We start from the raw sequence: 104,598 nt of genomic DNA on the forward strand, positions 1-104,598 counted from the left end.
CAAAGCCTTTTCGATGATAACCACCTGCTGAAGCAGGTGGTTTAGGGGCTGAAAAAAAAAACGCTCATTCAGAGCGTCTTTTCACTGAAACCAGGAATTCTGTTTTAACGAATATAATCAAACAGACTCAGGCCGGTAATTTTAGTGAAAGTGGCCTGTACCGCCTGCAAGGCAGTTTCCTCTTTGGTAATAGCCGTAATAGCTGTCACATAATCAACTTCCACAATACTGGCTTTATGGCTTTTGGTAGCAATTTGCAGATCTTCATTGCCCCCAAAAATACTGTCCAGAATATTGATGTTTCCCCCCACCAAAGACTGGGCAGCACCTATTTTCAGGCTGACATTGTCCAGCTCAACAATGCTGTCTGAGACCTGGGCGGCAAGCACTTTACCGTCAATCCCTGAATTGACCTGATTAATCAGCTCTGTCAACGAATCCAGAATATTGGTTTTTTCCGGCGGCGCCATATCAAACGTGACTTCGCCGCCAACCACTGCGCCTGTCAGCTCAATTTCCAGCCCCGCAAAATTCACCGGCTGGCCAGCCGTGTAATTCCCTGTCGCTGCCGGCGTCGCATTGCCGCCCACATACACCTCATAGGTATCTGGCGCTCCAGGCACTAAGGCCACCCGAACTGAATTATCGGCTGCCGGCAAACCACTGTAGTTGGCACGGAAAAAGCTGTCGTACAGACTCTGATTGGATACATCTACCTGAGCAGCCGTTACGGGGGCTGTCACCGCAGGCGTTGTCGTGGTAAAACGTTTATCCACGCCATCGAACACCTCTTTACCGCTGGCATTTGACGGGATAGTGACGGATAAGCCAACCTGCAGCTCTTTTACCCCTTCATCGCCGCGAAACTCGTACTTGCCGGTGGCACTGTTGTATTCATACGGCTGGGTCTGATCTTTGTAACCGGAAAATAAATAACCGCCTAATTCATCGCGGCTGTTCATCAAATCAAAAATCTGGTCCCGGATGGCTGTCAGCTGGCTGCTCACCGCCTCTCTGTCATCCGGATCGAAAGAGCCATTCCCCAACGACAGGGTCAGAGTCCTGGCCTGCTGAACAGCACTTTTAATGTTACTCAGCACCGTTTCCTGCAACGTCAGGCTGTTTTTAACAGCCTGATTGTTCACCTGAAACTGAGTGGTCTGCTGAATATTCTGTTCCAGCGAAATAGCGCGGGCAGAGCCAGAAGGATCATCGGAAGGCGTCAGGATCCTGGTTTGCTTTTCCAACTGGGCAGACGCTTTCAGCAGGCGCTCCTGGGTTGAAGTAATAGAGTTAATACCTTGGTTATATTGCATATTAAAGGTGATGCGCATGGTTACCTCGTTGCCTGCAACAACGTGTCAAAAATAGATTGCGACGCGGATAAAATTTTAGCCGCTGCAGCATAGGTTTGCTGGAAACGCACTAAATCGGCCGCCTCTTCGTCCATGCTGACACCAGACAGGGATTCATTCCAGGCCGATGTCTGCTCCAACAGTGCAGACTGCGCGCTCAGGTTAATTTTTGCCTGGCTGGTCCGCTCCCCTATATAACCCACCATACTGCCATAAGCCTGAGTGAAGCTTTGATACTTATCGGCATTCGGAATATTTTCTGCAGAAATTCTCACCGTGTCTGAATTTTGCAGCTGCCCCAACAAGAGTCCATTACGGTTGTCTTTAAAACCGCCAACATTGTAATCAATGGTAAAGGTATCGCCTGCGGTCGGTACACCACTGATGGCAAACTCAAAGCCCGCATTGGCAAAAGACGGGAAATTACTTAAAAAATCTTCGTAGTTATTGCTGGGAAAGGTATAAGTTTCAGTGGTGCCGTTATTGTCATTCACTTCGAATTGGTTGCCACCCAAATAGGTAATAGTCAGCGGTTGGCCCGCATTAAAGGTCGAAGGAGCGCTAAGCAGATCCGTGGCACCACCTATACTGCTAACGACCAGTCCTTCAACTTTTGCATTGCCCAGATTACTGTTTGCAGTATCGCCCACCAAAGGTGAAGCCAGTGCTATCGCATTGGGTCTGTTGGTGGCCAGCTGAACATTGGCCGCCGCATCAGCCAAAGGTTTCAGTTCAAACGCATCGCCGGCAGCAAAGGCAGTGCCACCGTTAGTGATGGTAAATTCAAGACCGAATAAATCCTCAGTAGCGGACGAGGTAAAAGTGTAAGGGCCTGCACCAACTAAATTGTACTCGGTCGCTGGAGCTTCAGGTCTGGTGCTGACCACATTCCCGTCTGAATCCAGCGCCTGCACCGTAAACTGAGTGGCATTCGAAAACACCACCTTAAAGTTATTGGCTGGAATTTCCTTTCCAAGTGTCGGTACAAAAGTGCCGGCTACAGTGCCATCGCCGGTGTTTCTGCTTAGTGGCAGACCGGAAAAAGCGGGCAATTTAAAAATATCCTGGCCAATCAGTCCGTCCCCATCCATACCCAGCTTGTTTTGCGTGTTAAAGGCGTCAGCAAACGAAATAGCCAGTTGGCCCAGCTGAAGTTGCGCTGGCTCCAGAATTTCCGACCTGAACTTCAGCAACCCGCCAATTTTACCCCCTATATCATTTTCATCGACGCTGGCGACAATGGTGTTTTTACCGTTGACCTGCAGCTGCAGCGTCTGGCGCTGCGGGTCTGGGTCGCCGGCAATATTAAACAGATTAAACTTACCATCCTCCATCACCAGAGACTGACCCGTGCCCATAAAAATCTGTTTTTCCCCATTGGCAGCATCCAGAACCTGAATATCCATCAGCTCGGACAGCTTGCGAATGGTTTCATCCCTTTTGTCCAGCAAATCCAGCGGCGGTGGCTTGGCCGGATTGGTCCCGTAGTTGAGGATCTCGCGGTTTAGCGTGGCAATGGAATTGATGTAGGAATTCGCTTCTTTCGCGTACACCGCAAGCTGTTCATTCACATAAGTACCCTGGTCCAACACCTGACTGGACAAAGTACTGAATTTGTTTAAAAGCGTCTGAGCGCCTCCAATCACCAGCTGGCGGGCAGCGCTGCTGGACGGGTCATTAATAGCAGTCTGCAGCTGGGTAAATAAATTGGAGATGCCGGTGGAAATGCTGTTGGATGAGTCGGCAAACAAGGAATCAACCCGACCGGCTTCGGAGACGTATTGGCTGGCATACCCCACAGCACTGGTATCACGCCACAGTTGCTTCAGTGCAAAATTATTGACCAGACGTTCCGTAGTCCCCCTGCCAACCCCTAGCCCCAGAATATTGGCTTCAAATTCAGTGCGTTGACGGGTATAACCTTCGGCATTGACGTTCGCAATATTGTTACTGGTGGTAGACAATAGAGCTGCGCTCGACAAAATAGCCGAGGTGCCAATTTTTAATAAGTTATCCGACATACCAGGCTCCAGCTCAGTTCTGCGTTATCGGCAGCGGGTATAATTTCTTTAAGACTTCGTTATTGCAAGCAGGTTTCGTGCCTGTTTAAAAGTATCGCTGTTAAATACAGCCCAGATTTTTTGCGCATAGTTGGGATCAGTCGCATAACCTGCCGCCTGCAATTGCTGAAAATAGGCTTTTGGATTGCTGCTGACCTCCAACGCCTGCTGGTAACGCGGGTTGTTCTGAATAAAGTCAGCATAGTCGTTCAGGCTCTGTTCCGGCGAACTGTAGGCGCGGAATCTCGCTTTCTCTTTCGCTGCAACCCCCTGACGGTATTCCAGGGTGTCGACAACAGCAACATCGCCCTGCCAGCCGTGACTGGCTTTAATACCAAAGAAGTTAAAGCTGTTTTCCCCTTCCCCCGTTTTAAACATACGCTGCCCCCAGCCGGTTTCCAGCGCAGCCTGCGCCAGCAAAGCGAGTGGCTCCAGGCCAAGTTTTGCCGCCGCCTGCTCTGCAGCCGGCAACAACTTGCGGACGAAATCGGCCGGTTCAGTAAAACTCCAGTCATTGGAGTCAGACTCAGCGGGCCCGGATGCTATCACCTGGGGTTCTGCAGTATAAGGCACAGCTTCTGGTAAAGACGAGCTTGGCTTTGCCGCCAGGCTCTGCACGTCATTTGAGCTCTGCACCCTGGCGCCATGCCCCTGAGGCATGTTCAACTGTGTGTGGGCGTCGTCACCGATACGCTTTTTGCTTGCGGGTGGTTTCAGCTGCTGAACTATTAAATCGGCCAGCCCCAGGCTGCCATTTTCAGACAATTCACTCGCCAGCTGTTTGTCGTACATATCACGATAAAACTCGGTGGTCTGGCTGTTCATCAAACCATCGGCTTCGAAGGCTTCATTGGCCTTACGCATACTGGACAGCAGCATGCTCATAAAAATCGACTCAAACTGTTTGGCGGCCTGCTGCAATGCGGCATCGTCATCCTGTGCAGATTTGGCTTTCAGTTGCTGCAGGCTGCCAAGGTCATGGTAATTGACCTGTTGCTCGAGTCGTTTCATTCAGATCACCACTAACTCGCCGTGAATGGCGCCGGCTTCTTTCAGCGCTTCCAGAATAGCCATCAGATCACCCGGCGCCGCCCCTACCGCGTTGACGGTACTGACCAGATCGTCCAGTGTGACACCGGGGTCGAATTTAAACATCCGCGATTTATCTGGCCGCACGTCAATGATGGTGTTTTGCTCTACCGCAGTGTCCCCTCCGGCCAGCGGGTTGGGCTGTACTACTGTCGGATTTTCGGCAATAGTCACGGTCAGGCCACCATGAGTGACAGCGGCAGGAAACAAACGCACGTCTTTCCCTATAACTATGGTACCGGTTCTGGAATTGATAATAATTTTGGCGGATTGGCTGGCAGGTTCCATTTCCAGGTTTTCCAGCGTCGATAAGTAAGACACCCGCTGGTTGATATCACGAGGAGCACGCACTTGAATCGAGGCCGCATCCAGTGCCTGGGCTGTGCCTTCACCAATAAACTGGTTAATGGTTTGCGCCAGGGTTTTGGCCGTGGTGAAGTCTGAGCGGTTCAGATTGAAGGTAATAAAATCCCCTTCAGCAAAAGGCGACTGTACTTCACGTTCGACTATAGCACCATTGGGAATACGCCCAACCGTTGGGGTATTGACCACCACACGGGAACCATCAGCGCCTTCAGCCCCTAACCCGCTGACAATCAGGCTGCCTTGGGCAACGGCATACACATTGCCATCCAACCCCTTTAGAAAGGTTTGCAACAAGGTGCCACCCCGCAGCCCTTTGGCATTGCCCATCGAAGACACCGTAATGTCCAGGGTCTGACCCGGCTTGGCAAAAGCCGGCAGTTCAGCATGCACAGCCACGGCAGCCACGTTTTTTATCTGGGCTTTCATGGTGGGCGGTAAATTAATACCAAAGTTACTCAGCATGGTTTTGAAGCTTTGTTCAGTGAACGGGCTTTGTTCACCTGTCCCTGGCAACCCCACCACTAAGCCATAACCCACCAGCTGATTACTCCGCACCCCTTGTACTGACGCCAGGTCTTTCACCCGGGCCGCCTGCAGCGGTGTACAAAGACTCAGGGCCAACATCACAACAGCAGATTGCAGTAATTTCATCTTGGTTGCTCCGGTCAGAAAGGCCATAACACGCTGGTAAAGAACCGGCTGAGCCATCCTGGGCTTTGTCCGCCATGCGCAGACCCTGTGCCACTGTATTCAATACGGGCATTGGCAATTTTGGTGGAGGCTACAGTGTTCTGAGCGTCGATATCTTCAGCCCGGATCACGCCGGTCAGGCGGATAAACTCTTTGCCTGTATTCAGTGTGACCCATTTCTCTCCCCGGATCACCAGGTTGCCGTTGGCCATCACCCGCAATACATTGACCGAGATATTGCCGGTCAGGCTATTGCTCTGATCCGCTTTCGAATCACCTTTAAAATCGCTGGTGGAGTTGGCACCAAACTGCAGGGTGTTACCCAGCACGCTGACGTCACGGCCCCCCAAACCCACCATAGGGTCAAAGCTCGCCGAGCTGTCTTTGCCAAATTCGGTTTTCGCCTGTTTGCTGGCCTGAGTGTTTTCACGCAACACCACCGTAATAATGTCACCGGGACGACGGGCTTTATTGTCAGAATACAAGCCATTGGACAAGCCTTGCGCAAACAGGGAGCCGTTATTGGAAATAGGCACTGCTTCCGGCTCCGGCGGCAATGGCGCAAACGCCGGATCATCCGGCATGGGCTCTTTAAAGCCTGATGCACAACCCACCACAGATGACAGCACCAAGACACTAAGCAATAGGGCTCGCATGGTTCTACTCCTACAACTGCTGGATGAGGGTTCCCATCATCTGGTCGACGGTGGAAATCACTTTGGAGTTCATTTCATACACCCGCTGGCTTTCAATCAGACTGACCAGCTCTTCGGTGACATTGACGTTGGAGGTTTCCAGCGAGCCCTGTACCAGAATACCGCGGCCTTCCAGTCCGGGAATACCCTGTATCGGATCGCCACTGGCCGCCGTCTGAGTAAACAGGTTCTGGCCCACAGGCTCTAAACCGGCCGGGTTCACAAAATTGGTCAGCGTCAATTGGCCAAGCACGGTGTTTTCCGTTTGCCCGGGCAACCGCACCGACACTTCGCCGTCCTGCGAAATGGTAATGCTTTGAGCATCTTCCGGGATCACTATATTTGGCTGGATTTGATAACCAGCGCCCGAAGTCACCAGATTCCCGTCACTGTCTGTGGTGAACTGCCCATTACGGCTGTAAGAAATAGTGCCATCCGGCATCAACACCTCAAAAAAACCATGGCCCTGGATCATCACATCCAGGCTGTTGTCCGTGGTGATCATATTGCCTTGCGTAAAACTCTTCTGGGTAGCCACCACCTTGGTACCGGCCCCTAACATCAAACCATTGGGCAGTTCTGAGTTTTGTGACGAGCGCCCGCCTGGCTGGTTCACATTCTGATACAGCAAGTCTTCAAAAATAGCCCGGCTCTTCTTAAACCCCACAGTGCTGGCGTTGGCCAGATTGTTGGAAATCACCGAAATATCGCGTTGTTTGGCATCTAAGCCAGTCTTACTGATCCATAAAGCCGGATGCATAAAATCCTCCTGGGCTTAGCCCTAGATTATCCGCATAATCTGGTTATGTTGCCGATCGATCTCTTCGGCGGTTTTCATCATTTTCACCTGCACTTCGAACTGACGCTGCAGGCTGATCATCTGAGTCATTTCACTGACCGCATTCACATTACTGGTTTCCAAAGCACCGCTCTGTACTGTGACTGCGGCATTGGCTTCCGCCAGAGCACCGTCTTTACGTCGGAACAAACCGTCCAGACCTTTTTCTATATCTTCAAACTCTGGGCGAACCAGTTTGATTCGGGCCACAGGTTCCATCACGTTGGCCGGAGCGCCTTGTGGCCTGATACTGATGGTGCCGTCATTACCTATTTCCATTTTCTGAATAGGCAGAGGCAACTGGATCACCCCCTGTTCACCAATCAGTGGCAAGCCGGAGGCCGTTTGCAACACCCCTGTAGGGCTTAATTGCAGGTTACCTGCTCTGGTATAGGCTTCGTTGCCATCCGCATCCTGCACCGCAAACCAGCCCTGACCAGTGACTGCAATATCCAAATCCCGCTCTGTCATGATCAAAGCCCCATCGTCAAAATTTTGACCTGGTCGCTCCGTCAATGAAAACACCCGGGTGGGTAACCCCTCACCGAAGGCCTGCATCGCCCGGGCCTGCTCCAAATCGGCTTTAAAACCTGTGGTGCCGCTGTTGGCCAGGTTATTGGCTTTGATGCTGATGCCATTCATATTCTCTTTGGCACCACTCATCGCGATATAAAGTAAACGGTCCATGGCGGATCTCCTGTTTGCTTACTTCAGTCAAAGCAAGAGCAATGCCACATTTGTAATGTTTTGTTTAGTAAGAGGTTTAAAAAGAAAAAGCCACCCGAAGGTGGCTTTTTGACACGAAATGAATTAGCGGATCTGCAAGATGGTGGTTTGCAGCGTACTGTTCACTTCCAATGCCCTTGAGTTCGCCTGGAAGTTACGCTGTGCGGCAATCAGGTCGACCAGCTCATTGGTCAGATTCACGTTGGATTGCTCCAGCGCTGAGCTGTTTACCGCGCCAAAGGTGCCAGAGTTCGCCTCACCCGCCAAAGCTTCTCCCGACGTCAGGCTCTCTTTCCAGGAGGTGTTACCAATCTGGGTTAAGCCCTGCGGATTGGCAAACTTCACCATCGCGACTTGTGCCAGATAAGTCTGATCGCCATTCGAGTAAGAGGCCATCACCTTACCTGCAGCATCAATATCGACACTGGTTAAACGGCCAACTGTAGTGCCATCCTGGCTCATACTACCTACTTCAAATTTGGACGCGTATTGGGTCGGCGCCCGGGTGCCGGATTCGTCGCGGAACTGAACATTTAAATCACTGGTAAATTGGGCTCCATTAGTCAGGTAACCGTTGACCGGGTTGTTCAAGTCGGCCATAGGTAATACCACGTTTGGAAATGGCGAAACCTGGGGTAAACCATTGGCATCAAAGTCCAAAGTCACAGGACCAATGGCGGCACCAGGTGTCAGCGGGCCACCTGAAGGCGCTGCCGGTACCGCATCATTGTCATCCAACACAACATAAACCTGCCACTCGTTGGTTGGTGCAGCTGGCGCGGGGGGATCATTGCGTCTGAAGTACATCGTCAGCACATGAGGCTCACCCAGACTGTCATAAATAGTGGTGGAGGTGGTCGAGTTATAAGATGCAGAATCCGTTGGGTCAAAAGCCACAGTCGGGTTAGTTTGACGTGCATCCAGGTTCATGGTGACAAACACATTGCTGGACGCCCGTGGCGCACCGGCCGTCGATGGAATTTGAATTGGATTGGTGGTACTCAAACTAACGGACGTCGTATCCCCAGTGGAGGGATCCACAGGGTACCCCTGCAAGAAGTTGCCGTTGTTGTCGGTAATAAAGCTGTTTTTATCCAGTTTAAATGCGCCGGCCCTGGTATAACTCAGCTCGCGGGAACCAATTTCCGGCGACAGGGCAAAAAAACCATCACCGGTGATCGCAAGATCCAGCGAGTTATTGGTAAATTTCAGCGAACCTTGGGAAAACTGCTGCGCCACTTTGGTGGTGGTCGCACCATCACCCACTTTGGTTTTATTGGATGTAAACACAGACGCCGCATACACATCTGCAAATTCAGCGCGGGATTCTTTAAAACCCGTGGTATTCACGTTGGCAATATTGTTTGCCGTGGTGTCGATATCTTTCTGAGCTGCAGCCAGGCCGCTTAACGCTATATTAAAACTCATAATGTCACCTCAACTCTGTGTGCAACTTAGGTCGCGATTTCAATAATGTCAGACAGTTTTTTCTGGCCTTGGCCAAACACATTCAGTACCAAACCCGTGGTAGTGCCATTGCCTAAACTGACGCTGGAGACAGGGGCATACACACCAGTTTCTATCGCTTCATTTTTTCCGCCTATGGTCGCTTCCACAGAGATGGTGTAATTGCCAGCTTTTGCCAGTTCCATCACTGGATTTCCCTTTTCATCCACTTTAGGGGTGCCATCTTCATTGACGGCCTGGGTGTCAGTAGTCCCATCCCACGGCAGCTGCAAACGGCCGGCATCCGCCGAAGGGAGATTGACTGAACGCACCACCACGCCGTTTTCATCTTTAATCTTGATATTGACGTTGGTTGCGGCTGCCGGGAAATTGGCGCTGGCAACCACCACATCATCTTCGCCGCTATAAACCATATCGTCAGACTTCACCAGTACATATTGCCCAACCAAAGATGACGCCTGCAGCGCCTGGCTGGAGTTCATACTGGTGGCGAAGTCTTTAAAGTTGGTATTTAGCGAGGCAATACCATCGGCCATGGTGAAGTTGGTCATCTGCGCAATCATTTGATCGTTTTCGACAGGTTTGGTCGGGTCCTGATAGGCCAACTGCTGTGTCAAAAGCGCAAAAAAATCAGATTGGGTCAGGGCGCCGTTGCTATTGTCTGTGGTGGTCGTTTTGGTATCTGTATTCCAGTACAGATCACTGATACCGTTGTTGTTTACGCTACTCATGCTCTACTCCTTGCTTAGCGCTGACCTAACATCAGGGTACGGCTGACCATTTGTTTGGCGGCGTCAGCCACCTGCACATTGGCTTCATAAGAGCGTGATGCCGAAATCATATTGGCCATCTCTTCCATAATGTTGACATTCGGCTTGTAGATATAGCCCTTGTCATCCGCCATCGGATGATGCGGCGCATACTCCACATTCAGCGGAGCGTCCGACTCGACGATCCCCATCACTTTGACTTTGGCACTTTGTTCACCGTTTTCACCCAATGCCTCCTCCAGCGCTGTGGCAAACACCGGATGACGTGCCCGGTATGTCTCACCAACACTGCTGCTGACGCTGTTGGCGTTGGCCATATTACTGGCCGTGGTGTTCAGACGGACCTGCTGGGCAGACATACCACTGCCCGCAATATCAAAGACGTTGTACATGCTCATTATTGCTGTCCTCCGGTGATGGCTTTTTTCAGGCCACTGATCCGACTATTCAGAAAGTTAAGTGTGCTCTGGTACTCCATGGCATTGCGGGTAAAGGCATTGCGCTCTTCATGAATATCCACAGAGTTACCATCCCCGGTATCGGTCTGGCTTGGCATTCGGTATTGTGCTTCAGCGCGGCGACTGGCGGTGGAAATCTCGAAATGACGGGGATCCGTTCGCCCCAGTTCGCCGCTTTGCCGCGCCTTTGCGCCTTCCAGCGCTGACTGGAAATCCAGATCACGGGCCTTGTAGCCTGGCGTGTCGGCATTGGCGATATTTTCCGCCAATAAAGACGAACGCTGGTCGCGGACTAATAGGGCTTCCGGATGTACGCCAAAGGCTTTTTCGAAACTGATAGCCATAGCTTTATCACCTGCTGTTTACACTGATGGCAAATAGCAAGCAAAACTCGGGCCAAGTGAAGTGTCAGTTTTTCTTGCGGTAGATAATTCCCGGGTTACAACGCAACATCTCAAAGTCATTGTTCAGGCTGGACAGCGACTCCGAAGCCCCGAGAAACAAGTATCCACGCGGGTTCAGCACCTGGGCGAACTGGCGGATAATTTTCGCTTTCACATCGGGGGAAAAATAGATCAGCACATTGCGGCAGAAAATAATATCGAACTTGCCTAACAGGGTATAACTGTCCAGCAGGTTCAGGTGGCGGAAAGAAACGTTACGGCGAACGGCATCTTTTAGCCGCATCATGCCATGACCACTGTCATCAAAAAATTTGCTGCGCCGCTCCGGTGACAAACCACGGGATAAAGCCAGGCCGTCATATTCCGCCTTCTGGCAGTGTTCCAGCATCGCATTGGAAATATCAGTTCCCAGCACAGTGACTCCGCCGGGAAAGGCACCAGGCCTGCTCTGCTGGTATTCCAGCACAGTCATTGAAATGGAATAGGGTTCCTGGCCAGATGAGCTGGCCGCCGACCAGATTTTGACGCTTTTTTGCTCTTTCTCAAATTCAGGCAGAATTTGTTTTTTCAGCAGCTCATAAGGGTAATTATCACGAAACCACAGGGTTTCATTGGTGGTCATTGCATCGATCACAGCGGAACGCAACTGACGCTCGAACGGACTTAAGGTTTTATTCAGCAGTTCAGACAACGACGCCAGACCAAAACGCTGCATTAATGGCGCTAGCCGGCTTTTAACCAAATATTGTTTATTGTCGCCCAGCACAATACCGCATTGCTGTTCGAGAAAATCCCGGAATAAGCGGTACTCACTGTCCTGCAGATCTTTGTTTGCTGCCTGCATAAAGCCCCTAATCTGTGTGCAACCACTTACGAACAGATTCTGCTAACTCATCCGGATTGAATTTAGCAATAAAATCATCCGCACCAACCTTTTGCACCATCTGCTGATTAAATACGCCACTTAACGAGGTATGCAAAATAACATGCAAAGGCTTCAATTTGCTATCAACACGGATTTCTGCAGTTAGGGTGTAGCCGTCCATTTCCGGCATTTCGATATCGGAGATCAGCAAACCTACCTTTTCAGTGACTGAATTCTGACACTGCCCGGCCACTTCCTGCAAAAAGGTTAAAGCTTCCCGGCCATTTTTAACCAGATGCATCTGAACCCCCAAAGTCTCCAAGGCTCGTTTGACCTGATTGCGTGCCACAGCAGAATCATCGGCAATCAGAATAATCCTGTCGCCCAAATCAGTACTAATCCCCTCAGTGACCACATGGCTGCTGATGGTGGTTGGAGATGGCGAGATTTCCTCAAGAATTTTCTCTACATCAATAATTTCGACCAGCTCATTATCAATCTCGGTCACCGCCGTCAGATAACTCTGTTTACCACTGGTGCCTTTTGGCGGTGGCATAATGGCTTCCCAGTTCATATTAATAATGCGGTCCACTGACGCGACCAGAAAGCCCTGCACTGAGCGATTGTATTCGGCGATGATAATAAAGCAGTCTTTGGTGTTTTCGATGGCCCGGCCACCTGTTGCCAGGCTTAAGTCAATGACAGAAATCGTCTGACCACGAATATGGGCTATGCCTTTCACATACTTGTTTCGTTTTGGGATAGCTGTCAGCGGCGGGCACTGCAGCACTTCCCGCACTTTAAATACGTTAATGCCAAAACGCTGCCGGCCATTCAGTCGAAACATCAAAAGCTCCAACCGGTTTTGTCCAACCAGCTGGGTGCGTTGATTGACTGAATCCAGAATACTGGCCATAAAGCACTCCCAAAGGTCTGAAGATGAGTCTGAATAAACAATCAGGCCTGATTCTTGCTTTGTTGTATCAGAACTGGTGATTTTCCAGAAAAATGACTGAAAATTGACATACTTAAGTATGTTATAACCCTTTGCTGATAAAGCATAGCCGAAAGCCTATGAAAATGTACGATAATTTTTTCCGCTGCCCCGGCAAACTCCTGCCGCTGCTGTTGCTGTTTTCTGCTGTTGTGCAGGGGCAAAGCTATAACCCGGAGCAACTGACTGAACTGTCCAGGCAATGGCTGGAAAGCCAGCTGCAGGCTGGTGATAAAGTTGACATCACGGCGCTGGATAGCCGGCTCGGCAGTAAAGACTGCACAGAACCTTTACAGTGGAAGCGGATCGGCAGCAGCCAGACGGTCACCTTGCAACTGAGTTGTGGAGCGCCAAAATGGCAGCTCTATCTGAGTGCCAGAATTGCCCAGACAGTGCAGGCCGTCAGCAGCAGACAAAATATTGCTGCAGGCTCTGTCATTTCAGCCGATATGCTGGAACAGGTTGAAACCGAAGTTCGGTTGAGCAGAGGCTCGCTGGTCAGCGACCCGTCCAGTATAGTGGGCGCCAGGGTTAAACGGAGCTTGTCTGCAGGGCAGGCTATCACGCTTCAGGATCTCTGCCTTGTATGTAAAGGGGATCTGGTTACAATAGTCAGCACTCAGGGTACATTGGAAGTGCAGACCCAAGGCATAGCGCAGCAAGATGCGATTTTGGGTCAACAGGTTGCGATCACCAACAGACACACACAAAAACTCCTGCTGGCTGAAGTAATAGCGGTGAAAAAAGTAGCAATAAAGTTGTAGAATGTCCTAAAGTTTTTTCAGTTGCTGCCGTTAACCAGTGTATGGAACCGGGAAATAGGTGATGAGGTATCAAAATGGCAATTAACGTGAACACTGGCTTGCCAGCCACGCCCCAAGTGAAGGCGGATAAGACTGAGCAGCAAAACCTGCAAAAACAGCAGGTTGTGCAGCAGCAGGCCACACAACAGCAAGTTACAACGGGCTCGGCTACACAAAAGCAGGATTCTGTCTCCCTGACATCTCAGGCACAGCAATTCAGCAAAGCTGCCGACAAAGCGAAAAACAGTTCAGGCATTGATCAGGAAAAAGTTGACCGGATTAAGCAGGATATTGCTGATGGCAAATACAAAATTAATATTGAACAACTGGCACGCCGTATAGTGCAGTTTGAATCGGACTTTTTCGGGAAAAAATGAACGATACCATCCGTCACCTCCTATCCAGCCAACAAGAGCAACTTGAGTTGCTCTTGTTGCTTTTACAGCAGGAATATTCTGCATTAGGCGAACGTCAGGTCGAACAATTGGAAATGCTGTTGCCAGAGAAACAACTCTGCACTGATCGTATTGCCGAATTAGACCGACAACTCAGCCAGCATGAAGACCTGGCCCAACTGAAAACACAAGACTGGTTTCATCAGCAGGTCGCACAACTGCAAAGCCTGCTGGCAGAATGCCGGCAGCAAACACAGGTCAATCAGCAGATTGTCGAACAGAGCCAGGTCGTGATTGCCCGATTAAAGTCTGAATTATTACAAAGCCACGGTCGCTCAGGCTTAACCTACACGGCTAAGGGCAAACCCGCTATTGCCGATAAAGGCCCTGGCATCAAGGCCTGATCACTGGCCTTGATGCTATAAGATTTAGTAGTACTTAACATTTTTAATCCGGCGTGTCGGCTGACTGTTCAGATACAAGTCATAAACCTGTTTAAAATCCAGCTCAAGCTCGGTGGCATAAATATCCCCGACAGGGTAAGTTTTCACCACCCTGGCCCCCCGAATAATACCGGAGACCGACGCATTCAGCTGGTCATCCCCAATCAGCACCTGCTGCATACTGGCTTCAGCATTGATCCGCTGACCATAAACCTGTTCAGCCAACTCCCGATAAGCTTCCAGCTTGGATGCCTTCATCGCCAGCAGCATCCGCTCCTGATCATTGGCCCCAGGTTGCTGACTCATAGGGGCATAGCCTATGGCTTTTAACACCGGAAAGCTTTTGGGCTCGACGGTTTCCCACTCTATATGGCGATCGGCCACCATGCTGCAGCCAGACAGCAGGCTCAGCAGTATGACAGCGACACAGGAACTTTTTTTCATCCCTTTTACCTCAATTGATGATCATCACAGCGCTCTGCCGGTTTTCCATCCATTTCAATGCAGTTTCTGTGCCCAGTTGCCTGCTTCTGATAAAATTTTGCAGACGGCACGGCTTTTGCTTGAGTCTGTCGTTACTAGTTTGAGGTGCATTATGCGTCAATCCACTGTTATTGTTCCGCTGCTTTGCCTGCTGTCGGCCCCGGCAACAGCGGACTGGTATGAAGCAACAGGCCAGGCCGTGATCCGCGGTGCAGACCGTGCTGATGCCAGAGCAGAAGCCGTGCAGGATGCTGTCCGCAAAGCCTTGTTGTATTCCGGCGCATCTGTTCGCAGTGTGCAACAGGTCACCGACGGATTATTGACTCAGGAAACCCTGTTTTTACAGACACAGGGCGAAGTACAGAATGTACAAATCATCTCCGAAACCGAAGAACATGGCTATATTCTGGTCACTATTCGGGCCGATATTTTCCCGGATCAGAAGCAATGCAGCAATGTCCGTCTGAAAAAGCTCCTGATGATCAGCCCCTTTCAGCTCAGTCATCCGGAACAGGCCATAACAGGTCAGTTGTACGAACTGGGAAGCAGCAGTACTCAATTATTTATCCAGAAGCTGCAGGAGTTCTCCCACTCCAGCACCAGCAAACTGTTACCTCAAAGTATCCGTCAAACAGACCTGAGCTATCAGGACCGTCAGGCCCTGCAACGCCAGTATGGCAGTCCTTATTTATTGCGGGCCCGGTTAGAAGACGTGTCCCTGGGAGAGCGGGTAGGTACAAACTGGAGTTTTTGGTCCGACGCCGAGCGAGAGCGTTTCTACCGGCTGGAACTGGAACTGCTGGATATTCAACAGCAAAAACAACTCTTTAGTCAGACTTATCAGACATCCGCTATTTGGGATTTTCAGGACAGAACTGTGATCAGTCCTCACAGCCAGCGTTTCTGGCGCACTGGCTATGGCAAATCTATCGACCGGGTACTGAATGCGGCAGCGCAGGATATAGAAGAGGTATTGCGCTGCGAATCGGTGCAAACTCAGGTCGTACTGGTGGACGCAGAACGTTTGATGCTCAACGCCGGCAGTGCTCAGGGGCTAAAAATCGGTGATGAACTGACAGTGTTGTATCGTCGTCAGCATAAAGACAGCACAGGGCAATGGCAGGATCAGCTGACCATCAGCGATTTAAAACTGAAGATCACCGAATTATCTCATCAGTCCGCCTGGGCTGAAGCTGTGAATGCGGCGTATCTGGCTAATGTGCAGGTTGGCGATTTGGCCAGTCCAGAGCCAGCAAAAAATTAGTGGCCGCCCCAACAGGAATCGAACCTGTAACTGCCCCTTAGGAGGGGGCCGTTATATCCATTTAACTATGGAGCGGTTGCGGCGCAGTCTAACAAACAAAAGCAGGTTTGGGAATTTAACTGAAAAACAAAGCAGCTGTTTTCTTTTTGAAATACAGCTGCTTGGCTAAAAGAACATCAATTATGGCCGCATCTGTTCCAGCACAGAATGCGGTATAAAGACCTGCCCTGCACTGATCACCGCCTGATCCACTGCACTGACCACCCGGGCGTTGATCTGCACGCCTCTGTGGCTGGGCACCAGGGTTCCAACCAGCACATAATCGGCCTGTACTTCACTGCGTAATTTGCTTAAATCACGGGATAATGCATAGTCCCCCTGCTCCCCAATGCGCAGTTTACGGCCCAATTTGTATTCAATGGCCGCCACCTGGTAATCCGGCAGACGGGTGACCAGCGCTTCCGCCATTTGTTGACCCAAGGGGTTGCTTTGTTCGAGCTGGTGATCAAATTCAACAAAACTCACCACAGCCACCCGGCTGCCGGTCAGCTTGTCATTGGCGGCCAGTTTGAACGCCAGTTGCTCAGCATAATCCGATACTTTTTTGTGCCCGGACACAGAGTAAGGCAGAGGCGCCCCCATCAGTCCCGCAGCGCCGCCCCCCTGCTCTGATGGCAAAGTGGCACGAACCGGTCTGAGCTGTTCCGGCACCGGGGTGCCGACTTCTCCTGGCCGTGCCGGTCTTGTGGTGTAGGCCACTATAGCCGGACCCTTTTTACGCTCTTCAGCCAGCAAAGCATCAAATTGCTCAGGCATCGGCTCTGAACTTGCAGGAACTGCTTCAACAAAATCTTGCTGGTACAGCGACTCATCACTGTCCTGGCGAACAGGTTCAGCGTTATTTTGCTGCGCAGTTTGAGGATTGTCGCAATCACAGGTCTGACTGCACCCAGCCAAACCAATCAGCACCAGGGCTGGTAGGATCCACCGCATATCAGCCTCCGGCTTTCAGCAACAGACGCTGAGGCGATTCTGAATGCTGTAATGCATCGCGCACAGCGGCAGGAATAAAGCTTTGGGCTGTGGCTATGACTTTTTTCGACCCCACCGACACCAGCCTGGCATTCACCAATACACCGCCCTGATGCTGTACCATAGTGCCGCCAAGTACATACTCAATAGGTTGCTCCTGTTGCAACTCCAGAAAGTCGCGGCTGTAAGTGAAATCCCCTTGTGGAGTGACCCGGATATAATCTGTGGTTTTGAAATCCACCACAGGCAAACCGAATAAATGCACTTCATGCATAAAACTTTCAGCCAGCTGATTGCCTAACAAGTCTGTCCTGTCCAGCGGCGAATCCAGAAACACAAAACTGGTAACACCAATCACCGACTGCTGACGGGATAAATCCATATTGGCAATCAGATCATGGGTCATCCCCTGAACATAGTGATTCACATTTTGGGCAGGAACCTGCTGATGTGCCTGCTGCAAAGCCCGTTGCTGCAACCGGGTCGCCTGATAACTTTGCGCACTGTACACCGGCGTGACAAAACCACCGGATGGGTCGGTCTGGGTCGCCGCCGGAATCAAGCCTGAGGTGGCCATGCCTTCGGTGGTCTGCACTTCATCACTGGTTCCATAATTCAGCCCAGTGCTACAACCAGCCATCATAGCTGCCGTCAGCAGTAACATGAGCGGGGTTTTGCCTGTGAAAGTCATCATTAGTACTCCAACCTGTATAATCTGTCCTGCCGCATCCGCACTTTTTCATTCTGATCAAAGGCCAGCTGCGGGATCAGATTCGATGCGGCAGCCACCACTCTGTTGCGTTCTGTATCGACCAGTTTGGCATTCACTGTAGTGTCGTAATCACCTTGTGTCATAGTACCAGCGATGACAAAACGCACCTGCTGCTGCTGTGCCAGCTCAGCCAGTTCACGGCTCAGGCCCTGTTCGTGCTGGGAATACAGACTAATTTGCTCTGTTGAACGTAGTTCAACCACCTGATACCCCAGCTGGCTGGCCACCGTCTGCATGCTTTCCTGCAACTGCAACCCTAACTGCCGGAAACGGAAATGATAAGGTTCAGGTTGGAGTGTGTCGGCGTCAACAAAAGTCACCACAGCCACCTGTCCCAGCGCTATCGGACCCAGCTCAGCAAACAGCTGGTCGGCCAGGCGTTCGGTGTAATACAGCAGCGGCTGCTCGGCCTTTTTGGGCGCAGACGCAGCGGCATGACCGGCAGTTTCCTGCCCATCCGGCAATAAACTGCAGCCTGTTAACAGGCACACACTCAATAGACTCGCTCTGTAGAACACAGCACACCTCAGCAGGGGCAATAAAAAATTGGCACTTGTAGTGGATGCAGCAAAAAAAATGCCAGCTTGTTGCCGGCATCTTGACTAAATAGCGATTGGCGCCTTAATGGCAGGATGTGCCTGGTAATTGAGCAGCTCAAAATCGTCAAAGCGAAAGGCAAATAAGTCCGTGACGGCCGGGTTTAACCGCATCTGAGGCAACGGAAAAGGTTCACGGCTCAGTTGCTCCTTCACCTGCTCCATATGATTGCTGTACAAATGGGCATCACCCAGGGTATGGACAAAATCGCCAGGTTCTAAACCACAAACCTGTGCAATCATCAGAGTCAGCAACGCATAGCTGGCAATATTGAAGGGCACACCGAGGAAAATATCGGCACTGCGCTGGTACAGCTGGCAGGACAGGCGGCCACTATGCACATAAAACTGAAACAGGGTGTGGCAAGGGGGCAACGCCTGCTTCCCCAAAGCAGCATTGGCGCTTGGGCTGATACGGGTGTCTGGCAACACAGCCGGGTTCCATGCGCTGACTATCAGCCGGCGTGAATCGGGATTGGTTTGAATGTCGTGCAACAATTGGCTGATTTGATCAATGACCCGACCATCGTGGCTGAGCCAGCTGCGCCATTGTGCGCCGTACACTGGCCCCAACTCGCCTTCCGGCGTTGCCCATTCGTCCCAAATGGTCACGTTATGGTCATTCAGGTATTTGATATTGGTCTCACCTTTAAGAAACCACAACAACTCATGAATGATGGAACGCAGATGGCACTTTTTGGTGGTCACCAGCGGAAAGCCATCCGCCAGATTAAACCGCATCTGGTAGCCAAACACACTTAAGGTCCCTGTGCCGGTGCGGTCAGATTTCTGATGGCCCTGCTCCAGCACATGGCGCATTAAATCATGGTACTGCTTCATGCTTTTGCTCCTTGCCCGGCTTCACGTCTGTACCCCCACAGAATCAATGCTGCACCGGCCAGCATCATCGGGATACAAAGCCACTGCCCCATCGACATGCCCAGCGACAATAAACCTAAATGGGCGTCCGGCTCGCGGAAAAACTCTATGGTAAAGCGTCCAACACCATAGCCCAGCAGGAACAGCCCTCCGACATTACCGGCTGGTGGATTTTTACCTTTGTACCACTGCAGCAGAATAAACAACAGGATGCCTTCTGCGACCAGTTCGTACAGCTGCGACGGGTGGCGCGGTAACATACCGGCGTTTGGGAATAAGACGCCCCAGGGCACATCGGTGGTACGACCCCACAACTCACCATTGATAAAATTGCCTAAACGGCCAAATGCCAGACCCAGAGGCAACAAAGGCACCACAAAGTCACCTAAGGCCAAAAACTTTTTCTGGTTGCGTCGGGCAAACCAAGCCATCGCAGCCAATACACCGAGTACGCCGCCATGAAACGACATGCCACCTTCCCAGGTGCGGAATAAATACAAAGGATCGGCCAAAAAAGCACTGAAGTTATAAAAGAGTACATAACCGACACGGCCACCGACTATCACCCCTAAAAAGCCATAAAACATCAGGTCACTGACCTGATCGCGGGTCCAGCCTGAACCGGCTTTGTCTGCCTGTCGGTTAGCCAGCCAGTTGGCCAGCACAAAGGCAATCACATACATCAGACCATACCAGCGCACACTGACCGGCCCCAGGCTGAAGATCACCGGGTCAATCTGCGGAAACATAATATACTGCTCAGGCATTCGTTATCCTATGGTGGTTATTCTCGGGGAAGTGCCCCAGTGGCAGGGGCTGAATTCTAACGACTATTGAACCATCAGGCACGTAATTGGTTCAATAAATGTTTTTGGTCCAGGAAACGCTGAATATGCTGCCGTACCTGCTTGGGTGACTGGCAGGCCAGGATCTCCGGCAACAACAGTTGCAGTTCAGACAAGTGTACCCGCCGCAACAACCATTTAATTTTGGCCAGGTTGCTGGTGTTCATACTGAATTTGTCATACCCCATGGCCGCCAGGATCAAGACGCCGGCAGGCTCACCAGCCAGTTCACCACAGACACTGACAGGAAACTGCAGTGCCTGGCTTTGCAGACACAACTGATGCAAAGCACGCAATACGGCCGGGTGCATTGCGTCATACAAACTGGCCACCCGCGGGTTATTGCGATCCACCGCCAGTAAATACTGGGTTAAGTCATTGGTGCCTATTGAGCAGAAGTCCACTTTACGGGCCAGCTCAGGCAATTGATACATAATGGACGGCACTTCCACCATCACCCCAACCTTGGCTTTGGGCAGTTGCACCTCTGTACCGGCCAGCTCATCGGCCACTTCAAAACTGGCTTGTTTAATCAGTCGCAGCGCCTCATCCACCTCCGCCAGGTCAGAAATCATCGGCAGCAGAATATGCAAATTACCCTGACCAATATTGGCTTTGAGCATGGCACGAATTTGTACCAGAAAAATTTCCGGGTGATCCAGGGTCAGCCGAATGCCACGCCAGCCTAAAAAAGGGTTCTCTTCACTGATCGGAAAATACGGCAAGGGTTTATCGCCGCCGACATCCAATGTGCGCATCACTACCGCCTGACCAGGCTGCGTCGCCAGTACTGTTCTATACAACTCGACCTGCTCAGCTTCAGTGGGAAAACGGGTGCGTACAATAAAAGGGTATTCAGTCCGGTACAGGCCTATGCCATCCGTGTGAGATGGGTGTGTCGTTTCAAGGTCAATGGCCAAGCCCGCGTTGATCATCAGGCTGAACCGGCCACCACAGGCACTTTGCGCCGGCAAATGCATTTCAGACTGGTACTGGGCGCTCAGCTGTGCATCTTCGCTGATCAGTGTCTGGTATTCGGCCAGAATAGGGTCCGCTGGTGCCATTAAAATTTGGCCGCGGTAACCATCCACAATCAGCAACTGCTCCTGCCAATGGAACAGCGGCAATTCATCGGCGCCCATCACAGCCGGAATCCCCAAAGCACGCGCCATAATAGCGGCGTGTGAATTCACTGAACCTTTCAGCGACACAATGCCTACCAGCTGAGGGCGAGGAATTTCAGCCAGCATAGTAGCCGTGACATTTTCAGCCACCAGCACCACTTTTTCCGGCAACTTGTGATGACGCTGCTCTGTATCCAGCAAATGATTCAGTACCCGCTGACCCAAATCGCGGATGTCGGTACCACGCTCGCGCAGGTAAGGGTCGTCCATATCGTCAAACTGACGGGCAAATTTTTCCACCACCCGTTTCAGCGCACTTTTAGCGCACCAGCCTTCATGAATTTGCGCTTCAATTTCATTGCCCAGGCTGGCGGCTTCCAGCAACTGGTGGTAGACGTCGAAAATGGCCAAAGCATCGGCTGGCAAATGCGTACTCATCCGCTCCGCCAACCGGTTAAACTCGGCTTTGGTAATTTTGACCGCTTTATAAAAACGCGACAGCTCTTTTTCCGGATCATCCGTTTTGCGCAATGAAATATCGTCAAAGTCACTGGACGGTTCCATCACATAACCTTCGCCAATGGCAATGCCTGGCGCGCCAGGTAAGCCCTGTAACTGGCCTGTGACTTTTTGCTGGCTGGAACTCTGGCTGATCGACTGGCGCATTTCTGCATTGACCAGCACGGAAGCCAGCTGCACACCCAGGGTGACCAGAAAAGATTCTTCGTCTTCACTGAACACCCGGTTTTCTGCCTGCTGAATGGTCAACACACCGAGCACTTTGCGGTGGTGAATAATAGGACAACCCAAAAAAGCAGAAAACTTTTCTTCACTGACTTCAGGAGTGACTTTAAAACGGGGGTGTAAATGAGCCTGGGCCAAATTGATCGGCTCTTCACGCTGACCAACCCAACCGATAAGACCTTCGGAAAAACCAATGCTGATGCTGCCGACAGCTTCAGGATTCAGGCCATCTGTGGCCATCAACGTAAACTGCTGCTGCTGGTAGTCGGCCAGATACACAGAGCAGCATTCTGTATTTAATGCACGTTTAACGTTCGAAACCAAGCCAGCCAGTGCTTTATTCAGTACCGGCTCCTGCGCCACATCCTGCACTATGCGCCTTAACTGGCTTAGCATACCTCTCTCCCGATTAAACCCGCTTTTTTACTTCCTTTTTCATGGACGGCAACGCTATAGGGGCAAACTCTTTCATCACTTTGCGATAAACCTCACGTTTAAACGCAACGACTTGCCGCACCGGATACCAGTAACTGACCCAGCGCCAGTCATCGAATTCCGGATGCGAAGTTTTTTTCAGATCCACATCTTCATCTTTGCAGGTCAGACGCAGTAAAAACCATTTCTGCTTCTGTCCTATACACACAGGATTGCTGTCACGGCGAATTAAGCGTTTCGGCAGTTTGTAACGCAGCCAGTGTTTGGTGACTGCGATAATTTCCACGTCCTGGGGACGTAGTCCCACTTCTTCATTCAATTCCCGAAACATCGCTTGTTCCGGGGTTTCACCGTCGTCTATACCACCCTGTGGATATTGCCAGGAATGCTGACCGTATCTGCGAGCCCAAAACACCTGTCCCTGGTGATTGTAAATAACGATGCCGACGTTGGCTCTAAAGCCTTCCGCGTCGATCACACAAACCTCAAGCTAAGCTACAGCTGATGTTCATCGATTCTTTCATAAAGTCCTCAGATCGGCAAACTGTATTTTTGCACCAGGTTATCCACAATTCCACACTACAAAAACCTTCACCTGTGCACTTCTACACAGCACCTGTTCACAACCCTGTGAGTAAGTTGAATTTTGTTCTGGTATAACTTTCTCCTTCTGCAGAGAAGCTTAAAAAAAATCCATAAAAAATTATTACAAAACATATGGATAGCTTACTTTGTGCAGTGTTTCAGCAGTATAACAACTGTGAATAACTCAAGATGATGCCTTTTTGAGCAGTCATTTTTACTTAAAAATGATAAGGTTATTTAAAGCTCATACAGGACTTTCCATGCGCAGTTCCCCCCAGGATTTGAATGACTTACTCAGACGCTGCCACGCCATAGCCGGACTGACATTAGGCCAGTTGGCCGCTCAGCTCGAGTCGCCTTTACCACCTGACCTGCGTCGGGATAAAGGCACTGTGGGCCAGCTATTGGAACTGGCGCTCGGGGCCAGCAGTGGCAGCAAAGCTGAACCGGATTTCCCACACTTAGGGGTGGAACTGAAAACCCTGCCGGTGACTCAGAACGGTAAACCGCTGGAAAGCACTTATGTCTGCGTGGCACCGCTGACCCAGGTGACAGGGCTGAAGTTCGAGGATTCCTGGTTATGCCAAAAACTCAGCAGGGTGCTTTTTGTGCCTGTGCTGGCCGAACGCAGTATTCCTCTGGCAGAGCGCCAGATTGGATCGGCGTTTTTATGGCAACCCAGTGCTGAACAATGGCGTTTACTTCGCCAGGACTGGGAAGAGCTGATGGAGCTGATTAGTCTGGGCGGCCTGGCAGATATTCGTGGCGCCCATGGCAAAGTCCTGCAGCTGAGGCCAAAGGCCGCTAACAGCAAGGCACTGACCGAAGCGGTTGGAGCCCAGGGGGAGCCCATTCTGGCCCTGCCCCGGGGTTTTTATCTGAAAGCCAGCTTTACCGCCGCCATAGTGCGGCAACAATTTGGTCAGCCCTGATATTTGCCGACCAATTGCTGGTACTGACCACTTTGTTTGAGCTGCATCAATTGCTGATTAAAAGCCCCAACCTGCTCAGCGCTGACTTTTTGTTTGCTAAACATCACATAAATGGGGCTCTCCGGCAGTTTGACCTGATGCGCACTGACCTCATCGCTCAGGCCCTTGCGGCGCAGCAACGCCCTGCCGACAAAATTGTCTTCCAGCATGCCATCCACCTGTCCGTCCAACAATAACGCCAGATTCTGTTCACTCATGGCCGACTCGACAAACTGCCCACGCATTTGTTCATCCGCATAAAGCGCACTGACCTGATCGCCATAATAATAATCGCTGACGACCCCGACTTTATGTTTGGCCGCCACCATCTGCGCCACAGACTCAAAGCCAAACTTGTCCGCATCGGTTTTACGGACAAACAACTGGAATTGCTCGTTACGGTAAGGTTCGGAAAACAACGCAAATTCTTCGCGGGCCGGTGTTTTCGAAGCCCCCAGCAGCACATCCAGCTCTCCCTGCCTGAACTGAGCCAGCAGTTGTTGCCAGTTACCGTGACTGAATATCAGCTCGCAGGACATCCCTTTGGCAACCGCGTTCACAATATCGATATCCAGGCCATTAGCCTGTTCATCGTAACCCCGGAATTGATACGGCTCCCAGGATTCATAACCCACCTTCAGCTGACAACTGACCTCCGGCGCTGCAGGTGCTGCAGCCACAGCTGGTGTTGGCGGGGGCGCTTCGGTCTGGACTTGGGCCGGCTTGCAACCGGCAAACACAACACAAAAAACTACACTACTAATCAGCCTGTAATTGTTCATAAATGGCCTCTTTCCGGTTTGTCTATCCATCAGAAAGTTTAGTTGAGCCTTTTGAAATCACTGACTTTTTTATCCGCTTAACCAGCAGCCCCCAAGCGCACAGCACTCTGGCCACCCGGCAGGGAATACCGCAAAATCCGGCCAAGCACAGTGCCATACTGGTGCCAAAAACTGCCACTGTTGTACGGAATGCCATAACGAATGGCGATCTGCTGCACCTGAATGGCCAGTGCCGGGTAATGCATGGCAGGCAGATCGGGAAACAGATGATGCTCGATCTGGCAACTGAGATGGCCGGTCAGAATATGAAACCAGCGCGGTCCGGTAAAATTAGACGACCCCAGCATCTGCCGGTAATACCAGTGCCCCTGCGTTTCATCCTGACACTGTTCTGGCTTAAATGCGTGAACGTCGGCGGTAAAATGACCACAGAAAATCACAGTAGCAGTCCACCAGTTACGCACTAAATTGGCCAGCAGATTCCCCAGCAATACCCAGGCCCACATAGGTCCGGACAACAAGGGGAAAACCACATAATCTTTCAACAGCTGCCGGGTTCCCTTAGCAAAAAAAGCTTTTTTCAGTGCACTGTGGCTGATCTGGCTGCGACGCTCCGCTTTTTTCTTACCAAAAAACACCCGCTCGCCTGCCAGCTCATGATAGGACACCCCCCACTGAAACAAGGTCGACAACAGAAAGTAGGTGACCAGCTGCCACAGATTACGCAGCCGCCAGCGAAAATCATTACTGAGCCGTAACAGGCCGTAACCAAAATCCCGGTCTTTACCTATGATGTTGGTGTAGGTGTGATGTTCAAAGTTATGGGTGCGCCGCCAGGATGCGGCGTCGCAGGCTATATCCCACTCAAAACGCTGCGAGTGCAATACGGGATCATCCATCCAGTCATACTGCCCATGCAGCACATTGTGGCCAATTTCCATATTGTCGAGAATTTTCGCCAGCGCCAGCAGCAACACCCCAACGCCCCAGCACCAGAGCGTAAAAAACCCCAACACCATCAGCAACCGGCCACTGACAGCGCAAAGACGCTGCAGCAACAGCATCCGGCGGATGTAACGGGCCTCACGCTCACCGACCTGCTCCATCACGGACGCTTTCAAAGCATTCAGTTCAAACGCCAACTGTTCCAGCTTAGTTTCAGACATAGACATCAGGCATCTCCCAGACGGATTGACAGGGCGCTTTGTGGCACAGACACACACAACTGAATTTGTTCAGCCCCTGCAGTGGAAAGCTGTCCTGTACGCAAGTTCAACACCACCCCGGACTCCTTCTGACAGACACATTGGTAACAGACCCCGATACGACAACCAAAACGCGGCTGCAGACCGCTCTGTTCGGCCTGACGCAATAAAGGCTCTGTGGCCCCCCCCAGGGTTTGGCATTCACCCTCAGCCGTGTGCCACCGTACAGGCCAGTTGCCGGTCTTTTCACTTTCCGCTGGCGCTGGCAGACGAAAAAACTCGCGCTGGCACTGCCCGGCTTCAAGACCAAGCGCGGCGCCAAACTGCAGGGCCTTCTCCGTAAAGCCAAAAGGCCCACAACTGAGCAATTGGGTAAACTGTTTCTGCCCGGGCAACAGGCTGGCAAAGGAGCAACGCCCCTGCGTGGCTGTTTCCACCAGCTGCACACTGAAGAAAGGCTGACTGGCCGCAAGCTGCTCCAATTCCGCCAACAAGGCGGCTTCACTGCGCTCCCGCACGTAATACAACAAGGTCGCAGGCGCGGTCCAACAGCGCTGACTCAGCAACATAGACGCCAGAGGCGTAATACCGGAACCTGCGGCCAGCATCAGGCTGGCTTGGGTGGGCTCAGCCCAGACAAACGCCCCCTCCGCTTTGGAAATACTCAGGCTCAGCCCGGATTGCGCACCGAGCAGTGCAGGCAAAGCCCGGGTCATAACGCCATAAGGGTTCAACTTCATGGTCAGTCGAATTTGTCCTTTTTGTTGCCAGTCCTGCAACGACGAGCTGATGCTGAAACGGCGCGTCAGCCAGCGCCCATTCAGTTCAGTGCCAAGTTCCACCGACTGGCCTGGGACAAAACCTGGCCAACTGGCCGGAGGCTGCAGCCAAAGGCTGTAGCTACCGCGACTCTCCTGCACCACAGACAGCAGTCGGGCGCGATAAAAACCCGGTCTGTAACCAGGCCACAACCATTGCAGCAACGGCAGCAACGCCAGTGACAAACGCGGCTGATTCCCAAGCAACATAGCGCACTGGCGCAACACAAAAGAACGACGCACGGAATTTTCTCTTTAGGGCAATTTGAGCGTACATTTGTACACTCAAATAAGAAAAAACTCCATATAAAGATCTGACCAGTTAAGATTTAAAACCATAACATTTTGAATTATATTTATTTTTTAATTAGCTTATTTGAGAAAATAAAAACACACTGCGAACATCTGTTCGCAGTGTGTTTCAGATCAATCTGGAATGGATAAAACTCTGGCGGCACGTCCGGGCAAAGCGGACAGCCCCTCAGCGGCTTACAGCGCCTTTTCCATAAATACGCTTAAAGGGTCAGGTTGGTAGGCAGCAAAAGGCGGTCTGTAGCTGTAACCGAGCTTTTCGTACAAACTCAGCGCTTCCGGCTGATAAATGCCAGTCTCCAGACGGGCCAAAGGGACTGCTCGCTGTTTCAGCTGCTGCTCCAGCTCCAGCATCAGTGTTTTGGATAAACCCCGACCACGAAACTGTGGCAACACAAACACCCGCTTTATTTCACCATAGTGGCCATCGTTGTGCTGAATTTTGACGGCCCCACAACCCGCCAGTTGCTCATCCAGATACACAGCTAAAAACACCACATTGTCTTTGGTCAGTGCTTCTGCACTTTCAATGTGATTACTTTCAGCCGGATACAGTGCCGCCAGATAAGCTTCCGACATCCGGAAAATTTGCTGTATTTCAGCAGACAAGGGGTTGGCGGGACAAATAACAACGGACATAACAGTGCTCTTCTGGTCCTGGTGATGCGTGAGGCTGGTAAAGCCAGCCTCATCCCCTGCTCAGGCTAATGCAGCCAGAGCCTGCTCGTAAGAAGGTTCATCTGCGGTTTCAGCCACCTGCTCTGTGTAAAGTACCTTTCCATCGGCACCCACCACCACCACTGCACGAGACAATAAACCCGCCAGAGGACCATTCGCAAAACTGACGCCGTAGTCCTTGCCAAAACTGCTGCGGAAACTGGAGCCATTTTTCACCTGCTCCAGACCTTCCGCCCCACAAAAACGGGCCTGAGCAAAAGGCAAATCTGCCGATACACAAAGCACTGTGGTATTACTCAGGCTCGATAACGCTGCATTGAACTTACGCACAGAGGTGGCGCAGGTTGGCGTATCCACACTGGGAAAAATGTTCAGTACCAGACGCTGACCGGCAAAATCAGTCAGTTTGATGTCGGCAAGCCCGGCACCGGTTAACACAAAATCCGGGGCCTTGCTGCCCACTGCTGGTAATTCACCAACAGTCTGAAACGGGTTGCCTTTTAAAGTTACAGTTGCCATGGAGTCCTCCAAAGTTGCGATGGCATAAGAATTCGTGGCTCAGGAGCCAGTGTAAGCGCCAAAACCTTTTTTTGGCTTTTGCGGTTTTTGCTGATGGGTGATCGCCAGACTCACCTGATGGGTCTGGTCTTCAGCCAGAGTCAAAGACACGGGCTGCCAGTCGGCATTTTGCCAGGGGTGCCACAGCCGCAACTGATACTCCCCGGCAGGGACCTGCAGCCGCACTTTGCCATCAGCACCGGACACCGCCAGGTAAGGGCTGGTACCAACATAAATATAGGCTTGCATATAGTCATGAATATTACAGCCGAGCGCGACAATCCCAGCTTTATCAAACAGTATTGGTGCTTCGGGTTTTCCCACGTATAGCTTCAGCTCAAATTCTTTGGCTGGGGAAAAGGAGTACACATGGTGACGGGTTTTATCCATATTGGGAAAATCAACCTGCGCCCCCTGCATCACCGCAGAAACAAAAGGCACAAAGGTCAAATCCTGCTGCCGCACTTCGGCTGAGGTTGCAGGCTGAACAGCCGGTGTGCTGGCAACCAGCTCCACCACGGCGTCTTCCAGCGGCTGGCCAGTCTGATCCTGCACCTGAACAGTCACAGCCGCCTGACAAAGGCCGCTCAGACCCATCACCAATACCAGCAGCATATTTTGCATCACGCTGTATCCCTGTTGTGCTGGAGCTAAGTGCCAGCTTGCCAAAGCCCTTCAGATGTAAGCAGTGTAAAAGGCCTTGCTGCGGAAATCTATGACTAAATTTTGCCTGCCTGCACCCCAAATTCGGGTTATGCTGCAATAAAAACCAAACAAGGACAACTGCATGCGTGTTCTGCCTCTGACGAGCCTGCTTTTTTTATTGCCAGCCACAGCTATGGCCGCAGAGTTGACGATGGCCGGTCGCGCTGAAGTTTACCTGAGCACCAGCCCAGATCATGAACCCTATGCCCTGCCCTGGTGGCAACACGGCACTGGCCAGTTGGCTCAGCAGGACCAGTTCAGTGCGGGCCCCGCCTATCTGGTGTCACACCTGGAGACCGATAGCGCCTGGTCAGCCCAACTGCATGCCCAATGGCACAGGGCTCCTCAAGCCGGTTCTGGTATTACCGAAGGCTGGCTGCAATACAGTCCCTTGCCCAGCTCAGGTTATCGATTTCGCAGCCGCATCGGTTATTTTTACCCGGCTTTGTCGCTGGAAAACACCGATGTCGCCTGGACATCCCCCTACAGCAGTTACTTTTCCGCGGCAAACAGCTGGATAGCCGAAGAGATCAAAGCCAGGGGCATAGAATTCAGCCTGAGCCGCCCGGGTCGTTTCTTTCGCACAGAGCACAGTCATCAGGCCGTTCTGGGGATGTTTCAGGGCAATGACGCGGCTGGCAGCCTGCTGGCCTGGCGGGGTTTTGCCATTCATCCTTATCAGACCGCGCTTGGCGAACGGGTTAATTTTGCGTATTACCCCAGTATAGGGCCACGGGGTGCTCTGCCACTTCAACCGGCCTGGGTCGAACCAACCCGGGAACTGGACCACCGCACAGGTTTTTACCTCGGCTGGCATTGGTTATACCGCCAGACTGAACTGCGTTTGTACCACTACGATAATAACGCCGATCCGCTGGTGTTCACCAATCAGTATGGCTGGCGCACCAGGTTCAGTAATCTGGCACTGCAGCACCAATGGAACGAGCCTCTGCGCGTCGTGGCCCAATGGCTGCGCGGCGAGACGGAAATGGGTGCCGGAATGGTCAAAGCTGATTACCAGACCTGGTTTGTCCTGCTGAATTTTCAGGCAGAGCAATGGCACGGTACCCTGCGTTATGATGACTTTTGGGTCAAAGACCGTGACCAGACGCCGGGAGACGACAATAACGGCGACGGTCACAGCTGGACGGTCAGGTTGACTCACCCGCTGACCGCTCAGCTCAGTACCGCTATCGAATACAATCAGGTCCACAGCAGACAGCCGAACAGAGCCCAATGGGTCGGCTGGCCTGTGGAGTTCAGCCAGAACAGCCTGAAGCTGGTACTGAGTTATCAGTTTGAACTCTGACGGGAGGTTAATTCCCCATGACCATCCAGAGCGCCAGACCAGCCATCAGCACAGCGCAGATCCGGTTCAGCCACTGCGCTTTGGCCGGATTCTGGAAAAACCGCGCCATTACCCGGCCACCGGCTGCATACAACAGCAAGCAGCTGAACTCCAGCGTCAGCAAGATAAACAGTAATACCAACAGTTGTGGCCAGAATGCCAGTGCAGGGTCGATAAAAGGGGGTAACAAGGCCATATGAAAGGCCCAGCCTTTTGGATTGGAAACAGCGGTCACAAACCCCTGGCTGAACAGTTGTGTGCGGGGCAGCAACCTGCGGCCTTCCCCAGCCTGAGGTAAACGGAAACTGCCTTTGGCCCACCACATTTGCGCAGCCACATACAGCAGATACAGGGCCCCCAGGCATTTCAGATAAAAAAACCACTGCGGGAACTGCAGCATCAGCCCAGCCACGCCACAAACGGCAGCAGTCGCCACCAAACCTACGCCCAGCAGCTCACCCGCCATCATCCATAAAGCCCGGCGTACTCCCTGGTTCATGCCCACCGTCATGGCCATCGTCATACATAAACCAGGTGACACAGACACCAGAAAAAAAGTCGGAATAAATGCACCCATCAATGCCAGATTGACCATAAAGTCCTCACTGAACACAGCAACCTCTGCTGCCAAGCTGACCTGGCTCCGGTCAGAACGCGCTATTGTGGCGCTGCAGGCCCAGTTCGGCAAGCTTAAGGCCGTTGACTGTCATCCAATGTCTGCAGAAACACTGCAAAACGGGGAGTCCCTTTATGGGTGTGCCCCTGGTACTTAAAACGTACCCAGCGGCCAACCGCAGGAGGCTGCCTGCGCTCAGCCAGACTGAATCCACTGCCCAGCTTAACGCGCCGCCCATCTGGCAGCTCCACCAACAGCGCCCCCAGCACGCCACTGAACTGGCCTTTGCCAGGCAAATGCGCCACTACCCGGGCTTCCGCATCGGCATAACTTTTGACTTTCAGCAGATGACTGACCCGCCCGGGCTGATAAGGCGCATCCTGCCGGTGTAACATCAGACCTTCGCCGCCCTCCGATTCAACCTGGGCTAACAGGTGCTGCAGCTCCTGCTCATTGCGGACCCTCTGCTGCTGAACCAGCTGAACAAACCCGGTTTGTTGCAGCCTCTGTTGCAAAAACAGCTGACGTTCGGCAAAAGTTCCCTGCTGCTGAGGGGCATCAAACACCATCAGTTTCAGTGAAGAAAATGCCGGATCAGACACAGGCTGATGCAGCAGCTGTTGCAGCGCTGCGAAACGCTTCACCCCCAGCCAGAGCTCAGCGTCTACAGGGAAGGCTGGTAGTTGCGCTTGCAGTTCAGCTGGCAGCGCCAACCAGTTGCCCGAGCGGCTGCGTAACTTATGGCCATCCCAATACACCCGGATACCATCGTATTTCTGACTGACCAGGTACGCACTCAGATCCGTCTGGCCCTGATACAGAGTCGCCAGTTGCAGCATGGGAAGGGCTTCGGCATAAATTGCGGCAGGCACAACCAGGGGTCCTGCATAGATCAACACTGTTTTTAACATGATGGCACTCCTTTGCCTCGTTGGTGAGCGTTAAGTGTAGCCGTCAATGGCTGTTGTGCTGCCAAGGCCCGACCACGCCCAAGGCTGGTGCAGTATCAAGGTACCCCCTGGTGCTGACATCAGGCTGACTTAAAAATTTACGATAAAAATCAATAAACTGCCCTCAAACAGTCACCTGCGGAACAAAAACTGCTTCAGGCTGTTATGGCTAACCGCAGGAGGTCTGTATGAGTCTGACCCATTTACGCCAGCACCCGTTACGGGATGCGCTGGAGCAGGAACTGCAGCAGCGTTTTTTTCCGCCACTGCAAAGCCCGGCCCAACTCTGCCAGTTTGTGCTGACATTGTCGCCCAGCTCCAGAGCCCAGGAGCTGGAGATGATGCAACAGCTGGCACAGCGTCTGGCGCAGCAAGTGCTGGAACATGAACAGGATGCCAATCTGCAGTGGGGCGACCTGATGTTACGCTGGGAGCGTCACAATGAATTTTCCACCCTGACCTTTATCCGGCCGGGCCTGACGGCTGCTTTGTTTGCTGACCCTATGGCACTGGTGCCTGAACCTGACTGGCTGGCACAACTGCCGGGTCAGGTGTTCCGGGTGGTGCTGATGACCGTTGTCAGCCCAGCCGACTTGGCAGGGCGTGACCCAGCCAGTCTGTTTGCCAGCCAGCACCTGATCAGCAGTGAGCTGGCGGCTGGCAAAGCCAGGCTCTGGACAGACTTTCGCAAACACAGTGAAGGGGCTGGTCGCATTTTATTACTCGACCGGGGCCTGAGCCCGGGCGCTTTAGCCGCCACAGTGCAGCAGGTGTTTGATTTGGGCAATTACCGCAAACTGGCGTTGCTGGGGTGGCCTTACTGTAAACAGGCACTGTACCAGTTAGCACAACAGGAACATCAACTGGCCGACATCACCCGTCGCATCGAACAGAAAACCGACGATGAAACCCGGTTGCTGGATGAGCTGATGCAACTGGCCGCGCAGTCCGGTCATCAACAGGCTGACAACGCCAGCCGCTTGCAGGCAAGCCACGCCTATTACCAGCTAACCCTGGACCGGCTGAAAAGCCTGGATGAAAGTCCGGTGGAAGGCCTGATGTCATTACAGCATTTTACCGAGCGGCGCCTGACACCGGCCTGGCGCACTGCCCGTTCCGTGCTGACCCGCCAGCAGCAATTATCGGATCGGCTGGGCCGCAGTACCGAATTATTACGCACCCAAATTACCATTCGGCTGACCCGGCAGAACCAGAATCTGCTCAGTTCAATGGAACAGCGGGTCGGGCTGCAACTGAAGCTGCAGGCGGCAGTGGAGCGTCTGTCTGTGGTGGCGATCAGCTACTATGCGCTGCAATTATTGGATAAAGCCCAGCAGAGCCTGCTGCATTGGTGGCCTGCCTGGCCTGCCGACTGGGTTGAAGCCATCAGCATTCCATTGGTCATCGCGTTGGTGTTGTGGTATTTCTGGCGGCTGAAAAAACAAATCGGTGCTCATTGAGCAAAAATCATTCTATAGTGAGACAGTGACTGGCACTGGAGACGCTATGTACTGGTTGTTATTACTGTTTTGCCCACTGCTCTGGGCCTCAGACTGGTTTCCGGCACCTGTGGTTGCCGACGGCCAGCCACAGAGTTATCAGCCCCTGGCCATGGCAACTCACCCCTGGCGGCTCTGTGCTCTGTTACCTCATGGCAAGGATCATTACTGGTGGGGGGTCTCCTGGGGGCTGCAACAGGAAGCTGAGCGGCAAGGCGTATTGTTAGGGATCTACGAAGCCGGTGGTTATGAACACCTGGACCGACAGCGCCAGCAACTGCAAAACTGCCTTGCACAACAGGCTGATGCGCTGATTATTGGCGCCATTTCCAGCCATGGTCTGAATGATTTATTGCTGCAGGCCAAACAACAGGGCCTGGTGCTGATTGATCTGATCAATGGCATCAGCAGCGACAGGATAGATGCCCACTCATCGGTGTCTTTTGCCGACATGGTGGACCATAGCCTGAACTACTTACTTAGCCAGCAGGTACAGCCGCAACACCAACTGGCCTGGTTACCTGGGCCTGCACAGGCGGCCTGGGTGCAGGATGCAGAACAAGGTCTGAAACGCAGGGAAAACAGCCTGCCCTGGACCCTGATCCATGCTGGCTATGGTGCCCCCGACAAATTTTCTCAGGCAACGCTGGTGCGTCAGCTGTTCCGCCAGCATAAACCGGACTATGTGCTGGCCAATGCAGTAGCGGCGGCGGTTGCTGCAGAATACCTGCAAAACCACCCGGAACAGCACACCGGTATCGTGTCGTTTTACACCAACCCTGACGTCGTCCAGCTGTTAGAGAACAACCAACTGCTGGCTGCGGCCACCGACTCTCCTGTGCTGCAAGCCCGTATCGCCGTTGATTTGGCGATCCGGGCACTGGAGCAACGTCCTTACCCCAAACAGGTCAGCCCACAAATCCGCCTGCTGACGGCCAGTTCCATCAAAGAGCTGGATTTGCAGCAGATTATTGCGCCCAGACAGCAATGGATGATCCGGCAACAGTTACCCGCGCTAACGGAACAGGTTCAGAGCTTGCAGCCAAAACACAAATCACCGGCATCGCCCAAACCCGGTACTATGTAAGCCTTGTCGTTCAGACACTGGTCCAGCGCGCCAAGCCATAACCAGCTGTGTGGCGGAAACTGCTGTTGCAGCAAGGCCACGCCTTCAGGTGCGGCAATGGCACAGGCGACATGCACAGAACGTGGCACCCCATAGGACTGCAGGTTCTGCCAGACCTTCAGCAGGCTTTGACCTGTCGCCAGCATAGGATCAATCAGGATCAGATCCCGGCCAGCCAGGCTTGGCAGCGCCTGGTAATTCAGCGCTATGTGCAGTGCTTCACCGTCACTTTCCACCCGGTAGGCGCCGATAAAACCACTGTCAGCCCCGTCAAACGCATCCGCAAAGCCCTGATAAAACGCCAGCCCGGCCCGCAACACTGTGACCAGCACGGGCGGCTGCTGCAGAAGCGGAATAGTTGTGTCCCCCAGCACTGTCTGTACCTGCTGTTCCGTAGTGGGCAATTGCTTACCAATCTCCGCCGCCAATAAAAAACCAAGCCGGGTCAGATTGAACTTAAAACGTAACCTGTCTTGTTGGATCTGTGGGTCCCGCAACTGAAACAGGATTTGATGCACCAGACCAGGCGATTGATTTAACTGAAAAATATTCATGGACAATCCTTTGGTTGCTTCACTACAGACTAGAACTTTTTCACACTTTCCGGCAAGCCGTCTTGAAAGCGTCGCTGGCTGCAGCCATTTCAGTAAAAACCACGGAGCCTGTAATGACTGCACTTGTTGTTCTTGCCAGTTTAACCCTTGCGGTGCTGGCCGCTATTTTTGTTCCGCCTTATTGGCGCCGCTACCAGCGTTACCGGCTGATGCAGCAACCTTTTCCTCATGCCTGGCGGCAAATTCTGAAACAGCGTATGCCCTATTTCCGCGCCTTACCGGCCGATTTACAGCTGCAGCTGAAAAAACTGATCCAGGTCTTTGTCGCCGAAAAGAACTTTGTTGGTTGCGATGGTTTGCAGGTGACAGACGAAATGCGGGTCACGATAGCGGCGCAGGCCTGTTTGTTGCTGCTGAACAAACCAGCACATTTTTACCCTAAGCTGCGGCAAATCCTGATTTACCCCAGTGCTTTTGTGGTGCCAAGCCAGCAACAGGATGCCGCCGGCGTGGTGCGTGAAGAGCCGCAGGTGCGGCTTGGTGAATCCTGGCAAAGTGGTCAGTTGGTGCTGTCCTGGCTCGACACCCTGCAATCCGCCGCTGTCACCAATGATGGTCATAATCTGGTGATCCATGAATTTGCCCATCAGCTGGACCAGCTAAAAGGCGCAGCCACAGGGGTGCCACTGCTTGCCACTGTAGGCGCTTACCAACGCTGGACCGATGTATTTTCGGCTGAACTGCAGCAGTTGCAACAGCAACTGGCCCGCGGTGAAACGACCTTTATCGACCCGTACGCGGCCACCAATCCGGCCGAATTTTTTGCCGTGCTCTCGGAAGTATTTTTCGAACAACCGAAGGAATTGTCGGTGCGGCATCCACAGCTTTACCAACTGCTGAGACAGTATTATGCGCTCGATCCATTGAGCTGGTAGGGTCCATCGGCCATAATAGCGCCTCTTTTTTTGCCGAGGATCGCCCAGATGCAAGTCAGCCAGAACAGCGTAGTGCAATTTCACTACACCCTTCATGATGAAAACGGTCAGTTAGAAAGCTCAAAAACACAAGACCCTGTGCTGTACCTGCACGGCCACCAGAACCTGATCCAGGGTCTGGAAAATGCACTGGCCGACAAAAAAGCCGGCGACAGTTTCAGCGTGACCCTGGCTCCGGCCGACGCTTACGGCGAGCGCCGTGACGATGCGATCCAGACTGTGCAGGTGAAACACCTGATGGGCGCTAAAAAATGGAAACCAGGTATGGTCGCTGTGGTCAATACCAGCGAAGGCCAGCGCCAGGTCACTGTGGTGAAAGTGGGCATGTTTAAAGCCGAAGTGGACACCAATCACCCGTTGGCCGGTAAAACCCTGACTTTCCACATTGACGTGCTTGATGTGCGGGAAGCCAGTGCCGAAGAGATTGAACATGGCCATGCCCATGGCGTCGGTGGCCACCACCATCACTAATCTCGTCTGCTGTTGTTGTTTAAAGCCCGCTATGCGGGCTTTTTAATGCGTGCAACCCCATTGCCCGTCCCGATATGATCTATTAACTTAGTCATTCACTTCATCTGGTTCACACTCAAGGGAAAGCCATGGCCAGACTCTGTTGTCTGCTGATGTGTTGCAGCCTGTCGTTTTCTGCAGCAGCCAAAGACCAGCTGAACTGGGCCATTAATGCGGCGCCGCCTTTCCATATTACGGAAGGGCCTTTGAAACAACGGGGGCTCTGTGACGCGTTGGTCCGCAGTGTCAGACGCCAGCTACCCGATATCGCCCAACCACAGCAAATCATCCCGCAACCCCGTATTCACCAATTGCTGAACGAAGACCAACAGCTGTGTTTCCCTTGCATGATCCATCAGGACAAAGCAACCAAGACGGCTGTATTTACCAACCCCACCCATTATTATCCGCCGCAGGGTATTTTAACCCGAAAAGCTCTGGCCGATTTTTTGCGCCAGCAATTTGGCTCACCGGTCTCGCTGGCCGCCGTACTGAAAAGCAACAGCTTCAAACTGGGCCTTGCTGCCGGGCGGCGCTATGGCAGTCTGCAGCCTTTGATAGACCAGTATGCGCAAGACCCATGGATACGCTCGGGTGATGGCAGCATGGTGGCGCTGCTGCAGATGATTCAGTCTGGCAAACTGGATTACAGCCTGGATTACCCCATGGTGCTGCGTTACCTGCAGCAAACGGCGCCGCAGATGGCCCAAGGTCTGGTTTACCTGCCGATTGCAGAATTACGACAGCCTGTTGCCGGAGCTATAGGCTGCGCCAACAGCGAGTGGGGACAACAAAAAGTCCGGCTGATCAATCAGGTACTGCAGAAAGTCAAACAGGACCCCGACTTTACAGAGGCACAAAAACTCTGGCTGGCCCCGTCTGTGCCAACCGCCGCCATTGAGCACTGATAAGTCTGGAAAATTCAGCTGCACAAGGCTGGTAATCACGTTAGAATCGAAATCACGGACAGTTGCACAGCGCCATGGAACCCAATTTGTCGTCCCCACCAGAAATGAATCAGATACAGTTTGATAATTACCGTGAAGACAGAGCAGCGGAAGCTGCAGCCACTGCGTTGCCTGTACGCAAACGCAGGAGCCTGATCCCATGGCTGTTTTTATTACTGCTGCTGTCCATTGCTGCGCTGGTGGCTTACGAATTACATACAGCCCATTACCAGTCGACTGAAATCAGTAAATACGCCAGAAACCTGACCTATCAACTGCGTGAAGGTCCAACCGATCAGGTGGTTTACCCTGTGGCTGGCCCTTTTGATCAGCGCCTCGGCTATTCCAAACTGCCAAAATTTTTACCCAGACTGACACAAAATAACTTTCAGATTGAACGTCAGGCCCAGTTTTCACCACAGATGCACTTCTATAGCCAGTTGGGTTTTTTCCCCCCCTACCGCGAAAAAGCTCAGGCAGGCTTGTTGATTGGCGACTGCCGCAATGAAGAACTGTTTTCGTTTGCTCACCCTCAGCGGGTGTATCAGCACCCTGCCGAAGTACCGGCACTGGTGCGCGACAGCCTGCTGTTTATTGAAAACCGAAAACTGCTGACGTCGCCGCCCCGTGCCAACCCGGCCGTAGACTGGCCACGTTTTATGATGGCGGCTGTTTCGCAGGTCGGCAAAGTGTTGAACCTGGAAGGTCAGTCCGCCGGTGGCAGTACCTTAGCCACACAGATTGAAAAATACCGGCATTCACCTCAGGGGCTGACCCGTAACTTTACTGATAAATTCCTGCAAATGGTGTCGGGTTCAGTGCGGGCTTACCGCTATGGCGCCGATACGTCGCTCAGCCGGCATGAAATTGTGCTGGACTATCTGAACTCTGTCCCTCTGTCTTCGGCGCCGGGTTTTGGCGAAGTGCACGGTGTAGGGGATGCACTCTGGGCCTGGTTTGGCACCGACTTTGGCCGCTTTAATCAAGTGATGCGGGCTCCACTGACCGAACAGAATCTGAAACTCAAAGGACTGGCGCTGCGTCAGGTGCTGGCGCTGATGATAGCCCAGCGTCGCCCCTCCTATTATTTGCTGCAGGGCCACGACGATCTGGAGCAACTGACCGACAGCCACCTGCGGGTGCTGGCCAATGCCCAGGTGGTCGACAAAGCCATTGCCGATGCAGCGCTGGCGCAGCGTCTGGTGTTTAAAGGCGGCAAAGCCCCGCTGCTGAAGTTAAGTGCGCAGGAGCTCAAAGGCATCAATGTCGCCCGCGGCCGGCTTGGCAATCTGTTGAACCAACAGCTTTATGATCTGGACCGGCTGGATCTGACGGCCAAGGTCGCCCTGCACAATGAGCTGCAACAGAAAGTCAGCCAGTACCTGAATAACCTGGCCTCCCCAGCTTTTGCTGAAAAAGTCGGTCTGTTGGGCGAACGCCTCTTATCAGCTGACAGTACAGGGCAGGTCACTTACAGCTTTACCTTGTTTGAGCGCACCCCCAGTGGGAACAGGGTGCGGGTGCAAACCGACAATACAGACCAGCCCTTTGATTTAAATGAGCAAAGTAAGCTGGAACTCGGGTCAACCGCCAAACTGCGGGTACTGACTACTTATCTGGAAATTATTGCTGAGCTGCATGACGCCTTTGCCGAAGAACTACCGGAAAATCTGCTGAATCTGGAAATTGCGCCCAATGACCAGTTAACCCGTTGGGCAGCTCAGTACATGGCACACACCACAGACCGCGATTTAAGCAGAATGCTGGATGCCGCGTTACAGCGTACCTATTCCGCTTCGCCGCATGAGCGCTTTTTTACCGGTGGCGGTTCGCAAGTGTTTGGTAACTTCCAGAAAAAGGACGACGCCAAAGTCGCGACTGTGTTGCAGTCATTGCAGGAATCACTGAACCTGCCCTTTGTCCGGCTGATGCGCGACATTGTGGCGTACAGCAGCAGTTACCAGACGGCCGGCAGCAGCTCGCAGCTGCTGAAAAACGACAACGATCCGCGCCGGGAAGAGTACCTGCGTAAGTTTGTCGATAAAGAAGGCACCACCTTCCTGTCACGCTTCTGGCGCAAATACCAGAAAAAAACTGAAGCCGAGCGCCTGGATATGTTTTTTGAAGGCTTAAAACAAACGCCGGATCGGCTGGCTGCAGTGCACCGTTATTTATTGCCCGAGTCTGACTTTGCTGTGTTCAGTGCCTTTTTGCAGCAGCGTCTGCCAGAGGAAAACCTGACCGTCAAAGACATTGATGAGCTGTACAACAAATACGGCCCGGGTAAATTCAGCCTGCCGGATCAGGGTTATATAGCCCGGGTCCACCCGCTGGAACTCTGGCTGTTAAGCTACTTGCAGAAGAACCCGGAAGCCAGCTTCCAGGATGCAGTCGACAATTCCAAAGAACAACGCCAGCAGGTGTACCGCTGGTTATTTAAAACCTCGAATAAATCGGCCCGCGACACTCGTGTGCGTATTATGCTGGAGGTTGAGGCCTTCCTCGATATCCACCAGCGCTGGAAAAAACTGGGTTACCCCTTTGATTTCCTGGTGCCGTCCCTTGGCACTGCGCTGGGCAGTTCGGGCGACCGGCCAGCGGCTTTGGCTGAGCTGATTGGTATTATCCAGAATGGCGGCCTGCGCCTGCCAACTGTGCGTGTCGACGCACTGCATTTTGCCGCCGGAACTCCCTATGAAGCTCAATTACGCTATCAGCCTGCAGCGCCTGAACGGGTGATGAAAGCCGAAGTAGCACAGGCACTGAAACACGCCTTGTCAATGGTGGTGGCCGACGGTTCAGCCCGTCGTCTGCAGGGGGCATTTCTGAATAGCGACCAAAGTGCTATGGCCATAGGTGGAAAAACCGGCACAGGCGATAACAAAGTGGCCACCCAGGTGATCCGGGGCCGTACTGTGGCGGCCACCAAAGTCAGCCGCACCGCCACCTTTGTGTTTTATCTGGGAGACAACTACTTCGGTACCCTGACCGCTTTTGTGCCGGGCAAAAGCGCGGAAAACTTCAGTTTTACGTCGGCCCTGCCGTTGCAGGTGCTCAAGGGCATGGCGCCTTTGTTGACGCCTTACCTGCAACAGCCGGAGTTATGTCAGTAGTACGACATGCAGCCAGCCTCAGGCTGGCTGGTCTGTTCAGGAGGCAGGATGCCAGACACCACCGCTGAAATGCTGTTCGATATAACCTAACAGTTCCGCTTGTGGCACAGGCCGTGCTATCAGGTAGCCCTGTGCCATATCGCAGCCATGCCGGCGTAAAAACTCCAGCTGCTGACTGGTCTCCACCCCTTCAGCGACGACCTGCAGTTCCAGCTGATGCATCATCGCAATAATAGAGGTAATGATCTGGCCATCCGCTTTGTTTTCCAGCATGCCGGACAAAAAGCTTTTATCAATTTTAATGCTGTCCATGGGCATTTGCTTCAGGTAGTTCAGCGATGAATAGCCGGTCCCAAAGTCATCAATGGCCAGGTACACACCCAAGGTCTTAATTTGCTGCATGCGTTTAAGCATGCTGTCGATGTCCTGGACTAAGGTACGTTCCGTCAGCTCCAGCTCAATAAAACGCCCGTCCACTTCATACTGCTGCAACAACGCGGTCAGACGGCTGAACAGCTCCGGATCGCTGAACTGCTCCGCCGAGAGGTTGATCGCTATCCGTAAGTCACGCCAGCCGGCGTATTGCAGGCTCAGACTCAGCTGCAGGCAGCGTTCAATAATCCAGTAGCCCAGCGGAATGATTTGGCGGTTCTGTTCCAGAATAGGAATAAACTGGTCCGGCGGTACATGGCCCCGCTCCGGATGCTTCCAGCGGATCAAGGCTTCAAAGCCGACCAGCCGGCCAATGCCCACTTCCATTTGTGGCTGAAAACTCAGACTGAATTGCTGCTGGGCCAACGCCAGAGTTAAATCCTGTTCCAGCCCGACGCGCTGCCGCACCCGCTGGTACATATCCAGGTTATAGGCCTGAGCACCGTTACCACCATTCTGTTTGGCCGCATACATCGCAATATCAGCCTGACGGATCAAATCATCGGCGGCTGACTCCGCGTCATCGCACAAGGCAATCCCAATACTGGCGGTCATCACAAAATCACGGCCATCCAGATTAAAAGGTGGCGCCAGCAATTGCAGCAAGGTACTGGCGAGCTGAAAGGGTAAATCTGCCTCTTTGCACTGGCTTTGCACCAACACAAACTCATCCCCTCCAAAGCGACACAACAGCACGTGTTCAGCCTGCACAGATTTCAGCCGTTCAGCCACCTGCTTCAGCAAATCATCGCCCAGCGCATGACCCAGACTGTCGTTGATGCGTTTGAAATCGTCTAAATCAACAAAAAGCAGACTGATAAAACCTTGAGGCTTAGCCTGTTGAAGTAACAACCCCAACTGGGATTGCAGCATATTCCGGTTAGGCAGGCCAGTCAGTAAGTCATACATCGCGACTTTTTCCAGTTCCTGGGTGTGCAGTTCCAGCCGTTGGTTCAGTTGCTCCAGCTCCACCGACAATTCCACCGCTGCTTCGCGTAAATAATCCACCTCGTCAGTCAACAGGCCGTCACGGCTTTGGCTGTTCAGACGGAATTTCTGGTACTGCTTTTGTGACAGCAGTGGCAATGCCCGGGTCAGACTGCTCAGTCGCAGGCTGATCCGCCGCATCATCAGATAAACCAGCAGCAGCATAGCGACCAGCAAGGCCACACTGGACCACCAGAGCTGGCTGCGGTACTGCTGGTCTGTTTGCACAAAGTCGGTGATATCTTCAATCACAGCCAGATAGATCCCTCTGGGCTGCAGCATAAAAGCAGACAGCAGGTAATAACGGCCCCCCTGCTCCATCTGCACACCTTTATGCAGCAGCATAGTGTTCAGTTCATCCGGTAATTTTTGCAGCAACTGTCTGGCCAGCAGAGGATTGGAACCGGACAGCAACTGATGGCTGACGTCCCCCTGGCCAGCGTCCAGGCGGACCAGCGCCAGATCCGCGGCCAGGCTCTGATGCAGCGCCGACAACATATCCACCAGGGTGGTGGTCACACTGATCACCGCAATATCTGCATTGGCATTGAGCACTGGCACACTGAGCTGGCGTACGCAATAGTCCTTGCACAAGTACGCACTGGCGGGGCTCTGCTGGCGCAGCACCTGCTGTACCAGTGCCGGGTCAAACAAACCTGGGGTCGGCTGGCTGGCAAATAACATGCGCTGACTGGCGTCATGCAGCCAGAGCTGATCAATATTCAGATGCAACTGCATAGTGGCACTTTGTGCCGCCAGTTGCCGGCTGAAGCTGCTGAAATCCTTTTGCTGATTCAGTTGAATTAAATCAACAAAACTTTCCAGCCATAAGCGGATCTGTTGTTCTGCTATCTGGTTCTGCTGCATAAACTGCTGCTCAGCGTAATTACGTCGTAATTGCTGCTGCCGTTCAAACGCAGCATCCATCCTGAACAGGCTCAAGCCGGTTTGCAATAAAGTCATCACCAGCAGCACTGTGCTGGTTAAAAACAGAAATTTCAGCGGTAAAGACAACGACGCCGATTTCATTACTCAAAACCAGTACATCAGTTGCAGCGCCCAGAGTTCCCAGTGTTTTTCCGTGTTGTGCTGAACATCAGGCAACACCGGATAGGCCAGCCGTGCGGTACCCTCAACCCAATGGTGCTCCAGCATCAACCTCAGGTTATCCGCTACATCCAGGCTCAGTCCCAGGCTTAAATCATTCTGATACCCAAAATACGCAGGCACCAAACCGCCCGTGCTGGCCGGGAACTGGCTGCCACTGCGGTTATCTTTGTCCAGATCGAAATTGTCATAGGTCAGGCTGAGCCAACTGTTGTCCAGCCATTGATAACGCCCCTGCAGATACCAGCCCTGACTGAAGCTGCCTCTGCGAAAGCCGGGGGCAAAAAAGTCATAAATGCTCATCCGCTCCTGCAGCCATTCGCCGGACAGTTCCCAAAACTCAGCGGCATACCGAAAGTTCGCCATCACCCGCTGCACCGTAATACCCCCGTCGAAGTAATAATCCTGCTCAGCGCTGTCATAACTGAAATCAGAATCGAGCAACGAAATGCCCCACTGCCAGCCACTGTTGGCTGGTCGCCAGTACAGGCTCATCTGGTGGACATAATCCTGTTCAGCATCGCCCTGTGCCAGAGTACTGATCAGCAACTGGCTTTGTTCTTTGCTGAGGTTGGTGGCGCCATAACTCCAGTTCAGTTCCCATTCGCCTATATCCGTCATCCGGATGGCTTTGAGCGCCAGGCCGTCACTGCCCATTGCAATATCACGGAACGAATCAAAATAGACCGACTGAGGCAACACAATGGCATTGCGGGTAAAGGGCACGTCGCGGGTGGCCGAATAAAGCCAGTGCTGATTTTTAAAACGGCCAAAATACAGATCCAGCCGCCAGTCAAAACTGCTGTGTACAGTCCAGTCCAGAAACAGATAATCCAGTTTACTGCCCTGAACAAAACGACGGCCACCATCCACATAAACCACCTGCCCCGCCAGACGCAGCTCTTCGGTCAGTGTCCAGGCCGCATTCAGGCCCACTTCAGTCAGTTCTGCGGAAACCTTGTCGTCCAGATTGACAAAATTGGTGTCTTTGGCCTGCATCAGTCCCTGCGAGACAAAACCATGCCAGCTGGGCTCAGTGGCCTGCACCTTGCCACTCCATGGCAACGCCAGATTAATGGCGAACAGGCAGCACAGTAACGGATGAATCTTCATCGGCATCCTCAACATATCCTATGGCACCTGTGGTGCTGCTGACCATTTCCAGCATTTGTGCGGTGGAGTTCACCACAACGGGCGCAGAACCCAGACCTGAATAGGTAATTTTTTGCCAGATCCTGTCCAGCTGGTAAGGGAACATCTGGAGTTTTTGCTTGCTGAACTCTTGGTGCAGCTGTGTTTTGGCAGGCAACACAAAGACCCGGATCGGTTTGCCGTCGGGCCAGTTCTGCTGGCGCATGGAATAGATACTGCGCAGCTGTATGACATTCAGCTCAGTCATTGCGACGCCGGGATGCACAATCACATCCAGCGCCAAACTGCAGCCTGAATAAAGCAACAACAAACAAGTGACCAGTCGGCGGCTCACGTCGCAGCGTTCCCTTCGCAAATCAGAATTTGAAAAATTCAGTAAGTGATGCGCAGTATAGCCAGCCGCCAATGAAATAAAAGGACGAAAGAGCAAATAAACATGGAAAATCAGGCGTTTCCTGCCTGAGGCAACGCAAAAATCTGTGGATCAGCCGACCAAAGCCGGGTCATAGGTTCGGGCTGATGCAGGCTGTACCCCTGACCATAACGCACCCCAAACTGTTGCAGCCAGTAGACAGATTCCGGATCGGACACAAATTCGGCAATGCATTCTTTGCCCAGGCTCTGAGCAATCTCTGCAATGGCTTTCACCATGGCCCTGTCCGCACTGTCCAGTTTCATATTGCGTACAAAAGAACCGTCAATTTTGACGTAATCGACTTTCATATGTTTAAGGTAACTGAATGAGGACATACCTACCCCAAAATCATCGAGCGAAAAACGGCAGCCGATCTGACGCAGGTTGTTAATAAAACGGCTGGCACTGGCCATATTGCTGACCGCCGCCGTTTCCGTAATTTCAAAACAGATCTGATCCGGCCGCACTTTGGAGCGGGCAAAACGTTGTGAGATAGTCGCCAGCAACTGCTCGTCTCCCAGAGACAACCCGGACAGATTAATCGCGCATTTGGTCAGGCGGCCCAGATGTTCTGGCTGACGTTCAAGCTCCGTCATCACCCGGTCAAACACATAAGCATCCAGTTGCTGCATCAGGCCATGACGTTCTGCCAGCGGAATAAAAATAGCCGGGCTTATCCATTCACCTTCCGCACTTTGTAACCTCAGCAGAACCTCGTAATGCAGCTCCTGACAGTGCGGATCCAACGGCTTGATTTGCTGGTAATACAGCTGGAACTGCTGATGAGTCAGCGCCTGCTGCACTGTATGCAATAATTTCAGCTCAAACTGCCTGTGGTTCAGCTGCTCCATTTTGTCATGCACCACAAAATAACGGTTTTTACCGGATACTTTGGCCTGATAACAGCCGCTGTCCACAGCCTGCACCACACTGACCGCATTGTGGCCTTTGCCGGACAGCGCCATCACTCCAATGCTGGCGCCAATTTCAAACACATGCTGCTGCCAGACAAAACGGTATTCGCTGATCCGTCTGAGCAGGCTACGTAAGCGATCCTCCACCTGTTCGAGTGTCAAACCAAAATAAATCAGACAGAATTCATCACCGCCGACCCGGGCCAATACATCTTTTTCGCCCAAATCCAGCGCCAGAATACCGGCAATATGCCGTAACAGTTCATCCCCTGCCAAATGACCACAACTGTCATTCACCAGTTTGAACTGGTCCATATCGATATAACACAAACAACAATCGGCTCCTTTGGTCAGCAATTGCTCCAGTTGCCGGTTAAAGGCATACCGGTTCAGCAAACCTGTCAGTTGGTCGTGATCGGCCTGATACCGGATCTTCTGTTGCATCGCATGTTCAGCCGTCACATCCCTGCCTATACCTTCAATGGCGACCAGTTGTCCCTGGTCACCCAACACAGGGGCATCCCGGTATTCAATCAGCCGATGATCCCCGGCAGGCGTGCGGTATTCCACCAGGTAAGGTTCAGGCGTTTCTCCTCTGGCAATGACGGCCTGAGCCTGGGCCCGCTCTTCTGGCGCCTTGCTGATATAGTCCAGGTGGTGTTGCTGAAACTCTGCCGCTGAATAGCCCAGAATATGGCTGACACTTTCGCTGACAAACTCAACCTGCCAGTCACGTGACGCCCGGTAAATAAAATGCCCCTGTAAGCCTTCCACCAGACGGCGGTATTTGGCTTCATGGCTGGCCAGCAGGCGTTGTTTGCCCAAAGAATGGGTCAGGATCAGCGCAGAGATACAGGCGATAAAGACCCCGAGCAATAGCACCAGCACACTGATACTCAGGCCAACAGGTTGTGACTGCACCCTGAATAACCAGGGGCGGCCGGCAAACTCCAGCGGCTGCTCACTGACGCTGCGCTCGCTGAAAAACACATTGTGCTGTTTGACCAGTCGTTGTTCGTCCAGCACAGCAAAACTTAAATCGTCCTGCTCCAGACCACCGGTCAGCACGGTCAGAATTTGTGCCGTATCAAACACAGCCGCTATATAACCGTATTTGGCATGCTCCGACAGTACCGGCCAGATCATCAGGTTGTAGCTTCGTTCAGGCAACTGGATCAACAGGGCTTTTGCCTCACCTGCCAGCTTTGGCAAATCCTGTCTCAGCTCAGGCCAGTCGGCCACTGCAGTTTGCTCACGAAATTCTTTGTTGATGGACCACAAAAGGCTCCCTTGTTTGTCCAATAGCAGAATATCGGCAAAGCCCGGCAGCATGCGGGCAAGCGTGCGGGAACGGACATTAAACCAGTCGACGTGATTAAAATGGTTCACCGGCCAGCTGCCAATCAAATCCTGCATAGCCCTGACCCGGTCTGCCGAGAACACTTCCAGGTTATTGCCCACCTGCTGGGCAATGACAGCCGATTTCACTTCGGAGTTTTTCAGCTCCGCATAACGGATATAGCCGCTGAACAAAGCAGTCAGCAGCAAAACCACCAAGGCAACTAATACAGGAAGGTAGCGGGCTTTTATCATAACAGGCAGGCAAAAACACCAGGTGCTATCAGCATAAAGGGGATAAATGGCGTTTTTATGACAACAGCCAACACTACGGCGGTTGATGCGACCGGCGGCAGCGGATCTGAGACCAGGTTCAACAGGATAAAAAAAGGGTCTGTACAGACCCCTGAAACAGCATGCAACAAGCCTGTTCAGTTTGAAATAAACAGGTTGCAGCCTGATGACAGCCCGCTATCAGTTCGATGACATTTTTGCGCTGAGCAATTTGCGGACCGCCTGACCGACAGCTTCTGCCGACTGAGGGTTTTGCCCTGTAACCAGCCGCCCGTCCACCACCAAATGAGACTGCCATAAACCAGCCGCAGAATACAGACCGCCCCTTTGTGTCAACTCGTCCTGCAGCGAAAACGGCACCACCTTTTCCAGCTTGACGGCCTGCTCTTCCTCGTTACTGAAGCCTGTCAGATGTTTGCCTTTGATCAATAAATCCCCGCTGCTCAGACGAATATTCAGCAGTGCCGCCGGACCATGGCAAACCGCGGCGACAATACCGCCTTGTTCGTACAAAGCTGCCGTAAACTGCTGCACCGCCTTGTCCTGCGGAAAATCCCACATAGTGCCGTGGCCACCAGCATAGATCACAGCCTGGTAATTTTTCGGGTCCAGACCACTTAATTGCAGGCTGTGGTCTAACTTAGGCTGATGCGCAGAGCCCTGCTGAAACCACTGATTCACTGCATCGGTTTCTGACAGACTGCGTGGATCGGCTGGAGCCTGACCACCGGCCAGGCTGGCAATATCCACCTCAAAACCGGCATCTGTCAGCACTTTGTAGGGATGCGTGACCTCACTGAGCCAATACCCGGTTTTCTCCCCGCTGCTTCCCATCTGACTGTGGCTGGTTACCACGATCAGTACTTTGTCCGCTGCCTGAGTGGCAATACTGGTTGCGGTCAACAATACCGCCACAGCACTCGTCAGGTATGTGTTCATGTCATGCTCCTCCTGTTTTGATTGCGCTCAGTCTAGAGGACAGATAAATTCAGGTAAAATGAATTGATTCAATAAAAGCTATCAACTTTATGAATATTAGAACCCATGATCTGAACCTGTTGCTGCTGTTTAAAGTGCTGTACGAAGAACTCAACCTGACCAAAGCTGCGCAGCGGCTTCATCTGAGTCAACCCGCTTTAAGCCATCAGTTAAACAAGCTGCGTAAGGAATTTGGCGACCCTCTGTTTGTCCGGGCTGCCCGCGGCCTGACAGCAACTCCCAAAGCCCAATGGCTCGCCGCAGAGGTGCTGGCAGTCGTCAGTCAGGTGGAGCAGTTTTATCAAAATGCGCAATCGCCAGAGCTGCAGCGGCTGCAGCGGCAGATCCAGATTTACAGCACCGATTATATTGAACAGTTAGTGCTGCCTGAGCTGCTGCCGGTGCTCGCCAAGGAAGCGCCATTGCTGCAGCTGGTTTTTCGTAATACCCAAGGCCAGTTGCCTAAAACGGAGCTGGAGCGTGGCGACTGCGATTTGGCGATTGCAGGTTTTTATCAGGATTTACCGGCCACTCTGTTTCAGCAAAAGCTGCAGCAGGAACGTTTTGTGGTACTGATGTCGAGCAGTCATCCGCTGGCCAGAGAAAAGGAGATTTCTGTCGACAGCTATTGTCAGGCACGGCATCTGATGACAACTTTGACCGGTGATTTAAACGGGTTGGTCGATCAGGCGCTTGCAATACTGGGGTTAAAACGTCAGGTGGTGGCCGGGCTGTCCAGCTTTATGACACCAGCCACACTGCTGCAAGGCACGGATTTGTTACTGACCTGCTTAGAGTCCATTGCCGTAAAGGCCTGTGACACCAATGCAGCGCTGCAGATGCGGGCTTGCCCGGTTGAACTGCCGCAGATCCAGGTATCTCAGATTTGGCATTCAAGGACACAGGGCGATGTTGCCCTGGCCTGGCTCAGGCGGCAAATTCATCAGCTACTGACCAACCAGCCACAGAAAAATCGGGTTCGTCCCTGAACCCCTTCCTGCCATTTGTCAGTGCTCCCTTGCGGGGAGTACTGCGGATGCATACCAGCAGTATGCAAAAGTGGAGTTGTCAGCAGGAGTGCAATCAGGCTGACCTCTGAAGTCTAAGCTGTCTGGCTGTACCCAAACTGAACAGAAAGGCTGCCCCGCTGGAGCCTGCACCGATCGGCTATCAGCCCGGCGCTGCTCCATGCAAGGGATTTGTTGCCCAACCGAAAAAAATTAAAAATTTTTGTCACAGCAGCACAGGTTGCCGGCACTTGAAGATAAAGACAGCCTTTTTATCGTGAAATCAGACGGAGAGTACGGCCATGACAGACAAAACGATCACAGCGACAAACACCAACAAAAAACCAGGTTTCTGGACTCACCTTGCCATCAGCCTGACCATAGTGGCTGGCATGCTGGCTGGCAATCTCAAAGCAGAAGAGCGCCAGTTTGACGTAGAGGTTCAAGGCAAAGGGCCCGCGGTCATTCTGATCCCTGGCCTGATGTCAGACCAACGAGTCTGGCAACAAAGCGCCGCCGTACTGAGCCAGGACCACCAACTGCATCTGATCAATGTCAAAGGTCTGGGCCAGACCGCGAGCTCCGGGTATCAAGGCCCGTTGCTGCAAACCCTGACGGAACAGCTGGCAGACTACATCCGCCAGCTGAAACTGCAGCAGCCGGCAGTGATAGGCCACAGTATGGGCTCCTTTCTGGCGCTGAACCTGGCCAGTCAATACCCTGAGTTAACAGGTAAAGTAGTCGCCGTCGATGGTTTACCCTTCCTGGCACCAGTATTTACACAGAGCAACCAGACCAGTGCGGCCCAGATGCAGCCTCAGGCCGAGCAGTTAAAGTCGCTTTACCAGGCGATGAGTGCTGAGCAGCTAAAAGCCATGACCCAACAGGGGATCCATATTCAGGCCGTGACTCCTGCTGCGCAGCGCCTGGTGATGCAAATGGCAGCCAGCTCAGATCCGAAACGCACAGGTCAGTTAGTGGCCGAACTGCTGACCAGCGATATCCGGCCGCAAATGCCGGCCATTAAAGATAAAGTATTGTTTCTTGGCGCCAATGCCGGGCTGCCAAGCCGTGAACAGCAGGCACAGGCTGCCCGGCTATATCGGGAACAACTGGCGGGTATTCAACAGCTTGAGCTTGAATTTGCCCCCAGAGCACGGCATTTTATAATGCTTGATCAGCCCAGCTGGTTTCTGGCCAAAGTACAGGCTTTTTTAAAGGACTAACCCATGACAACTCTGACTCTGGAACAACGTCTGCTGCCCGACGTGCTGGCTGCCACACAAGGCGATATGCAGGCGTTCAGCCGGCTGATGCAACAAAGCCAGCGGACGGTCAGCAGCATAGCACTGGCCATTGTCAAAGACCTCGATGCCAGCGAAGACATTACCCAGCAAGTGTTTATTTATGCCTGGAAACAGCTGCGCAGTTTAAAGAATCCGGCCAGCTTTTTGCCCTGGTTGCGGCAAATCACCCGCTACCGCGCTTTTCATTACCTGCGTGACCACAGAGTGCAAAGCACGGAGCGCGGAGAAGAGGCTGAAGCTTTGCTGGAATCCTTTTGTGCCGGCGTGCAACTGGAACAGGACCTGGCCCGCGAGCAACAAAATGCACTGATTGCCAGCCTGATAGCGCAATTGCCAGACGAAAGCCGTGAAATAGTGCTGCTGTTTTACCGTGAAGAACAAAACAGCCAGCAAGTGGCACAACTGCTGGGCTTGACCGAAACCAATGTGCGAAAAAAGCTGCAACGGGTGCGCGAACTGTTAAAAGCCCAGTGGCTGCGTCGTGGGGGCGAAGTGGTGTGTTCCACGGCACCAGGACTTGGGCTCACCACAGCTGTCTGTGCAATGCTCAGCAGTGTGGCTCCGCCGGCTGCGGCAGCCACCATTTCCGGTCTGACCGTCAGCCAGAGTGGCTGGGGCAAATGGCTGTTCCTGCTCAGTGGCGCCATGCTGGGTGCTCTGGTGGCTGTGGTTGGTGTCATTTTGGGTATGCAGCAACCTATTAAAAATGCAGGCTCCGAGCCGCTGCGCCAGCAACTGCGTCAGTTGCGTAATCAGACTGTCGCCTGGGTGCTGCTGATGGGGCTGGCGCTGACGGCTGCCTACGAGCTGACGAGTGGCGCCCTGGCGCCGCTGTTGAGTTTTATACTGTTTTTATCCGGCCTTGGCCTGCAGCAGTACCGTATGTGGACACTGATAGCTCCAGGACTCAGGGAAAAAGCCCTGTTCAGTGCTGCGGGCAAACGCAGCCTGTACTGGCAACAACTGGGTTGTAGTCTGGGTCTGGTGTTGGGGTATGGCGCAGGTCTGTTGGGTATGGTGTATGGGTTGATGCAAAGCGGGCGCTGGTAAGCGCCCACTTTCTTACGCTGCTCAAGTCATCTGCGTCAGACGCCAGCTGTCTCTGAGCACCTCGTAGCCCGGAAACAAAGCACTCATTAACAAACCCCAACTCAAACCGCGTTCCAGTTGCAACACAGTCAGCAGACCGGCCAAAGGTTCATGCCGTGCTTCGAGCAATGGTTGCTGCCACAGCGGGAACTGCAACCCCAGCCAGAGCAAAAAAATCATCCAGCTGAAGTTAATCGCCACTGCCGTGCGCAGCATGGTTTTGTTCCACAAACGGCGCTGCAGCTGCCAGAAACAAAACACCACAGACAGAGCCATCACCGGGCTGAAAAACCAGAGCCATAACTGGGTTTGCCCATTAAACACCAACAGTACACTGTGCTGCTGACTGTCATTCAGCCAGACCGGCATAGTGGCCAGCACCAGCACAAAGATATAAGTTGCCAGATCAGTAAAAACATCACTTAACCGGATGTAACGCCAGGGCTGTTCCGCTTTGGGCAGTTGGCTTGGTTCCCACTGCAAGGCGCAGCGTGACGACAGGCTGCGTCCGTCCTGAGCCGCCAGCCAGAAGGATATCACGATGACACTGAAGGCAAAGCAGCCCTGACGTATCACATCTGCAAGCAGCTGAAACACAAAACGGAAGGGATCCGGATCAGTAAATACCAGCCGGGCCGAGGCCTCGACCACTTCGAACACAAAAATCACCCCTATGACCATCGCCAGCACATGCCAGAGCAGTGGCATATCTTCGGCCGCTACTAAAGCGCGGCTGGGCACAAATTGCCGGGCGACCCGGGCCGGGTGACCACATTGCTTTAACAAGTCACTCCATTCTTCCGCATTCAGCGCCCGCCCAAGCTCTTGTTCTTTTTGCTCTGCGCTGTCGAGTAAATTTGCTTTGAGCTCACGGCTGATCTCATCCCGTTGTTGTTCAGGGAGTTCACGCGCAACCGCACTCAGGTAACGTTCCAATAATTCCATCTTAGTCTGCCTCTTTAGTCAGGCTCAGTAGCGGCGACAATGCCGTACCAAGCTGCAGCCATTCCTGCCGCAGTTGTTGCAATAACTGCTGACCCTGCGAATTCAACTGGTAGTAACGGCGTTCCCGGCCTTCTGCCTGCTGCCACTCACTGTCCAGTAACCCTTGTTCCGCCAGGCGCCGTATCAGTGGATACAAGGTGCCTTCGTCAATGTCGATGCCGCCATCCTGCAACTGTTTGCGTAACGAATAGCCATAATGCGGTTGCTTCAACGACGCAAGAACCGCCAGCACCAGCACTCCACGGCGCAATTCCAGCCGCATTTTATCGAGTTGAGAAGTTGTCATACTTCGTGTTCCTTATACTGTGCGCCACATACTGTGCCGTACACAGCAAATACTATGCACCACACAGCATTAAAGCAAGATGTTTTGCGCACAAAACCACCAGAACAAGATAAGCAATTGAATTAAATGGAAATAAAAGAGAATACTTCAGGAGAGACTTGCTCGCCGATAACACAAACAGACAGGAAAAATAAGGTCCGGCCGAGACTAGAGCCGCAACAGAGTCAACAGCAGGATGGCACTCAGCAGTACGGCGATGCACCACCAGAGACGATCAGCTCTGCGGTATTCAGACCATCGTGTCACAACAAGGCCTGAACAGCTCAGGCAACAAAGCAGCATCCAGACCCCACTGATCACAGAAACAGGAGCCAGAAAGAGTGCAAAAAAAGTCAGCAACATTGGAGTGCCGCCTGCTGCGCTATGCGCAGAGGTAGCACTCAGTAAAACCCACCATAAGAGGCCACTGCCAAGCAATGCAGGTACTGAATATCGTAAGGATTGCAGCGACAGTATATGCATCAGTGGCAGTTAAGCACGGCGCCAGCTGGTCACGCCGGCTTTGTCTTCCAGAATAATGCCTTTGGCCGTTAAAGCATCGCGGGCAGCATCGGCAGCAGCCCAGTCTTTGGCGGCCCGGGCGGTGTTACGCTGTGCAATCAAGGCTTCAATTTCTGCCACATCGTCAGCACCAGTGCCGGCTTTGAGATACGTCTCCGCATCGCCCTGCAGAATCCCCAATACGCCCCCCAGGGTTTTCAGCAACGCCGCCAGTTCAGCAGCTTTGGCCGGATCACCCGCTTTTTCTTTATTGATATCACGCGCCAGTTCAAACAATACAGGCAAGGCCAGGGCAGTGTTAAAGTCATCGTCCATTGCCGCTTTAAAACTGGTGACATAGCTGTTGTTTAAATCCACCTGTACGGCAGGTGTCACCTCACGCAGCGCCGTGTATAAGCGGCCTAAGGCGGAGTGCGCCTGCTCCAGGTTTTCTTTGGAGTAGTTCAGCTGGCTGCGGTAGTGGCTGGAGATCAGAAAATAACGCACGGCTTCGGCATTGTGCTCAACCAACACATCTTTAACCGTAAAGAAATTGCCCAGCGACTTGGACATTTTTTCTTTATCCACCTGGACCATGCCAGTGTGGATCCAGGTATTGACATAAGGCGTGCCATGGGCGCAGCAGGACTGCGCAATTTCGTTTTCATGATGTGGAAACTGCAAGTCTGAACCGCCACCGTGAATATCAAAATGGCTGCCTAAATGTTTGGCGCTCATGGCCGAGCATTCGATATGCCAGCCCGGACGGCCTTCGCCCCAGGGCGACGACCAGTGGGGTTCACCAGGTTTGGCCATTTTCCACAACACAAAATCCAGCGGGTCGTCTTTGGATTCGTCCACTTCCACCCGGGCGCCGGCCTGCAGCATCTCGAGGTTTTGCTGACTGAGCTGACCATAAGCTTCGTATTTGCTGACATCAAACAGCACGTCACCGTTTTTGGCGACATAGGCGTAGCCCTTGGCGACCAGGGTGTCGATCAGCTCAATAATTTCCTGCATATGGGTGGTGACCCGCGGCTCGATATCGGCGGGCATCAGGCCCAGCGCATTAAAATCATTGTGCATCGCCACCGTATACCGGGCCGTCAGTGCGTCACAGCTTTCGCCGTTTTCATTCGCACGTTTGATAATTTTGTCATCGACGTCTGTGATATTACGCACATAAGTCACGTCATAACCGCTGAAACGCAGGTAACGGTTCATCACATCAAAAGCGACATAAGTACGGGCATGGCCGACGTGACAGAAGTCGTAAATAGTAATGCCGCAGACATACATGGATACCTTGCCGGGCTGTAAAGGAACAAAAGGCTCTTTTTTACGGGTCAGGGTATTAAAAATCTGCAGCATGGGACTCCTCGGTGACTTCATCCGGTTGAAAACGCGATAGTGTAACACTGCACTTTGGAGTGGGCTATCCTCCAGCAGCCGCCAATCGGATGTTTTGTGAAAAGCACCAGCTGCGCTACACTAGCGGCACTTTTATCCGAAGGAGTTTGTGATGGTCCGTTTGCACACCAATTATGGCGTTATTACCCTGCAGTTATTCGCTGACAAAGCCCCGGCGACTGTGGAAAACTTTTTAAGTTATGTCAAAGACGGTTTCTACGACAACACCATTTTCCACCGTGTGATTAACGGCTTTATGATCCAGGGCGGTGGTTTTACCCCAGAGATGGAACAAAAAGACACCCAAAAGCCAATTAAAAACGAAGCCAACAACAAAGTGTCGAATAAAAAAGGCACCATCGCTATGGCGCGCACCAGCGATCCGCATTCGGCCACCTGTCAGTTTTTCATTAACGTGGCCAACAATGACTTTCTGGATTTCAGCTCAGAATCCTCTCAAGGCTGGGGTTACTGCGTCTTTGGTGAAGTGGTCGAAGGCCTGGATATAGTCGATAAAATCAAAACTGTGGCTACAGGCCGTAAATTTGGTCACGCTGATGTACCGGTCGAGCCTGTGATCCTTGAAAAGGCTGAAATCGTCGGTGAATAAAGGCTCAACGAATAGCCGTACGCTATTTATTGCCGATTTGCATTTAAGCGCTGAGCGGCCCGATATTACGGCCGCTTTTTTGCGTTTTATGCAGCAGGAAGCGCCGCAGGCCGATGCGTTGTATATCCTCGGCGACTTGTTTGAAGTCTGGATTGGTGACGACAACCCTGAGCCCTTATTGACCCAGGTTGCCAGCGCCACCAAGGCCCTGGCGGACCGGGGTGTGCCTGTGTATTTCTGTCATGGCAACCGCGATTTTTTGCTGAAAAAGCGTTACGCCGCTAAAGCCGGTATCACCCTGTTGGCCCCGGCCACAGTGGTGGATTTGTACGGCCACCCCACCCTGCTGATGCACGGAGATTCACTCTGTACACTGGATTTGGGTTATCAGAAATTCCGCTCATGGTGGAACCAGCCCTGGTGGCAATGGCTGATCCTGGCAACACCTCTTTGGTACCGTCAACACCTGGCCCGCAAAGCCCGCCGCGTCAGTGCTAAGGACAAAGCCGGTAAAAGCAGTGACATTATGGATGTGACACCAGACGAAGTGCCGAAGGTGATGGACATGTATGGCGTTCAGCGCCTGATCCACGGTCACACCCACAGGCCTGCAGTGCATCAGATTCTTCTCGCCAATGGCCACAGCGGCCAGCGCTACGTGCTTGGCGATTGGTATCAGCAAAGCTCATATCTGGAAGTGAGCGCAACAGGCTGGCAGCTGCATTTTTCCGCCCTGCCCGATTAAAGACGGCATCTAAGCTTGAGGTTCACTCTGGCCGCAAGTTCAGAGCCTGTCAGCGACAGTCCGCCCTGAAAACGGAATTCGCTATCCGGTGTCTGAATCAGCTCGGCTTCAGTAACAGCACCAATGATTATTTGATCGATTAACGCGGCCGGTCCATCGGTACAAAGGTGTTTAACCATGCCTTTGGCATAGCGGCCTGCATGCAACTGCTGGTAATTAATACCACGTTGTTTCATCCGCTCAATGAACTGCTCAGAATGGAGGTTCTCTTCATTTACTAAGCGGCCATTGTTGCGAACGCATCTTGGTTTAATGGGGCTTTCGGCAAAGAATTCAGTGCTGAGGTTAACGCTTGATTTTCTAAAAAATCATCTTCAAAAAAACTGCCTTCTGCTACGCCAATACATTGGTAGCAATCCAGGTTTGGCATCCGCTGTTTTTGCCCTTTCGGTAAACAATAACGCCGGATCAGGCGATGCGCTGGACCTTGAAAAAACGCAAGGGCTATCTGGCCGCGGAGTTCCATGGTAGCCCCCCATCATTTAACAAAGGCTTTACTTACAGGAATGAGCACAGCAGAAAAATCATCGACACCGCAAACCACTTCCACTAATTTGTGCTTAGGCATTCTGTGTGCAGGGGTTTCTCTTGGTTGAAAGATAGCCTGATGGAGAGGGCCGTTAGTTCAAATTTTCTTATCCCGAGTTCAGGTTTATTAGGATGGATAATTGATGACTAAAAAAACACTGGCAACCTATTTAACGCCTGCAATTTTGTTAATTGCACTTGCGGTTGTCGGCACCAAGAGTAAGGACGCCACTTCTGCAGCCGGAGTGACAGCCCCGGCAACTTCTGTGCATTTGCCGGCGGACGAATCGTCATTGGTTAGCACCAATCGAGAGCAAAAGGCGCCTGCCCCTGAAGTAGCAACCTCAGCCACTGCTGCAGACCTGCCTGCAGAGGCGTCTTCATCCACGGACAGTGTCGGCATGAAAAACGTTGCTGGAGAAAAATCTGACCTGGGCAGCGAAACGAAACAAAGCCATCAAGACGGTTCGATATCCCTTGATGAAATCATGAGCCGGGCCACTACCTCCACGGTTCAAACTGTTTTCCCTGAAAATGATGAGTTGGATTTCGGCAAAACAGCCACCCTCAATCAGCTTTTGGATGGTCTTGATAAAGAGGCTCAGGGGTTACACGTCTTCAGTGCTGAGTGCTACCAGGTATTAAAAGAATGCCGGGTGCATTACCTGTCGGAACATTCCCTAACCTTGCAGCTTATGGCGACCATGGACGGCATGAGCTCGATCGCTGACCATGTGACGGAGTCGGGTGACACGATACTGATTATTCGATTCCACCCCGTTAAATGAGAGCGAAGCCTGGTGGTTGCGATTTCAGCCCTGGGCCAGGCAGGGTTCAGCCAGAATGACGGCGCGTTCATCAACAAAATAAGGCAGATTTTCGCAGCACGACCATCTTCATCCCAGTAAAATCAAGGCTTCCAAGCATTTACCTGTGGTGATAAAATTCTAGAAAAATGAGTGTTTTTGAAATGCAGTTCGACGCCAAGCTCCTAGAACCTATCAACCTGTTTTTACAATGCCCCACTCCTCACGAGTGGTTAAATGAGGCGTCCAAACCTGAACGGCTGCCCATATTGTTGCAGGATCATTTGGTGTGCGAGCTAAAAGCCGCGCAAACTGCCATGTATCTGCTGCGCAGATACGCCTGCAATGATGAAAGTTCAAGGCATCTGTTACAGTGGTTAAAACCATTTGAGGATTTCGCCTACCGCTTCGAAGGCAATCTGGACGATCTGAAAAGTGCGGAAAAGTTGAGCAAATCCATTATTGGCCGGTCGGACTTTGAGCATTCGGATCTGATTATCAGCAAAATGGTGCTGTTGATCCGGGAGGAGTTGCATCATTTTTGCCAGGTGCTGGAAATCATGCGCGATCGCGCCATTCCCTATCAAAATATCACCGCGAGTCGTTATGCCAAGACCTTGATCCAAAACTGCAAAACTCACGAGCCACAGATTTTTATCGACAAGTTGATTTGTGGCGCCTACATCGAAGCCCGCTCCTGTGAACGCTTCGCCGCGTTAGTCAATTTTGTCGACCAGGAACTGGCCGAGTTTTATGTGTCATTATTACGCTCTGAAGCCCGGCATTTCAGCGACTACCTTGAACTGGCGCAAACTATTTCCAAAACCGATACCTCTGCACGGGTCCGCTTTTTTGGTCAGCTGGAAAGCACACTGATTTCAGAACCAGACACCGACTTTAAATTCCACAGTGGTAAGTTTACAGGCTGACGATTCGCTGCAGCCATTTGTCCCGGCAGCGTTCGTTTTCAGCTTCACCAAGCAGGCAATATGTCAGGCAGCCCCCCAATAAACTGACAGTTGCTTACGCTTCCCCCTACCCGACCTGGGGCTTTTGCTTTTATCTGCGGCAAACTTGACGAACCGCTTTCTGTTGACCATAACAAAGATAAGGGTACTTGCTGTTGCCTGTGGTCACAACGTAGTAGACAAGGATAAAAACGATGATTCTGAATCACTTATGGGGACTGTATGCCCATCCCAAAGAAGAATGGCATACCATAGACGAACGTCACGAAAGCTTTAAATACAGTTTAATTCATATCCTGTTGGTCGCTTTAATTCCATCCTTTTGTGCTTATTATTCTGCAGTCCATATTGGCTGGAGCATTGGTGTTGGTGAACCGATTAAATTAACGGCGGACAGCGCCATGATGCTGTCTGTCGCTATGTATATCGCCCTCATTGCCGGTGTATTTGCCTTGGCCTATCTGGCGCACTGGATGGCGCAGACTTTTGGCGCGGACCCCACCTACACCCAGACGCTTGAGCTTTCGGCATACACATCAACACCACTTTTTATGGTCGGTGTGGCGGCTTTTTACCCTGAGCTCTGGTTTGTCATGCTGGTGGGTCTGGCTGGTTTAACCTATTCGGTGTATCTGTTGTATGTGGGTGTGCCTATTCTGATGCACATTCCGGAAGAGCGCGGCTTTATTTATGCCAGCTCAGTGGTCACTGTTGGCCTGGTTTTACTGGTCTGTGTACTGACCGCTACCGCTATTCTTTGGAGTTCGGGTTTCGGCCCGGCCTTCACTCACTAGGCAGGAAGGACAAGGAAAAAAGGGTAGCTGACGCTACCCTTTCGTTTTTTTAGGTCTGATGTCAGACTTAATTACTGCCTTCGTTATGCAGCTCCAGACTGGCGGTCAGCTCAGCCTGTTTTTTCTTTTTTGACGCTTCGTTACGCTGTGCGTCCAGACGGTTCAAATAAGCCTGGTCGATGTCGTTGGTCACATAAACCCCGTCAAACACCGAAGTTTCAAAGCGCTTCAGCTCTGGGTTTTCTGAGCGTACAGCATCCACCAGATCCTCCAGCGACTGAAAGATCAGACCATCAGCACCAATGATTTTACAAATGCTGTCAACATCATGACCGTGAGCAATCAACTCATTGGCAGACGGCATATCAATGCCGTACACGTTCGGAAAACGGATTTCCGGTGCTGCTGACGCGAAATAGACTTTTTTCGCCCCAGCTTCACGGGCCATATCGATGATTTGCTGAGACGTGGTACCACGTACAATGGAGTCATCCACCAGCAACACGTTTTTACCTTCGAACTCCTGCCAAATCGCATTCAGTTTGCGTTTGACTGACTTTTTCCGCTCGGTCTGGCCCGGCATAATAAAAGTCCGGCCAATGTAACGGTTTTTCACATAGCCCTGACGGTACGGCAACCCCAACTCGTGAGCAATTTGCAATGCAGCATCATTGGAAGTTTCAGGAATAGGGATCACCACATCAATGTCCAGATGGGCCCATTCTTTTTTGATTTTCTGCCCCAGCTTTTTGCCCATGGCAACACGGGAAGCGTAAACCGACACATTGTCGATGGTTGAATCCGGCCGGGCAAAATAGACGTATTCAAAAATACAAGGCGCGTAACTTGGGTTTTCAGCGCATTGTTGGGTAAAGAGCTCGCCACCTTCCGTGATATACACAGCTTCACCCGGTGCCACGTCACGCATCACGGTAAAACCGTCCGCATCCAAGGCCACACTTTCCGAAGCCACCATGTATTCAGTGCCCAGCGGCGTTTCGCGTTTGCCCATCACCAGCGGACGAATACCATTCGGGTCACGAAACGCCACCAGACCATGACCAATCACCAGGGCCACGACCGCATAACCACCGCGGATTTTGCGGTGCAAGTTGGCCACAGCTTTAAAGATATGATCAGGGCTGACATGCATATCGGCATGTTTTTCCAGCTCGTAGGCAAAAGCATTGAGCAGCGCTTCGGAATCGGAGTTGGTATTCACATGACGGCGGGCATTACGGAACAAATCGTCTTTCAGCTCGTCTGAGTTGGTCAGGTTCCCGTTATGCGCCAGCGCAATCCCAAAAGGACTGTTGCTGTAAAACGGCTGAGCCTCGGCGGTGCTCGCAGTACCTGCGGTAGGGTAACGCACATGGCCAATACCAATATTGCCGGATAAACGTTGCATATGGCGGGCTTCAAATACGTCTTTGACCAGACCCAGCGCTTTACGCAGACGCAGCACATTGTCGTCCACTGTGACAATACCTGCGGCGTCCTGACCTCTGTGTTGCAGTACTGTTAATCCGTCATACAGGGCCTGATTGACCGGATATTTACCTACGATACCAACAATACCACACATCGTTTATTTCCTCGTCAGAGTTAAGGTCGTTGCATAAAACTGGAGTTGCTTTTCAGGTACTCAAAAAACCACTCAATAATAAAACCAAATTCGGGGATTAGCCGGGAGCTTTGCCACCATTGACTTTGATCGGCCATGGTAAAAGCGTCCAGAAAGAACAACAGCGCACTGACAATCAGCACACCTCGTAAGGCGCCAAAAACCAGACCCAACACCATATCGGTGCCGGATAAGCCGGTAGACTGGATCAGCTTGCCAATCAGGTAATTCAGTAAGGCCCCGAGGATCAGGGTGCAGATAAATAACACTGCAATAGACACAGCGTTGCGGACTATAGCGTCCTGTAAATCGGTGAAGTAGCTGGCCAGATAAGGGTAGTAATAGCTGGCCACAAAAAACGCCGCTATCCAGACAATCAGAGAAATGGCCTCTTTGGCAAAACCACGGACCAGGCTGATCACGGTTGACAGGCTTATCACTGCCAGAATGGCATAATCAATCCAAACCATGTGCTACCAAAGGATGCTTGAAGACGGCGCGCATTCTATCAAAAGGCGCGCCGCAACGCCTAGTTATTTTCGATGGGTTTAAAAGGACTGAGTTTCAGTCCTTTCACGCCTGTCAGCTGTTCAAGCTCAGAGAGCCGGCTCTGCAGCCGGTCTTTTTTCAGCTCAGGGCCAACCACCACACTGGTCATACTTTGCCCCTGACTGTTGGTACTGGCGCGGGTAAAGGTGGTAAAACCAGCCTGCTTCAGCTTGCTCACCAAAGCGGCCGCGTTGTCACTTTTACTGAAACTGCCCACCTGAACAATCCAGGCGGCGGCATTCAGCGCGGGGTTCCCTTTGGGTTCTGGCACTGCAGTTTGCGCCAGACTCGCTGCCGGCTCTGTGCTGGTTTGTTCATCAGCCTGTTGAACAGCAGCCTGCTCCATTGTTTCTGGCCCAGGTCCAAGCGGATTCACTGGCTCTGCCAGCATCTGGGCTGTATCGGTACTGGCTTCGCTGCCCGCGGCCCCTGCAGTGACCTGAGCGAAATCCTGAGCCGGTAACGTATCCAGCGCGGGCCGGTCGTCAGGAACATTGAGCAGCTCTTGTTGTTTTTCGGCCAGCTGCTCTTTGGTAAACACCTGCTCCTGCTGCACCGTCGCAAACTCAGGACGCTGTGGGATGGCTTTAAACTCTTCCCGTACTATCTGCTTTTCACCATCGAGCAAATCAGGCAAAAACACCACGGCAGCAATCACCAGAATGCTGCTGCCTATCAAGCGGTTTTTCAACGCGCTGTTCATACTTCTGTCTCCATTTGCAGCGCCAAAACTGCCGATACTGTAACAAAAGAGCCGAAAATCACCAATAAATCATCTTGTTGTAATGTGCTGAGCGCCGAATGAAAACCGGCTGCCAGATCGGAATAGCAGTGCAGCACTGAATCATCGCTGAATACAGCTGCCAGTTGTTCTGCACTGGCCCCACGCACACCTGGCAAAGATACCAGATGCCATTGGTCTATTTTGCCAGCAAAACACTGCAGGCTTTGGTGGATATCTTTGTCCTTCAGCATCCCCACCAGCGCATGCACAGTGTGGTACTGGCCCTGAAGCTCAGCCAACTGCCCGGCCAGATAAGCAGCAGACTGCGGGTTGTGCGCCACATCCAGCAGAATGGCCGGTGTTTTACTCAGCCATTGCATCCGGCCTGGCAGGCTTAATCTCAGCAGTACCCTTTCCACCACACCGGCGTCCGGTAAAGCGTCAAGCAGCTCCAGAGCCATCAGTGCAGCGGCTGCATTGGCCTGAGGCACGGCCGGTTTGGGCAATTGCAGTAACTGATGACGGTCGGACTGCCAGTCCCATAACTGGCCTGAACTGAACCTGTACTGCTCACCTGAACGCCACAGCGGGGTTTGCAGTGCCTGTGCCACATCCAGTACGGACTGCGGCACGTCGGTTTCCAGCACAACAGCCGGAACCGCAGGACGGAAGATACCGGCTTTTTCCCGGCCTATGCTGGTGCGATCCGGCCCGAGAAACTCCTGGTGATCCAGGTCGATGGTGGTCAACAGGCTTAGATCCGGTTCAATAATGTTGGTCGCATCCAACCGCCCGCCAAGCCCCACTTCAATCAGACAGAAATCCGGCTGTTGCTGGCACAGAATAAAAAAAGCCGCCAAGGTGGTGAATTCAAAATAGGTCAGCTCAATGTCGCCACGCAAACGCTCAATGGCGGCAAAGGCCTCCACCCAGATGGGGTCAGCCACGTCCTGGTCATTCAGCCGCAGCCGTTCATTAAAACGCACTAAATGGGGAGAACTGTACACACCCACAGAAAACCCCTGCGCCAGCAATAATTGCTCCAGAGTCCGGGCTGTGGTGCCTTTGCCATTGGTACCGGCCAGCAGAATTTTTTTTCCCGGCAACTGGTGTAAACCGGCCTGTTCAGCGACCTGACGGATGCGGGCTAAACCCAGTTCAATCTGATGTTGCGGATGCTTCTGTTCGATATAATAAAGCCAATCGGCCAGCGATGGCGACGATTGGCTTAACGGGGAAAGTACGGTCATAACACCTTATCAGGCGACTCTGTGCTCCTTGGCAGGCGCAGGTAATCGCATAAATTTTGCTACCAGACGGGCAATTGTATCGCGCATTTGCCGGCGGTCAACAATCATGTCGATGGCACCATGTTCCAGCAGGAACTCGCTGCGCTGGAATCCTTCCGGCAGTTTTTCCCGTACCGTCTGTTCAATTACACGTGGGCCGGCAAAACCAATCAGCGCACGGGGTTCGCCAATATTAATGTCACCCAGCATTGCCAGGCTGGCGGATACGCCACCCATGGTCGGGTCTGTTAATACCGAGATATAAGGCAAGCCAGCTTCGCTCAGTTTGGCCAGCGCCGCACTGGTTTTGGCCATTTGCATTAATGACAACAAGGCTTCCTGCATCCGCGCACCACCGCTGGCAGAAAAACAGACAAAAGGAACTTTGTGCTCTAAGGCGTATTCCACACCTTTCACAAATTTGGCTCCAACCACGGAGGCCATCGACCCGCCCATAAAGGCAAATTCAAAGGAGGCCGCTACCACAGGCATGCCATGCAAGGAACCCCGCATCACCACCATGGCATCTTTTTCGTTGGTCTCTTTTTGCGCCGCCACAATACGGTCTTTGTATTTTTTACTGTCTTTGAATTTCAGTAAGTCCTGTGGCTCCAGTTCGGCAGCCAATTCCACGGCACTGTTGGTATCAAAAAATTGGGTCAGGCGGTCGCGGGCGCTGACGCGCATATGGTTATCGCATTTAGGGCAGACACCCAGGTTACGGTCTAATTCAGCTTTGTATAAAACAGCGTCACAGGAGGTACATTTGGTCCACACCCCTTCAGGAATATTGCGACGGGCAGATGACGATGTTCTGGGCAGAATTTTCTCTAACCAACTCATAACTGTTCCTTGGTCTGACAGCAGGCTCAATGGCCTGCCTGACATTATTGTGTAAAAAAGCGCCGAACGTGCAGCAAACGGCGCCTATTAAAGCATAAAGGTCAGGAAGAAAATACAGCTAACTGGTCTTAGTTGTCGGGCAGAAACAACGGGCCCAGCGGCATCCTGGGGATGGCAAAATGGGCAGGATAGTCCACATCAACTAAATACAAACCTTCAGCCTTGGCCGTGGCTGCCGCGAGGTTTCTATCTTTGGCGGCCAGTAATTCCGCTATCCACTCTGGCTTTTGTTGGCCTTTGCCCACTTCCAGCAGACTGCCGGTAATGTTACGCACCATATGGTGTAAAAACGCATTGGCTTTAATATCCAGCACTATATAGCTGCCAAACCGGCTCAGATTCAAATGGATTAAGTTACGAAACGGGCTGTGCGACTGACATTGAATGGCGCGGAACGACGAAAAGTCATGCTCACCAAGTAAATACTGCCCTGCCTGGTGCATCAGTTCCACATCCAATGACTGATGGTAATGGCTTAAGCCGGCACCTAAAATGGCTGGCCTGTATTTGTGGTTGTAAATCACGTAACGATAACGGCGGGCTGTGGCCGAAAACCGGGCGTGGAAATCATCTGACACGGGTTGAGCCCAGCGCACTGCTATGCCAGGCGGCAGGTTGGAGTTGGTGCCCATCACCCAGGCTTGCATATCACGTGTCGCATCGGTATCAAAATGCACCACCTGGCCTGTGGCATGCACACCGGCATCCGTGCGGCCGGCACAAAAAGTTTCAACCGGATGGTTCGCCACTTTGCTTAACGCCGCTTCCAGATGCCCCTGCACACTGGGCACTTCCCGCTGTCGTTGCCAGCCGAACAATGAACTGCCGTTGTATTCCACACCCAAGGCGATACGCATACTCTCTCCTCTGCTTCGGGCCGCAAGTATACCTGCGTCAGACCCGGACCAGAACAGAAAATTACGACTCCAGTTGCTGCTGCAGTTTCACCACTTCAGCCCGGACACCTTCCGGCAGCTCGTCTGCGGCCAGCAGCCTGTCGATCAGTTGCTCAGCGCCTTCCTGCTCACCAATTTCCAGGTAAGCACGGATCAGATCCAGGTCCGCCCCATAAATCTGTTCCATCGGGTCAACTTCGCTCTCCTGCTGTCCGGCAATAAACTCTTTGTAGTCTTCAAGCCCAACATCGACGCTCAGCGACGCCGGAGCACCTTCAGTGACGTCCTCTGTATCATCAGACTCTTGCAGCAGACTGTCCAGCTCCAGCAAGCTTTGATCCACATCGACCAGATCGCCGCTTAAGCTGCCGGCTTCTGCTGCGGTGTCCAGCTCTAACTCGGCTAATACTGCCGCAGCTGTATCTTCATCCTGTGGTTCGTCAAGTTGTGGGTCTGGTTGACTGACATCGGCCAACAACTGATCAAAATCAAGGTTTTCCAGTTCATCCAGCTCATTCTGCGGGGCAACAGGCAGCTCAGGTTCGGACTCAGCATCGGTTACCTCATCAGACTCTGATACCGGATCCAGCTCAGCCCCTGGCAAAAAATCCGATTCAGTCTGCAGCTCTTCGTCCTGCTCTTCAACAAAGTCATCTCCCAGTTCCAGCTCTGGGTATTGCTCCAGTACCTGACTGGGTTTCTCTACAGACAATGCGGCCTCAGACACCCGACTGACCGTCGCGTCTTCAGAACCGTCCAGGTCTGGCATTGGCGCCACAGCCACTTCATCGCTCAGGCTTTCAGACAACTCCTGCCAGCTTTGGCTTTCATCTTCAGACAGTAAATCATCTGCCAGCACTGTGTCGTTTAACAGCTCGTCGCTGCCATCCACCTGGTCCGTCAGCTCCTGATGGTCGGCATGAAACTGTGCAGGCATCTCAGTGGATGAGCGTTCTTCGTCATTAAGCAGTAACGCAACATCGTCCGGCGTTAAGGGGTAATCATCCTCGTCAAATTTAAGGCTGCCACTACCCGAGTTTTCCAGATCTGCACCTATGGCATCAGGCGCATTCTCAGAGGCGACTTCAGTGGCCGGCTCCTGCGCTGACTGCAAATCGGTCGGTGCGCTTATATCCGTGTCATAGTCCGATTCATTTTGCAGCGCAGCCTCGCTGACTGACGACCCGGCTTCTGCAGCGTCCATCTGCTCTGTCAGAAATTCAGTGTCTGACGGCTCAGGTGACACCGCTTCATCGTCAATCTGTGCTTCCTCAGGCCAATCGGCTGTCAGCTCTTCATCCACCAACGATTCAGCAAATTCGTCCAGTTCAGTGCTGTCAAACTGGGTACTTTCAGACAATAATTCGTCAGTTTCGGACCCCGCGGCCAGTTCCAGTTCCTCTGCCAGCACCAGCTCTGGCCCGACTTCATCAATCACCAACGGCGGTTCGGCCTGCAGTTCTTCCAGCAGTGAATCAAAATCAACTTCTTCCACCTCGTCCGGCTGAAGTGGCGGACTACGGACCTCTTCAGGCTCCAGATCATCCAGTTCAATTTCTTCAATCAGCTCGTCATCCGCCGGAGGCTCCTCAGTGCTCTGCGCTGCTTTTTGTTTTTCTTCAGTGGCCAGTTGCTCCGCCACAGCCTGCGCAAAAATGTCATCGGCCGATTCATCCAGACTGTCGTCTTCCAGCAAGGAACTTAAGTCTGTACCGGAGAGAATATTGTCGGGATCGAAATCTGCACGGCCGCCTGGCGCTTCAGGTGTAGCTTCGTCCAATAAGTCATCCAGCAACTCATCATCCAGGTTACTGCTGCTTAATAAATCTTTGGTATCGAGCAGCTCGTCATCATCGAGCAGCACATCATTAAAGGATGATCCCTTGGCTGAACCCAGCAGATCATCGGACAAATCCAGTGGGTCATCATCCAGCCGGACACCGGATTTGGCCGAATTGCCAAGCAGAGACTCGTCCAGAGTCATCAGGCTGCTTTCATCAAAGTCCAGGCTGTCATCCAGCGGAGGGAGTGGCGATTTGTAATGAGGGTCCTGCTGGGGGGCCGCCGTGGCTGCAGTCACTACATCTTCGGTGTGGCGGGTCCGACGCTTTAACCAACCGAGCACCAGCGTTAATATCACCAACACAGGCAAGGTACCGATCAATACCCAACTCAAACCACTGTCGGACACTTTTTGCCACCAGCGGGCAAAATTAAACCCTTCCTGTTCACGGGCAATCTGGGCTCTTTGTTGTTCCAGCATCTCGGTTTGCTGTTGCACCAGCATTTCCAGTTGCTTCTGAATTTCGCTGTCTTTGTCAACTTGTGACTGCACCTTCAGCAGTTGCTCTGTCAGGGTGTCGAGTTTTTCCTTCAGGGCCGTATTGTCAGTCAGTACGGTTTCAACCGTAGCATTGGACTCTGCCAGTTTTTTCTGCAGCTCGACCAACTGCTGTTTTTGCAGCTCTTCCACCCGACTCAGTTCAGTTTTTATTTCATCGCGCGCTTTGTCCACATCCTGCTGCCGGGCTGTGACCAGACCTTCCTGCACTTTGACTGCAGCCGCAGCACGCACACGCTGCGCCCAAATCCTGTCATCTTCTTCAGACTTACGTTGTGCCTGTGCGGCATCCACCGCCAAAATTTCGTCAATGGTTGGGATACTCAGAAAGGAGCCATGATTCAGGTGATTAAAGTTGTCATCCAGGAAAGCATCGGGATTTTTCATAAAGATGGCATACATCACCTGGTACATATTCAGACCAGGATGAGGCCGCACCTCTTCGGCAATACGCCAGAGCGTATCGTTGGCTGTCAGGGGCCCAACCCTGCTGCGTACAGGGTTTTCCATGTTTTTGGGGCCTTTGAGCCGCACCGGTGTCTCGACCTGAGCGGCCGCGCCAGAGACCAGACAAAAAAACAGAATAAACAGCCCGACTAAACGCATTGATGATCCCTTAAGGCTCCGATTGGACATTTTGTCCTGCAAACATTGTTCCACAACAAAATACTAAACCAGTTAACCGGCCTAAGCCATGCTTATGTTCTGGATTATCGGCAGATTTTTCAGGGGCTTGAATCAGGAAATAGTGGCAAAAAGAACAAAGGCCCGGTCTGGGCCTTTGTCATCAGGCAGGATCAGAGGTAATCCCGGATCAGATGTTCGGCAATCTGAATACTGTTGGTCGCCGCCCCCTTACGAATATTGTCAGCCACCACCCACAGATTCAGACCATGCTCATGGGTATAATCTTTGCGGATACGACCGACAAACACCTCATCCTGACCTGCAGCATTTTCAACCTGAGTCGGATAATCAGCATCCTCTTCCATCAGGACCACACCAGGGGCATTGGCTAATAAAGCTTTCACCTGTTCCACACTGATAGGGTGACGGGTTTCAATATGCACAGCTTCCGCATGGCCATAAAACACCGGTACCCGCACCGCGGTTGCATTCACGGCAATGCTGTCGTCACCCATAATTTTTTGGGTTTCCCAGTGCATTTTCATTTCTTCTTTGGTGTAGCCATTGTCCATGATCACGTCAATTTGCGGAATCACGTTAAAAGCAATCTGACGGGCAAATTTGCCGTTGGATTCCAGCGGACGGCCATTAAGCAGCTGCGCAGTTTCAGAAGCCAGGGTTTCCACCCCTTTCTGACCGGCGCCGGCCACAGACTGATAAGTCGCGACATTAATACGGCTGATCCCCACAGCATCATGGATAGGCTTTAACGCCACCAGCATCTGAATGGTTGAACAGTTTGGATTGGCAATAATATTGCGGTTGCGGTAATCCGCAATAGCATGCGCATTCACTTCCGGCACCACCAACGGGATATCGGCTTCATAACGGTAGTGGGAGGTGTTATCAATGACGACACAACCGGCTTCCGCCGCCCGGGGGGCGTACACTGCCGACACACTGCCGCCGGCTGAGAACAGGCCAATTTGCACCTTGGTCCAGTCAAAGGTCTCAGCATCCAGCACTTCTACCTGTTTACCTTTAAAGGTGACAGTGCCACCGGCGGAGCGCGCGCTGGCCAATGGGTACAAGTTATTTACCGGAAAATTGCGCTGTTCCAGAATGTCCAGCAGATGTTGACCTACCAGACCTGTTGCACCTAAAACAGCTATATCGTATTGCTGAGCCATTGGATATTCCCCTCTGCTACTGGCTGCTAAAACCTAATTCTTTTAAATATGTGGGTACCTGAGTACCTGTCAGCCGCAGCGAACTGTATTCACGCCGGGCCGGATATGACTTTCTGAGCCAGTCAAAACCTTCGTGCTGCAGATGCAGCCGGAACAGTGCGTCGTCCCGGCGCACATCATATAACAGCCGGGTTAAATTTTGGACATCTAAAAGGCTAAAATTCGAATTTATTTTCAGTTCAGCGAACTGTGGTTCGGGCAATACCTGCTTCAGTGTCAACTGCGGCGGGATCCTTAATTGCTGGCAGAGCGCCTGATACAACATTTCGGTGCCACGCGCTTTGCCCTCGACGCTGTGGCCGGCGATATGGGCTGTGGCAATATCACAGTAAGGAACCAGTTCTTGCAGTATATCCGGTTCATTGGCCCAGACATCCAGCACTAAAGGTCTGTGCAAACCGGACTGGGCCTCCGCCAACAAGGCCTGGTTATTCACCACTTCGCCACGGCAGGCATTGATCAGGGCACAGTTTGCCTTTAACTGCTTCAGTTCCTTGCTGCCGATTAATTGCTCTGTTGGCCAAGGCCCTTGCCTGACCATAGGGACATGCAGGCTCAACAGGTCCACTTGAGGAAGTAACTGCGCCAGATCCAGGTGGGGGAAATCCGGCTCTTGCTCAGCCCTCACCGGGTCGCACTGCAACACCTTCAAGCCCAGCGCCTGCAAACCCCGCACGACCAAACGGCCAATATTGCCAACCCCGACCACCCCGACGGTTTTACTGCCCAAGTCCCACTGGTACTTTTCAGCCAACATAAAGATGCTGCTCAGCACATACTCCAGCACCGACTGTGCATTGCAGCCGGGCGCACTGCTAAAACCAACCGCCTGGTGTTGTAGCGCGGCAACATCGACATGATCGATGCCTATAGTGGCGGTGCCAACAAACTGAAGTTTGGGGCAAGCAGTTATCAGAGCCTGACTGACTTTGGTCACCGAGCGCACCAGCAACACCTCTGCATCCTGCAACTGGACAGGCTGCACTGTGCGCCCCGAGAATAAGCGCACTTCACCCAATTGCGAAAAAAACTCCCGGGCATAAGGCATATTGTCATCAGCATAAATCAGCATAAAAAAAACCTGTCGCAACACGTTGGCCGGCATTGTACTAAATAACCTGAACTCAGGATAAGCAGCACCACCGAATAAGCATCTTTTCGCTCCTTTCTGCGTTGGGCTGTCGAGAGTAAAAAAAGGCGGTGCAGGTTTATCACCGGCACCGCCTTTTCCAGTTTGTGAAAGGGCTGTGTAGGCTCAGCCCAGGTATTTGCTGAATACCAGCGTGGCGTTGGTCCCACCAAAACCGAAGCTGTTGGACATCACAGTGTTCAGTGTGGCTTCGCGGCTCTGAGTCACAATGTTTAAGCCAGCAGCGGCTTCGTCCAGTTGGCCGATATTGATGGAAGGCGCGACAAAGTTATGCTCCATCATCAACACAGAGTAGATAGCTTCATGCACACCAGCTGCCCCTAACGCGTGACCCGTCATGGCTTTGGTCGCACTGATGGCCGGCGACTTACCACCAAATACCTGCTGAATGGCGCCCAGCTCTTTCACATCGCCGACTGGCGTACTGGTGCCATGGGTGTTGATGTAGTCAACAGGCGCGGTTAAGCCCTGCATCGCCATTTGCATACAACGCACAGCGCCTTCGCCACTTGGGGCCACCATGTCGTAACCGTCAGAGGTTGCGCCGTAGCCGACAATCTCAGCATAAATTTTAGCGCCACGGGCCAGGGCGTGTTCCAGCTCTTCAATCACCAGAATACCGCCACCGCCGCTGATCACAAAACCATCGCGGTCGGCATCGTAGGTACGGGATGCTTTGCTTGGGTCGTCGTTGTATTTGGTCGACAGCGCGCCCATCGCATCGAACTCCATCGCCAGAGTCCAGTGCACCTCTTCACCACCACCGGCAAAAATAATGTCCTGCTTGCCCAGTTGGATCAGTTCCAATGCATGGCCGATACAGTGCGCACTGGTGGCACAAGCCGAACTGATGGAGTAATTCACACCTTTAATTTCAAAAGGGGTCGCCAGACAGGCTGAGCAGGTGCTGGACATGGTCTTAGGCACAGCATAAGGCCCCACCCGCTTGACGCCTTTTTCACGCAAGGTGTCTGCGGCCTCAATTTGTGTTTTTGACGAAGCGCCACCTGAGCCCACCACCAGACCAGTCCGGATATTCGACACCTGCTCAGGCGTCAGGCCCGCATCTTCAATGGCCTGCTGCATCGAAATATAAGCATAAGCGGCCGCGTCGCCCATAAAACGCAGGGCTTTGCGGTCAATCAGAGCAGCAGTATCGATGTTGATCTGCCCCCATACCTGAGAGCGCAGCCCCATATCAGCGAATTCCTGAGAAAAGGCGATGCCGGAGCGACCTTGCTGCAACGACGCCAGCACTTCCTGCTGATTGTTGCCAATGCTCGACACTATACCTAACCCTGTGATCACTGCTCTTTTCATGTTGTCTCCAGTCGTGGCCTTCGCCCTTTGCAATCAATTGTCGTCATTGTACGGAGTTTCGTTCAGAAACTGGTCCGCTTTCAGCGCACAGTTGTACACTATTATCGGCTTTGATTGCAGCTGAGTTACAATGACGTCAATTCATGAGAGATTTTTATGACTCAACTGCAACACGCCCAACTGCATTACAACGAAACAGGCACGCCGGTTTCAGATTTATTCGATGATGTGTATTTCTCCAATGACAATGGCTTACTGGAGACAGACTACGTTTTTTTGCAACAAAACCAACTGCCCGCCCGATGGTTTTCTCACCCTAAAGATTTTTTTCATATTTTTGAAACCGGCTTTGGCACCGGGCTGAATTTTCTGCTGACCTGGCAACGTTTTCGCCAGGCTCAGGCCGAAGGCTGCCGCTGTAAACGTCTTTATTTTTCCAGTTTTGAAAAATACCCGCTGCAAAAGTCAGATTTGCAGCAGGCCCTGGCGGCCTGGCCTGCACTGGCTGAACTCAGCGCTGAATTGATTGCTGCTTACCCAGCGGCTTTTCCTGGCCCACAGCGGCTCTGGCTGGATAATGGGGCTGTGGTGCTGGATTTATGGCTGGGTGATGTCAACGCCTTGTTGCCGCAAATACCATCGCAAAATAAAGCCGATGCCTGGTACCTGGACGGATTTGCGCCCAGTAAAAACCCGGATATGTGGCAAGACAGCCTGTTTCAGGGCATGTTCCGGTTAAGCCAGCCTGGCACCACAGTATCGACTTTTACCAGCGCAGGGCTGGTGAAACGCGGCCTGGCGGCTGCAGGTTTTCGTGTGCAAAAAATAAAGGGCTATGGCCGTAAGCGTGAAATGCTGGTGGCTCACCACCCAGAACCTCAGGTGGCCGACCAATCGCAGCCCCAAAGCGCCCTGATTATCGGCGCTGGCCTGGCGGGTCTTTGCAGCGCGGCTATGCTGCATCAGGCAGGCTGGCAGGTCACTGTACTTTGTGCAGACCAGGGGCCTGGCGAGAGCGCCAGCCAGAATCGCCAAGGGGCGCTGTATCCGAATTTGCATGCAGATTACAGTCTGATGTCCGCTTTAAGTACCCAAAGCTTTCAATTTGCCACTCAGTGGTATCGCAGGCTGCAACCAGAGCTGGGTTTTGCAGCTGGCTGGTGTGGCCTGCTGCAATTGGCCTGCAATGATGAATTGGCGCTGCGCCAGCAAAAAATAGCCAGCCGTCCCAGCAACCTCTACCAGGCCGTGAGCGCCACCGAAGCCAGCGGCATCGCCGGACTGCAATTGCCCTTTTCGGCCTTGTATTTCCCGCAAGCTGGCTGGATTTGCCCGCAGCAGTTTTGCCAGACGTTAACCGGATGGCTGCAAAATCAGGGCGTTCGATTTGAATTTAATTGTCAGGTTCGTTCTGTCACGGCAGGAAATGCAGTGAGCAGCCAGGGGGATTTCAGCGCCGATCAGCTGATTTTGACCACGGGCGCACAACTGACCGAGCTTTGGCCCGACGCAGCATTGCCGCAACGTAAAGTCCGCGGCCAGGTCAGCCACATTGAATCAGAAAAAATGCAGGGCTTAAAAACCGTGATTTGCCACAAAGGCTATATCACCCCGGCTGACCAGGGCTTGCATTCCGTAGGTGCGACTTTTGACAGGCAAAGCCCGACGCCGGACCTCAAAGACGAAGACAACCAGCACAATATCAATTTGGTCAATCAGGTGCTGTCTGAACCTGACTGGTTTCGCGATGTGCGGGTTCATTCGGCCAAAGCAGGCATGCGAGCCACAGTGCCGGATCATTTGCCACTACTGGGCGAAGTTGAAGGTATTTGGGTATTGGGCGCACTGGCGGCGCGCGGCTTAACCTGGGCACCTCTTTTGGCCAATAGCCTGAACGCATTATTGTCAGATGAACCTGTTGCGCTGTCACTGCACCAGCTGAAGGCTCTCAGACCCGACCGTTTTCAGCCCAAATAAAAAACCACCGGATGAACCAGTGGTTTTGCATGGCAACACTGGCAGATGCAGCAGGCCTTAAGGCTTCTGCATCTGGATCACGACCCTGCGGTTTTTGGCCCGCCCCAAGGAGGTTTCATTGGACGCCACATGGCGTTTTTCGCCGAAACCTTCCAGCTCAATCCGGCTCTGTTCCAGACCAAAACCAAGCAGAATGTCTTTAATCGCATTGGCGCGTTTAACCGACAACTGCTCGTTCATCCAGCGCCCACCATAGGAGTCGCTGTAGGCATGGATAGAGATGCTTTCAATGCTTTTATCTTCTGCCAGATACTGCGCTATTTGCTGCAACCGCTGCTTTGATGCTTTGGTCAGGTTGTCACCTCCGCTTTCATACGTCAGCACTGTAAACGCAATATCGTCAAAATTAAAAGGCAGCAGCTGGCTTACACACTGGTTAAATTGGTCCATGACCGGCATAAAGCGAATGGGGTTCAACGATGCCGCTATACGGTCAAAGGGGCTATACCAGTCGCTGAAATAGAAGGTCGGGCTGTAGCCTTGCTCCAGCTCTGTAAGCATGGTCCAGCTTTCGGCCTTCCCCAAATCCCCATCAAACTGGCGCAGCACTTTCATGGAGGTAATGGCTTTGGCCTGCTCGCCCGGACGCCAGACTGGCGGCACCGACAACACTTCAGCCAGGCCATAATGATCGGGCAACTTCAGCATATCGAGGCGAAATGACAGGTTCAATTCTTTCCCTGCCACACTGGTAAACAACGCAGCGCCAAAACGTGGAATGTCATGGCGCAATTCACATTGCAGCGGTGTGTTGCTGGCGAGCGACCAACTGGATTGTTCAAGCGTCGCAGAATACTGCCGCAGTCCAGCCATTACCTGGAAGGAGAACAAAGCACACCCTAAAAGCACAACAGTCTTTTGCATAACGGTCCCTAACAGAGCAATTTTAGCCGTTTCAGCCTTAGTCTAAACCATGCTGTCACAAGACGCTGACCGATTTCTTTGGCATAATGCCCGTTCATCATAACAGGACCAGCGTTTTATGACCCAAGCTTTACATCCCTTAGCACAACGTTTTCGGGGATACTTTCCTGTAGTTATCGACGTCGAAACGGCAGGCTTTAATGCAAAAACAGATGCATTGCTGGAAATTGCAGCCACCATGCTGACGATGGATGACGATGGTCAGCTGAAACCGGCGCAAACACTGCACTTTCACATCGAACCTTTTGCTGGCGCCAACCTGGAAGCCAGCTCTCTTGCGTTTAATGGCATAGACCCTTACAACCCGTTACGGGGTGCCGTTTCCGAGCGTGAAGCACTGACCGAAATTTGCAAAGCGGTGCGTAAAGCCCAAAAAGACGCTGGCTGTCAGCGCGCCGTCGTAGTTGCTCACAATGCCGCTTTTGACCAGAGTTTTTTAAATGCCGCCATCGACCGGGTGAAACTGAAACGTTCCCCTTTTCATGCCTTTGTGTCTTTTGACACCACCACACTGGCCGCTCTGGCTTTAGGTCAGACCGTGCTGGCCAAAGCCTGTAAGCAAGCCGGCATTGAGTTTGACAATAAAGAAGCGCACAGTGCCTTGTACGACACAGAACGCACGGCCGAGCTCTTCTGTTACATCGTCAACCGCTGGCATCAATTAGGAGGCTGGCCGGCCCCACTGGTGGCAGTTGACGACGACGATGTGGAGCTCAACCACTCCGAGTTGGCCGAAGCAGACGACTGAGCCAGAAACAGAAAAGGCAGCCAAGGCTGCCTTTTCTCATCAACGGCTGCAATTATTCTGCCGCCGTTTCATCTTGTTTGTACTTGGCTGCCGTTTCTTTGATTAACGGCTGCAGTTCACCACGCTGAAACATTTCCAGCATAATGTCGCAACCGCCGACCAATTCACCTTCCACCCACAGCTGTGGAAAGGTTGGCCAGTTGGCAAACTTGGGTAATTCGGCACGGATATCCGGGTGCTGCAGAATATCGACAAACGCAAAAGGCTCGCCACAGGCAATCAGTGCTTGTGAAGCTTGCGCCGAGAAACCACAACTAGGGAATTTGGGTGACCCTTTCATATAGATAATGATTGGGTTCTCAGCTAACTGCTGTTTAATTTTTTCGATGGTTTCCATCAATCCGCCTCTACAACTACAGGTTGAAAAATTTTTGCCATTTTACGCCGAGTTCTGCCCTTTGCCACTTGAGATTCCAGATTCCGCCCCAACCAAGGTTGAAGCAGACCAAGCTGCAGCGCGCAGAACTTGAGTATTTTAGTCAGGTTTTGTAGTCTACGCGATGCAGACCCCATAAACAACGCCTTTGGAGAATCAGAATGGCTTTCGAATTACCAGCATTACCTTACGCTAAAGACGCTTTATTACCGCATATCTCCCCGGAAACTCTGGACTACCACCATGGCAAACACCACAACGCTTATGTGGTGAAACTGAACACTCTGATTGAAGGCACTGAGTACGCCGGTAAATCACTGGAAGAGATTATTGTTGCGTCCAAACAAGGCCCTGTGTTTAACAATGCAGCCCAAATCTGGAACCATACCTTTTACTGGCACTGTCTGTCGCCACAGGGTGGTGGTGAAGCCACTGGCGCTTTGGGCGATGCCATCAAAGCTAAATGGGGTTCTTTCGCTGCGTTCCAGACCGAGTTTAACGACCGTGCAGTGAACAACTTTGGCTCCAGCTGGACCTGGCTGGTGAAAAAAGCCGACGGCAGCCTGGACATTGTGAACACCAGCAATGCCGGTACCCCAATCACAGAAGCAGGCGTCACGCCAGTTCTGACCGTCGACCTGTGGGAACATGCCTACTACATTGATTTCCGCAACGCCCGCCCCACTTACCTGAACGCCTTCTGGGCTCTGGTCAACTGGGAATTTGCTGCGGCAAATTTTGCCAAGTAAGTTTTACCACCTGAATTAAACCCGGCTTTTGCCGGGTTTTTGCATTTTGGCGCCAGTAAAATTTCAATCGGAACTGCTGCGATAAATACCTAAAGTGTCACTGGACTGATACAAAAAATTTTCAATAATTTCTGTGAATTAGTTGAGCGAAGCCGTTTTTTCCTGTCTAACCTTACAGCAAGATCCCCGTTTTTTTTGTTGCCCTACAGACCAAAACCGGAGGTGCGCTATGGGTATTTTTGAGCACTACAAATCCAGATACGAGGCTGCCCGCGAAGAAGAATACAGCATTCAGGAGTTTCTGGAGCTGTGCAAAAATGACAAAAGCTGTTACGCCAGTGCCGCAGAACGTTTATTGATGGCAATAGGCCAACCTCAGCTCACCGACACAGCGCAGGATCCTAAACTCAGCCGGCTGTTTTCCAACAGAGTCATTGCCCGCTATCCGGCATTTTCCGAATTTTACGGAATGGAAGATGCTATAGAACAAATCGTTTCTTACCTGAAACATTCGGCTCAAGGCTTGGAAGAGCGCAAACAAATTTTGTATTTGCTCGGTCCTGTCGGTGGTGGCAAATCCTCGCTGGCAGAAAAACTCAAAGCCCTGATGCAGCAAATGCCCGTGTATTACCTCAAAGGCTCGCCTGTCTTTGACAGCCCGCTGTGCCTTTTTGACGTCAATGAAGACGGCACTATCCTGGAACAGGAATACGGTATCCCAAAACGTTACCTGCGTCCTATCATGTCCCCTTGGGCCAGCAAGCGTCTGCATGAATTCAACGGCGATATCAGCCAGTTTAAAGTCGTCAAAAAATACCCGTCCATACTGGATCAGATCGCCATTGCTAAAACTGAACCCGGTGATGAAAACAACCAGGATATCGCGTCTCTGGTGGGAAAAGTCGACATCCGCCAACTGGAGCACTTTGCACAGAATGACCCGGATGCTTACAGCTATTCCGGCGCACTGTGCCGCGCGAATCAGGGCCTGATGGAATTTGTTGAAATGTTTAAGGCGCCTATTAAGGTGCTGCACCCGTTGCTGACCGCAACCCAGGAAGGCAATTACAATGGCACTGAAGGGCTGGCTGCCCTGCCTTTTGAAGGCATTATTCTGGCACATAGCAATGAGTCGGAATGGCAGACCTTTCGCAACAACAAAAACAACGAAGCCTTTTTAGACCGCGTTTATATCGTCAAAGTCCCGTACTGCCTGCGGGTCTCCGAGGAAGTCCGTATTTATGAAAAACTGCTGGAGCACAGTGAGCTGACCACGGCCCCCTGTGCGCCGGGCACTCTGACCTCGTTGGCTCAGTTTGCCGTCTTATCCCGGCTGAAAAATCCGGAAAACTCCAGCATCTATTCAAAAATGCGGGTGTATGACGGCGAAAGCCTGAAAGATACCGATCCAAAAGCCAAGTCCTATCAGGAATACCGGGATTACGCCGGAGTGGATGAAGGCATGTCCGGCCTGTCGACCCGTTTTGCCTTTAAAATTCTGTCACGTGTATTTAACTTCGACAGCACCGAAGTCGCCGCTAACCCGGTGCATCTGTTTTATGTGCTGGAGCAGCAAATTGAGCGCGAGCAATTTCCATCGGATGTGGCCGAACGGTACCTGGAACATTTAAAAGGCTATCTGATCCCTAAATACATTGAATTTATCGGCAAGGAAATTCAGACCGCCTATCTGGAATCTTATTCCGAATACGGTCAGAACATTTTTGATCGTTATGTGATTTATGCCGACTTTTGGATCCAGGATCAGGAATACCGCGACCCGGAAACAGGCCAATTGTTTGACAGAGCCGCATTAAACGCCGAACTGGAAAAAATTGAGAAACCAGCTGGCATCAGTAATCCGAAAGATTTTCGCAATGAAATCGTCAACTTTGTACTGCGCGCCAAAGCAAAAAACAACGGGAAAAACCCGACCTGGACCAGCTATGAAAAGCTGCGCACCGTGATTGAGAAAAAAATGTTTTCCAGCACGGAAGAGCTGCTGCCGGTCATTTCATTTAATGCGAAGACCTCGACAGACGATCAGAAGAAACACGATGATTTTGTCGATCGGATGATGGAAAAAGGCTACACCAAAAAACAAGTCCGGCTGTTGTCAGAGTGGTACCTGCGGGTACGGAAGTCCCAATAACGGATCCGAGCTGGAGGTGGTATGGCTCATTTTATTGACAGACGACTCAACGGAAAAAACAAAAGCGCTGTAAACAGACAGCGCTTTATCCGCCGCTACAAGCAACAGATTAAACAGGCGGTGTCCGACGCTATCAGTAAACGCAGTGTGACAGATATCAGCAGTGGTGAAAAAGTTTCGATCCCGGCGAAAGACATTACTGAACCCTTTTTTCATCAGGGCCAGGGCGGCCACCGTGAACGGGTGCATCCGGGCAATGACCAATTCAGCCAGGGCGACAGAGTCAAACGCCCTCAGGGAGGTCAGGGCTCTGGGTCTGGCCAGGGCGATGCCAGTGCTGATGGTGAAGGGGAAGACGATTTTGTGTTTTCAATCTCCAAAGACGAATACCTCGACCTGTTATTTGAAGATTTGGAACTGCCAAACCTGAAAAAAAACCAGCTCGACAAACTGATGCACTACAAAACGGTGCGGGCCGGGTTCCGCTCTGATGGTGTGCCTACCAACATTGATATTGTTCGCTCTTTACAAGGCTCATTAGCGCGGCGGGTCGCGATGACGGCCGGGAAAAAACGTCTGTTACGTCAGCTTGAAGACCAGGTGGAAGCACTGGAGCAAGAACCCGTCCCCGATCAACAAAAGCTGTTGCAATTAAACAAAGACGCTGACGAGCTGAAAAAACGGATCAATGCGGTCCCTTTTATCGACAGTTTCGACCTGCGCTTTCGCAATTACCAAAAGCGCCCGGAGCCAACCAGTAAAGCCGTGATGTTTTGTCTGATGGATGTATCCGGCTCGATGGATCAGGCTACCAAAGATATGGCCAAACGCTTTTATATACTGTTGTATTTGTTTTTGAGCCGCAGCTACAAAAATGTCGATGTGGTCTATATCCGCCACCACACTCAGGCGAAAGAAGTGGATGAACAGGAGTTTTTCTACTCTCAGGAAACAGGGGGCACCATTGTCTCCAGTGCGCTGAAGCTGATGAGTGACATTATTCAGCAGCGCTACGATCCAGCTGAGTGGAATATTTATGCGGCGCAGGCCTCTGATGGAGACAACTGGGCCGATGACAGCCCTCAGTGTGCGGAAATTCTGTCGCGGGAGTTATTGCCTGTAGTGCGCTACTACGCCTACATAGAGATCACGCCAAGACCACACCAAAGCCTGTGGCTGGAGTATGAAAAACTGCAAAGCCGGTTTGAGCATTTTGCCATTCAGCCAATACGACAGCAGGCTGATATTTACCCAGTGTTCCGAGAGTTGTTTCGCAAGAGTGTCAGCCGGCAATCGGCCTGAACCCACAAGGCCGCTCTGGCACTTTGGCGATAAATTGAAAAGGATCCTGTATGAGCGCAGCCAAAAAACGCAAAGCATTGAGCGACGGTCCAGATTGGAGTTTTGAGCTACTGAGCCAATACCAGGCAGAGATAGAGCGTGTGGCCAAATTTTACCAGCTGGATACCTACCCGAATCAAATCGAGGTGATCACAGCTGAGCAAATGATGGACGCTTACTCCAGCGTTGGTATGCCCATTGGCTATAACCACTGGTCTTATGGGAAAAAATTTATTCAGACCGAACAAAACTATAAACGTGGTTTTATGGGGCTGGCGTATGAAATTGTGATCAACTCCAACCCCTGCATCGCCTACCTGATGGAAGAAAATACCGTGACTATGCAAGCATTGGTGATGGCCCATGCCTGTTACGGCCATAATTCCTTTTTCAAAAACAATTACCTGTTCAAAACCTGGACGGATGCATCGTCCATCATTGATTACCTGATGTTTGCCAAAAACTACCTGAGCCAGTGTGAAGAGAAATACGGCATCAGCGAAGTAGAAGATATGCTGGATTCCTGTCACGCCCTGATGAACTATGGCGTAGACAGGTATAAAAGGCCTCAGAAAATATCCATGGACGAAGAGCAGAAACGCCAGCAAGAACGGGAAAGTTACCTGCAATCCCAGGTCAACGATTTATGGCGCACCATTCCTAATAAAGCGGCTTCGGCCCAACCATCGGAACTGCGATTCCCGACAGAACCTCAGGAAAACATACTGTACTTTATCGAAAAAAATGCCCCTTTACTCAAACCCTGGCAACGGGAAGTGGTACGGATAGTACGGAAAATTTCCCAGTATTTTTACCCGCAAAAACAAACGCAGGTGATGAATGAGGGCTGGGCTACGTTCTGGCATTACACCATTTTGCAGCATTTGTATCAGGAAGGGCTGGTGACCGATAAATTTATGCTCGAAGTGCTGCACAATCATACCAATGTGGTATTTCAACCCGAATACAACAGCAAATACTACTCGGGTATTAACCCATATGCCCTTGGTTTTGCGATGTTTACCGATCTGCGCCGCATCTGTGAGCATCCTACCGCAGAAGATAAAGAATGGTTCCCAGACATTGCCGGCAGTCCCTGGCTGGATACCCTGCATTTCGCGATGCAAAACTTTAAGGATGAAAGCTTTATCAGCCAGTACCTGTCACCTAAAGTGATCCGCGATTTTCACCTGTTTGCCATTGTCGACGATGATCAGGACAATATGCTGGAAATAGCCGCCATCCACAATGCTGAGGGGTATCAGAAAATCAGGCAGACCTTATCAGCGCAATACAACCTGAGCTCAATTGAACCCAATATCCAGGTGTATTCTGCAGATATCAGCGGTGACCGCTCGTTAACACTGCGCTTTGTGCCAAACCGGCGGGTGCCGCTGGCAGAAAACTTTCAGGAGGTGCTGAAGCACCTGCACCGCCTCTGGGGTTTTAATGTGCAGTTGGAGCAACAAAACGACGATGGCTCGGTACAGTTGCTCGGCAGTTGCCCGGTTTAGTCGTCAGTCTGTGCCAGCTATGGTCACCTTGTTACGGCCACCGGCTTTGGACTGATACAAGGCTTTGTCCGCCAGTTCGATCCAATCCCTGTACTGCTGCATATTGGCTTTGTATTCGCCAATACCAATACTGACTGTGACATTGAGCAATTGCTGATTAAATTCAATCTGCATGGCTTCGACATTTTTACGCAGTCGTTCCGCAAAAAACAAAGCCTGATCAGCCGATGTATCCACCAGTAATACCGCAAACTCTTCACCACCGTAACGACCAGCAATATCGGTGGAACGCAGGTTTTTCTTCACCGCTGCCGCCGTTTGTTTGATCACGGCATCCCCAGCCGCATGGCCATAGGTGTCGTTGACCCGTTTAAAATGGTCTATATCGACCATCAGTAAGGTGCTGCGATGACCACTGCGTTTGGTCCGCCGGAATTCATTAATCAGCGCATCTTCCCAGGCGCCGCGGTTGTGCAGGCCAGTCAGAAAATCGGTTTTGGACAAGGTGCGCAGCTGGCCATTCATCGACTCCAGTTCCAGCCGGCTGACCGCCACATCCGTTACATCATAAATAATGATGCATAAATGCGTGACAGCGCCCCGGGTATCGGTCAGTGGGAAAATAGTGCAGTTCTGATACATATATTCCGCAGAACCAGTGATAGGACGGTAGTTACGGAACTTAAAGATATAAGGTCGCTGTTCCCAAATGGTGAAAGCGCGGTTCTTCAGCAAAATCACCGGGTCACATTTTCGCCGCAGCCAGTCTTCATCTATTTCAGAGAATAAATCAAAGAGGTAACGATCCCGCACCTGACGTGGAGTCAGGCCACTGTGGTTTTCCATAAAGCCATTCCACACCTGAATACGGTAATCGGCGGTCAGCACCACCAAACCAACATCCACGGTCTGGAACATATCCATCAGCCAATGAACTTCAGCGACATCTGTAGTGATCTGCGACATACAGCTTACTCTTCCAACAAAAATTCGACTTTATAATTCAGGGTTTTCAGACTGTCTTCGGTAAACAACAATAACAAATCACAGCTAATGTCGTAATGTTCTATGCCATAGCTGATTTCAATAGCCAGCGTTTTGCGCCAGCGCTTGGCGTTGGTTTTGATCAGTTCAGCCACTGGCATATGTTGCCCCAACACGACGGGATGGCCCTGACTGAAACTCATATCAATTTGTTCCGCCAGACCTTTGAGCACAGCACCAATCAAAATATTGGCAATGTCCATCAGCAACTCTAACTCCACCTGAGTGGTCAGCTCGCCTTCAAACTGCATCAGACGGGCAATTTCTTTAAAGCTGGAGTCATTCAGAATCAGCAGAGCCTCACCAGCAACACCACCACCGATAAACCCCTGACACACGGCTGAGGTACTTTCTTTTTGTTCAACAGAGGCCAGCGCCATATGCAGCTCACTGACTTCGATCAGATTGACATTGGGGATAGGCAATTTGACAAATACATTCAACAAACGGGCAAGTAAATCCCCCGCCTGTCCCATCGCCACATTGCTCAGTTCCTGAAACACATCCCGTAATTCGGCAGAGAGTTGTACATCTGACGATGCCCCTCTGGGGCGGGGACTCACCGCCGTTTCTGACGTTTGGCCTGGCTGGCTGAGCTGGGCTGGCAAACTGGCCAGCACTTGCTGGAGTTTATGCTGATCCACAGGTTTTTTGATAAAATCCAGCGCGCCAAACGCCATCACCCGTTCCCTGGCCTCAGGCTGAATATCTCCGGAAACCACTATGGTCCGCACCTGTAGTTTTTGCTGCTGAATAGCGGCCAAGACCTGATACCCGTCCAGTACCGGCATATTCAAGTCAAGGAACAGCAATTCGATGGGCTGGCGTTTTAGAATATCCAAGGCTTCAGCGCCGTGGCCAGCAAAATGCAACTGATTTTGCCATTCAGCCGGCAACACACGGGCCATTTGTTTACGGGCAAGGTTAGAGTCGTCACAGATTAAAACTGCAGCTACCATGTAAGGCTCTTTGTCTGGCTGGTTAATTTCAGTGTAGTCAGAAACCAATTGCTTGGCGAGTAGTCATAGAGGCTCTAGTATCTGACAAAAAATGAGCAAAACCTACAAAATTTTATCATTTGTGACAAATTTAACCAAGGAAGCTGCACCAATGACGATTCGATTGATAAAAACAATAACATTTTGTGCTTTATTCAGCGCTGGAACTCAAGCCGTCGATTTAAACGCCAGCTTACCTGTCCGGTTGTCAGAAGTGAAAGTGGGTACAAAAGCCGTGGAATTACAGGGCCATCCGGTCCAGCTGCAACAACAGGCGCCGGATTTTCAGGTGGTCAACAACAACTTTAAAAAAATAAAACTGAGTGATTTCAAAGGGAAAACAGTGTTGATCAGTGTGGTCCCCAGCGTGGATACAGGCATATGTTCACTGCAGACCAAACGTTTTAATCAGGAAGTGGCCAGCGCAGACCCAAATGTGGTCATGCTGACCATTTCCACAGATTTGCCATTTGCCCAGAAGCGTTATTGTCAGGCGGAAAAAATTGACCAACTGCAGGTGCTGTCTGATGCAGTCTGGCGCGACTTCGGCAGCAACTACGGCTTACTGATCAAAGACATGGGCATACTCGCCAGGGCCGTGTTGATTGTCGACACCCAAGGTAATCTGGCTTATCAACAGCTGGTTCCAGAACTGGCCAAAGAACCGGACTATGCCCACAGTCTGGCCGCGCTGAAACAAATTGCCGGTAAAAAATCCTGAATTTTCCCTCTTGAAATTTCTCTGGCCGGACATACAAAGGTTACAGGTGGCCAGCTTGGCACCTGTAACCTGCTCGTTCAATTGAAGAGCATAATTAACAAATTGCCTGAAGAGGAATATGTCATGAGCAACTTAGATTTCAGCCCATTCTACCGTTCATTTATTGGTTTTGATCACCTGGCAAACCTGATGGACGCTGCAGTGCGTAACGAAAAACAACCGGCTTACCCGCCTTACAATATTGAAGTAACGGGTGAAGATCAGTACCGCATTACCATGGCGATTGCTGGCTTTGGCGAAGACGAGCTGTCGATCGAAACCGAACATAATACCTTGCTGGTGAAAGGCCAGCGTGCCGATAAAACCGAAGGCCGCCGCTTTTTGCATCAAGGCATTGCCGAACGTAACTTCGAGCGTAAGTTCCAGTTATCGGATTACATCAAAGTAACGGGGGCCTCTGTGGCGAACGGCTTGTTGCATATCGAGTTAGTGCGCGAAGTGCCTGAAGCACTGAAACCGCGCAAAATTGCCATCAGCAATGGCAGCAGCACCACGCTGAACAGCAGCACTCCGGCTTTGGCTCAGGTCAGCAACGCCTGATCGGCTAAAAACTTCAGTATCCCGGAGTTCACCAACTCCGGCTGTGAAACGGGCCCCATATGGCCCGTTTCTGTTTCAAGCCATTCAGACTGCACCAAAACAGAGTGCAGCAGCTCACTGATCCGCCTGGCGCTGCATCTGCTGTGTTTGCCAGTCATCAACAATACTGGGCACGCTATGGCGTTTTGGTAGTCAGCCAGAGTCGCAGGCTCACTGATCAAGGCTTCAAAATCCGCACCAACTTTCCAGACCTGAGACGCCATTTTGTCCTGCATCACCTGTGGCAATGCGGCAAAATAACCCGGCTGTTGCCAGTAATCGACAAAGAGTTCTGCCGCCTGCAACGCGGAGCAATCCGTCATCTTTGCACTCAGGCTCTGCACTTCCTGCAACAGCTGCCTGGCTTCAAGGTCCTGCTCCTTTGCCAACAAATGAAAAGCCACAGGCTCAAACAGGACCAATGCGTTGATTTGCTTTGGATAATAACGCGCCAGATGCAAGGCCAGCGCCCCACCATAACTGTGGCCGATCAGACTCACGGAGCCCGCCTGCTGTTGTTCCAGCCATGGCGTCACTGCGGCCGCTTCCTGAGCCAGGCTAAAAGGCCGTGTCAGCTCCGCAGCGGCGGCGCCATAGCCAAGCAAATCCGGAGTATGGCATTCATAGCCCGGCCAATGCCGTTTTAATGCCTGCCATTGCCGGCCACTGGACAATGAACTGTGTAACATCAGCACCGGCATTTAACGCACCAACAGCAGCACAGCAGCCACAAGCAGCGCTGCGAAGGTCAGAATCATGCCCAGCAGACGGGCAGCGGTGGTGCCAGAACTTTTCAGTAACCCCAGCATATGCAATACGCGGCCAACCAGGCCGAGCCCACCTATTAAATGCAACTGCCACCCTGGCGCCTGGCCCGCTTCAAGTAAAGCCAGCAGCAGCAACAGCAAAGGCACATACTCAGCAAAATTACCGTGAATACGGATAGCTTTGAGCAGCTCAGGCTGGTTCTTATCTCCCAGGCCGATTTTGTGTTTCACCCGTTGCCGGATGACATAAGCAGCCAGAGCCACATACATCAGCGTCAACAGCGCCGCATACACCGAAGTAACCACAAAACTCATCATGACCACCCTTGCAATTGTTGTTGGACTATCGCAGCAAACACCCCAATGTGAGCAGGGCTGTCATTCAAAGCTGCTATATACTGGTAGCTTTCGCCACCCGCGTGCAGGAAAATTTCTTTGTTCTCCACAGCCAGCTCTTCGAGAGTTTCCAGGCAATCAGCTGCAAAAGCCGGGCTCAGCACCTGTAAGCCTTTAATACCCTGGGCCGGCAACGTCTCCAGTAACTGATCGGTGTAAGGTTGCAGCCATTGTTCTTTCCCTACTCTGGATTGAAAACTGACAATCACTTTTTCCTGTGGCCAGTTTAAATCTTCAGCCAGCTGTGCCGCGGTTTCAAAACAGTGCTTTTCATAAGGATCTCCCAGCTCAACAAAACGTTTGGGAATACCGTGAAAAGACAACAGCAGTGCATCGGCCTGGCCATGCTCCTGCCAATGGTGACGGACAGACTCCGCCAGCGCCTGACGGTACAGTGGATGCCGGTGATAATGTTTGTGAAAGCGGATTTCCGGCTGGTCGCGGCAACTGCGTAAAAAGGCGCCAACCTGGTCGGACACCGCCGCAGTGGTCGTCGCTGAATACTGAGGGTACAGCGGTAACACCACAATACGCTGCACACCTTGTTCTGTCAGCTTTTGCAGCACATGACCAATCGCAGGTTCACCATAAGTCATGGCATAACAGACTTTGATGGGCAGTTGTTGCTGCAAGGCGTCCACCTGACGCTCGGTGATCACCCGCAGCGGTGAACCTTCAGGCCACCAGATGGACTGGTAAGCCTTGGCCACTTTACGGCTGCGAAATGGCAAAATAGCCAGTTGCAAAATAGGTTGCCAGAGAATATCCGGGTAATCTACCACCCGTTTATCCGACAAAAACTGTTTCAGATAAGCTTTGATTGCCGGTACTTCAGGCGCAGCCGGTGTGCCCAGATTTACCAGCACCACCGCATAATCCGAATGAGATAGCTGTTGAGTTGTCATGTATGGTCCCGTAAAAAAGCCCACTCGAAGTGGGCTTTTTCTGAAGAAATTTTCAGCCTAACAGGGCCGCCAGTGTGGCACTGACCTGCTCCACCGGCAAAGTCCCATCCAGATGATGGTATTGGGTACGGCCTGCTTCAGCTTCTTTACGGTAATAACCGACCAATGGTTCAGTCTGATCATGATAAATACCCAGACGTTTACGCACTGTCTCTTCTTTATCGTCTTCACGAATCACCAGTTCATCACCGGTCAAATCATCTTTGCCGGCTACTTTAGGTGGGTTGTAACTGATGTGGTAAACACGACCTGATGCAGGGTGAACACGGCGGCCACTCATCCGTTCAACAATGACGTCGTCCGGCACATCAAATTCAATCACATGGTCCACAGCCACACCATTGGCTTTCATCGCATCGGCTTGTGGAATAGTACGGGGGAAACCGTCCAGCAGGAAACCTTTGGCACAATCTGCTTTGGCGATACGCTCTTTCACCAGGCCGATAATTAAATCGTCTGAGACCAGTTGACCGGCATCCATCACCTGCTTGGCTGCCAGGCCCAACTCTGTGCCCTCTTTAATGGCGGCACGTAACATATCGCCGGTAGAAATTTGTGGGATCCCATACTTATTCATCAGGAACTGGGCTTGTGTTCCCTTACCTGCACCTGGGGCACCCAACAAAATTATACGCATACAAAAAACCTCAATTAACCTAGGATAGTTCCATTCGTTACAAGGGCTGAATATTTACATAATGCGCATCATCAGACAAGAAATTTGTCGGCTCATCCTACCTGCTTCAACAGAGTCAAGCAGTCTTTAGTCTTAAGTGATGCAATTATAGATCTGGCTCTGTTCCCTGGCCCTGAGGCGCAAAAACAGACGACAAAGCACGAATTCTGATGGATGTTATTCGACTAAAGTGTAGTTCTCTATAACCAAGTCACTGATCCGGAACGGCCATAAGGCTGAAAGCTGTCTTAAAAGTTTAAAAAACCCTCAACAGCTTTCAGCGACTAGAATAGACAAAGGTTAGCAAACCTCAGGTACGAAACACCAACTGCTGCAGCAGCTGACGCTGCTGCTGTTGTAAACGTCGCTCACCTTCAGCCACCAACACAACCAACGCATCATCCAGCATCATGCCACGGCCAAAATAACGGCCATCATCAAACTCAGGTTCGAACTGCATTTTGCTGTCTTTGGGTACCACAAACACTGTCAGAGGCCCCAGCTCCGTCTGCAGCACCAGATGCAACGACCTCATGCCACGAAAATGGCAGTAATTGGCATACAGCACGGCCCAGCCCTGTGGCTGCATCTGGGCATTAAAGTCAGCGAGTTTGATATTCACATCCTGCAAAGACAACGCCTGCGTCAAATGCTTCACATAAGGCTCTTCATGGTAAACATGGGCCAGTGAGTTCGCCCCCAGGTTTTGCGGGCCATACCACAAGGTGGCCCAGTTCAGGCCCAGCCCCACCAGAAACGCCAGACTGGCAGCCAGAGCTAACCAGCCACGCGAATAGTTTTTCCGTTGAGGCTGGCTTAAGGTCACAGGTAACAACTGCAGTTGCTGCTGTACTTTCAGCGGTACAGTCCGATGCAACGCATTTCTGACCAGCTCATCCTGTTCCAAAACCGACTGATGGAACTGACGCAGCTCAGCATCCTGCCGCAATGCCTGTTGCAGCTGTGCGGTTAAATGATAAGGATCTGCCAGCAGTTGACGGCGTACTTCTAATTCATCCAATTTGCAGCTCCCCCGGCTGCGGTTCCAGCCGTTCTCTTAACTGTTTGCGGGCCCGGAATAAGCGGGTATTGACAGTGTTCAGATTTAAATTCAGCAGCTGTGCAATTTCATCGCCACTGAAACCGCCTATCAGTTGCAGGACCAAAGGCTCACTGTATTGCAGCTCCAGACTTTGCATCATGGCCAGTAACTGCTGCTGTTCATAGTGTTGCTCAGGCCCGGCCTGTTCATCCGGTAACAGCTCCTGCTCAGTCTCTTGGTAATCCAGTTGCCTGCGCTCAAAACGACGGGCATTTTCATGGCGCAAAATAGTAAAGAGCCAGGCTTTGGCTGAGTTTGGCTGTTGCAGGTTATCCAGGCTTTTCCAGGCCCGTAAAAAGGTGTCCTGCAACACATCTGCCGCCGTATCCGGGTTTTTACACAACCAACAGGCATAGCGGTACAAATCCGCCTGATGCAACTGCACAAGCTGCAGATACTGTTGCTCTCTTGTCGTTGCAGGCTGCACGGTTCTTCTCACGTTGCATTTCTCATTCTGCACACTCTGTTTTATGTCTGGCCGAAACTGATTATAGAAAGGGTTCAACAAAGACATGGTTTGTCCCCTGTGCTGTCCAAAAACCGGACAACCAACACACTGTAACCAGAAGACCTTGGGCACAGTGAAAAACTTTCACACAGTTGTACAGTCCGTTTCCTGAGTTTGTGTGATTCAACACAGACCTGGATAAACTGCGTTTGGGATCAAAGGTCCGAAATGAACAGGGCTCTTTAGCCAGCTGCACTGAGTTTAATGAGTTAGATTGTTGAACGGAAACTATCCTGGCACTCATTACCCAACTTCCGGCTTAAATAAATTGTTAACTATTGTAATCAACCATAGAGCTCTTTGGTTGGAGCAGGTAAGTTATTCAGCTTACTGTCACAAGGAGATACACAGATGCTAAAACAATCCGGATGTGTGCTTATTGCTCTGTTACTGGCCGCTTGTCAGCAAACGCCAAAAACTGAACAAGGGGCTGCCACAAATACAACTACAGAAAAAGCTGCTGCAATAAAAACAGCCCAACATGCTGACAACAATAAATTGGTTTGTGAGCAAAGCCGAACCACAGGCTCGTTAATTAAAGGGAAACGCTGCCGGACTAAACAGCGGATCGAAGAAGAACGCAGGGATTCTCAGGAGATGATCGAAGGGATCCGGGCTAACAGTCAGGCCATCGCTATAGACAGGTGATACCGGCACTATTGCAGTGAGAGCAGAACTTTGTTCTGCTCTCACTGCCTGTTTTTACATTCAGGCTTTAGCCAGGCTCAGCAGCAGGCTGTTTAAGCGGCTGACAAAGCTGGCCGGCTGTTTCAGGCTGCCACGTTCAGCCAATAAAGCCTGGTCCAGCAGCACTTCCGCCCATTGTTTAAACTGAACTTCGTCCTGCACATCAGCAATATGTTTTACCAATTGATGGTCTGGGTTCAGTTCAAAAATGGGTTTGACTTCAGGCACTTTCTGACCCACAGATTCCATCAGTTTGATCATCTGTGTGCTCATATCAAATTCATCAGTCACCACACAAGCCGGGCTGTCAGTCAAACGATGGCTGACTTTGACATCTTTCACCTGCTCGCCCAACGCGGCTTTAAAACGCTCAGCAACAGACGCGAATTGTTTTTCCGCTTCTTCCTGAGCTTTTTTGGTTTCTTCGTCATCCAATTTGGATAAATCCAGGCCCCCTTTGGCGACGGAACGCAGTTTCTTGCCGTCAAACTCGGTCAGGTGCTGCATCAGCCACTCGTCAATGCGGTCAGATAACAGCAGCACTTCCAGGCCTTTTTTACGGAATACTTCCAGATGCGGGCTGTGTTTGGCCGCTTCATAGCTGTCAGCCACCAGGAAGAAAATTTCGTCCTGACCTTCTTTCATCCGGCTGACATAGGATTCCAACGACACTTTTTGCTCAGCAGTATCCTCATGGGTGGAGGCGAAACGCAGTAATTTGGCAATGCTTTCTTTATTGGCAAAGTCTTCACCTGGCCCCTCTTTCAGCACCTGACCAAATTCAGCCCAGAAGGTCTGGTATTCTGTCTGATCGTCGGCTTTGGCCATTTTCTCCAGCATTTTCAGCACACGGCTGGTACAGCCTTTGCGCAGGCTTTGAGTCACTTTGGTGTCCTGCAAAATTTCGCGTGACACGTTCAGCGGTAAATCGCTCGAATCCAGCACCCCTTTGATAAAACGCAGGTAACTCGGCATAAATTGTTCAGCGTCATCCATGATAAACACGCGCTGTACATACAACTTCAGGCCATGACGGGCTTCGCGGTTCCACAGATCAAAAGGCGCTTTTTTTGGCACATAGAGCAGTGTCGTATAGTTGGTAGAGCCTTCCACCTTGTTGTGGCTCCAGCTCAAAGGCTCAGTCCAGTCGTGGGAGATATGTTTGTAGAATTCGTTGTATTCGTCGTCGTTGATTTCTGACTTATCACGCATCCAGAGCGCAGTGGCTTTGTTGACTGCTTTCCAGTGCCCTTCGGTTGCCGGTTTTTTTTCGCCATCTTCGCCATCACGCTCAGGTGTGCCTTCCTGCCACATTTCGACCGGAATACTGATATGGTCAGAGTATTTGGTGACAATGGATTCCACCTTCCAGCGGCTTAAAAACTCTGATTCTTCGTCACGTAAATGCAGAATGATGTCGGTGCCGCGGCCTTCTTTGCTGATTGGGCTGATGCTGTATTCACCTTCGCCTGAACTTTCCCATTCAATGGCTGCATCGGCTGGTTGCCCCGCTTTACGGGTGCGGACTGTGACTTTATCAGCCACGATAAAAGCCGAGTAGAACCCCACACCAAACTGACCAATGAGTTTGGAATCTTTGCTCTGATCGCCCGACAGCTGGCTGAAAAACTCTTTGGTGCCGGACTTGGCAATAGTCCCCAGATTGGTGATGACTTCCTCTTGTGTCATACCAATACCGTTGTCACTGATGGTCAGGGTTTTCGCTTGGTCATCCAGGCTGATACGCACCCGCAGCTCGCCATCATTGCCATACAGGCTGCTGTCGGACAGCGCCAGAAAACGTAATTTGTCAGCCGCATCTGAGGCGTTGGAGACCAGTTCACGCAGGAAAATTTCTTTATTGGAATACAGCGAGTGGATCATCAACTGCAGCAGTTGCTTCACTTCAGCCTGAAAGCCATGCGTTTGTTTTTGTACTGTTTCTGTCATTGGCAGCTCCTTACACAAATAAGACATTGAAGGGCAAACGCCCGTTTTAATGAGGTGTGTCAGGATTTGGGGGTAATCCCCATATTTTCAAGAGGGGTATTTGGGCTTTCTTGGTGAAAGGCATGTAACTGCTGCAATAACAGCCAAGGTTAAATTAACGGCTTACGGCCACTGAATGCATGGGATAAGGTAGTCCCATCCACGTATTCCAGTTCCCCACCTACCGGTACCCCATGAGCGATACGCGACACCTGCACCTGGTACTTTTTACACTGTTCAGCAATGTAATAAGCGGTGGCGTCCCCTTCAACAGTAGGGTTGGTTGCCAGAATCACTTCACTGACCCCTCCCTGAGACAATTGCTGCTGCAATTTATCCAGCCCCAATTGTGCCGGCCCTATACCGTCGAGTGGTGACAACTGGCCCTGCAGGACAAAATAGCGGCCTTTAAACTGGCCTGTTTGTTCTATGGCATACTGATCAGCGCTCGATGCCACCACACAAAGACTGGGACTGTCTGAACGGCGTGAGTCAGCACAGATATGGCAAAGTTCAGTCTCACAAAAAGTCCGGCATTTGGCGCATTGACCGACATGCTCCATCGCATTGGCCAGTGCTTTGGACAGCTGCATCGCCCCGGCCCTGTTGCGCTCCAGTAGCTGCAATGCAATACGCTGAGCGGACTTAGGTCCAACACCGGGTAAAATCCGCAGCGAATCAACCAACTGCTGGATAAGCGGACTGAACTTGCTCATCAGCGTTAGAACGGCATTTTAAAACCAGGAGGTAACTGCATACCACCTGTGACAGACGCCATTTTTGCTTTGCTGCTTTCATCGACCCGACGCACCGCGTCATTGATAGCGGCTGCAATTAAATCTTCCAGCATGTCTTTGTCATCCTGCATCAGGCTGTCGTCAATACTGACCCGGCGTACATTGTGATTACCCGCCATCGTGATTTTGACCAGACCAGCACCTGACTCCCCTGTCACTTCCAGATTAGCCAGTTCCTGTTGCGCCTTTTGCATCTTTTCCTGCATGGCTTGCGCCTGCTTCATGATGTTGCCTAAACCGCCACCTTTAAACATAAGTCTGCTCTCTTTATTCAATCAAAGGCCGACACCTTAATGAGTCAGCCGCCAAAACTCAAGGGGCAACTGCTTCGCCCGCATCAGTTCACCACACCAGCATCAGGAAGAGAATCCCCCTTGCAAAGCGGCTGCACTCCCTTAGTTCACCACTATGGTCTCGGGCAAAAGCTCGGCCTGAAACAACTGCTGCAAAGCCCGTACATTCGGGTCTTGCTGCAACAACCCTTCCACATACACCCTGCGTTCCTGCTCGATCCGTTGCTGAATAGCCACAGGACAGGATTCGACCCAATCCTGATACTGGATGCTTAATTCTACGTTTTTACCAAAGGCCTGACTTAAGTACACCGTCAGTTCCTGGCGGAACTTTGCTTTATCAAGATGCGATTGGCTTTGGCAGACTGTCAGTACCGCAGTGTCCTGCTGCCACTCAATGCTGCTATGCAATAAATACAACCGCATCAGCCCGCCCAAAGCCAGGCCATCCACCAGGGCAGCCCACCGGTCGACCTGGGCAGCCAGGCGCACAGAGAAATTCTCAGCGGTAATAACACCGTCAAACTGATAAGCAGGAGCCGCAGGCTCGGCCTGCTGTTGCTGCCAGGCCCAATCAGCGGCCCTTTCCAGTTCAGCTGCACTGAATTCCAGCGGTTCAACATGCTCAGCGTCTTCCTCAGATAGATGAAAGGAGCTGGTTGCAGCCGGGAGTTGCAAGTCTGTATCGTCCCATGGTGGCCCGTCTTCCTGTGCTGGCAAAGCTGTAGGGGCAGGAGCGGCCATTGCAACAGGTGGACGCCCGGCAGCAGCTTGTTCTGCTGTCGCCACGACGACATGGGCTGAAACCGCTGCAGCTGTCACTGTGCGTTGAGGCGCCACTGCCGCCGCAGCGGCATCAGACTTTTTTGCAGCGGTCACCTGCCCAGCACCCGCGTTGTCTGCCTGAGGGCCAAAACCGCGACGGGCCAGTATAGAGGCGGTTGCTGACAGCGCAGCAGGCTCAGCTGCCGCCGGAGCCTGCACAGCGCTGTGTTGCGGTGGCGCTGCACCAGCTGCAGTTTTCGCCTCTGGCTCCACAGCGGGCTGGGCTTTGGCAGGTTCGCTGCTTTGGATAGCGGCTGTTGGCAGATTAAATTTGGCTCTGAGCTTGTCGGCCTGCGACACAGCCGCTTTGGGTTCTGCAGGACCAGCGTCTGCAGGCACAAAAGCCAAAGCACGCAACAGCGCCATTTCCAGACCAATGCGGGGCTCGGGCGCATAGGCCAGCTCTTTTTTGCCGCTAATCAATAACTGGTAATACAATTGCAACACTTCAGGGCTGATGTGCTCAGCCAGCTGCCGGACAAAGTCTGAGCTCTGCGCTGACAGCTCTGCCGCCTGCCAGTTGAACTGGCACAAAGCCGCCAGATGCAGCAGAGCCAGCATATCGTCCAACACGGCGCTGAAGTGACTGTGTTGCTGCTCCAGTTGATCCAGCGTCTGCTGCAACAAAGGCGCATCCCTCTCCAGCAATGCTTTGAGCACCAATTCGGCCCAGCTTTGCTCCAGGTACCCCAACATGTCGCGCACCACAGGTAAACGCACCTGGGCATTGCCCTGTGCTATCGCCTGGTCGGTCAGACTCAGCGAGTCGCGCAGACTGCCTTTGGCTGCGCGGGACAACAGTGCCAGCGCCTCCTCATCATAAGGCAGGCCTTCTTGGGTCAGCACATAAGCCAGATGCTGTTTAATCTGCTCTGGGCTCAGCGCTTTTAAACTGAACTGCAGACAACGGGATAACACAGTCACCGGCAGTTTTTGCGGATCTGTGGTCGCCAGTAAAAACTTCACATGCGGCGGTGGCTCTTCCAGCGTCTTCAGCAATGCATTAAAACTGTGCCTGGACAGCATATGCACTTCGTCGATCAGGTACACCTTATAGCGGCCGCGGCTGGGTGCGTACTGCACATTGTCGAGTAAATCACGGGTGTCTTCGACTTTGGTGCGCGAAGCGGCGTCTATTTCCAGCAGATCCACATAAAAACCCTGTTCAATTTCCAAACAGGTGGAACACTGGCCACAAGGAGTGGCCGTAATGCCGGTTTCGCAGTTCAGACTTTTGGCAAAAATTCGGGCTATAGTGGTTTTACCGACGCCCCGGGTGCCGGTAAAAAGGTAAGCATGATGCAGTCTGTTGTTAGTCAGCGCATTACCAAGCGCGGCTTTGACATGGTCCTGCCCTACCAGCTCGGAGAATTGCTGTGGCCGCCATTTTCGTGCCAGTACCTGATAACTCATGCCACCTGCCTTGTTTTTAATCGCCGGCAAACTCCACCAGCGTAAATACCGGAATATCTAAAGCTTCTAACTTGGCTTGTCCACCTAAGTCAGGCAAATTAACGACAAAAGCCGCCGCCTGCACTGTGCCACCTAAACGCTGGACCAGGCTGGATGTTGCAGCAATAGTACCACCAGTTGCCAATAAGTCATCTACTAACAACACTTTATCGCCGCTCTGAATCGCATCAATATGGATTTCCAGCTTGTCATCGCCGTATTCCAGCGAATAGGCCTGGCCAATACGTTCACGCGGCAGTTTATTCGGTTTGCGTACCGGCACAAAAGGCAGGCCCATCGCATAAGCCAGTGGAGCGCCGAAAATAAAACCACGGGATTCAGTGCCAACAATTTTCGTGATGCCCTGCCCCTGATATTGAGCTTTAAACGCATCAATCACTTTGGCAAAAGCGTCCGCGTCCAGCATTAAACTGGTGACATCGCGGAACATGATGCCTGGTTTCGGATAATCAGGAACGGCTTTAATAACTTGTGTCAGCAAAGCTGACAAGGCTTGTGAAGACATGCGTCACTCCTTAATTTGCGCAGATAAAAAAACCGCCTGCAGGCGGTTTTCTCTCACCAGACTAGGTTTAGCTGGCAATGTTTAACCAGGTCAAGATCGGAGCCAGGCACAGCAGCGCAACGAAAACTGCGACAAGACCCAGTAACTGGCCAACACCAAAAGACTCTTTAAAATTTTCGTCTGCCATTTGTTTGACTCACAGAACATTAAAGGCCGTCATGGTAATGAATTTCAGCCCGGTTGAAAAGTCTGCACCACGGCTTTTGCCGCAAAATCCAACAATAACTGGCGTGCCCCGCTTTCTATCTGCTGTTTTTCCAATGCTGGCAAATACTGCTGCAGCTGTGCAGTCAGTTCGGTAAAACTTAAACCGGGCTGAGACTGAAGCAATTGCAATAACAAAGCACTTAACGAATTCAGTTCAACAAACTGAACTTCATCGTCGTTGTCACGGTACAACAGCAAAAATGTCGGTTTGGTTTCTGTGGGTTGAAAGTCTGTGCAGACTTGATGCACAGGGTAATGGTAGGCCTGCACTTCTGCCAGTTCGGACAAGGCCAACAACGCATCCAAAGTGTCACAGGGTCTGTTGGTGCTGCTGGTTTTGCGCGTCGCTACATCCAGCTCCAGCCATTCATAATGGGCCAGCTCCAATAAAAATACCGGTTCAGGTTCAGCCTGGCTTTGCTGCAAAAACTGCAAAAATTGCCCGGCAATATGCAGGAAATAAGGACTGGAACAACGGAAGCCTGCAAAAAACTGGCGTTTCAACTGCAACCAGCGTTCCACGTCAAGCAAGGATTTCAGCACAGGGTAAGCACTGTCGATAAAACCACTGACATTGTTAAACAGCAGCTCCTGATACACCGCCAGACGCTCATCCGGCACTGGCGGTTTCATGGCGGACGCATCACGTAAATAACCGACAAACTGCTGTTGCACCTGCTTAAACTGCATACGCCAGTCCCTGTCGTTGTGCGACCGTCCGCCGGATGATCTGCAATTCCCGTTTTAAGTCGTCCAAGCCAGGAATATTAAAATCGCGTTCCAGTAACGTCGGAAAGACGCCATGCATTTGATACGCTTCGGCCAATAATTGCCAGACCGGATCAGCTACCTCTGTACCATGGGTATCAATCAACAAGCTTTCGCTTTGGCGGTAATGGCCGGCTACATGACCGTAGCGGATACGCTGACCAGGTAAAGCGGCCAAAAACTCCGACGCGTTATACCCATGATTCACAGAGTTCACGTAAATATTGTTTACATCGAGCAATAAATCACAATCCGCCAGTTCCAGCACGGCCTTGGTAAAATCCAGCTCCGTCATCTGCTGGCCAGGCGCCGCATAATAGGAAACATTTTCAATGGCAATGCGCATTTCCAGCAGATCCTGCACCTGGCGGATCCGCTCTGCGACATAACGCGCCGCTTCTTCGGTAAAAGGAATAGGTAACAAATCGTACAGATGGCCATCCAACGAACAATAACTCAAGTGCTCGCTGTACACTGTGATTTGATGCTCGGCAAAAAACTGTTTCAGTTGCTTTAAGAAGGCAACATCCAATGGATCCGGGCTGCCAAGGGATAAAGACAAACCATGGCAGATCACAGGGTATTGTTCAGTCAGGGCGCGAAATTTTTTCTGATAAGCGCCGCCATAAGGCAACCAGTTCTCCGGTGCCACTTCAAAAAAATCAATGGCAGGCTGTGGTTGCTGAATCACTTCATCAGCAAAATCCCGCCTTAAGCCCAAACCCACTGCTGTACCGGTCAACATTGGCTGCATTCCTCGAAAAACGGCTGACCTGAGCTCAGGTCAGCCGACAGCACTCAGGCAGCACCACCGCATTTGCCTTCGCCACATTTACCTTCTTTATCTTTTTTGGCTTTGTCTTTGGCGTCTTTTTTATCTTCGCCACATTTGCCTTCACCACACTTGCCTTCTTTGTCTTTTTTCGCTTTGTCTTCACCGCATTTGGCTTCTTTGCTCTTATCCGCGCCACAGGACGCTTCGGCAGAGGCCAGCTGGTAACCAGCCTGCAGCTGCTCGGCACTGAACGGATTGGCCTGGGTGGCCAGGCTGACCGCAGATAAAGAACCTAAAACCAATGCACTGATGGCGACTTTTGACGATGTGGATTTCATAATGGTGTTCCTCTGGTTTGCATTAAGTTGCCTCTGATAGACAGCTCAACCTTAGAAAATATTTCAGGCTTGCACAATTTATTTGATTTATATCAGGGGGCGCACTTCGGATTCGTTTTACTCTGCACCTTCTCACTGGAGGGCATATGATTCAGACAGTCCACGCACAATGCCAACAAAAATTGCAGCAGGAACTGACAGAGCTACAAGGAGTGATGATCCAACTCCTGCTGCAGGAACAGCGGGCTGCCGAACGCTCGTTAGCAGAAAAACTGCAGAGTTACGCCATTTTTGACTGGCCAGATCTGCTGAATAACAATTGCCCCTGGTGCATAGCCCAGCAACTTGAACGGCTAAACGCCGTGCTCGCAGCTCTCAGCCAGCTCGAACTGAATTTGTATGGCATTTGCTCTGACTGTGAATGCGTCATTGAACCAGAAGCACTGCAGCTGGACCCTGCAGCCCAGCGCTGTAATAAATGTAAGACCCATGCCAACAGAGCGTACTAACCAAGTAAGCCGCGGTAAAAACCAGACTTTTCTGCCAGGGCGTATTGGGCTAGAGTAGGGCAAATTCAGTTTTACAGACACCTCATGCAAAACATAGTTTCCGAGTTAACACCACTGGTGGCCACAGGCCAGTATAAACAAGCCACTGTTGAGCTTCAGCAGTACCTTGAGCAACACCCGACAGACCATGAAGCCTGGTTGCAGCTGGCCGAATGGGCCGGATTAGCGGGTCTGGCTGAATTGCAGCAACAGGCTCAAAGGCAATACGAGCTGGTTGCTTATTTTAATCATCGCCTGTACCTGGCCAGCCAGGCGTTGCAACAACGCCAATTCCAGCACTGCAGGGAGATACTGGACTCCATGCTGAGTGATGTACCCGGAGAATTCCGCGCCCTGGCACTTTATGCGGAGCTCGCCATGGCCTGTGGCGATTACGAAACTGCCACTGAGATATTTGAAACGCTGCATCGGCACAACTTTGCCAATACCAAGACCAAGCATCGGGCCATTCAGCACATGGCCAAAGTGAAACAATTTAATAAAGCCATTGATATAGGCAAAGATATTCCGCTTCCGCAACTACTGGAAGCTCCCGATACCGCATTGGCTATGGCGCAATCCTATCTGAAGACGGCCCAGATTGACCAGGCGGAGCGGATCTATATGCAATTGCAACAGGATCCACGACTAAGACACTTTGTATTGCATCTGCTGGGGCATCTGAAAACCTTTGCCGGTGACGCAGAAGCGGCTGCCAATTATTACCAGCAGGCCCTGGCTGTTCATGAAGATAAAACGGAAAGTTACTGGCACTTAGCCAACCTGAAAACCTATCGCTTTAATGAGCAACAATCTGAACGGATGCTGCAACTGTTGCAAAGCCCTCTGGCGCCGCAGGAAAAAATGTATTTACTTTTTGCTCTGGCCAAGATGAAAGAGCAGAAAAAACAGTTTGCTGAAGCCTGTGATTATTATCAGCAGGCCAATCGGCTGCGATACAAAGCGGGTAATAACGTCAGGGTTCATGATTCAAAGCAATTAAGAACATTTTTCAGTCAGCAGCAATTTTCTGACAGAAGCACAGCTCCCAGCGGCTTGATTTTTATTCTGGGTATGCCGAGAACAGGCTCCACTCTGTTGGAGCAAATGCTGGCATCACACCCAGAAATCGATGCCTCCCATGAAATTTCAGAAATAAGCAGCATAGCCCGGTTGCTTGAATCCAGAAAACAGGACAGCAGTCCCTATGGTCTGGCGCAGCTCAGCGACGCAGAGCGCCACAAACTGGCCCAACGCTATCTGGATTATGTCGCCCCGCTCAGGCAACAAGGGCGCTACCTGATCGATAAACTGCCGGCAAACTGCAACCATATTGGTCTGATTAAAACCTTGTTTCCAGATGCCAAAATTATCGAAACCACCCGGGACCCGATCGCGACGGGCTGGAGCCTGTATCGTCACGTATTTGCCGAGGGCCACCTCTATGCCAATGACCTGGAGGAAATAGGCCAGTATTACCTGAACTATGAACAGATGATGCAGTTTTGGCGCCACCAGTTGGGCCCACAACTCTTGACCATCGCTTACGAAGACTTACTGCAGGCTCCGGAACAGCATTTACTTCAGATAACACAGTATCTGGAACTGGATTATCACCCGGATTGTCTGCAATTCCACCAGACGCAACGTTCAATCCAGACGCCAAGCGCCATGCAGGTCAGGCAACCTCTGTATAAAACTGCGATGACCGACTGGCAGCAGGTCAGTGAATTCCTGGCTCCTTTAATTAAGAAGGTAGAATCCGGCCAGCCCACAGCTCTGAGCTGAACTTGTGAGCAGCACCGTCATTCATCCGTCACGACGGTGCTTAAACGGAACTGAAAAGCATGCAAACTGACGTTTACCAGGCAGCTGTAGCCGCGCTGCAACGCAATAATCCCGAGCTGGCGCTGCAGCATCTGGCCGACACAGGGTTTCAGCGTCCAGAGCACTGGTTACTCAAAGCACAGATTCTTTTTCAGCAACATCAGTCCGCCGAAGCAATAGCAGTGCTGCAGCAGGGCTTGTTGAAGTTTCCGGCTGCATCCCAAATTCGCAGCACCTTGGCCCAGTTGTTCAGCCGTCAAAAAAACTATCAGGCGATTATCGACTTGTTTGAACATCAGCAAAGCGTACCTGACGCACAGGCGGTGGCAGCCCTTTTTGATGCCTTGTTGCAACTGAAATACTACAAGAGGGCAAGCAAGCTCAGTCGACAGTTAAAGGGACGTCAGGACAAAACGCTGCTGTGGCTGCAAGTGAAACTGCTGTTGGAAACCCAACAGCTGGCTTTGGGCATCCAACTGCTGCAACAGGCATTGCAACTCTACCCTGGCGATTTGCATTTTCGCCATAGTCTGGCGAATGCATTCAAGGATACAGGCCGGGTCGCGGATGCGCTTCCGCTGTTTTTGGCTCTGCAACGGGATTTTCCTCAGCATGTGGAGATCTGCTACAGCATTGCCTGTACCTATTATGAACTGCAGCAGGCCGACCTCTGTGAGCAGTGGTTAAAACATACACTGGAGCTTGCCCCTAACTATGTACCGGCCCACGAGAGCCTGAACAAACTGTATTGGGGGCAAGGAAAAACCGAAGCACTGCATTCTTCTTATCAGTTGGTGATGCAACGGTATCAGCCGCATCCGGACCTACAAGCGTCACTGATCAGCCAGTTGCTGCGCAGCGGTCAGTCTGAGCAGGCTGCAGATACAGCAGATCAGGCTCTCAGAGCCCATCCCGCAGAAGCCCGCTTTCATCATCTCAAGGCCGTATCGCTCTCCTACCTTGACCTGGACGAACAGGCTTTTCCTTTTTATCTGCAGGCTGCCGCTATGGCACCAGATTCAGCACGGTACCAGATTGACCTGGCCAATCATTACCTGAAGCAGGCTGATTATCAAAAGGCAGACCAGCATCTGCAAGCTGCATTGCCACAGAATCCCGACAATCAGGAGCTATGGGCTTATCTTGGGCTGGTTTGGCGGCTGGCTGGGGACGAGCGCCATATGTGGCTGAATAACTATGACCACTTGCTCCGGGTGATGGAATTACCCGTACCAGCCGGTTTTAGCCGAAAAGAAGACTTTTTGTTTGAACTGACACAGTACATACGCAGTTTACATCAGCACCAGAAGCGCCAGCCTCTGGATCAAAGTGTCCGCGCAGGCACCCAAAGTGAAGGGCATTTTTTAGCCAGCCCGCACCCTCTGGTACAGGCGTTTCGGCGCAGTGTGGAACACTGTATTCAAACGTATCTGGCAGCCTTACCAAAGGATCCGAAGCACCCCACCTGCAGACGCAACAACGGCAGCTACCTGCTGAACGGCAGTTGGTCGGTGCAGCTGGGCCGGGGCGGCTTTCACAGCAATCATGTCCATCCTGCGGGCTGGTTATCGGCGCCAAGCTATATCGAGGTTCCCGCCTGTATGTCAGCAGCCGATCCAACGAAATCCGGCTGGCTGAAACTGGGTGAAACCTGCCTGGGTTTAGGTGACAGGGAAGAAATAGCCCGGGAAATTTGTCCGCAGGCCGGGCAAATCATTCTGTTTCCCAGCTTTTTCTGGCACGGCACTTATCCGCTGTTAAGCGCTGAGCCACGCAGCACTATTCCCTGTGATCTGCAGCCAGTGAACTGAGAAGCTGGCAGTAGACAGGAAACATGCCGCTTTGCAGTATATCCTCCTGATAATTCAGATAACGCCCCGACGAATGCTGATACAAGGGGCGTCTGACCTGAGACACACTGGCTGTTTTCACCGCATGTTTCTGCAAATAAAAGTGTTCCGCTTCATCGTTATAGCTCAAACCAAGAAAATCAAACAAAGCTGTCAGCACCCGCTCCGGCTGTTGAACCAGTTCATCATAATCCAGCGCAAAAATGCGCCCCGGGTACATGTGCTGCCAATGCTGCATCAGTGCCTGTTGCTGGTGTTCATAATGCACAATGGAATCCAGGCTGGTCGCATAACTCATACCGGGCCCCAATCGGTGAAAGTACACTGACAATGCATTATCAGCCAGCTGGCGTCGGGTCCAAATGACTTTGGCGGCAGGAAAATGCTGAAAAACCACATCCAGGTACAGGAAGTTTTCTGGCCTTTTATCGGTAAAATACTGCCGGCCATGCAGAATGGGCTCAACCTGCTTCAGGTATTCCTTTAGAAACTCCGGCTCTGCCGCCCTTTTCAGCAAAGCCTGGGGCTGCCCAATCAGGGGAAACAGCTGCCGGTGCAAAAATTCCAGCTCACCGCCACAAGCCACTTGCCCGCTGGCCGCCAGAATTTGTTCTGCCAGTGTCGAACCCGAACGAAACATGCCACAGATATAGATGGGGGTTAACGAAGAGGTCTGGATTTGCGGATTTTGTGTGAATTGACGCTGCCGGCACAATGCCATCAGTTGCTGCGTTTGCTCAGGCCGATACGCAGGCAAAAACTGCCGGTCACGTTGATTGGCTTGCTGATAGTACTGCCAGGCTTGAGAATACAAACCCAGCCGGTCATAACAGAGCCCCAGTGCATAACACAGATCCACCTGTGCAAAGTTGGCTGGCGCTGATAGCAAGAGTTCAAACTGAGGTTGATGGTGTTGCAAATCCTCAACAGAAGGTTTGGCCAGTTCCAGCCAGCGGGCCCAACTGGTCGCATCGTCAGTTTTGCTGTGGCAAGCCGCCTGAAAACAGGCTGTCGCCTGACTCAGGTCGCCTAGCTGCTCGTACAGATGACCCAGATTAAATAACGCAGCATGGTAACCAGGCCGAATGTCCAGCAGTTGATGCAATAAAGCCACCGCCTGTTCTTCCTGTCTGAGCAATTCGGAACAAATCAACGCCTGCTGGAACAGAAATTCGCTGTGCTCTGCCGTGAGCGCATACCAGTGTTTTAACGCGTCCAGCGCCAGTTCTGCATTTCTGTTTTGTCTGGCGGCAACAGCCAGTTGAAACCAGCCGTTGGGGTCGGCCGACCGCTGATGGACAAATTCCTGCCACAGATCCTGGTTTTTCTGCAGCTGATAGTCCAACAGATAAAACTGCGACAATGAAAAGTAATAATCTGTTTTTTCGGGAAATTCATTCACTAAACACTCTGCATAAGCAATGGCCTGCAGCAGATTATTCTGCTCAACAGATAGCCTGACCAATAGACGTAAAGCCGCATGGCGTTCGGTGGGCTTTGTTAATGCTTGGGTTAACAACAACTGGGCTGAAGCCATATCATTGGCTTTTAATGCGGTCAACGCTTGCTCCAGCATGAATTATCCTTCGTTTATGAATCAACAATCTGGAAGCCTGAGCTGCCAGGATAA

The 104,598-nt window shown here is 51.9% G+C and carries 101 protein-coding genes and 1 tRNA gene; 32 read left to right on the plus strand and 70 right to left on the minus strand.

Features of this window, described 5'->3' with window-relative positions:
• Positions 1 to 104: 104 nt before the first annotated feature.
• The 13 genes from flgL to WKJ04_RS12175 form a co-directional block, all read right to left on the minus strand.
• A complete protein-coding gene (gene flgL, locus WKJ04_RS12115) occupies positions 105 to 1,334 on the minus strand; it encodes a flagellar hook-associated protein FlgL (RefSeq protein ID WP_337880651.1) in 1,230 nt (409 codons plus the stop codon).
• A gap of 2 nt (positions 1,335 to 1,336) precedes the next feature.
• Complete coding sequence (flgK, locus tag WKJ04_RS12120; RefSeq protein ID WP_337841127.1) at positions 1,337 to 3,376, minus strand: flagellar hook-associated protein FlgK; 2,040 nt, start codon at positions 3,374 to 3,376, stop codon at positions 1,337 to 1,339.
• Positions 3,377 to 3,424: 48 nt separating this feature from the next.
• Positions 3,425 to 4,426, minus strand: a complete 1,002-nt coding sequence (gene flgJ / locus WKJ04_RS12125; protein ID WP_337880652.1) for a flagellar assembly peptidoglycan hydrolase FlgJ — start codon at positions 4,424 to 4,426, stop codon at positions 3,425 to 3,427.
• Positions 4,427 to 5,521: a flagellar basal body P-ring protein FlgI gene (locus WKJ04_RS12130; RefSeq protein WP_337880653.1), complete on the minus strand. Its 1,095-nt coding sequence runs from the start codon at positions 5,519 to 5,521 to the stop codon at positions 4,427 to 4,429. It lies immediately after the preceding gene.
• Between the two features lie 14 nt (positions 5,522 to 5,535).
• Entirely contained in the window at positions 5,536 to 6,216 is a 681-nt protein-coding gene (gene flgH, locus WKJ04_RS12135; protein ID WP_337841130.1) for a flagellar basal body L-ring protein FlgH, read from the minus strand.
• Between the two features lie 10 nt (positions 6,217 to 6,226).
• Positions 6,227 to 7,015, minus strand: coding sequence for a flagellar basal-body rod protein FlgG (gene flgG, locus WKJ04_RS12140; protein WP_337841131.1), 789 nt, complete (start codon positions 7,013 to 7,015; stop codon positions 6,227 to 6,229).
• A gap of 21 nt (positions 7,016 to 7,036) precedes the next feature.
• Positions 7,037 to 7,780 (minus strand): flagellar basal body rod protein FlgF, encoded by a 744-nt coding sequence (locus tag WKJ04_RS12145; protein WP_337841132.1) that lies wholly within the window; start codon positions 7,778 to 7,780, stop codon positions 7,037 to 7,039.
• A gap of 123 nt (positions 7,781 to 7,903) precedes the next feature.
• Positions 7,904 to 9,247: a flagellar hook protein FlgE gene (flgE, locus tag WKJ04_RS12150; RefSeq protein ID WP_337880654.1), complete on the minus strand. Its 1,344-nt coding sequence runs from the start codon at positions 9,245 to 9,247 to the stop codon at positions 7,904 to 7,906.
• A gap of 26 nt (positions 9,248 to 9,273) precedes the next feature.
• Positions 9,274 to 10,017, minus strand: a complete 744-nt coding sequence (locus tag WKJ04_RS12155; RefSeq protein ID WP_337880655.1) for a flagellar hook assembly protein FlgD — start codon at positions 10,015 to 10,017, stop codon at positions 9,274 to 9,276.
• 14 nt (positions 10,018 to 10,031) lie between these two features.
• A complete protein-coding gene (gene flgC / locus WKJ04_RS12160; RefSeq protein ID WP_337841135.1) occupies positions 10,032 to 10,454 on the minus strand; it encodes a flagellar basal body rod protein FlgC in 423 nt (140 codons plus the stop codon).
• Positions 10,454 to 10,858, minus strand: a complete 405-nt coding sequence (flgB, locus tag WKJ04_RS12165) for a flagellar basal body rod protein FlgB (RefSeq protein WP_337880656.1) — start codon at positions 10,856 to 10,858, stop codon at positions 10,454 to 10,456. The genes flgC and flgB overlap by 1 nt, the downstream gene beginning before the upstream one ends.
• A gap of 64 nt (positions 10,859 to 10,922) precedes the next feature.
• Entirely contained in the window at positions 10,923 to 11,762 is an 840-nt protein-coding gene (locus tag WKJ04_RS12170; protein WP_337841137.1) for a protein-glutamate O-methyltransferase CheR, read from the minus strand.
• 7 nt (positions 11,763 to 11,769) lie between these two features.
• Entirely contained in the window at positions 11,770 to 12,699 is a 930-nt protein-coding gene (locus tag WKJ04_RS12175) for a chemotaxis protein (RefSeq protein ID WP_337841138.1), read from the minus strand.
• 158 nt (positions 12,700 to 12,857) lie between these two features.
• On the opposite strand from WKJ04_RS12175, the gene flgA reads away from it, so the two are divergent.
• The 3 genes from flgA (at position 12,858) to flgN (ending at position 14,379) form a co-directional block, all read left to right on the plus strand.
• Positions 12,858 to 13,541 carry a flagellar basal body P-ring formation chaperone FlgA gene (gene flgA, locus WKJ04_RS12180; protein ID WP_337880657.1) on the plus strand — a complete coding sequence of 228 codons (684 nt, stop codon included), beginning with the start codon at positions 12,858 to 12,860 and terminating at the stop codon, positions 13,539 to 13,541.
• A gap of 74 nt (positions 13,542 to 13,615) precedes the next feature.
• Complete coding sequence (gene flgM, locus WKJ04_RS12185) at positions 13,616 to 13,957, plus strand: flagellar biosynthesis anti-sigma factor FlgM (RefSeq protein WP_337841140.1); 342 nt, start codon at positions 13,616 to 13,618, stop codon at positions 13,955 to 13,957.
• Positions 13,954 to 14,379, plus strand: coding sequence for a flagellar export chaperone FlgN (gene flgN / locus WKJ04_RS12190; protein ID WP_337880658.1), 426 nt, complete (start codon positions 13,954 to 13,956; stop codon positions 14,377 to 14,379). The genes flgM and flgN overlap by 4 nt, the downstream gene beginning before the upstream one ends.
• Before the next feature lie 24 nt (positions 14,380 to 14,403).
• On the opposite strand, the gene WKJ04_RS12195 is transcribed toward flgN, so the two are convergent.
• Complete coding sequence (locus WKJ04_RS12195; RefSeq protein WP_337880659.1) at positions 14,404 to 14,862, minus strand: flagellar biosynthesis protein FlgP; 459 nt, start codon at positions 14,860 to 14,862, stop codon at positions 14,404 to 14,406.
• A 151-nt stretch (positions 14,863 to 15,013) separates the two neighbouring features.
• On the opposite strand from WKJ04_RS12195, the gene WKJ04_RS12200 reads away from it, so the two are divergent.
• Positions 15,014 to 16,165: a flagellar assembly protein T N-terminal domain-containing protein gene (locus WKJ04_RS12200; protein ID WP_337880660.1), complete on the plus strand. Its 1,152-nt coding sequence runs from the start codon at positions 15,014 to 15,016 to the stop codon at positions 16,163 to 16,165.
• Here WKJ04_RS12200 and WKJ04_RS12205 read toward each other — a convergent pair.
• The 8 genes from WKJ04_RS12205 to rppH form a co-directional block, all read right to left on the minus strand.
• Positions 16,166 to 16,240: transfer RNA gene (locus tag WKJ04_RS12205), tRNA-Arg, on the minus strand. It abuts the gene before it with no gap.
• Positions 16,241 to 16,345: 105 nt separating this feature from the next.
• Positions 16,346 to 17,158: a FlgO family outer membrane protein gene (locus tag WKJ04_RS12210; RefSeq protein ID WP_337880661.1), complete on the minus strand. Its 813-nt coding sequence runs from the start codon at positions 17,156 to 17,158 to the stop codon at positions 16,346 to 16,348.
• A gap of 1 nt (position 17,159) precedes the next feature.
• The gene (locus WKJ04_RS12215) at positions 17,160 to 17,891 is read right to left on the minus strand and encodes a FlgO family outer membrane protein (protein WP_337880662.1); all 732 of its coding nucleotides are present in this window, start codon (positions 17,889 to 17,891) and stop codon (positions 17,160 to 17,162) included.
• On the minus strand, positions 17,891 to 18,460 hold the full coding sequence (locus tag WKJ04_RS12220; RefSeq protein WP_337880730.1) for a FlgO family outer membrane protein: 570 nt from the start codon (positions 18,458 to 18,460) through the stop codon (positions 17,891 to 17,893). Before WKJ04_RS12220 ends, WKJ04_RS12215 begins: the two co-directional genes overlap by 1 nt.
• A gap of 111 nt (positions 18,461 to 18,571) precedes the next feature.
• Positions 18,572 to 19,405 (minus strand): thymidylate synthase, encoded by an 834-nt coding sequence (locus WKJ04_RS12225; RefSeq protein WP_337880663.1) that lies wholly within the window; start codon positions 19,403 to 19,405, stop codon positions 18,572 to 18,574.
• Complete coding sequence (gene lgt, locus WKJ04_RS12230; protein WP_337880664.1) at positions 19,402 to 20,211, minus strand: prolipoprotein diacylglyceryl transferase; 810 nt, start codon at positions 20,209 to 20,211, stop codon at positions 19,402 to 19,404. Before lgt ends, WKJ04_RS12225 begins: the two co-directional genes overlap by 4 nt.
• Positions 20,212 to 20,285: 74 nt before the next feature.
• Complete coding sequence (gene ptsP / locus WKJ04_RS12235; protein ID WP_337880665.1) at positions 20,286 to 22,553, minus strand: phosphoenolpyruvate--protein phosphotransferase; 2,268 nt, start codon at positions 22,551 to 22,553, stop codon at positions 20,286 to 20,288.
• Positions 22,554 to 22,566: 13 nt separating this feature from the next.
• Positions 22,567 to 23,070 carry an RNA pyrophosphohydrolase gene (gene rppH, locus WKJ04_RS12240; protein ID WP_337841150.1) on the minus strand — a complete coding sequence of 168 codons (504 nt, stop codon included), beginning with the start codon at positions 23,068 to 23,070 and terminating at the stop codon, positions 22,567 to 22,569.
• 367 nt (positions 23,071 to 23,437) lie between these two features.
• Between rppH and mutH the strand changes: the two genes are divergently transcribed.
• Positions 23,438 to 24,109: a DNA mismatch repair endonuclease MutH gene (gene mutH, locus WKJ04_RS12245; protein ID WP_337880666.1), complete on the plus strand. Its 672-nt coding sequence runs from the start codon at positions 23,438 to 23,440 to the stop codon at positions 24,107 to 24,109.
• Here the strand turns inward: mutH and WKJ04_RS12250 are convergent.
• The 6 genes from WKJ04_RS12250 to WKJ04_RS12275 form a co-directional block, all read right to left on the minus strand.
• Complete coding sequence (locus WKJ04_RS12250) at positions 24,100 to 24,930, minus strand: transporter substrate-binding domain-containing protein (RefSeq protein ID WP_337880667.1); 831 nt, start codon at positions 24,928 to 24,930, stop codon at positions 24,100 to 24,102. The genes mutH and WKJ04_RS12250 overlap by 10 nt on opposite strands.
• A gap of 77 nt (positions 24,931 to 25,007) precedes the next feature.
• A complete protein-coding gene (locus WKJ04_RS12255) occupies positions 25,008 to 26,102 on the minus strand; it encodes an acyl-CoA desaturase (protein WP_337880668.1) in 1,095 nt (364 codons plus the stop codon).
• Positions 26,102 to 27,196: an iron-sulfur cluster-binding domain-containing protein gene (locus WKJ04_RS12260; RefSeq protein WP_337880669.1), complete on the minus strand. Its 1,095-nt coding sequence runs from the start codon at positions 27,194 to 27,196 to the stop codon at positions 26,102 to 26,104. Before WKJ04_RS12260 ends, WKJ04_RS12255 begins: the two co-directional genes overlap by 1 nt.
• Positions 27,197 to 27,442: 246 nt before the next feature.
• Positions 27,443 to 27,904 (minus strand): GNAT family N-acetyltransferase, encoded by a 462-nt coding sequence (locus tag WKJ04_RS12265; protein WP_337880670.1) that lies wholly within the window; start codon positions 27,902 to 27,904, stop codon positions 27,443 to 27,445.
• A 60-nt stretch (positions 27,905 to 27,964) separates the two neighbouring features.
• Positions 27,965 to 28,462, minus strand: coding sequence for a thiol peroxidase (gene tpx, locus WKJ04_RS12270; RefSeq protein ID WP_337880671.1), 498 nt, complete (start codon positions 28,460 to 28,462; stop codon positions 27,965 to 27,967).
• Positions 28,463 to 28,501: 39 nt separating this feature from the next.
• Positions 28,502 to 29,125, minus strand: coding sequence for a methylamine utilization protein (locus WKJ04_RS12275; RefSeq protein WP_337880672.1), 624 nt, complete (start codon positions 29,123 to 29,125; stop codon positions 28,502 to 28,504).
• Between the two features lie 163 nt (positions 29,126 to 29,288).
• Here WKJ04_RS12275 and WKJ04_RS12280 point away from each other — a divergent pair, with 163 nt between their 5' ends.
• Positions 29,289 to 30,515, plus strand: a complete 1,227-nt coding sequence (locus WKJ04_RS12280; protein ID WP_337880673.1) for a hypothetical protein — start codon at positions 29,289 to 29,291, stop codon at positions 30,513 to 30,515.
• Between the two features lie 7 nt (positions 30,516 to 30,522).
• Here the strand turns inward: WKJ04_RS12280 and WKJ04_RS12285 are convergent, their stop codons facing one another.
• A complete protein-coding gene (locus WKJ04_RS12285) occupies positions 30,523 to 31,185 on the minus strand; it encodes a LysE family translocator (protein ID WP_337880674.1) in 663 nt (220 codons plus the stop codon).
• A 59-nt stretch (positions 31,186 to 31,244) separates the two neighbouring features.
• Positions 31,245 to 32,081: a DNA ligase gene (locus WKJ04_RS12290; RefSeq protein WP_337880675.1), complete on the minus strand. Its 837-nt coding sequence runs from the start codon at positions 32,079 to 32,081 to the stop codon at positions 31,245 to 31,247.
• A gap of 227 nt (positions 32,082 to 32,308) precedes the next feature.
• Between WKJ04_RS12290 and WKJ04_RS12295 the strand changes: the two genes are divergently transcribed.
• Both WKJ04_RS12295 and torT read left to right on the plus strand, forming a co-directional pair.
• Complete coding sequence (locus WKJ04_RS12295; RefSeq protein WP_337880676.1) at positions 32,309 to 33,580, plus strand: DUF3422 domain-containing protein; 1,272 nt, start codon at positions 32,309 to 32,311, stop codon at positions 33,578 to 33,580.
• Positions 33,581 to 33,626: 46 nt separating this feature from the next.
• On the plus strand, positions 33,627 to 34,706 hold the full coding sequence (gene torT, locus WKJ04_RS12300; protein WP_337880677.1) for a TMAO reductase system periplasmic protein TorT: 1,080 nt from the start codon (positions 33,627 to 33,629) through the stop codon (positions 34,704 to 34,706).
• Here torT and upp read toward each other — a convergent pair.
• Positions 34,649 to 35,299, minus strand: a complete 651-nt coding sequence (gene upp / locus WKJ04_RS12305; protein ID WP_337880678.1) for a uracil phosphoribosyltransferase — start codon at positions 35,297 to 35,299, stop codon at positions 34,649 to 34,651. The two genes, torT and upp, sit on opposite strands and share 58 nt — an antisense overlap.
• 113 nt (positions 35,300 to 35,412) lie before the next feature.
• Between upp and WKJ04_RS12310 the strand changes: the two genes are divergently transcribed.
• The 4 genes from WKJ04_RS12310 (at position 35,413) to WKJ04_RS12325 (ending at position 40,864) form a co-directional block, all read left to right on the plus strand.
• Entirely contained in the window at positions 35,413 to 36,234 is an 822-nt protein-coding gene (locus WKJ04_RS12310) for a M90 family metallopeptidase (RefSeq protein ID WP_337880679.1), read from the plus strand.
• 48 nt (positions 36,235 to 36,282) lie between these two features.
• Complete coding sequence (locus WKJ04_RS12315) at positions 36,283 to 36,765, plus strand: peptidylprolyl isomerase (protein WP_337880680.1); 483 nt, start codon at positions 36,283 to 36,285, stop codon at positions 36,763 to 36,765.
• A gap of 128 nt (positions 36,766 to 36,893) precedes the next feature.
• Entirely contained in the window at positions 36,894 to 37,712 is an 819-nt protein-coding gene (locus WKJ04_RS12320; RefSeq protein WP_337880681.1) for a TIGR02285 family protein, read from the plus strand.
• An 86-nt stretch (positions 37,713 to 37,798) separates the two neighbouring features.
• Positions 37,799 to 40,864: a transglycosylase domain-containing protein gene (locus tag WKJ04_RS12325; protein WP_337880682.1), complete on the plus strand. Its 3,066-nt coding sequence runs from the start codon at positions 37,799 to 37,801 to the stop codon at positions 40,862 to 40,864.
• Positions 40,865 to 40,900: 36 nt separating this feature from the next.
• On the opposite strand, the gene WKJ04_RS12330 is transcribed toward WKJ04_RS12325, so the two are convergent.
• From WKJ04_RS12330 to WKJ04_RS12350, 5 genes are all read right to left on the minus strand, one after another.
• Positions 40,901 to 43,312 (minus strand): EAL domain-containing protein, encoded by a 2,412-nt coding sequence (locus WKJ04_RS12330; RefSeq protein WP_337880683.1) that lies wholly within the window; start codon positions 43,310 to 43,312, stop codon positions 40,901 to 40,903.
• A 3-nt stretch (positions 43,313 to 43,315) separates the two neighbouring features.
• Positions 43,316 to 44,503, minus strand: a complete 1,188-nt coding sequence (locus WKJ04_RS12335) for a hypothetical protein (RefSeq protein WP_337880684.1) — start codon at positions 44,501 to 44,503, stop codon at positions 43,316 to 43,318.
• A complete protein-coding gene (locus WKJ04_RS12340; RefSeq protein ID WP_337841171.1) occupies positions 44,463 to 44,876 on the minus strand; it encodes a hypothetical protein in 414 nt (137 codons plus the stop codon). Before WKJ04_RS12340 ends, WKJ04_RS12335 begins: the two co-directional genes overlap by 41 nt.
• Before the next feature lie 110 nt (positions 44,877 to 44,986).
• Positions 44,987 to 47,464 (minus strand): EAL domain-containing protein, encoded by a 2,478-nt coding sequence (locus WKJ04_RS12345; RefSeq protein ID WP_337880685.1) that lies wholly within the window; start codon positions 47,462 to 47,464, stop codon positions 44,987 to 44,989.
• 219 nt (positions 47,465 to 47,683) lie between these two features.
• Complete coding sequence (locus WKJ04_RS12350) at positions 47,684 to 48,442, minus strand: type 1 glutamine amidotransferase domain-containing protein (RefSeq protein WP_337880686.1); 759 nt, start codon at positions 48,440 to 48,442, stop codon at positions 47,684 to 47,686.
• A gap of 89 nt (positions 48,443 to 48,531) precedes the next feature.
• Between WKJ04_RS12350 and WKJ04_RS12355 the strand changes: the two genes are divergently transcribed.
• The 3 genes from WKJ04_RS12355 to WKJ04_RS12365 all read left to right on the plus strand — a co-directional run bounded on the left by WKJ04_RS12355 (position 48,532) and on the right by WKJ04_RS12365 (position 51,845).
• Positions 48,532 to 49,470, plus strand: coding sequence for a LysR family transcriptional regulator (locus WKJ04_RS12355; protein ID WP_337880687.1), 939 nt, complete (start codon positions 48,532 to 48,534; stop codon positions 49,468 to 49,470).
• Between the two features lie 320 nt (positions 49,471 to 49,790).
• Positions 49,791 to 50,714 (plus strand): alpha/beta hydrolase, encoded by a 924-nt coding sequence (locus WKJ04_RS12360; RefSeq protein WP_337880688.1) that lies wholly within the window; start codon positions 49,791 to 49,793, stop codon positions 50,712 to 50,714.
• A 3-nt stretch (positions 50,715 to 50,717) separates the two neighbouring features.
• Positions 50,718 to 51,845 carry a sigma-70 family RNA polymerase sigma factor gene (locus WKJ04_RS12365; protein ID WP_337880689.1) on the plus strand — a complete coding sequence of 376 codons (1,128 nt, stop codon included), beginning with the start codon at positions 50,718 to 50,720 and terminating at the stop codon, positions 51,843 to 51,845.
• Positions 51,846 to 51,866: 21 nt separating this feature from the next.
• Here the strand turns inward: WKJ04_RS12365 and WKJ04_RS12370 are convergent, their stop codons facing one another.
• The 3 genes from WKJ04_RS12370 to cysS all read right to left on the minus strand — a co-directional run bounded on the left by WKJ04_RS12370 (position 51,867) and on the right by cysS (position 55,086).
• Entirely contained in the window at positions 51,867 to 52,829 is a 963-nt protein-coding gene (locus WKJ04_RS12370) for a hypothetical protein (RefSeq protein WP_337880690.1), read from the minus strand.
• A gap of 1 nt (position 52,830) precedes the next feature.
• Positions 52,831 to 53,175, minus strand: coding sequence for a helix-turn-helix transcriptional regulator (locus WKJ04_RS12375; RefSeq protein ID WP_337841178.1), 345 nt, complete (start codon positions 53,173 to 53,175; stop codon positions 52,831 to 52,833).
• Between the two features lie 531 nt (positions 53,176 to 53,706).
• Positions 53,707 to 55,086 (minus strand): cysteine--tRNA ligase, encoded by a 1,380-nt coding sequence (gene cysS, locus WKJ04_RS12380; protein ID WP_337880691.1) that lies wholly within the window; start codon positions 55,084 to 55,086, stop codon positions 53,707 to 53,709.
• A 151-nt stretch (positions 55,087 to 55,237) separates the two neighbouring features.
• On the opposite strand from cysS, the gene WKJ04_RS12385 reads away from it, so the two are divergent.
• Positions 55,238 to 55,735 carry a peptidylprolyl isomerase gene (locus WKJ04_RS12385; RefSeq protein WP_337841182.1) on the plus strand — a complete coding sequence of 166 codons (498 nt, stop codon included), beginning with the start codon at positions 55,238 to 55,240 and terminating at the stop codon, positions 55,733 to 55,735.
• The gene (locus tag WKJ04_RS12390) at positions 55,728 to 56,480 is read left to right on the plus strand and encodes a UDP-2,3-diacylglucosamine diphosphatase (RefSeq protein ID WP_337880692.1); all 753 of its coding nucleotides are present in this window, start codon (positions 55,728 to 55,730) and stop codon (positions 56,478 to 56,480) included. The genes WKJ04_RS12385 and WKJ04_RS12390 overlap by 8 nt, the downstream gene beginning before the upstream one ends.
• Here the strand turns inward: WKJ04_RS12390 and miaE (WKJ04_RS12395) are convergent.
• Positions 56,477 to 56,794, minus strand: coding sequence for a tRNA isopentenyl-2-thiomethyl-A-37 hydroxylase MiaE (miaE, locus tag WKJ04_RS12395; RefSeq protein WP_337880731.1), 318 nt, complete (start codon positions 56,792 to 56,794; stop codon positions 56,477 to 56,479). The two genes, WKJ04_RS12390 and miaE (WKJ04_RS12395), sit on opposite strands and share 4 nt — an antisense overlap.
• On the minus strand, positions 56,758 to 57,006 hold the full coding sequence (locus tag WKJ04_RS12400) for a hypothetical protein (protein WP_337880693.1): 249 nt from the start codon (positions 57,004 to 57,006) through the stop codon (positions 56,758 to 56,760). Before WKJ04_RS12400 ends, miaE (WKJ04_RS12395) begins: the two co-directional genes overlap by 37 nt.
• Positions 57,007 to 57,211: 205 nt before the next feature.
• On the opposite strand from WKJ04_RS12400, the gene WKJ04_RS12405 reads away from it, so the two are divergent.
• The 3 genes from WKJ04_RS12405 to WKJ04_RS12415 all read left to right on the plus strand — a co-directional run bounded on the left by WKJ04_RS12405 (position 57,212) and on the right by WKJ04_RS12415 (position 59,636).
• Positions 57,212 to 57,856: a hypothetical protein gene (locus WKJ04_RS12405; RefSeq protein ID WP_337880694.1), complete on the plus strand. Its 645-nt coding sequence runs from the start codon at positions 57,212 to 57,214 to the stop codon at positions 57,854 to 57,856.
• Between the two features lie 182 nt (positions 57,857 to 58,038).
• A complete protein-coding gene (miaE, locus tag WKJ04_RS12410) occupies positions 58,039 to 58,803 on the plus strand; it encodes a tRNA isopentenyl-2-thiomethyl-A-37 hydroxylase MiaE (RefSeq protein WP_337880695.1) in 765 nt (254 codons plus the stop codon).
• Positions 58,804 to 59,036: 233 nt separating this feature from the next.
• Positions 59,037 to 59,636 carry a Yip1 family protein gene (locus tag WKJ04_RS12415; protein ID WP_337880696.1) on the plus strand — a complete coding sequence of 200 codons (600 nt, stop codon included), beginning with the start codon at positions 59,037 to 59,039 and terminating at the stop codon, positions 59,634 to 59,636.
• Between the two features lie 67 nt (positions 59,637 to 59,703).
• Here the strand turns inward: WKJ04_RS12415 and purF are convergent, their stop codons facing one another.
• The 10 genes from purF to fabB all read right to left on the minus strand — a co-directional run bounded on the left by purF (position 59,704) and on the right by fabB (position 72,309).
• Positions 59,704 to 61,221 (minus strand): amidophosphoribosyltransferase, encoded by a 1,518-nt coding sequence (purF, locus tag WKJ04_RS12420; protein ID WP_337880697.1) that lies wholly within the window; start codon positions 61,219 to 61,221, stop codon positions 59,704 to 59,706.
• Between the two features lie 20 nt (positions 61,222 to 61,241).
• Positions 61,242 to 61,730 carry a CvpA family protein gene (locus WKJ04_RS12425; RefSeq protein ID WP_337841189.1) on the minus strand — a complete coding sequence of 163 codons (489 nt, stop codon included), beginning with the start codon at positions 61,728 to 61,730 and terminating at the stop codon, positions 61,242 to 61,244.
• Between the two features lie 59 nt (positions 61,731 to 61,789).
• On the minus strand, positions 61,790 to 62,512 hold the full coding sequence (locus WKJ04_RS12430) for an SPOR domain-containing protein (protein ID WP_337880698.1): 723 nt from the start codon (positions 62,510 to 62,512) through the stop codon (positions 61,790 to 61,792).
• On the minus strand, positions 62,509 to 63,783 hold the full coding sequence (folC, locus tag WKJ04_RS12435; protein WP_337880699.1) for a bifunctional tetrahydrofolate synthase/dihydrofolate synthase: 1,275 nt from the start codon (positions 63,781 to 63,783) through the stop codon (positions 62,509 to 62,511). Before folC ends, WKJ04_RS12430 begins: the two co-directional genes overlap by 4 nt.
• A gap of 9 nt (positions 63,784 to 63,792) precedes the next feature.
• On the minus strand, positions 63,793 to 64,665 hold the full coding sequence (gene accD, locus WKJ04_RS12440; protein WP_337880700.1) for an acetyl-CoA carboxylase, carboxyltransferase subunit beta: 873 nt from the start codon (positions 64,663 to 64,665) through the stop codon (positions 63,793 to 63,795).
• A gap of 128 nt (positions 64,666 to 64,793) precedes the next feature.
• Positions 64,794 to 65,582 (minus strand): tRNA pseudouridine(38-40) synthase TruA, encoded by a 789-nt coding sequence (gene truA / locus WKJ04_RS12445; protein ID WP_337880701.1) that lies wholly within the window; start codon positions 65,580 to 65,582, stop codon positions 64,794 to 64,796.
• Positions 65,583 to 65,643: 61 nt separating this feature from the next.
• The gene (locus WKJ04_RS12450) at positions 65,644 to 68,568 is read right to left on the minus strand and encodes a FimV/HubP family polar landmark protein (RefSeq protein ID WP_337880702.1); all 2,925 of its coding nucleotides are present in this window, start codon (positions 68,566 to 68,568) and stop codon (positions 65,644 to 65,646) included.
• Positions 68,569 to 68,759: 191 nt separating this feature from the next.
• Positions 68,760 to 69,779 carry an aspartate-semialdehyde dehydrogenase gene (locus tag WKJ04_RS12455; protein ID WP_337880703.1) on the minus strand — a complete coding sequence of 340 codons (1,020 nt, stop codon included), beginning with the start codon at positions 69,777 to 69,779 and terminating at the stop codon, positions 68,760 to 68,762.
• A gap of 16 nt (positions 69,780 to 69,795) precedes the next feature.
• The gene (locus tag WKJ04_RS12460) at positions 69,796 to 70,911 is read right to left on the minus strand and encodes a 4-phosphoerythronate dehydrogenase (RefSeq protein WP_337880704.1); all 1,116 of its coding nucleotides are present in this window, start codon (positions 70,909 to 70,911) and stop codon (positions 69,796 to 69,798) included.
• Between the two features lie 183 nt (positions 70,912 to 71,094).
• Complete coding sequence (gene fabB / locus WKJ04_RS12465) at positions 71,095 to 72,309, minus strand: beta-ketoacyl-ACP synthase I (protein WP_337880705.1); 1,215 nt, start codon at positions 72,307 to 72,309, stop codon at positions 71,095 to 71,097.
• Between the two features lie 156 nt (positions 72,310 to 72,465).
• Here fabB and mnmC point away from each other — a divergent pair, with 156 nt between their 5' ends.
• Positions 72,466 to 74,286 carry a bifunctional tRNA (5-methylaminomethyl-2-thiouridine)(34)-methyltransferase MnmD/FAD-dependent 5-carboxymethylaminomethyl-2-thiouridine(34) oxidoreductase MnmC gene (gene mnmC, locus WKJ04_RS12470; RefSeq protein WP_337880706.1) on the plus strand — a complete coding sequence of 607 codons (1,821 nt, stop codon included), beginning with the start codon at positions 72,466 to 72,468 and terminating at the stop codon, positions 74,284 to 74,286.
• A gap of 57 nt (positions 74,287 to 74,343) precedes the next feature.
• Here the strand turns inward: mnmC and WKJ04_RS12475 are convergent, their stop codons facing one another.
• A complete protein-coding gene (locus tag WKJ04_RS12475; protein ID WP_337880707.1) occupies positions 74,344 to 75,210 on the minus strand; it encodes an OmpA family protein in 867 nt (288 codons plus the stop codon).
• A 118-nt stretch (positions 75,211 to 75,328) separates the two neighbouring features.
• Between WKJ04_RS12475 and rnt the strand changes: the two genes are divergently transcribed.
• A complete protein-coding gene (gene rnt / locus WKJ04_RS12480) occupies positions 75,329 to 76,018 on the plus strand; it encodes a ribonuclease T (protein ID WP_337880708.1) in 690 nt (229 codons plus the stop codon).
• Positions 76,019 to 76,070: 52 nt separating this feature from the next.
• Here rnt and WKJ04_RS12485 read toward each other — a convergent pair whose 3' ends face one another.
• Entirely contained in the window at positions 76,071 to 76,418 is a 348-nt protein-coding gene (locus tag WKJ04_RS12485; protein WP_337841201.1) for a Grx4 family monothiol glutaredoxin, read from the minus strand.
• A 197-nt stretch (positions 76,419 to 76,615) separates the two neighbouring features.
• Between WKJ04_RS12485 and WKJ04_RS12490 the strand changes: the two genes are divergently transcribed.
• From WKJ04_RS12490 to WKJ04_RS12505, 4 genes are all read left to right on the plus strand, one after another.
• Complete coding sequence (locus tag WKJ04_RS12490; RefSeq protein ID WP_337880709.1) at positions 76,616 to 77,203, plus strand: Fe-Mn family superoxide dismutase; 588 nt, start codon at positions 76,616 to 76,618, stop codon at positions 77,201 to 77,203.
• A 229-nt stretch (positions 77,204 to 77,432) separates the two neighbouring features.
• Positions 77,433 to 79,355: a PrkA family serine protein kinase gene (locus WKJ04_RS12495; RefSeq protein WP_337841203.1), complete on the plus strand. Its 1,923-nt coding sequence runs from the start codon at positions 77,433 to 77,435 to the stop codon at positions 79,353 to 79,355.
• A gap of 21 nt (positions 79,356 to 79,376) precedes the next feature.
• Positions 79,377 to 80,657: a YeaH/YhbH family protein gene (locus WKJ04_RS12500; RefSeq protein ID WP_337880710.1), complete on the plus strand. Its 1,281-nt coding sequence runs from the start codon at positions 79,377 to 79,379 to the stop codon at positions 80,655 to 80,657.
• Between the two features lie 50 nt (positions 80,658 to 80,707).
• Positions 80,708 to 82,210, plus strand: a complete 1,503-nt coding sequence (locus WKJ04_RS12505; protein WP_337841205.1) for a SpoVR family protein — start codon at positions 80,708 to 80,710, stop codon at positions 82,208 to 82,210.
• 3 nt (positions 82,211 to 82,213) lie between these two features.
• On the opposite strand, the gene WKJ04_RS12510 is transcribed toward WKJ04_RS12505, so the two are convergent.
• Positions 82,214 to 83,176, minus strand: coding sequence for a sensor domain-containing diguanylate cyclase (locus WKJ04_RS12510; RefSeq protein WP_337880711.1), 963 nt, complete (start codon positions 83,174 to 83,176; stop codon positions 82,214 to 82,216).
• 5 nt (positions 83,177 to 83,181) lie between these two features.
• Positions 83,182 to 84,213: a response regulator gene (locus WKJ04_RS12515; protein ID WP_337880712.1), complete on the minus strand. Its 1,032-nt coding sequence runs from the start codon at positions 84,211 to 84,213 to the stop codon at positions 83,182 to 83,184.
• A gap of 151 nt (positions 84,214 to 84,364) precedes the next feature.
• Here WKJ04_RS12515 and tpx (WKJ04_RS12520) point away from each other — a divergent pair, with 151 nt between their 5' ends.
• Together tpx (WKJ04_RS12520) and WKJ04_RS12525 are read left to right on the plus strand one after the other, a co-directional pair.
• Positions 84,365 to 84,973: a thiol peroxidase gene (gene tpx, locus WKJ04_RS12520; RefSeq protein ID WP_337841208.1), complete on the plus strand. Its 609-nt coding sequence runs from the start codon at positions 84,365 to 84,367 to the stop codon at positions 84,971 to 84,973.
• A 123-nt stretch (positions 84,974 to 85,096) separates the two neighbouring features.
• Positions 85,097 to 85,573: an Hsp20 family protein gene (locus WKJ04_RS12525; RefSeq protein WP_337841209.1), complete on the plus strand. Its 477-nt coding sequence runs from the start codon at positions 85,097 to 85,099 to the stop codon at positions 85,571 to 85,573.
• Here the strand turns inward: WKJ04_RS12525 and WKJ04_RS12530 are convergent.
• The 6 genes from WKJ04_RS12530 to WKJ04_RS12555 form a co-directional block, all read right to left on the minus strand.
• Entirely contained in the window at positions 85,555 to 86,313 is a 759-nt protein-coding gene (locus WKJ04_RS12530) for an alpha/beta hydrolase (RefSeq protein ID WP_337880713.1), read from the minus strand. The genes WKJ04_RS12525 and WKJ04_RS12530 overlap by 19 nt on opposite strands.
• Complete coding sequence (locus WKJ04_RS12535) at positions 86,314 to 86,694, minus strand: MAPEG family protein (protein WP_337880714.1); 381 nt, start codon at positions 86,692 to 86,694, stop codon at positions 86,314 to 86,316.
• Entirely contained in the window at positions 86,694 to 87,680 is a 987-nt protein-coding gene (gene hemH, locus WKJ04_RS12540; RefSeq protein ID WP_337880715.1) for a ferrochelatase, read from the minus strand. Before hemH ends, WKJ04_RS12535 begins: the two co-directional genes overlap by 1 nt.
• A 52-nt stretch (positions 87,681 to 87,732) precedes the next feature.
• Complete coding sequence (gene adk / locus WKJ04_RS12545; RefSeq protein ID WP_337841213.1) at positions 87,733 to 88,377, minus strand: adenylate kinase; 645 nt, start codon at positions 88,375 to 88,377, stop codon at positions 87,733 to 87,735.
• A gap of 349 nt (positions 88,378 to 88,726) precedes the next feature.
• Positions 88,727 to 89,437, minus strand: a complete 711-nt coding sequence (locus WKJ04_RS12550; protein WP_337880716.1) for a DUF3379 family protein — start codon at positions 89,435 to 89,437, stop codon at positions 88,727 to 88,729.
• Positions 89,430 to 89,957, minus strand: coding sequence for a sigma-70 family RNA polymerase sigma factor (locus WKJ04_RS12555; RefSeq protein WP_337880717.1), 528 nt, complete (start codon positions 89,955 to 89,957; stop codon positions 89,430 to 89,432). Before WKJ04_RS12555 ends, WKJ04_RS12550 begins: the two co-directional genes overlap by 8 nt.
• A 420-nt stretch (positions 89,958 to 90,377) precedes the next feature.
• On the opposite strand from WKJ04_RS12555, the gene WKJ04_RS12560 reads away from it, so the two are divergent.
• Entirely contained in the window at positions 90,378 to 90,674 is a 297-nt protein-coding gene (locus WKJ04_RS12560; RefSeq protein ID WP_337880718.1) for a hypothetical protein, read from the plus strand.
• 60 nt (positions 90,675 to 90,734) lie between these two features.
• On the opposite strand, the gene htpG is transcribed toward WKJ04_RS12560, so the two are convergent.
• From htpG to WKJ04_RS12600, 8 genes are all read right to left on the minus strand, one after another.
• Positions 90,735 to 92,663, minus strand: coding sequence for a molecular chaperone HtpG (htpG, locus tag WKJ04_RS12565; protein ID WP_337880719.1), 1,929 nt, complete (start codon positions 92,661 to 92,663; stop codon positions 90,735 to 90,737).
• A 149-nt stretch (positions 92,664 to 92,812) separates the two neighbouring features.
• Positions 92,813 to 93,418: a recombination mediator RecR gene (gene recR, locus WKJ04_RS12570; RefSeq protein ID WP_337880720.1), complete on the minus strand. Its 606-nt coding sequence runs from the start codon at positions 93,416 to 93,418 to the stop codon at positions 92,813 to 92,815.
• 5 nt (positions 93,419 to 93,423) lie between these two features.
• Positions 93,424 to 93,753, minus strand: a complete 330-nt coding sequence (locus WKJ04_RS12575) for a YbaB/EbfC family nucleoid-associated protein (RefSeq protein ID WP_337841219.1) — start codon at positions 93,751 to 93,753, stop codon at positions 93,424 to 93,426.
• A gap of 141 nt (positions 93,754 to 93,894) precedes the next feature.
• The gene (gene dnaX / locus WKJ04_RS12580; RefSeq protein ID WP_337880721.1) at positions 93,895 to 96,030 is read right to left on the minus strand and encodes a DNA polymerase III subunit gamma/tau; all 2,136 of its coding nucleotides are present in this window, start codon (positions 96,028 to 96,030) and stop codon (positions 93,895 to 93,897) included.
• 16 nt (positions 96,031 to 96,046) lie between these two features.
• On the minus strand, positions 96,047 to 96,595 hold the full coding sequence (gene apt, locus WKJ04_RS12585; RefSeq protein WP_337880722.1) for an adenine phosphoribosyltransferase: 549 nt from the start codon (positions 96,593 to 96,595) through the stop codon (positions 96,047 to 96,049).
• Positions 96,596 to 96,826: 231 nt separating this feature from the next.
• Positions 96,827 to 97,552, minus strand: a complete 726-nt coding sequence (locus WKJ04_RS12590; RefSeq protein WP_337880723.1) for a putative DNA-binding domain-containing protein — start codon at positions 97,550 to 97,552, stop codon at positions 96,827 to 96,829.
• Positions 97,542 to 98,375, minus strand: coding sequence for a DUF692 domain-containing protein (locus WKJ04_RS12595; protein ID WP_337880724.1), 834 nt, complete (start codon positions 98,373 to 98,375; stop codon positions 97,542 to 97,544). The genes WKJ04_RS12590 and WKJ04_RS12595 overlap by 11 nt, the downstream gene beginning before the upstream one ends.
• Before the next feature lie 53 nt (positions 98,376 to 98,428).
• Positions 98,429 to 98,743, minus strand: coding sequence for a hypothetical protein (locus tag WKJ04_RS12600; RefSeq protein ID WP_337880725.1), 315 nt, complete (start codon positions 98,741 to 98,743; stop codon positions 98,429 to 98,431).
• A 146-nt stretch (positions 98,744 to 98,889) separates the two neighbouring features.
• Between WKJ04_RS12600 and WKJ04_RS12605 the strand changes: the two genes are divergently transcribed.
• From WKJ04_RS12605 to WKJ04_RS12615, 3 genes are all read left to right on the plus strand, one after another.
• Positions 98,890 to 99,252 (plus strand): hypothetical protein, encoded by a 363-nt coding sequence (locus WKJ04_RS12605; protein WP_337880726.1) that lies wholly within the window; start codon positions 98,890 to 98,892, stop codon positions 99,250 to 99,252.
• Between the two features lie 84 nt (positions 99,253 to 99,336).
• The gene (locus WKJ04_RS12610; RefSeq protein WP_337880727.1) at positions 99,337 to 101,079 is read left to right on the plus strand and encodes a sulfotransferase; all 1,743 of its coding nucleotides are present in this window, start codon (positions 99,337 to 99,339) and stop codon (positions 101,077 to 101,079) included.
• 59 nt (positions 101,080 to 101,138) lie between these two features.
• Complete coding sequence (locus WKJ04_RS12615) at positions 101,139 to 102,929, plus strand: tetratricopeptide repeat protein (RefSeq protein ID WP_337880728.1); 1,791 nt, start codon at positions 101,139 to 101,141, stop codon at positions 102,927 to 102,929.
• Here WKJ04_RS12615 and WKJ04_RS12620 read toward each other — a convergent pair.
• Positions 102,898 to 104,544 (minus strand): sulfotransferase, encoded by a 1,647-nt coding sequence (locus WKJ04_RS12620; protein WP_337880729.1) that lies wholly within the window; start codon positions 104,542 to 104,544, stop codon positions 102,898 to 102,900. The genes WKJ04_RS12615 and WKJ04_RS12620 overlap by 32 nt on opposite strands.
• Positions 104,545 to 104,598: the final 54 nt, after the last annotated feature.

Source organism: Rheinheimera sp. (assembly GCF_037442345.1).
Classification (GTDB): Bacteria; Pseudomonadota; Gammaproteobacteria; order Enterobacterales; family Alteromonadaceae; genus Pararheinheimera.

What these genes read in the sequence shown, in the direction of transcription:
- flgK (WP_337841127.1), bottom strand. Translation starts at nt 3,376, where the DNA reads ATGTCGGATAACTTATTAAAAATTGGCACCTCGGCTATTTTGTCGAGC.
- upp (WP_337880678.1), bottom strand. Translation starts at nt 35,299, where the DNA reads ATGAATATTTTTCAGTTAAATCAATCGCCTGGTCTGGTGCATCAAATC.
- WKJ04_RS12575 (WP_337841219.1), bottom strand. Translation starts at nt 93,753, where the DNA reads ATGTTTAAAGGTGGCGGTTTAGGCAACATCATGAAGCAGGCGCAAGCC.
- WKJ04_RS12400 (WP_337880693.1), bottom strand. Translation starts at nt 57,006, where the DNA reads ATGGAACTCCGCGGCCAGATAGCCCTTGCGTTTTTTCAAGGTCCAGCG.
- WKJ04_RS12610 (WP_337880727.1), top strand. Translation starts at nt 99,337, where the DNA reads ATGCAAAACATAGTTTCCGAGTTAACACCACTGGTGGCCACAGGCCAG.
- mutH (WP_337880666.1), top strand. Translation starts at nt 23,438, where the DNA reads ATGCGCAGTTCCCCCCAGGATTTGAATGACTTACTCAGACGCTGCCAC.
- WKJ04_RS12475 (WP_337880707.1), bottom strand. Translation starts at nt 75,210, where the DNA reads ATGCAAAAGACTGTTGTGCTTTTAGGGTGTGCTTTGTTCTCCTTCCAG.
- ptsP (WP_337880665.1), bottom strand. Translation starts at nt 22,553, where the DNA reads ATGCTAAGCCAGTTAAGGCGCATAGTGCAGGATGTGGCGCAGGAGCCG.
- adk (WP_337841213.1), bottom strand. Translation starts at nt 88,377, where the DNA reads ATGCGTATAATTTTGTTGGGTGCCCCAGGTGCAGGTAAGGGAACACAA.
- flgL (WP_337880651.1), bottom strand. Translation starts at nt 1,334, where the DNA reads ATGCGCATCACCTTTAATATGCAATATAACCAAGGTATTAACTCTATT.
- WKJ04_RS12615 (WP_337880728.1), top strand. Translation starts at nt 101,139, where the DNA reads ATGCAAACTGACGTTTACCAGGCAGCTGTAGCCGCGCTGCAACGCAAT.
- WKJ04_RS12525 (WP_337841209.1), top strand. Translation starts at nt 85,097, where the DNA reads ATGAGCAACTTAGATTTCAGCCCATTCTACCGTTCATTTATTGGTTTT.
- WKJ04_RS12225 (WP_337880663.1), bottom strand. Translation starts at nt 19,405, where the DNA reads ATGAAGCAGTACCATGATTTAATGCGCCATGTGCTGGAGCAGGGCCAT.
- WKJ04_RS12405 (WP_337880694.1), top strand. Translation starts at nt 57,212, where the DNA reads ATGACTAAAAAAACACTGGCAACCTATTTAACGCCTGCAATTTTGTTA.
- htpG (WP_337880719.1), bottom strand. Translation starts at nt 92,663, where the DNA reads ATGACAGAAACAGTACAAAAACAAACGCATGGCTTTCAGGCTGAAGTG.
- WKJ04_RS12350 (WP_337880686.1), bottom strand. Translation starts at nt 48,442, where the DNA reads ATGAACACATACCTGACGAGTGCTGTGGCGGTATTGTTGACCGCAACC.
- WKJ04_RS12310 (WP_337880679.1), top strand. Translation starts at nt 35,413, where the DNA reads ATGACTGCACTTGTTGTTCTTGCCAGTTTAACCCTTGCGGTGCTGGCC.
- WKJ04_RS12145 (WP_337841132.1), bottom strand. Translation starts at nt 7,780, where the DNA reads ATGGACCGTTTACTTTATATCGCGATGAGTGGTGCCAAAGAGAATATG.
- WKJ04_RS12195 (WP_337880659.1), bottom strand. Translation starts at nt 14,862, where the DNA reads ATGAAAAAAAGTTCCTGTGTCGCTGTCATACTGCTGAGCCTGCTGTCT.
- WKJ04_RS12335 (WP_337880684.1), bottom strand. Translation starts at nt 44,503, where the DNA reads ATGAAGATTCATCCGTTACTGTGCTGCCTGTTCGCCATTAATCTGGCG.
- WKJ04_RS12345 (WP_337880685.1), bottom strand. Translation starts at nt 47,464, where the DNA reads ATGATAAAAGCCCGCTACCTTCCTGTATTAGTTGCCTTGGTGGTTTTG.
- hemH (WP_337880715.1), bottom strand. Translation starts at nt 87,680, where the DNA reads ATGACAACTCAACAGCTATCTCATTCGGATTATGCGGTGGTGCTGGTA.
- WKJ04_RS12425 (WP_337841189.1), bottom strand. Translation starts at nt 61,730, where the DNA reads ATGGTTTGGATTGATTATGCCATTCTGGCAGTGATAAGCCTGTCAACC.
- WKJ04_RS12265 (WP_337880670.1), bottom strand. Translation starts at nt 27,904, where the DNA reads ATGTCCGTTGTTATTTGTCCCGCCAACCCCTTGTCTGCTGAAATACAG.
- miaE (WP_337880695.1), top strand. Translation starts at nt 58,039, where the DNA reads ATGCAGTTCGACGCCAAGCTCCTAGAACCTATCAACCTGTTTTTACAA.
- flgH (WP_337841130.1), bottom strand. Translation starts at nt 6,216, where the DNA reads ATGCGAGCCCTATTGCTTAGTGTCTTGGTGCTGTCATCTGTGGTGGGT.
- WKJ04_RS12535 (WP_337880714.1), bottom strand. Translation starts at nt 86,694, where the DNA reads ATGAGTTTTGTGGTTACTTCGGTGTATGCGGCGCTGTTGACGCTGATG.
- WKJ04_RS12210 (WP_337880661.1), bottom strand. Translation starts at nt 17,158, where the DNA reads ATGCGGTGGATCCTACCAGCCCTGGTGCTGATTGGTTTGGCTGGGTGC.
- fabB (WP_337880705.1), bottom strand. Translation starts at nt 72,309, where the DNA reads ATGAAAAGAGCAGTGATCACAGGGTTAGGTATAGTGTCGAGCATTGGC.
- WKJ04_RS12430 (WP_337880698.1), bottom strand. Translation starts at nt 62,512, where the DNA reads ATGAACAGCGCGTTGAAAAACCGCTTGATAGGCAGCAGCATTCTGGTG.
- WKJ04_RS12280 (WP_337880673.1), top strand. Translation starts at nt 29,289, where the DNA reads ATGCGTGTTCTGCCTCTGACGAGCCTGCTTTTTTTATTGCCAGCCACA.
- WKJ04_RS12360 (WP_337880688.1), top strand. Translation starts at nt 49,791, where the DNA reads ATGACAGACAAAACGATCACAGCGACAAACACCAACAAAAAACCAGGT.
- WKJ04_RS12275 (WP_337880672.1), bottom strand. Translation starts at nt 29,125, where the DNA reads ATGCAAAATATGCTGCTGGTATTGGTGATGGGTCTGAGCGGCCTTTGT.
- folC (WP_337880699.1), bottom strand. Translation starts at nt 63,783, where the DNA reads ATGACCGTACTTTCCCCGTTAAGCCAATCGTCGCCATCGCTGGCCGAT.
- accD (WP_337880700.1), bottom strand. Translation starts at nt 64,665, where the DNA reads ATGAGTTGGTTAGAGAAAATTCTGCCCAGAACATCGTCATCTGCCCGT.
- WKJ04_RS12330 (WP_337880683.1), bottom strand. Translation starts at nt 43,312, where the DNA reads ATGAAATCGGCGTCGTTGTCTTTACCGCTGAAATTTCTGTTTTTAACC.
- rnt (WP_337880708.1), top strand. Translation starts at nt 75,329, where the DNA reads ATGACCCAAGCTTTACATCCCTTAGCACAACGTTTTCGGGGATACTTT.
- flgG (WP_337841131.1), bottom strand. Translation starts at nt 7,015, where the DNA reads ATGCATCCGGCTTTATGGATCAGTAAGACTGGCTTAGATGCCAAACAA.
- WKJ04_RS12620 (WP_337880729.1), bottom strand. Translation starts at nt 104,544, where the DNA reads ATGCTGGAGCAAGCGTTGACCGCATTAAAAGCCAATGATATGGCTTCA.
- WKJ04_RS12295 (WP_337880676.1), top strand. Translation starts at nt 32,309, where the DNA reads ATGAGTCTGACCCATTTACGCCAGCACCCGTTACGGGATGCGCTGGAG.
- cysS (WP_337880691.1), bottom strand. Translation starts at nt 55,086, where the DNA reads ATGCTGCAGATTTTTAATACCCTGACCCGTAAAAAAGAGCCTTTTGTT.
- WKJ04_RS12370 (WP_337880690.1), bottom strand. Translation starts at nt 52,829, where the DNA reads ATGGAATTATTGGAACGTTACCTGAGTGCGGTTGCGCGTGAACTCCCT.
- WKJ04_RS12530 (WP_337880713.1), bottom strand. Translation starts at nt 86,313, where the DNA reads ATGCCGGTGCTGATGTTACACAGTTCATTGTCCAGTGGCCGGCAATGG.
- WKJ04_RS12385 (WP_337841182.1), top strand. Translation starts at nt 55,238, where the DNA reads ATGGTCCGTTTGCACACCAATTATGGCGTTATTACCCTGCAGTTATTC.
- dnaX (WP_337880721.1), bottom strand. Translation starts at nt 96,030, where the DNA reads ATGAGTTATCAGGTACTGGCACGAAAATGGCGGCCACAGCAATTCTCC.
- WKJ04_RS12365 (WP_337880689.1), top strand. Translation starts at nt 50,718, where the DNA reads ATGACAACTCTGACTCTGGAACAACGTCTGCTGCCCGACGTGCTGGCT.
- WKJ04_RS12175 (WP_337841138.1), bottom strand. Translation starts at nt 12,699, where the DNA reads ATGGCCAGTATTCTGGATTCAGTCAATCAACGCACCCAGCTGGTTGGA.
- torT (WP_337880677.1), top strand. Translation starts at nt 33,627, where the DNA reads ATGTACTGGTTGTTATTACTGTTTTGCCCACTGCTCTGGGCCTCAGAC.
- lgt (WP_337880664.1), bottom strand. Translation starts at nt 20,211, where the DNA reads ATGCCTGAGCAGTATATTATGTTTCCGCAGATTGACCCGGTGATCTTC.
- WKJ04_RS12450 (WP_337880702.1), bottom strand. Translation starts at nt 68,568, where the DNA reads ATGCGTTTAGTCGGGCTGTTTATTCTGTTTTTTTGTCTGGTCTCTGGC.
- WKJ04_RS12255 (WP_337880668.1), bottom strand. Translation starts at nt 26,102, where the DNA reads ATGTCTATGTCTGAAACTAAGCTGGAACAGTTGGCGTTTGAACTGAAT.
- flgA (WP_337880657.1), top strand. Translation starts at nt 12,858, where the DNA reads ATGAAAATGTACGATAATTTTTTCCGCTGCCCCGGCAAACTCCTGCCG.
- WKJ04_RS12595 (WP_337880724.1), bottom strand. Translation starts at nt 98,375, where the DNA reads ATGTTGACCGGTACAGCAGTGGGTTTGGGCTTAAGGCGGGATTTTGCT.
- WKJ04_RS12200 (WP_337880660.1), top strand. Translation starts at nt 15,014, where the DNA reads ATGCGTCAATCCACTGTTATTGTTCCGCTGCTTTGCCTGCTGTCGGCC.
- flgE (WP_337880654.1), bottom strand. Translation starts at nt 9,247, where the DNA reads ATGAGTTTTAATATAGCGTTAAGCGGCCTGGCTGCAGCTCAGAAAGAT.
- WKJ04_RS12490 (WP_337880709.1), top strand. Translation starts at nt 76,616, where the DNA reads ATGGCTTTCGAATTACCAGCATTACCTTACGCTAAAGACGCTTTATTA.
- flgJ (WP_337880652.1), bottom strand. Translation starts at nt 4,426, where the DNA reads ATGAAACGACTCGAGCAACAGGTCAATTACCATGACCTTGGCAGCCTG.
- purF (WP_337880697.1), bottom strand. Translation starts at nt 61,221, where the DNA reads ATGTGTGGTATTGTTGGTATCGTAGGTAAATATCCGGTCAATCAGGCC.
- WKJ04_RS12290 (WP_337880675.1), bottom strand. Translation starts at nt 32,081, where the DNA reads ATGTTAAAAACAGTGTTGATCTATGCAGGACCCCTGGTTGTGCCTGCC.
- WKJ04_RS12320 (WP_337880681.1), top strand. Translation starts at nt 36,894, where the DNA reads ATGGCCAGACTCTGTTGTCTGCTGATGTGTTGCAGCCTGTCGTTTTCT.
- WKJ04_RS12515 (WP_337880712.1), bottom strand. Translation starts at nt 84,213, where the DNA reads ATGGTAGCTGCAGTTTTAATCTGTGACGACTCTAACCTTGCCCGTAAA.
- WKJ04_RS12600 (WP_337880725.1), bottom strand. Translation starts at nt 98,743, where the DNA reads ATGAAATCCACATCGTCAAAAGTCGCCATCAGTGCATTGGTTTTAGGT.
- WKJ04_RS12355 (WP_337880687.1), top strand. Translation starts at nt 48,532, where the DNA reads ATGAATATTAGAACCCATGATCTGAACCTGTTGCTGCTGTTTAAAGTG.
- WKJ04_RS12455 (WP_337880703.1), bottom strand. Translation starts at nt 69,779, where the DNA reads ATGGCTCAGCAATACGATATAGCTGTTTTAGGTGCAACAGGTCTGGTA.
- WKJ04_RS12250 (WP_337880667.1), bottom strand. Translation starts at nt 24,930, where the DNA reads ATGAACAATTACAGGCTGATTAGTAGTGTAGTTTTTTGTGTTGTGTTT.
- tpx (WP_337880671.1), bottom strand. Translation starts at nt 28,462, where the DNA reads ATGGCAACTGTAACTTTAAAAGGCAACCCGTTTCAGACTGTTGGTGAA.
- WKJ04_RS12415 (WP_337880696.1), top strand. Translation starts at nt 59,037, where the DNA reads ATGATTCTGAATCACTTATGGGGACTGTATGCCCATCCCAAAGAAGAA.
- WKJ04_RS12170 (WP_337841137.1), bottom strand. Translation starts at nt 11,762, where the DNA reads ATGCAGGCAGCAAACAAAGATCTGCAGGACAGTGAGTACCGCTTATTC.
- flgN (WP_337880658.1), top strand. Translation starts at nt 13,954, where the DNA reads ATGAACGATACCATCCGTCACCTCCTATCCAGCCAACAAGAGCAACTT.
- WKJ04_RS12130 (WP_337880653.1), bottom strand. Translation starts at nt 5,521, where the DNA reads ATGAAATTACTGCAATCTGCTGTTGTGATGTTGGCCCTGAGTCTTTGT.
- flgM (WP_337841140.1), top strand. Translation starts at nt 13,616, where the DNA reads ATGGCAATTAACGTGAACACTGGCTTGCCAGCCACGCCCCAAGTGAAG.
- truA (WP_337880701.1), bottom strand. Translation starts at nt 65,582, where the DNA reads ATGCGTATCGCCTTGGGTGTGGAATACAACGGCAGTTCATTGTTCGGC.
- flgB (WP_337880656.1), bottom strand. Translation starts at nt 10,858, where the DNA reads ATGGCTATCAGTTTCGAAAAAGCCTTTGGCGTACATCCGGAAGCCCTA.
- mnmC (WP_337880706.1), top strand. Translation starts at nt 72,466, where the DNA reads ATGACTCAACTGCAACACGCCCAACTGCATTACAACGAAACAGGCACG.
- WKJ04_RS12500 (WP_337880710.1), top strand. Translation starts at nt 79,377, where the DNA reads ATGGCTCATTTTATTGACAGACGACTCAACGGAAAAAACAAAAGCGCT.
- flgC (WP_337841135.1), bottom strand. Translation starts at nt 10,454, where the DNA reads ATGAGCATGTACAACGTCTTTGATATTGCGGGCAGTGGTATGTCTGCC.
- apt (WP_337880722.1), bottom strand. Translation starts at nt 96,595, where the DNA reads ATGTCTTCACAAGCCTTGTCAGCTTTGCTGACACAAGTTATTAAAGCC.
- tpx (WP_337841208.1), top strand. Translation starts at nt 84,365, where the DNA reads ATGACGATTCGATTGATAAAAACAATAACATTTTGTGCTTTATTCAGC.
- WKJ04_RS12505 (WP_337841205.1), top strand. Translation starts at nt 80,708, where the DNA reads ATGAGCGCAGCCAAAAAACGCAAAGCATTGAGCGACGGTCCAGATTGG.
- WKJ04_RS12315 (WP_337880680.1), top strand. Translation starts at nt 36,283, where the DNA reads ATGCAAGTCAGCCAGAACAGCGTAGTGCAATTTCACTACACCCTTCAT.
- WKJ04_RS12215 (WP_337880662.1), bottom strand. Translation starts at nt 17,891, where the DNA reads ATGATGACTTTCACAGGCAAAACCCCGCTCATGTTACTGCTGACGGCA.
- WKJ04_RS12560 (WP_337880718.1), top strand. Translation starts at nt 90,378, where the DNA reads ATGCTAAAACAATCCGGATGTGTGCTTATTGCTCTGTTACTGGCCGCT.
- WKJ04_RS12375 (WP_337841178.1), bottom strand. Translation starts at nt 53,175, where the DNA reads ATGACAACTTCTCAACTCGATAAAATGCGGCTGGAATTGCGCCGTGGA.
- WKJ04_RS12605 (WP_337880726.1), top strand. Translation starts at nt 98,890, where the DNA reads ATGATTCAGACAGTCCACGCACAATGCCAACAAAAATTGCAGCAGGAA.
- WKJ04_RS12155 (WP_337880655.1), bottom strand. Translation starts at nt 10,017, where the DNA reads ATGAGTAGCGTAAACAACAACGGTATCAGTGATCTGTACTGGAATACA.
- WKJ04_RS12590 (WP_337880723.1), bottom strand. Translation starts at nt 97,552, where the DNA reads ATGCAGTTTAAGCAGGTGCAACAGCAGTTTGTCGGTTATTTACGTGAT.
- recR (WP_337880720.1), bottom strand. Translation starts at nt 93,418, where the DNA reads ATGAGCAAGTTCAGTCCGCTTATCCAGCAGTTGGTTGATTCGCTGCGG.
- WKJ04_RS12495 (WP_337841203.1), top strand. Translation starts at nt 77,433, where the DNA reads ATGGGTATTTTTGAGCACTACAAATCCAGATACGAGGCTGCCCGCGAA.
- WKJ04_RS12460 (WP_337880704.1), bottom strand. Translation starts at nt 70,911, where the DNA reads ATGCTGATTTATGCTGATGACAATATGCCTTATGCCCGGGAGTTTTTT.
- WKJ04_RS12510 (WP_337880711.1), bottom strand. Translation starts at nt 83,176, where the DNA reads ATGTCGCAGATCACTACAGATGTCGCTGAAGTTCATTGGCTGATGGAT.